Annotated in this window: 104 protein-coding genes, 7 tRNA genes, 5 pseudogenes and 1 riboswitch (2 of these 117 only partly in view); of the genes and pseudogenes, 23 read left to right on the plus strand and 93 right to left on the minus strand. The window is 71.0% G+C overall.

Annotation, left to right across the window (positions count from 1 at the left end; translation table 11 throughout):
* The 6 genes in view from hisG to ACQCO7_RS07515 are tightly spaced (at most 44 nt apart) and all read right to left on the minus strand, a layout consistent with a single transcriptional unit that may run on beyond the window.
* Positions 1-795: the 5' portion of an ATP phosphoribosyltransferase gene (gene hisG / locus ACQCO7_RS07490; protein ID WP_464071079.1), read on the minus strand. It extends 63 nt beyond the left edge of the window; 795 of the gene's 858 nt are visible here — the first part of the coding sequence; the start codon lies at positions 793-795; the stop codon falls past the left edge of the window.
* A 44-nt stretch (positions 796-839) separates the two neighbouring features.
* The gene (locus ACQCO7_RS07495) at positions 840-1,112 is read right to left on the minus strand and encodes a phosphoribosyl-ATP diphosphatase (RefSeq protein ID WP_010357964.1); all 273 of its coding nucleotides are present in this window, start codon (positions 1,110-1,112) and stop codon (positions 840-842) included.
* 33 nt (positions 1,113-1,145) lie between these two features.
* Entirely contained in the window at positions 1,146-1,631 is a 486-nt protein-coding gene (ribH, locus tag ACQCO7_RS07500; RefSeq protein WP_010357963.1) for a 6,7-dimethyl-8-ribityllumazine synthase, read from the minus strand.
* Positions 1,628-3,013 carry a bifunctional 3,4-dihydroxy-2-butanone-4-phosphate synthase/GTP cyclohydrolase II gene (locus ACQCO7_RS07505; protein WP_464071080.1) on the minus strand — a complete coding sequence of 462 codons (1,386 nt, stop codon included), beginning with the start codon at positions 3,011-3,013 and terminating at the stop codon, positions 1,628-1,630. Before ACQCO7_RS07505 ends, ribH begins: the two co-directional genes overlap by 4 nt.
* The gene (locus tag ACQCO7_RS07510) at positions 3,010-3,633 is read right to left on the minus strand and encodes a nicotinamide mononucleotide transporter family protein (RefSeq protein ID WP_464071081.1); all 624 of its coding nucleotides are present in this window, start codon (positions 3,631-3,633) and stop codon (positions 3,010-3,012) included. Before ACQCO7_RS07510 ends, ACQCO7_RS07505 begins: the two co-directional genes overlap by 4 nt.
* Positions 3,630-4,238 carry a riboflavin synthase gene (locus ACQCO7_RS07515; protein WP_464071082.1) on the minus strand — a complete coding sequence of 203 codons (609 nt, stop codon included), beginning with the start codon at positions 4,236-4,238 and terminating at the stop codon, positions 3,630-3,632. Before ACQCO7_RS07515 ends, ACQCO7_RS07510 begins: the two co-directional genes overlap by 4 nt.
* A 159-nt stretch (positions 4,239-4,397) precedes the next feature.
* A riboswitch (FMN riboswitch) is annotated at positions 4,398-4,528 on the minus strand.
* 123 nt (positions 4,529-4,651) lie between these two features.
* On the opposite strand from ACQCO7_RS07515, the gene ACQCO7_RS07520 reads away from it, so the two are divergent.
* A complete protein-coding gene (locus tag ACQCO7_RS07520) occupies positions 4,652-5,386 on the plus strand; it encodes an SDR family oxidoreductase (RefSeq protein ID WP_464071083.1) in 735 nt (244 codons plus the stop codon).
* 11 nt (positions 5,387-5,397) lie between these two features.
* Here the strand turns inward: ACQCO7_RS07520 and ACQCO7_RS07525 are convergent.
* Together ACQCO7_RS07525 and ACQCO7_RS07530 are read right to left on the minus strand one after the other, a co-directional pair.
* Positions 5,398-5,670: pseudogene (locus ACQCO7_RS07525) on the minus strand (ROK family protein); the annotation flags it as partial.
* Positions 5,671-6,282: 612 nt separating this feature from the next.
* A pseudogene (locus ACQCO7_RS07530) lies at positions 6,283-7,182 on the minus strand (ROK family transcriptional regulator); the annotation flags it as partial.
* A gap of 114 nt (positions 7,183-7,296) precedes the next feature.
* Between ACQCO7_RS07530 and ACQCO7_RS07535 the strand changes: the two are divergent.
* Positions 7,297-8,484 carry an MFS transporter gene (locus ACQCO7_RS07535; protein ID WP_464071084.1) on the plus strand — a complete coding sequence of 396 codons (1,188 nt, stop codon included), beginning with the start codon at positions 7,297-7,299 and terminating at the stop codon, positions 8,482-8,484.
* An 80-nt stretch (positions 8,485-8,564) separates the two neighbouring features.
* Complete coding sequence (locus ACQCO7_RS07540; protein WP_464071085.1) at positions 8,565-9,254, plus strand: DUF5995 family protein; 690 nt, start codon at positions 8,565-8,567, stop codon at positions 9,252-9,254.
* Positions 9,255-9,256: 2 nt separating this feature from the next.
* Here the strand turns inward: ACQCO7_RS07540 and ACQCO7_RS07545 are convergent, their stop codons facing one another.
* The 11 genes from ACQCO7_RS07545 to fmt all read right to left on the minus strand — a co-directional run bounded on the left by ACQCO7_RS07545 (position 9,257) and on the right by fmt (position 19,512).
* Positions 9,257-10,954 carry a flavin monoamine oxidase family protein gene (locus ACQCO7_RS07545; RefSeq protein WP_464071086.1) on the minus strand — a complete coding sequence of 566 codons (1,698 nt, stop codon included), beginning with the start codon at positions 10,952-10,954 and terminating at the stop codon, positions 9,257-9,259.
* A 14-nt stretch (positions 10,955-10,968) separates the two neighbouring features.
* Positions 10,969-11,754 (minus strand): carbon-nitrogen hydrolase family protein, encoded by a 786-nt coding sequence (locus ACQCO7_RS07550; protein WP_464071087.1) that lies wholly within the window; start codon positions 11,752-11,754, stop codon positions 10,969-10,971.
* 151 nt (positions 11,755-11,905) lie between these two features.
* The gene (locus ACQCO7_RS07555) at positions 11,906-12,346 is read right to left on the minus strand and encodes an Lrp/AsnC family transcriptional regulator (protein ID WP_010357949.1); all 441 of its coding nucleotides are present in this window, start codon (positions 12,344-12,346) and stop codon (positions 11,906-11,908) included.
* 21 nt (positions 12,347-12,367) lie between these two features.
* Entirely contained in the window at positions 12,368-12,868 is a 501-nt protein-coding gene (locus ACQCO7_RS07560; protein ID WP_464071088.1) for a GNAT family N-acetyltransferase, read from the minus strand.
* A gap of 55 nt (positions 12,869-12,923) precedes the next feature.
* Complete coding sequence (locus tag ACQCO7_RS07565) at positions 12,924-14,366, minus strand: GuaB1 family IMP dehydrogenase-related protein (protein WP_464071089.1); 1,443 nt, start codon at positions 14,364-14,366, stop codon at positions 12,924-12,926.
* Between the two features lie 78 nt (positions 14,367-14,444).
* The gene (locus tag ACQCO7_RS07570) at positions 14,445-14,714 is read right to left on the minus strand and encodes a barstar family protein (RefSeq protein WP_464071090.1); all 270 of its coding nucleotides are present in this window, start codon (positions 14,712-14,714) and stop codon (positions 14,445-14,447) included.
* The gene (locus ACQCO7_RS07575; protein ID WP_464071091.1) at positions 14,711-15,115 is read right to left on the minus strand and encodes a guanyl-specific ribonuclease; all 405 of its coding nucleotides are present in this window, start codon (positions 15,113-15,115) and stop codon (positions 14,711-14,713) included. Before ACQCO7_RS07575 ends, ACQCO7_RS07570 begins: the two co-directional genes overlap by 4 nt.
* A gap of 40 nt (positions 15,116-15,155) precedes the next feature.
* The gene (locus ACQCO7_RS07580; RefSeq protein ID WP_010357941.1) at positions 15,156-16,166 is read right to left on the minus strand and encodes a sugar-binding transcriptional regulator; all 1,011 of its coding nucleotides are present in this window, start codon (positions 16,164-16,166) and stop codon (positions 15,156-15,158) included.
* Between the two features lie 109 nt (positions 16,167-16,275).
* Positions 16,276-16,956, minus strand: coding sequence for a ribulose-phosphate 3-epimerase (rpe, locus tag ACQCO7_RS07585; RefSeq protein ID WP_464071092.1), 681 nt, complete (start codon positions 16,954-16,956; stop codon positions 16,276-16,278).
* Positions 16,957-17,082: 126 nt separating this feature from the next.
* The gene (locus ACQCO7_RS07590; RefSeq protein ID WP_464077169.1) at positions 17,083-18,429 is read right to left on the minus strand and encodes an RsmB/NOP family class I SAM-dependent RNA methyltransferase; all 1,347 of its coding nucleotides are present in this window, start codon (positions 18,427-18,429) and stop codon (positions 17,083-17,085) included.
* Between the two features lie 150 nt (positions 18,430-18,579).
* Positions 18,580-19,512 carry a methionyl-tRNA formyltransferase gene (gene fmt / locus ACQCO7_RS07595; protein ID WP_464071093.1) on the minus strand — a complete coding sequence of 311 codons (933 nt, stop codon included), beginning with the start codon at positions 19,510-19,512 and terminating at the stop codon, positions 18,580-18,582.
* Between the two features lie 239 nt (positions 19,513-19,751).
* On the opposite strand from fmt, the gene ACQCO7_RS07600 reads away from it, so the two are divergent.
* Positions 19,752-20,291, plus strand: coding sequence for a hypothetical protein (locus ACQCO7_RS07600; protein ID WP_464071094.1), 540 nt, complete (start codon positions 19,752-19,754; stop codon positions 20,289-20,291).
* Positions 20,292-20,377: 86 nt separating this feature from the next.
* Here the strand turns inward: ACQCO7_RS07600 and ACQCO7_RS07605 are convergent, their stop codons facing one another.
* Positions 20,378-22,459, minus strand: a complete 2,082-nt coding sequence (locus ACQCO7_RS07605; protein ID WP_464077170.1) for a primosomal protein N' — start codon at positions 22,457-22,459, stop codon at positions 20,378-20,380.
* A gap of 175 nt (positions 22,460-22,634) precedes the next feature.
* On the opposite strand from ACQCO7_RS07605, the gene ACQCO7_RS07610 reads away from it, so the two are divergent.
* Positions 22,635-23,297, plus strand: coding sequence for a hypothetical protein (locus tag ACQCO7_RS07610; RefSeq protein WP_464071095.1), 663 nt, complete (start codon positions 22,635-22,637; stop codon positions 23,295-23,297).
* A 60-nt stretch (positions 23,298-23,357) separates the two neighbouring features.
* Here ACQCO7_RS07610 and metK read toward each other — a convergent pair whose 3' ends face one another.
* The 13 genes from metK to pyrR form a co-directional block, all read right to left on the minus strand.
* Entirely contained in the window at positions 23,358-24,566 is a 1,209-nt protein-coding gene (gene metK / locus ACQCO7_RS07615) for a methionine adenosyltransferase (RefSeq protein WP_464071096.1), read from the minus strand.
* 241 nt (positions 24,567-24,807) lie between these two features.
* Positions 24,808-26,010, minus strand: coding sequence for a bifunctional phosphopantothenoylcysteine decarboxylase/phosphopantothenate--cysteine ligase CoaBC (gene coaBC, locus ACQCO7_RS07620; RefSeq protein WP_464071097.1), 1,203 nt, complete (start codon positions 26,008-26,010; stop codon positions 24,808-24,810).
* Positions 26,011-26,128: 118 nt separating this feature from the next.
* Entirely contained in the window at positions 26,129-26,398 is a 270-nt protein-coding gene (gene rpoZ / locus ACQCO7_RS07625) for a DNA-directed RNA polymerase subunit omega (protein ID WP_010357929.1), read from the minus strand.
* An 82-nt stretch (positions 26,399-26,480) separates the two neighbouring features.
* Positions 26,481-27,074: a guanylate kinase gene (gene gmk / locus ACQCO7_RS07630; protein ID WP_029184392.1), complete on the minus strand. Its 594-nt coding sequence runs from the start codon at positions 27,072-27,074 to the stop codon at positions 26,481-26,483.
* 59 nt (positions 27,075-27,133) lie between these two features.
* On the minus strand, positions 27,134-27,457 hold the full coding sequence (locus ACQCO7_RS07635; protein ID WP_003977346.1) for an integration host factor: 324 nt from the start codon (positions 27,455-27,457) through the stop codon (positions 27,134-27,136).
* A gap of 247 nt (positions 27,458-27,704) precedes the next feature.
* Positions 27,705-28,541 carry an orotidine-5'-phosphate decarboxylase gene (pyrF, locus tag ACQCO7_RS07640; protein WP_464071098.1) on the minus strand — a complete coding sequence of 279 codons (837 nt, stop codon included), beginning with the start codon at positions 28,539-28,541 and terminating at the stop codon, positions 27,705-27,707.
* On the minus strand, positions 28,538-29,638 hold the full coding sequence (locus ACQCO7_RS07645; protein WP_464077171.1) for a quinone-dependent dihydroorotate dehydrogenase: 1,101 nt from the start codon (positions 29,636-29,638) through the stop codon (positions 28,538-28,540). Before ACQCO7_RS07645 ends, pyrF begins: the two co-directional genes overlap by 4 nt.
* 69 nt (positions 29,639-29,707) lie before the next feature.
* Positions 29,708-33,016, minus strand: coding sequence for a carbamoyl-phosphate synthase large subunit (gene carB, locus ACQCO7_RS07650; protein WP_464071099.1), 3,309 nt, complete (start codon positions 33,014-33,016; stop codon positions 29,708-29,710).
* The gene (gene carA / locus ACQCO7_RS07655; RefSeq protein WP_464071100.1) at positions 33,009-34,151 is read right to left on the minus strand and encodes a glutamine-hydrolyzing carbamoyl-phosphate synthase small subunit; all 1,143 of its coding nucleotides are present in this window, start codon (positions 34,149-34,151) and stop codon (positions 33,009-33,011) included. The genes carB and carA overlap by 8 nt, the downstream gene beginning before the upstream one ends.
* On the minus strand, positions 34,148-34,717 hold the full coding sequence (locus ACQCO7_RS07660) for a PH-like domain-containing protein (protein WP_464071101.1): 570 nt from the start codon (positions 34,715-34,717) through the stop codon (positions 34,148-34,150). The genes carA and ACQCO7_RS07660 overlap by 4 nt, the downstream gene beginning before the upstream one ends.
* Positions 34,714-36,000, minus strand: coding sequence for a dihydroorotase (locus ACQCO7_RS07665; protein WP_464071102.1), 1,287 nt, complete (start codon positions 35,998-36,000; stop codon positions 34,714-34,716). The genes ACQCO7_RS07660 and ACQCO7_RS07665 overlap by 4 nt, the downstream gene beginning before the upstream one ends.
* A 5-nt stretch (positions 36,001-36,005) precedes the next feature.
* The gene (locus tag ACQCO7_RS07670; protein WP_464071103.1) at positions 36,006-36,992 is read right to left on the minus strand and encodes an aspartate carbamoyltransferase catalytic subunit; all 987 of its coding nucleotides are present in this window, start codon (positions 36,990-36,992) and stop codon (positions 36,006-36,008) included.
* 85 nt (positions 36,993-37,077) lie between these two features.
* The gene (pyrR, locus tag ACQCO7_RS07675; protein ID WP_010357918.1) at positions 37,078-37,635 is read right to left on the minus strand and encodes a bifunctional pyr operon transcriptional regulator/uracil phosphoribosyltransferase PyrR; all 558 of its coding nucleotides are present in this window, start codon (positions 37,633-37,635) and stop codon (positions 37,078-37,080) included.
* A gap of 252 nt (positions 37,636-37,887) precedes the next feature.
* On the opposite strand from pyrR, the gene bldD reads away from it, so the two are divergent.
* Complete coding sequence (bldD, locus tag ACQCO7_RS07680; RefSeq protein WP_010357917.1) at positions 37,888-38,388, plus strand: transcriptional regulator BldD; 501 nt, start codon at positions 37,888-37,890, stop codon at positions 38,386-38,388.
* Positions 38,389-38,608: 220 nt separating this feature from the next.
* On the opposite strand, the gene nusB is transcribed toward bldD, so the two are convergent.
* From nusB to ACQCO7_RS07765, 17 genes are all read right to left on the minus strand, one after another.
* Positions 38,609-39,034 carry a transcription antitermination factor NusB gene (gene nusB / locus ACQCO7_RS07685; protein WP_464071104.1) on the minus strand — a complete coding sequence of 142 codons (426 nt, stop codon included), beginning with the start codon at positions 39,032-39,034 and terminating at the stop codon, positions 38,609-38,611.
* A gap of 2 nt (positions 39,035-39,036) precedes the next feature.
* The gene (efp, locus tag ACQCO7_RS07690) at positions 39,037-39,603 is read right to left on the minus strand and encodes an elongation factor P (protein ID WP_409118854.1); all 567 of its coding nucleotides are present in this window, start codon (positions 39,601-39,603) and stop codon (positions 39,037-39,039) included.
* A gap of 46 nt (positions 39,604-39,649) precedes the next feature.
* Positions 39,650-40,741, minus strand: coding sequence for an aminopeptidase P family protein (locus ACQCO7_RS07695; RefSeq protein WP_464071105.1), 1,092 nt, complete (start codon positions 40,739-40,741; stop codon positions 39,650-39,652).
* A gap of 108 nt (positions 40,742-40,849) precedes the next feature.
* Positions 40,850-41,785, minus strand: coding sequence for an AAA family ATPase (locus ACQCO7_RS07700; RefSeq protein WP_464071106.1), 936 nt, complete (start codon positions 41,783-41,785; stop codon positions 40,850-40,852).
* Between the two features lie 179 nt (positions 41,786-41,964).
* Positions 41,965-43,041: a 3-dehydroquinate synthase gene (gene aroB, locus ACQCO7_RS07705; protein WP_464071107.1), complete on the minus strand. Its 1,077-nt coding sequence runs from the start codon at positions 43,039-43,041 to the stop codon at positions 41,965-41,967.
* Complete coding sequence (locus tag ACQCO7_RS07710; protein WP_464071108.1) at positions 43,038-43,553, minus strand: shikimate kinase; 516 nt, start codon at positions 43,551-43,553, stop codon at positions 43,038-43,040. Before ACQCO7_RS07710 ends, aroB begins: the two co-directional genes overlap by 4 nt.
* Positions 43,550-44,734: a chorismate synthase gene (gene aroC, locus ACQCO7_RS07715; RefSeq protein WP_464071109.1), complete on the minus strand. Its 1,185-nt coding sequence runs from the start codon at positions 44,732-44,734 to the stop codon at positions 43,550-43,552. The genes ACQCO7_RS07710 and aroC overlap by 4 nt, the downstream gene beginning before the upstream one ends.
* Positions 44,735-44,931: 197 nt before the next feature.
* The gene (locus ACQCO7_RS07720; RefSeq protein ID WP_464071110.1) at positions 44,932-45,252 is read right to left on the minus strand and encodes a hypothetical protein; all 321 of its coding nucleotides are present in this window, start codon (positions 45,250-45,252) and stop codon (positions 44,932-44,934) included.
* Between the two features lie 54 nt (positions 45,253-45,306).
* A complete protein-coding gene (locus ACQCO7_RS07725; protein ID WP_464071111.1) occupies positions 45,307-46,146 on the minus strand; it encodes a shikimate dehydrogenase in 840 nt (279 codons plus the stop codon).
* A 15-nt stretch (positions 46,147-46,161) separates the two neighbouring features.
* Complete coding sequence (gene mltG, locus ACQCO7_RS07730) at positions 46,162-47,901, minus strand: endolytic transglycosylase MltG (RefSeq protein WP_464071112.1); 1,740 nt, start codon at positions 47,899-47,901, stop codon at positions 46,162-46,164.
* Positions 47,902-48,033: 132 nt separating this feature from the next.
* Positions 48,034-48,486 carry a Holliday junction resolvase RuvX gene (gene ruvX / locus ACQCO7_RS07735; RefSeq protein ID WP_319167052.1) on the minus strand — a complete coding sequence of 151 codons (453 nt, stop codon included), beginning with the start codon at positions 48,484-48,486 and terminating at the stop codon, positions 48,034-48,036.
* A complete protein-coding gene (gene alaS / locus ACQCO7_RS07740) occupies positions 48,486-51,155 on the minus strand; it encodes an alanine--tRNA ligase (protein ID WP_464071113.1) in 2,670 nt (889 codons plus the stop codon). Before alaS ends, ruvX begins: the two co-directional genes overlap by 1 nt.
* On the minus strand, positions 51,155-51,487 hold the full coding sequence (locus tag ACQCO7_RS07745; RefSeq protein WP_464071114.1) for a hypothetical protein: 333 nt from the start codon (positions 51,485-51,487) through the stop codon (positions 51,155-51,157). The genes alaS and ACQCO7_RS07745 overlap by 1 nt, the downstream gene beginning before the upstream one ends.
* A gap of 8 nt (positions 51,488-51,495) precedes the next feature.
* Positions 51,496-51,912: a DUF948 domain-containing protein gene (locus tag ACQCO7_RS07750; RefSeq protein WP_464071115.1), complete on the minus strand. Its 417-nt coding sequence runs from the start codon at positions 51,910-51,912 to the stop codon at positions 51,496-51,498.
* A gap of 178 nt (positions 51,913-52,090) precedes the next feature.
* Entirely contained in the window at positions 52,091-52,705 is a 615-nt protein-coding gene (gene rpsD / locus ACQCO7_RS07755; RefSeq protein WP_010357900.1) for a 30S ribosomal protein S4, read from the minus strand.
* Between the two features lie 283 nt (positions 52,706-52,988).
* The gene (locus ACQCO7_RS07760; RefSeq protein ID WP_464071116.1) at positions 52,989-54,344 is read right to left on the minus strand and encodes a replication-associated recombination protein A; all 1,356 of its coding nucleotides are present in this window, start codon (positions 54,342-54,344) and stop codon (positions 52,989-52,991) included.
* Between the two features lie 57 nt (positions 54,345-54,401).
* Complete coding sequence (locus ACQCO7_RS07765; RefSeq protein ID WP_464071117.1) at positions 54,402-55,061, minus strand: vitamin K epoxide reductase family protein; 660 nt, start codon at positions 55,059-55,061, stop codon at positions 54,402-54,404.
* Between the two features lie 145 nt (positions 55,062-55,206).
* Here ACQCO7_RS07765 and ACQCO7_RS07770 point away from each other — a divergent pair.
* Positions 55,207-55,779 (plus strand): annotated as a pseudogene (locus tag ACQCO7_RS07770) (ABC transporter ATP-binding protein); the annotation flags it as partial.
* 19 nt (positions 55,780-55,798) lie between these two features.
* Positions 55,799-56,335 (plus strand): annotated as a pseudogene (locus ACQCO7_RS07775) (response regulator); the annotation flags it as partial.
* Positions 56,336-56,339: 4 nt separating this feature from the next.
* Here the strand turns inward: ACQCO7_RS07775 and hisS are convergent.
* Positions 56,340-57,602, minus strand: coding sequence for a histidine--tRNA ligase (gene hisS, locus ACQCO7_RS07780; protein WP_464071118.1), 1,263 nt, complete (start codon positions 57,600-57,602; stop codon positions 56,340-56,342).
* A 3-nt stretch (positions 57,603-57,605) separates the two neighbouring features.
* The gene (locus ACQCO7_RS07785) at positions 57,606-58,313 is read right to left on the minus strand and encodes an MBL fold metallo-hydrolase (protein ID WP_464071119.1); all 708 of its coding nucleotides are present in this window, start codon (positions 58,311-58,313) and stop codon (positions 57,606-57,608) included.
* Positions 58,314-58,486: 173 nt separating this feature from the next.
* On the opposite strand from ACQCO7_RS07785, the gene ACQCO7_RS07790 reads away from it, so the two are divergent.
* A complete protein-coding gene (locus ACQCO7_RS07790; protein WP_464071120.1) occupies positions 58,487-59,314 on the plus strand; it encodes a peptidylprolyl isomerase in 828 nt (275 codons plus the stop codon).
* 146 nt (positions 59,315-59,460) lie between these two features.
* Positions 59,461-60,690: a DUF349 domain-containing protein gene (locus ACQCO7_RS07795; protein WP_464071121.1), complete on the plus strand. Its 1,230-nt coding sequence runs from the start codon at positions 59,461-59,463 to the stop codon at positions 60,688-60,690.
* A gap of 57 nt (positions 60,691-60,747) precedes the next feature.
* On the opposite strand, the gene ACQCO7_RS07800 is transcribed toward ACQCO7_RS07795, so the two are convergent.
* From ACQCO7_RS07800 to pgsA, 15 genes are all read right to left on the minus strand, one after another.
* Positions 60,748-63,333 carry a RelA/SpoT family protein gene (locus tag ACQCO7_RS07800; protein ID WP_464071122.1) on the minus strand — a complete coding sequence of 862 codons (2,586 nt, stop codon included), beginning with the start codon at positions 63,331-63,333 and terminating at the stop codon, positions 60,748-60,750.
* Between the two features lie 247 nt (positions 63,334-63,580).
* Positions 63,581-64,129 carry an adenine phosphoribosyltransferase gene (locus tag ACQCO7_RS07805; protein ID WP_464071123.1) on the minus strand — a complete coding sequence of 183 codons (549 nt, stop codon included), beginning with the start codon at positions 64,127-64,129 and terminating at the stop codon, positions 63,581-63,583.
* Positions 64,126-65,229 (minus strand): protein translocase subunit SecF, encoded by a 1,104-nt coding sequence (gene secF / locus ACQCO7_RS07810; protein WP_464071124.1) that lies wholly within the window; start codon positions 65,227-65,229, stop codon positions 64,126-64,128. The genes ACQCO7_RS07805 and secF overlap by 4 nt, the downstream gene beginning before the upstream one ends.
* Position 65,230: 1 nt before the next feature.
* The gene (secD, locus tag ACQCO7_RS07815) at positions 65,231-66,997 is read right to left on the minus strand and encodes a protein translocase subunit SecD (RefSeq protein ID WP_464071125.1); all 1,767 of its coding nucleotides are present in this window, start codon (positions 66,995-66,997) and stop codon (positions 65,231-65,233) included.
* Positions 66,998-67,134: 137 nt separating this feature from the next.
* A complete protein-coding gene (gene yajC / locus ACQCO7_RS07820; protein WP_464071126.1) occupies positions 67,135-67,656 on the minus strand; it encodes a preprotein translocase subunit YajC in 522 nt (173 codons plus the stop codon).
* A gap of 212 nt (positions 67,657-67,868) precedes the next feature.
* Positions 67,869-68,927 carry a Holliday junction branch migration DNA helicase RuvB gene (ruvB, locus tag ACQCO7_RS07825; protein WP_464071127.1) on the minus strand — a complete coding sequence of 353 codons (1,059 nt, stop codon included), beginning with the start codon at positions 68,925-68,927 and terminating at the stop codon, positions 67,869-67,871.
* Positions 68,928-69,009: 82 nt separating this feature from the next.
* Entirely contained in the window at positions 69,010-69,615 is a 606-nt protein-coding gene (gene ruvA, locus ACQCO7_RS07830; protein ID WP_464071128.1) for a Holliday junction branch migration protein RuvA, read from the minus strand.
* On the minus strand, positions 69,612-70,142 hold the full coding sequence (ruvC, locus tag ACQCO7_RS07835) for a crossover junction endodeoxyribonuclease RuvC (protein ID WP_464071129.1): 531 nt from the start codon (positions 70,140-70,142) through the stop codon (positions 69,612-69,614). The genes ruvA and ruvC overlap by 4 nt, the downstream gene beginning before the upstream one ends.
* A 201-nt stretch (positions 70,143-70,343) precedes the next feature.
* Positions 70,344-71,096, minus strand: coding sequence for a YebC/PmpR family DNA-binding transcriptional regulator (locus ACQCO7_RS07840; protein ID WP_464071130.1), 753 nt, complete (start codon positions 71,094-71,096; stop codon positions 70,344-70,346).
* A gap of 47 nt (positions 71,097-71,143) precedes the next feature.
* Entirely contained in the window at positions 71,144-71,749 is a 606-nt protein-coding gene (pdxT, locus tag ACQCO7_RS07845; RefSeq protein ID WP_464071131.1) for a pyridoxal 5'-phosphate synthase glutaminase subunit PdxT, read from the minus strand.
* 5 nt (positions 71,750-71,754) lie between these two features.
* Complete coding sequence (gene pdxS / locus ACQCO7_RS07850) at positions 71,755-72,660, minus strand: pyridoxal 5'-phosphate synthase lyase subunit PdxS (protein WP_010351291.1); 906 nt, start codon at positions 72,658-72,660, stop codon at positions 71,755-71,757.
* A 139-nt stretch (positions 72,661-72,799) separates the two neighbouring features.
* Complete coding sequence (locus tag ACQCO7_RS07855) at positions 72,800-73,345, minus strand: LemA family protein (RefSeq protein ID WP_464071132.1); 546 nt, start codon at positions 73,343-73,345, stop codon at positions 72,800-72,802.
* A 93-nt stretch (positions 73,346-73,438) separates the two neighbouring features.
* Positions 73,439-74,623, minus strand: coding sequence for a glycosyltransferase family 4 protein (locus ACQCO7_RS07860; RefSeq protein WP_464071133.1), 1,185 nt, complete (start codon positions 74,621-74,623; stop codon positions 73,439-73,441).
* Positions 74,620-75,528, minus strand: a complete 909-nt coding sequence (locus tag ACQCO7_RS07865) for a phosphatidylinositol mannoside acyltransferase (protein ID WP_464071134.1) — start codon at positions 75,526-75,528, stop codon at positions 74,620-74,622. Before ACQCO7_RS07865 ends, ACQCO7_RS07860 begins: the two co-directional genes overlap by 4 nt.
* The gene (gene pgsA, locus ACQCO7_RS07870) at positions 75,525-76,193 is read right to left on the minus strand and encodes a phosphatidylinositol phosphate synthase (protein ID WP_464071135.1); all 669 of its coding nucleotides are present in this window, start codon (positions 76,191-76,193) and stop codon (positions 75,525-75,527) included. Before pgsA ends, ACQCO7_RS07865 begins: the two co-directional genes overlap by 4 nt.
* A gap of 259 nt (positions 76,194-76,452) precedes the next feature.
* Here pgsA and ACQCO7_RS07875 point away from each other — a divergent pair, with 259 nt between their 5' ends.
* Positions 76,453-78,648, plus strand: a complete 2,196-nt coding sequence (locus ACQCO7_RS07875) for an elongation factor G-like protein EF-G2 (protein ID WP_464071136.1) — start codon at positions 76,453-76,455, stop codon at positions 78,646-78,648.
* Between the two features lie 166 nt (positions 78,649-78,814).
* The gene (locus ACQCO7_RS07880) at positions 78,815-80,476 is read left to right on the plus strand and encodes a hypothetical protein (protein ID WP_464071137.1); all 1,662 of its coding nucleotides are present in this window, start codon (positions 78,815-78,817) and stop codon (positions 80,474-80,476) included.
* A gap of 19 nt (positions 80,477-80,495) precedes the next feature.
* Here the strand turns inward: ACQCO7_RS07880 and ACQCO7_RS07885 are convergent, their stop codons facing one another.
* The 4 genes from ACQCO7_RS07885 to ACQCO7_RS07900 all read right to left on the minus strand — a co-directional run bounded on the left by ACQCO7_RS07885 (position 80,496) and on the right by ACQCO7_RS07900 (position 85,061).
* On the minus strand, positions 80,496-81,047 hold the full coding sequence (locus tag ACQCO7_RS07885) for an HIT family protein (RefSeq protein ID WP_464071138.1): 552 nt from the start codon (positions 81,045-81,047) through the stop codon (positions 80,496-80,498).
* Between the two features lie 152 nt (positions 81,048-81,199).
* On the minus strand, positions 81,200-83,176 hold the full coding sequence (thrS, locus tag ACQCO7_RS07890) for a threonine--tRNA ligase (protein WP_464071139.1): 1,977 nt from the start codon (positions 83,174-83,176) through the stop codon (positions 81,200-81,202).
* 104 nt (positions 83,177-83,280) lie between these two features.
* Complete coding sequence (locus tag ACQCO7_RS07895) at positions 83,281-84,498, minus strand: hypothetical protein (protein WP_464071140.1); 1,218 nt, start codon at positions 84,496-84,498, stop codon at positions 83,281-83,283.
* The gene (locus ACQCO7_RS07900; protein ID WP_010351303.1) at positions 84,495-85,061 is read right to left on the minus strand and encodes a DUF4365 domain-containing protein; all 567 of its coding nucleotides are present in this window, start codon (positions 85,059-85,061) and stop codon (positions 84,495-84,497) included. Before ACQCO7_RS07900 ends, ACQCO7_RS07895 begins: the two co-directional genes overlap by 4 nt.
* A gap of 169 nt (positions 85,062-85,230) precedes the next feature.
* On the opposite strand from ACQCO7_RS07900, the gene ACQCO7_RS07905 reads away from it, so the two are divergent.
* Positions 85,231-85,959, plus strand: a complete 729-nt coding sequence (locus ACQCO7_RS07905; protein WP_464071141.1) for an exonuclease domain-containing protein — start codon at positions 85,231-85,233, stop codon at positions 85,957-85,959.
* 47 nt (positions 85,960-86,006) lie between these two features.
* Here ACQCO7_RS07905 and ACQCO7_RS07910 read toward each other — a convergent pair.
* The 10 genes from ACQCO7_RS07910 to ACQCO7_RS07955 form a co-directional block, all read right to left on the minus strand.
* Positions 86,007-86,078: transfer RNA gene (locus ACQCO7_RS07910), tRNA-Val, on the minus strand.
* Between the two features lie 39 nt (positions 86,079-86,117).
* Entirely contained in the window at positions 86,118-86,564 is a 447-nt protein-coding gene (locus ACQCO7_RS07915; protein WP_464071142.1) for an SRPBCC family protein, read from the minus strand.
* A gap of 15 nt (positions 86,565-86,579) precedes the next feature.
* Entirely contained in the window at positions 86,580-89,312 is a 2,733-nt protein-coding gene (locus ACQCO7_RS07920) for an exo-rhamnogalacturonan lyase family protein (protein ID WP_464071143.1), read from the minus strand.
* Positions 89,313-89,437: 125 nt separating this feature from the next.
* Entirely contained in the window at positions 89,438-90,031 is a 594-nt protein-coding gene (locus ACQCO7_RS07925) for a hypothetical protein (RefSeq protein WP_464071144.1), read from the minus strand.
* Between the two features lie 5 nt (positions 90,032-90,036).
* The gene (locus tag ACQCO7_RS07930; RefSeq protein ID WP_464071145.1) at positions 90,037-90,912 is read right to left on the minus strand and encodes a carbohydrate ABC transporter permease; all 876 of its coding nucleotides are present in this window, start codon (positions 90,910-90,912) and stop codon (positions 90,037-90,039) included.
* Positions 90,909-91,910 (minus strand): carbohydrate ABC transporter permease, encoded by a 1,002-nt coding sequence (locus tag ACQCO7_RS07935; protein ID WP_464071146.1) that lies wholly within the window; start codon positions 91,908-91,910, stop codon positions 90,909-90,911. The genes ACQCO7_RS07930 and ACQCO7_RS07935 overlap by 4 nt, the downstream gene beginning before the upstream one ends.
* Entirely contained in the window at positions 91,910-93,199 is a 1,290-nt protein-coding gene (locus ACQCO7_RS07940) for an ABC transporter substrate-binding protein (protein WP_464071147.1), read from the minus strand. Before ACQCO7_RS07940 ends, ACQCO7_RS07935 begins: the two co-directional genes overlap by 1 nt.
* A 326-nt stretch (positions 93,200-93,525) precedes the next feature.
* Complete coding sequence (locus ACQCO7_RS07945) at positions 93,526-94,263, minus strand: glycosyltransferase family 2 protein (protein ID WP_464071148.1); 738 nt, start codon at positions 94,261-94,263, stop codon at positions 93,526-93,528.
* A gap of 63 nt (positions 94,264-94,326) precedes the next feature.
* A tRNA-Val gene (locus tag ACQCO7_RS07950) sits at positions 94,327-94,398 on the minus strand.
* A 122-nt stretch (positions 94,399-94,520) separates the two neighbouring features.
* Positions 94,521-94,955, minus strand: coding sequence for a TIGR02611 family protein (locus ACQCO7_RS07955; RefSeq protein ID WP_464071149.1), 435 nt, complete (start codon positions 94,953-94,955; stop codon positions 94,521-94,523).
* A gap of 189 nt (positions 94,956-95,144) precedes the next feature.
* On the opposite strand from ACQCO7_RS07955, the gene ACQCO7_RS07960 reads away from it, so the two are divergent.
* Both ACQCO7_RS07960 and ACQCO7_RS07965 read left to right on the plus strand, forming a co-directional pair.
* Positions 95,145-95,558 (plus strand): SsgA family sporulation/cell division regulator, encoded by a 414-nt coding sequence (locus ACQCO7_RS07960; protein WP_010351314.1) that lies wholly within the window; start codon positions 95,145-95,147, stop codon positions 95,556-95,558.
* Between the two features lie 224 nt (positions 95,559-95,782).
* The gene (locus ACQCO7_RS07965) at positions 95,783-96,343 is read left to right on the plus strand and encodes a CGNR zinc finger domain-containing protein (protein WP_464071150.1); all 561 of its coding nucleotides are present in this window, start codon (positions 95,783-95,785) and stop codon (positions 96,341-96,343) included.
* A 50-nt stretch (positions 96,344-96,393) separates the two neighbouring features.
* Here the strand turns inward: ACQCO7_RS07965 and ACQCO7_RS07970 are convergent, their stop codons facing one another.
* Together ACQCO7_RS07970 and ACQCO7_RS07975 are read right to left on the minus strand one after the other, a co-directional pair.
* Positions 96,394-96,546: a hypothetical protein gene (locus ACQCO7_RS07970; RefSeq protein ID WP_010351316.1), complete on the minus strand. Its 153-nt coding sequence runs from the start codon at positions 96,544-96,546 to the stop codon at positions 96,394-96,396.
* A gap of 151 nt (positions 96,547-96,697) precedes the next feature.
* The gene (locus tag ACQCO7_RS07975) at positions 96,698-97,150 is read right to left on the minus strand and encodes a hypothetical protein (protein ID WP_464071151.1); all 453 of its coding nucleotides are present in this window, start codon (positions 97,148-97,150) and stop codon (positions 96,698-96,700) included.
* A 199-nt stretch (positions 97,151-97,349) separates the two neighbouring features.
* On the opposite strand from ACQCO7_RS07975, the gene ACQCO7_RS07980 reads away from it, so the two are divergent.
* Positions 97,350-97,874, plus strand: a complete 525-nt coding sequence (locus ACQCO7_RS07980; RefSeq protein WP_464071152.1) for a DsbA family protein — start codon at positions 97,350-97,352, stop codon at positions 97,872-97,874.
* A gap of 7 nt (positions 97,875-97,881) precedes the next feature.
* Here the strand turns inward: ACQCO7_RS07980 and ACQCO7_RS07985 are convergent, their stop codons facing one another.
* From ACQCO7_RS07985 to ACQCO7_RS07995, 3 genes are read right to left on the minus strand one after another with little or no spacing between them, the layout of a single operon-like run.
* Positions 97,882-98,718 (minus strand): GNAT family N-acetyltransferase, encoded by an 837-nt coding sequence (locus ACQCO7_RS07985; RefSeq protein WP_464071153.1) that lies wholly within the window; start codon positions 98,716-98,718, stop codon positions 97,882-97,884.
* 52 nt (positions 98,719-98,770) lie between these two features.
* Entirely contained in the window at positions 98,771-99,592 is an 822-nt protein-coding gene (locus tag ACQCO7_RS07990) for an aminotransferase class IV (RefSeq protein ID WP_464071154.1), read from the minus strand.
* A 21-nt stretch (positions 99,593-99,613) separates the two neighbouring features.
* Positions 99,614-100,633: a chorismate-binding protein gene (locus ACQCO7_RS07995; RefSeq protein WP_464071155.1), complete on the minus strand. Its 1,020-nt coding sequence runs from the start codon at positions 100,631-100,633 to the stop codon at positions 99,614-99,616.
* A gap of 155 nt (positions 100,634-100,788) precedes the next feature.
* Here ACQCO7_RS07995 and ACQCO7_RS08000 point away from each other — a divergent pair.
* The 5 genes from ACQCO7_RS08000 (at position 100,789) to ACQCO7_RS08020 (ending at position 101,246) form a co-directional block, all read left to right on the plus strand.
* Positions 100,789-100,861 (plus strand) — tRNA-Gly (locus ACQCO7_RS08000).
* Positions 100,862-100,902: 41 nt separating this feature from the next.
* Positions 100,903-100,976 (plus strand) — tRNA-Cys (locus ACQCO7_RS08005).
* 1 nt (position 100,977) lies between these two features.
* Positions 100,978-101,049: transfer RNA gene (locus ACQCO7_RS08010), tRNA-Val, on the plus strand.
* Positions 101,050-101,070: 21 nt separating this feature from the next.
* A tRNA-Val gene (locus ACQCO7_RS08015) sits at positions 101,071-101,142 on the plus strand.
* A 32-nt stretch (positions 101,143-101,174) separates the two neighbouring features.
* A tRNA-Val gene (locus ACQCO7_RS08020) sits at positions 101,175-101,246 on the plus strand.
* A gap of 49 nt (positions 101,247-101,295) precedes the next feature.
* Here the strand turns inward: ACQCO7_RS08020 and ACQCO7_RS08025 are convergent.
* The 4 genes from ACQCO7_RS08025 to ACQCO7_RS08040 form a co-directional block, all read right to left on the minus strand.
* Positions 101,296-101,586, minus strand: coding sequence for a TFIIB-type zinc ribbon-containing protein (locus tag ACQCO7_RS08025; RefSeq protein ID WP_050374428.1), 291 nt, complete (start codon positions 101,584-101,586; stop codon positions 101,296-101,298).
* A 16-nt stretch (positions 101,587-101,602) separates the two neighbouring features.
* Entirely contained in the window at positions 101,603-102,550 is a 948-nt protein-coding gene (locus tag ACQCO7_RS08030) for an aminoglycoside phosphotransferase/kinase family protein (protein ID WP_464071156.1), read from the minus strand.
* Positions 102,551-102,708: 158 nt separating this feature from the next.
* Positions 102,709-102,885: a hypothetical protein gene (locus ACQCO7_RS08035; RefSeq protein ID WP_464071157.1), complete on the minus strand. Its 177-nt coding sequence runs from the start codon at positions 102,883-102,885 to the stop codon at positions 102,709-102,711.
* A gap of 197 nt (positions 102,886-103,082) precedes the next feature.
* A complete protein-coding gene (locus ACQCO7_RS08040) occupies positions 103,083-103,358 on the minus strand; it encodes a hypothetical protein (protein WP_464071158.1) in 276 nt (91 codons plus the stop codon).
* Positions 103,359-103,553: 195 nt separating this feature from the next.
* Between ACQCO7_RS08040 and ACQCO7_RS08045 the strand changes: the two genes are divergently transcribed.
* Positions 103,554-104,864, plus strand: coding sequence for a serine/threonine-protein kinase (locus ACQCO7_RS08045; protein WP_464071159.1), 1,311 nt, complete (start codon positions 103,554-103,556; stop codon positions 104,862-104,864).
* Between the two features lie 22 nt (positions 104,865-104,886).
* On the opposite strand, the gene ACQCO7_RS08050 is transcribed toward ACQCO7_RS08045, so the two are convergent.
* From ACQCO7_RS08050 to cobT, 3 genes and pseudogenes are all read right to left on the minus strand, one after another.
* Positions 104,887-105,705 (minus strand): TrmH family RNA methyltransferase, encoded by an 819-nt coding sequence (locus tag ACQCO7_RS08050; protein WP_464071160.1) that lies wholly within the window; start codon positions 105,703-105,705, stop codon positions 104,887-104,889.
* Positions 105,706-105,770: 65 nt separating this feature from the next.
* The gene (gene cobA, locus ACQCO7_RS08055; protein ID WP_464071161.1) at positions 105,771-107,003 is read right to left on the minus strand and encodes a uroporphyrinogen-III C-methyltransferase; all 1,233 of its coding nucleotides are present in this window, start codon (positions 107,001-107,003) and stop codon (positions 105,771-105,773) included.
* A 379-nt stretch (positions 107,004-107,382) separates the two neighbouring features.
* Positions 107,383-109,122: pseudogene (cobT, locus tag ACQCO7_RS08060) on the minus strand (nicotinate-nucleotide--dimethylbenzimidazole phosphoribosyltransferase); the annotation flags it as partial.
* Positions 109,123-111,078: 1,956 nt separating this feature from the next.
* Between cobT and ACQCO7_RS08065 the strand changes: the two are divergent.
* Positions 111,079-112,809, plus strand: the 5' portion of a protein-coding gene (locus tag ACQCO7_RS08065; RefSeq protein WP_464071162.1) for a hypothetical protein. Its footprint extends 288 nt past the window's final position; only the first 1,731 of its 2,019 coding nucleotides appear in the window; it begins with the start codon at positions 111,079-111,081; its stop codon lies off the right edge, out of view.

A 112,809-nucleotide genomic window follows, 5' to 3' on the forward strand; every position in this document is an offset into this window, starting at 1 on the left:
GTCCATGATGCGCTGCGCCTCCTTGGTGGGGACCATCGCGCGGACGGCGACCCAGCCCTCGTTGTGCAGCGGGGAGACGGTCGGGGACTCCAGACCGGGCGTGAGCGCGACGGCCTTCTCCAGCTGCTCGACGCGGCAGTCGTAGTCCATCATCACGTACGTCCGGGCGACCAGGACGCCCTGGAGGCGGCGCAGGAACTGCTGAACCTTCAGCTCGGCAGCGTCCTCGGTGTCGGCGCCGCTGCGGCGGATCACGACCGCCTCGGACTTCATGATCGGCTCGCCGAAGACCTCAAGTCCGGCGTTGCGCAGGGACGTTCCGGTCTCCACGACGTCGGCGATGACCTCGGCGACGCCCAGCTCGATCGCGGTCTCCACGGCGCCGTCGAGGTGGACGACGGAGGCGTCGATGCCGTTGTCGGCGAAGTACTTGGCGACGATCCCCTCGTACGAGGTGGCGACCGTCTTGCCGTTCAGGTCCGCCACGGTCGTCGCCGTACCGGGCTTGGCGGCGAAGCGGAACGTGGAGCGGGCGAAGCCGAGCGGGAGGATGACCTCCGCGTTCGCGCCGGAGTCGACGAGGAGGTCCTCGCCGGTGAGGCCGATGTCGAGGCGGCCGGAGGAGACGTAGATCGCGATGTCGCGGGGGCGGAGGTAGAACAGCTCCACCTCGTTGACCGGGTCGACGACCCGCAGCTCCTTCGACTCGCGGCGCTGCTGGTAGCCGGCCTCATGCAGCATGTCCGCCGCAGGGCCGGAGAGGGAACCCTTGTTGGGGACGGCGATGCGCAGCATGAGGTCGGCTTCCTTTGCTCGGGTGGGTGGTGGGGTGACTCGGTTTACAGGTGGCTGTAGACGTCGTCCAGCGAGATTCCGCGGGCGACCATCATCACCTGGACGTGGTAGAGGAGTTGCGAGATCTCCTCGGCCGCCGCGTCCTTGCTCTCGTACTCGGCGGCCATCCAGACCTCGGCGGCCTCCTCGACGACCTTCTTGCCGATGGCGTGAACGCCCTTCTCGACGAGTTCGGCGGTACGGGAGGTGGCGGGGTCGCCGGTGGCGGCCTTCTGCTGGAGCTCGGTGAACAGCTCCTCGAACGTCTTCTTGGACATGGTGAGGTCACTCTAGCCCGAGGCTCTTTCGGCTCAGTGCCACGGTTCGGATACTGAACGCAGCACGGCCGCCGTCGCGAGCGCCGCCGTCACCGCCTCGTGCCCCTTGTCCTCGTTCGAGCCCGCGATCCCGGCGCGGTCCAGGGCCTGGTCCTCGGTGTCGCAGGTGAGGAGACCGAAGCCGACCGGGACGCCCGTCTCCACGGAGACCTGGGCGAGACCCTGGGTGACGCCCTGGCAGACGTACTCGAAGTGGGGGGTACCGCCGCGGATGACGACGCCGAGCGCCACGATCGCGTCGTAGCCGCGGCCCGCGAGGACCTTCGCGGCGACCGGCAGCTCCCAGCTTCCCGGGACCCGGATCAGGGTCGGCTCGTCGATGCCCAGGTCGTGCAGGGCGCGCAGGGCGCCGTCCACCAGGCCGTCCATCACCTTCTCGTGCCACTGCGCCGCGACGACGGCGACCCTCAGGTCACCCGCGTTGCGTACGGACAGTTCCGGTGCGCCCTTGCCGCTCACTTCTCTCCTCCGGTCGCTTTCTGGTCGCCGCCGGCCGCTTCCAGCCAGGGCAGGTCGTGTCCCATCCGGTCCCGCTTCGCGCGCAGGTACCGGATGTTGTGCTCGCCGGCCCGCACGGGGGCCGGTTCCCGGCCGCTCACGGTCAGGCCGTACCGGGCGAGCGCGGCGGTCTTCTCGGGGTTGTTGGTCATCAGGCGTACGGTGCGGACGCCGAGGTCGGCGAGGATGCGCGCGCCGGCGCCGTAGTCCCGGGCGTCCGCGGGCAGTCCGAGTTCCAGGTTGGCGTCCAGGGTGTCGTGGCCCTGTTCCTGGAGCTCGTACGCCCGCAGTTTGGGGAGCAGCCCGATCCCGCGTCCCTCGTGTCCGCGCAGGTACACGACGACTCCCCGGCCCTCTTCCTGGACGCGTGCCAGCGCCGCGTCCAGCTGAGGGCCGCAGTCGCAGCGCCGCGAACCGAAGACGTCACCGGTGAGGCACTCCGAGTGGAGGCGGACCAGTACGTCGTCCCCGTCGCCGATCTCGCCGTGCACGAGGGCGATGTGCTCGATGCCGTCGGCGGCTCGGTAGCCGTACGCGGTGAAGGTGCCGTGGGGGGTGGGGAGGGGGGTCTCGGCCTCGCGCTGGACTTCAGGCATCGTTTCCTGGGCGGGGGTGTTCAGCTCGCTGAAGCCGACGCTCGTGAGGCCGGTGGTCTCGGCGAGTTCTCTGGCCCTGCGGTACTCGACCAGCTCCTCGATGGAGATGATCGTCAGGCCGTGCTTACGGGCGAACGGGATCAGCTCGGGCAGCCGCAGCATCCGGCCGTCCTCCCCGGCGATCTCGACGATCGCCCCGGCCGGCCGCAGCCCCGCGAGGCGCGCGAGGTCGACGGCGGCTTCGGTGTGCCCGTTGCGGACGAGTACGCCGCCGGGGCGGGCGCGCAGCGGAAAGACGTGGCCGGGACGGACGAAGTCGTCGGCCTGGACCGCGCCGCTCTCCTGAGAGTCACCTGTGCCCTGCGCCAGCAGCCGGAGGGTGGTGGCGCGGTCGGAGGCGGAGATGCCGGTGGTCACGCCGTGTGCGGCGGAGGCGTCCACAGAGACCGTGAACGCGGTCTTCATCTGCTCGGTGTTGTCCTCGACCATCTGCGGGAGCTTGAGCCGGTCCAGGTCCGGGCCCTCCATCGGCGCGCAGATCAGGCCCCGGCACTCGCTCATCATGAACGCGACGATCTCGGGGGTGATCTTCTCGGCGGCGACGACCAGGTCGCCCTCGTTCTCGCGGTTCTCGTCGTCCACGACCACGATGGGGCGCCCTGCGGCGATGTCCGCGACGGCCTGGGCGACCGGGTCGAGGGTGAGGTCGTCGGTGTCGGTGTCGTGGAGGACGGTTGCCGTGCTCATGCGGGGACTCCTTCCAGAGCGGTCCGGCGTGAGCGCAGCCACCAGTCGCGCATGCCCCACAGGACGAGGGCGCCGTAGATGACGTAGACGAAGCCGGAGAAGGCGTAGCCGTTGGCGAAGTTGAGGGGGACGCCGACGGCGTCGACGAGGAGCCAGGCGAACCAGAACTCGACCATGCCCTTGGCCTGCGCGTACATGGCGACGAGCGTGCCGACGAAGATGTACGCGTCGGGCCAGGGGTCCCAGGAGAGGCTCGGGTTGGCCTTGAAGATCAGGGCGACGGCGACCGTGCCCGCCGCGCCGGCCGCGATCATCGCGCCGCGTTCGTTCCAGGAGGCGAAGCGGGGGACGATGCGTCCCTGAGCGCGGTTGCGGCTCCACTGCCACCAGCCGTACGCGGCGACCGCCATGACGACGACCTGCTTGCCGGCGCTGCCCGCGAGGTGCCCGTAGAAGGCGCTGAACAGGATGAGGCCGGAGGCGAACTGGACCGGCCAGGTCAGCAGGTGGCGGCGCCAGCCCAGCGCGAGGGCGACGAGGCCGAGGATGTTGCCGATCATGTCCGACCAGATGATGTGCTGGTCGAACAGGACGAACGCCTCGGAGTTGAGCCCGTTCACTTCGCCGCTCCGGGAACCCGGTCGCCCATCAGGCGCTCGACGTACTTCGCGACGACGTCCACTTCGAGGTTGACCGGCTCGCCGGGCTGCTTGCGCCCGAGCGTGGTCAGGTCGAGGGTCGTCGGGATCAGGCTGACGGTGAAGTGGTCCGGGGCGGCTTCGACGACCGTGAGGCTGATGCCGTCGACGGTGATCGAGCCCTTCTCGACGACGTACCGGGAGAGTTCGGCGGGCAGCGAGACCTTGACGATCTCCCAGTTCTCGGACGGCGTGCGGGCCAGGACCTGGCCGGTGCCGTCGACGTGCCCCTGCACGATGTGCCCGCCGAGGCGCGCGCCGAGGGCCATCGGCCGTTCCAGGTTGACGCGGGAGCCGACGGTGAGGGCGCCGAGGCTGGAGCGGTCGAGGGTCTCGGCCATCACGTCGGCGGTGAACTCGTCGCCCTCGTGCTCGACGACGGTGAGACAGACCCCGTTCACGGCGATGGAGTCGCCGTGCTTCGCGCCGTCGGTGACGACAGGGCCGCGCAGCCTGAACCGGGACGCGTCGCCGAGGATCTCGACGGCGGTGACCTCACCCAGCTCTTCAACGATTCCGGTGAACACTTCCCGGGTCCTCCTGCCACGATCGGGCACGGACTCCGGGGCCTGTCGAGAGACGACAGAGAACACGGGCGCAAGCACACAGGGCCGCGCCGGACACACGTACGCACTCGTCCTCGGACGAGCGCACGTACGGCGGCGCACCAGAGGTGCGTGAACCCGCCGCGCACTGCCTCCCATCCGGACTTTAACCGTCGGTCCAGGAATTCCACCTGGTCAACCGATCACTGGAAGCGATCGGGTCGCGGACTGTAACCGCCGGTTCGGACTTTCACCGACCCCGGAGTGCGCTGCTTTAGGTACACGGTCAGTGTGCCACGGCGGAGGGTCGTCCATACGGGTGAAGCGTGTGGGGTGGCTCACAGGAAGCATTCCGGCACTCTGGGTATGGAACGCCCTGTCGAAGGAGTTGAGCTATGCCCACGATTCTGGTGACCGGCGGGACCGGAACCCTGGGGCGGCCCGTCGTCGAGCGGCTGCGGGCGGGGGGCCACGAGGTGCGGGTGCTGAGCCGGCGCGGGCCCGGGTACGCCGTCGATCTGTCCGTCGGCGGTTCCGGACTGCGTACGGCGCCGGCGGGCGTCGACACGGTCGTGCACTGCGCGAGGTCGCCGCGCGGGGGTGACGAGAAGGCCGCGCGGAATCTGATCGGGGCCGTGCGCGAGGCGGGGGTGGGGCATCTGGTGTTCATCTCGATCGTGGGGGTGGACCGGGTGCCGCTCGGCTACTACCGGTCCAAGCTCGCCGTCGAACGCCTGGTGGCGGAGTCGGGGGTGGGGTGGACGGTCCTGCGGGCGACCCAGTTCCACGACCTCGTCGCGCAGGTGCTGGGCACGCTCGCCAGGTCCCCCGTGCTGCCGGTTCCCGCCGGGGTGAGCGATCAGCCCGTCGAGGTGACCGAAGTCGCCGAGCGGCTCGCCGGGTTGGCGCTGGGCGAGCCTCAGGGGCGGGTTGCGGACATGGGCGGTCCCGAGGTGCGGACGTTCGACTCGCTCGCCCGGTCGTATCTCAAGGCGCGGGGCAGGAGGCGCCGGCTGGTCCGGGTCCCGCTGTGGGGCGCGGCGTACCGGGCGTTCCGCGCGGGCGGGCATCTGACGCCGGGGAACGCGGTGGGGAAGCGGACGTTCGAGGAGTACCTGACGGGCGAGTAGCGCCCCGCCCCCTACGACGCCCCGAACAACTCGTCCTGCGCGGCTTCCCGAGCGGTCAACAAGGCACCGCGCAACACGGCCCCGCCCCCCAACGCGCTGGCCCTGACCTCGGTGACCAACGGCGCCATCCGCCTGATCCGAGCCTCGACCTTACGGGCGAGAACACCCCCTCCGGCTTGCCCGACCTCACCACCGAGAACGACACACCCGGGGTCGAGGACGGCTACGACGGAGGCGACACCGAGGGCGATGCGGTCGGCTAGGGCGTCGAGGAAGAGGGCGGCGGGGGTGGGTTCGGGAACGGGGATGCCGGCCGGGCTGGTGGCCTCATCGCCGGGGGCGTCGGCGAGGGGCGGGACAGTGGGGGCGGGCGCCGACAGCGCGGGCTGACCGAGGGGGCTGGTCGTCCCGGGGGCGTCACTGAAAGGCGGGATGGCGGCTCCAGGCGTCGCTGACATGGACAGCCCGAGGGGGCCAGGCGCATCGACGAGAGGCGGCACGGCAGGAACCTCACCGCCGAGGGCACCGGCGAGAGACGCGACGGCAGCTTCGGACGCCGACAGCGCGGCCAGCCCGCGAGAGCCGGGTTTGGCAGGCGCGTCAGCGAGAGATGGGACGGCAACCTCATCGCCGGCAGCATCAGGCGCTGCCGGCGCGGCCAGCCCGAAGGAGCCGGGCGCGCCAGTGCGAGGCGGGTCGCCAGCTTCAGGCGCCGCCGACGCGGGCGGCCCGAGAGGCCCGGGCCCGGCAGACGCGCCAGCGCGAGGCGGCACGGCAGGAACCTCACCGCCAGGAGCACCGGCGAGAGGCGAGGCGTCGGCATCAGGTGCCGGCATCGCCGTATCCCCGTGCTCCGCGTCACCCGCGCCCCCAGCCGAGCCGTTCCCGGCGGCCGTTCCCGCCCCGCCCACGGAGGCCACCGCGTCGGCCGCCCCCCGAACCACCCCCGCAGCCCCCTCCCCCGCCACCCCGAACGCCCCCGCCAGCCGCTCGACGGCCCATCCCCCGGCCACGGAATGGAATCCGCCCTCGCAGTCCGTGGCCGACGGCAGGCCCACCCCCGGTACCGGCAGGAAGCCGATCTCGCCGGTGCCCCCCGAAGCCCCCCGCCGCAGCGCCCCGTCCAGCACGACGGCCGCCCCCACCCCCTGCCCCAGCCACAGCAGCACGAACGTGTCCCGGTCCCGGGCCGCTCCCTCCCCCCGTTCCGCCAGAGCCGCGAGGTTCGTCTCGTTCTCGACGAGTACGTGAGCTGCGGGGAAACGTTCCTGGAGTACCGCCGTCAGGCGCCGGTGCCAGCCGGGGAGCCCGTTGGAGTCGCGGAGATCCCCGGTGGACGGCTCGATCAGCCCCGGCGCCCCGATGCACACCGTGTGGAGCGTGTCGGCCCCCGCCTCCTTCGCGGCCCGCTCGACCAGCGTCACCGCCTGATCGAGGGCGAGGTCCGTCGCGAGATCCCCGGCGATCGGGACGGCGGCCTCCGCGAGCACCCGCCCCACGAGGTCGGAGACGACGACGGCGACCCCGTCGGTGCGCACATCGAGCGCGGCCAGAGACGCCCGGCTCGCGACGATCCCGTACAGCTTCGCGTTGGGCCCCCGCCGATGCGCCCCGGACTCACCGACGACCTCGATCAGCCCCGCGGCCGTGAGGCGTTCCGCGAGGTCCGCGACCGTCGGCCGGGAGAGCCCCGTGAGCTGCTTCAACTGCCCTGCCGTCAGCGGGCCTTCGCGCTGGAGCAGGCGCAGGGCGAGCCGGTCGTTGATGGCTCGGGCCGTGCTCGGTGATGCGGGCATGGCGGGATCCTCCCATGGCCGGGACCGTCCCGAACCGCAAGCGCCCTCTATTTATCAGGAAGGGTCCCTGATAGTTTGCGGCGCGACACGAGGCGGCTCGATCGAGGGGTGGGCATGGGGACGGACGTACGCCGGGGCCGGTACGCCATCTCGGCGGTGTTCGCCGTGCACGGCGGGGTGACGGGGTCGTTCGCGACCCGCGTCCCGTGGATCCAGGACCACGCGGGCCTCGGCGCGGGCCAACTCGGCTTCGCGCTGGCGTTCACCGCGTTCGGCGCGGCCTGCGCGATGCCGTTGGCGGGCTGGATCACGCACCACCTGGGCACGCGTACGGCGCTGCGGACACTGCTCGCGCTGTGGACGCTCTCCCTGGTCCTGCCGTCCCTCGCGCCGAACCTGCTGACCCTGTGCCTCGCGATGTTCGCGTACGGCGCGACCGCGGGGATGGCGGACGTCGCGATGAACGCGATGGGCGTCGAGATCGAGCACCGGCTCGGCAAGTCGATCATGTCGGGCCTGCACGGCATGTGGAGCGTGGGGACGCTGATCGGCTCGGGCGCGGGCACGCTCGCCGCGCACCTCGGCGCGGACGCCCGCATCCACCACGCGCTGGCCGCGCTGATCCTGACGGCGCTGGGCCTGACCGCCTGCCACTGGGTCCTGGACCTGCGGCCGACGCAGGGCGAGGAGGCACCGCCCCGCTTCACGCTGCCGCCGCGCTCGGCGCTGCTGATCGGCGCGGTCGGCTTCTGCGCGGTGTTCGCGGAGGGCGCCAGCATGGACTGGTCGGCGGTGTACCTGGAGGACCGGCTGACGGCGTCGGCGGGGCTCGCGGCGGCCTGCACGACCGGTTTCATGCTGACGATGGCGATCGCGAGGCTGGCCGGGGACGCGGTGGTCGACCGGTTCGGGGTGGTGCGGACCGTGCGCGCCGGTGGGGCTCTCGCCGTGGCGGGCGGCGCGCTGGTCGTCGTGGCCGGTCATCCGGCCGTGGCGATGGCGGGGTTCGGCCTGATGGGGTTCGGCATCGCCGTCGTCATACCGCTGTGCTTCGCGGCGGCGGGACGCTCGGGACCGAACCCCAGTCAGGCGATCGCGGGCGTGGCGACGATCACGTACACGTCCGGGCTGGTCGCGCCGAGCCTGATCGGCGGGGTGGCGCACGCGACCAGCCTGACGGTGTCGTTCGGGGTCGTCACGGCCCTGTCGTGCGGGCTGCTGCTCTTCGCGGGCGTCCTGCGGGGCGCCGAACGCGTGCAGGCCGGCTCCGAGGCCGCAGCGGTGCCGGACCCGCGTCCCTGACGCCGCTCCGGTGTCCCTCGTTCTGGGGAAGCCCGGCCGTCCGTCCCCCGAACCTCCGGCGGGCCTGCCACCCTTCCCCCATGCCGGAGTTGCAGCGCCACACGTCGTCCGCCGTAGACGCGGTGATCGCCCGGATGCGGGCCCTGGACGCGGAGTTGCCCGCGCGGGACGGGGTCGCCGTGTTCAACCGGGTCTATCTGGCCGTCACCGAGGAGGTGGACCGGCGCATCGACACGGGCCGCTTCGCGGAACCCCGCGCGGCGGTCACCCTGGACGTGCGGTTCGCGCTGCGGTACCTGGACGCCGTCGACGCGGAGCTGAACGACCGCCGTACGCCCGCCTGCTGGCGCCCGCTGTTCCAGATGCGGCGGCATCCGGGGGTACGGCCGCTCCAGTTCGCGCTGGCCGGGATCAACGCGCACATCGGGCACGACCTGGCGCTGGCCGTCGTGGACGCGTGCCACGAACTCGGGTGCGAACCGGCCGCGCTGGAGGACGAGTTCGACCAGGTCGGGGACATCCTCGTCGCGCTGGAGGAGCGGATCAGGGAGGAGCTGATGCCGGGTCCGGATCTGCTCCAGCTCGCCGATCCGCTCACGCACCTGCTGGGCTCGTGGAGCCTGGAGCGGGCGCGGTCGGCGACCTGGTCGGCGGCTCGGGCGCTGTGGGCGCTGCGGCGGTTCCCCGAACTCACCGGGGAGTTCGGGGAACGGCTGGACACGGGGGTGGGGTTCGCGGGGCGGATGCTGCTGACGCCGCTGCCCGATTAGGTTCAGTCCTCCGGGAGTTCGACCGGCGCGATCTCGTCGTACACGTCCCCCGGGCCCGGGTTGCTCGGGTCGGTCTCCCCGCCGAAGTGGTGCATCACGCCCCACACCGCGTTCAGCGCGGTCTGTACGGCGCCCTCCGCCCACCCGGCGGTCCAGGAGATGTCGTCCCCGGCGAGGAACAGGCCACGCCGGTCGGCGGGGAGCCGGTCCTGCATGAAGTGGGTGAACAGGCGCCGCTGGTAGCGGTAGTGGCCGGGGAGGTTGGCCTTGAACGCGCCCATGAAATAGGGCTCGTTCTCCCAGGAGACGGTCACCGGGCTGCCGATGACGTGGCGCCGGATGTCGACGCCCGGATAGATCTCGCCGAGCGACTTCAGCATGACCTCCATCCGCTCGTTCGCGGACAGCGGCAGCCACTTGAGGCTGTCGTCGCACCAGGTGTAGGAGAGGCAGATCACCGCCGGTCTGTCCGGGCCGTCGTCCAGCAGGTACGTCCCGCGCGTCATCCGGTCGGTGAGGGTCATCGACATGACGTCCCGCCCGGTCGCCGGGTCCTTGTCGAGCCAGAACGGCCGGTCGACGGGGACGAACAGCTTGGAGCTCTCCATGTAGTGGGTGCGCTCGATGGCCGTCCAGTGGTCGGCCGGGAAGAGGTCGTCGTCGCACACGACCTTGGACAGCAGCATCCAGGACTGCGCGGTGAACACGGCCGCGCGGTACGTGCGGATCGCGCCGTCCGCGTCGGTGACGGTGATCCGGTTCCCGGCGGTGCGGTGCAGGCGGGTGACGGCGGGACGCGGTTCGCCACCGGCGTGCAGCGCCTTGAGGGACGTGCCGTACGGCCAGTGCACGAGCTTCTCGGGCTCCGACTCCCACAGCCGCAGCGGGAGTTGCTGCGAGCCGCCGACGATCCCCCGGTGATGGTCGTCCGCCTCCGTGTAGACGACCCGCAGGATCTCCAGGATCGAGTTCGGGAAGTCGGTGTCCCAGCCGCCCGTGCCGAACCCGACCTGGCCGAAGATCTCGCGGTGCCTGAACGACCTGAACGCCTCGGAGGCGCACAGGAATCCGTAGAACGTCTGGTTGTCGAGCCGCTCGACGAGCCGCCCCCAGATCTCGCGGATCCTCGGTACGTCCCGCTCCCGCAGCGCCCGGTTCATGTCCGCGAACTCGGCGCCTTCCTCAAGGCACTTGGCCCACGCCTCGGCGACGTCCCGGTAGACCTGCGGGAGATCCTCGATCGTCTCCGCGTAGTGGGACTCCCCCTTGAGGTCGACGACCGTCGAAGGGGTCACCTCCGCAAGGGGGTTGGGGAAGGGACGGGTCTGGAGTCCGGCCAGGTCGATGTAGTGCTGGAGGGCCGTGGAGGACGGCGGGAAGCGCATCGCGCCCATCTCGGCGGTCAGCGAGGGGTCACAGCCCTCGAAGCCGACGGTCCGCAGCCGCCCGCCGATCCGGTCGGCCTCGTACACGACCGGCTTCAGGCCCATCCGCATCAGCTCGTACGCGGCGACGATCCCCGACAACCCGCCCCCGATGACGGCGACTTCGGCGCCGTGCTCGGTCGCCGGGATCTGCCCGAGGCCCGCCGGGTGGGCGAGGAAGTCGTCGTAGGCGTACGGGAAGTCCGGCCCGAACATCGTGATCGGCGGCTGCTGCGCGTCGGTGTGCTCTACGGCATTGGGCACCATGGACGTCATGGGGGTACGGACTCCTAGCGGGCCAGGGACCGGTACAGGTCCGGGCGGCGGTCGGCGAGATAAGGGTTGGCCTCGCGGGACGCGGCGAGGAACGCGGGATCGGCGTCCGCGAGGAGCAGTTCCTCGCCGAGGCCCGCCCGGGCGCGGGCGACTCCGTCGGGGCCGGCCAGCACGGACAGGCCGACGAAGTCGAACTCCCCTTCCGCACCGACCCTGTTGACGTACGCGATGTAGAGCTGGCTCTCGAACGCCCGGACCGGGATCATCGCCTCCGCGACGAACTGGAAGGGGTGCATCTGGGCCGTCGGCACGATCAGCAGGTCGGTGCCGGCGAGGGCGTGCGCGCGCACGTTCTCCGGGAACTCCACGTCGTAGCAGATCATCAGGCCGACGGTCAGCCCGCCCAACTCCGCCTGCGCGACCGGCTGTTCACCAGGCGTGAAGTGGTCGCGCTCGAAGGGGCCGAAGAGGTGGGTCTTGCGGTAGTTCGCGAGCCGGTCGCCGGTCGCGGAGATCACCTGCGCGGAGTTGAAGACGGCGTCGCCGGCTCGCTCGGAGTACCCGTACGCGATGGCCAGTCCGTGCCGCGCGGCCAGCTCCGCGACCGCGTCCGCCGACTCCCCGTCGGCCGGCTCCGCGAGCCTCTCGACGTCGACCGCGTACCCCGTCAGGAACATCTCCGGCGCCACCAGCAGCTCCGCCCCCGCCTCGCCCGCCCGTCCGGCCGCCTCACCGAGCACCTTGAGGTTCCCCTCGACCGAGCCGGGACGTCCGGAGCTCTGGAGCAGGGCGATGCGCATACGTGTCCTCACCTGGGCGGAAGGGGGGTGTCGGGGGCCAGATAGACGGTACGGTCGGCCGGGCCGAGCGGACAACAGGCACCCATTGCGGGCAGGTGAGCGATTCGTTGCGCGAAGCGGGGAGACCCCGGCGATTCGTTGCGTACGGCTCTTATGCGGGCGCGCGCCTCAGCAGCGGTGACAGCACCAGCACCGACTTGGTCCGCTCCACGAACGGCTCCCCCGCGATCCGCTCCAGCACCCGTTCGAAGTGCCGCATGTCGGAGGCGAAGACCTGGGCGATGGCGTCGGCGTCGCCGGTGACGGTGGAGGCGGCCACGACCTCCTGGTACCGCTCAAGACCGCGCCGGATGGTCTCGGGCGACGTGTTCCTGCGGCAGTGGATCTCGACGAACCCCTCGGTCTCCCACCCGAGCGCGACCGGATCGACCCGCACCGTGAACCCGGCGATGGCCCCGCTCTCCCGCAGCCGGTCCACCCTGCGCTTCACGGCGGGCGCGGACAGCCCGACGATCTGCCCGATGTCGGCGTAGGACCGCCGGGCGTCCTCGGCGAGGGCGTGCACGATACGTTCGTCCAGGTCGTTCAACACATACGGCAGTAGACCACGCCCTCAGCGGCTCAGCTCCCGGGTGAGGAACCGGCACGGATCGGCGTGCTCCCGCCGGACGCCGTTCACGTCGCGGTAGGACCAGCGGTCGACGTACCGCACGCCGGGCCGGTACCCGAGCCGCTCGTACAGCGCCGCCGCGCGCGGGTTCCTGTCGTCCACCCCGAGCCCCATGACCTCGACGCCCCGCGCGAGCGCCCGCTCCTCGGCGGCGCGCACCAGCGCCGTCCCGATGCCCTGCGAGCGCAGGTGCTCGGGCCACACGAACAGGCCGTTGATCTCGGGGCAGCCGGGGTGCGCGGCCTGGACCTCGGGGGCCTCGCAGCCGGTCCAGAGGATCTCCGCGCGACCGACGGGCCGGCCGTCGAGCCACGGGATCAGATACGTACTGCCGCCTGCCTCCTGGCGGGCGAAGCGCATGGGGTGGCTGCCGTCGAAGCTGTCCGACGGCATGACACGCTCCAGCACGACGAGGTCCTCGCGACGGCAGGCCATGATCTCCATGGGGACGACGCTAGAGCGCCCCGCCCCCGGCCCGCCTCCCCTTTTGCCGAAGTGCCTAGCTCCAGCTCGCGTGCAGCGGCTTCCCCTCCGCGTACCCCGCCGCGCTCTGGATCCCGACGACCGCCTTCTCCTCGAACTCCGCGAGGGAACCGGCGCCCGCGTACGTGCAGGACGACCGCACCCCGGCGATGACGGAGTCGATCAGGTCCTCCACCCCCGGCCGGGCCGGGTCGAGGAACATGCGGGACGTCGAGATGCCCTCCTCGAACAGCGCCTTGCGGGCGCGGTCGTACGAGGACTCCTCGGACGTGCGGTTGCGGACCGCGCGGGCCGACGCCATGCCGAAGGACTCCTTGTAGAGGCGCCCGTTCGCGTCCTGCTGGAGGTCGCCCGGCGACTCGTACGTACCGGCGAACCAGGAGCCGATCATCACGTTGGACGCCCCGGCCGCGAGGGCCATCGCGACGTCGCGCGGGTGGCGGACACCGCCGTCGGCCCAGACGTGCTTGCCGTGCTTGCGGGCCTCGGCCGCGCACTCCAGGACGGCGGAGAACTGCGGCCGGCCGACGCCGGTCATCATGCGGGTCGTGCACATCGCGCCAGGACCGACCCCGACCTTGATGATGTCGGCGCCGGCCTCGATCAGGTCCCGTACGCCCTCGGCGGAGACGATGTTGCCGGCGGCGATCGGCACCCGGGGGTCCAGCGCGCGGACCGTACGGATCGCGCTGATCATCGACTCCTGGTGGCCGTGGGCCGTGTCGATGACGAGCGTGTCGACGCCCGCGTCGAGGAGCTGCTTGGCCTTGCCGGCGACGTCCCCGTTGATCCCGACGGCGGCGGCGATGCGCAGCCTGCCGTTCGCGTCGACGGCCGGCGTGTAGAGGGTGGCCCGCAGCGCGCCCTTGCGCGTGAGGATCCCGGCGAGCCTGCCGTCGCCGTCGACGGCCGGCGCGTACCGCCGGTTCGCCGAGTCCAGCGTCGTGAACGCCTCGCGCGGGTCGATGTCCGCGTCGAGGAGCAGCAGGTCACGGGACATGACCTCGCTGAGCTGCGTGAACCGGTCGACGCCGGTGAGGTCCTGGTCGGTGACGACCCCGACGGGCCGCCGCTCCTCGTCGACGACGACACCGGCGTTGTGCGCGCGCTTGGGCAGCAGCGCGAGCGCGTCGGCGACGGTCTGCTGGGGCGACAGCACGATCGGCGTGTCGAGGACGAGGTGGCGGCTCTTGACCCAGGAGACGACGTCCGTGACGACGTCGATCGGGATGTCCTGCGGGATGACGACGAGCCCACCGCGCCGGGCCATCGTCTCGGCCATCCGGCGTCCCGCGATCGCGGTCATGTTGGCGACGACCAGCGGGATCGTCGTACCCGTCCCGTCCGGCGAGCGCAGGTCCACCGCCTGGCGGGAGCCGACCGCGCTGCGGCTCGGGACCATGAAGACGTCGTCGTAGGTGAGGTCGTACGCGGGCTTGATGTCATTGAGAAAACGCACGTACTTGATTCTCCCACGTGGGTCCCGGAACAGCCCCGGGACGATCGTCCAGCCTGTACGGGAACGTCCTGGAGCTTCCTACAGGGCGAGCAGGACGGGGAGAGCCGTCCCCTCGAAGATCTCCAGCGCGATCTCCCACTCCCCGGGCTGGGCCTTGGCGTACGGCCGCCATTTCTGTACGACGATCCGCTCGGTCCCTTCCGGCCAGAAGCCGGGATCTCGCAGGACGTCGGCCAGCGCGTCCCAGTTGCGGCCGAACCAGTCGGGCAGCCGCAGCCCCTGCGCGAACCGGTCCATCAGCCCGGCCCTGTCCGTGACCCCGTCGAGGTCGATCGCGATGTCGGTCATCTCAGTACCGTCCGGAACGAGTCGTAGTGATCATCGGTGTAGTAGATCTCGCCGCCCTGTCCCGTGACAATGCGCCGGGCGCCCCGGTCGCGCGAGCCCGGGGTCTTCACGGTGTACTCGTGGTAGTAGCCGCGCTTCTGTTTCGGCAGCCGCCCCTCGAAGTTCCCGAAGACGACGCCGTCGCGGGAGTAGGGGTAGGGGCCGCCCTTGTCGATGAGGGCGAGGGTCCGGCGGGCCTCGGCGGGGAGATCGGCCGCCTTGACGGTGGCGAGGCCGTCGGAAGGCCGGCCACTGGGGGCGGCCCGCGCGTCGTTCGTACGATGATCCGACGAGCATCCGGCGACACCCCCGATCGAGACCAGCACACACAGAAGCACCCGGGAGACGAACCGCAGCAGCATGCCGTAGATGCTGCCACGGCCGCCCCCGGGGAGCCGTCCGTCAGGGGCCGTCCGGGTCGGACCGGTTCAGCGCCGACTTGGGCGTGGGTCCGGCGGTCATCAGGTAATCCGCCGCCGAGGTGTCCGTGACGAGGCTGGTGACCAGCCCCGACCTGAGCACCGCGTCGATCGCCGCCGCCTTGCGCTGCCCGCCCGCGATCGCGACGACCTCGGGGATACGGCGCAGCTGGTCCGCCTTGACGGTGATGCACCGCTCGCCGAGGTCCCGGCCGACCCGGCGCCCCTCGGAGTCGAAGAGGTGCGCGGACATCTCGGCCGCGACGCCGAGGGAGGAGTAGTGGGCCCGTTCCTCGTCCGTCAGCATGTCGTGGACCGTGGAGACGCCCGGCTCCCAGGAGCCGATGGAGACGCAGGCGACCGTGACCTTGTCGAAGTACTCGAAGGCCCGCGCGATCCCGGTCTGGCTGCGCAGCGCGGCGGCGGTGGCCGCGTCCGGCAGCAGCATGGGCGCGTAGATGGGGTGGGCGTCGCCGCCGGACACCTGAGCTGCCCGGCGGACCGCCTCGACCGAGCCGCGCTCGGCCGTGCCCGCGTCGTACACGCCCGTCAGCTGCACCACCGTGCACGGCGGGAGCCGGTCGAGGGCCGCGGCCATGTTGATGGTGGAGCGGCCCCAGGCGAGGCCCAGGACGTCCCCCTCGTCGAGGAGTTCGCCGAGCAGGTCGGCGGCCACCTCGCCCAGGTTCTCGGGGTCGGGGGAGTCCTCGGCGTCGGCCGGGGACTCGACGACGACCGCGTGCCTCAGGCCGTAGCGGGCGCGCAGCGCGTCGGAGCGCTCGGCGTCCAGCTCGGCCGGTACCCGGATCTCGATGCGTACGAGATCCCGTTCGAGAGCGGTCTCCAGGACCCGGGCCACCTTGAAGCGGCTGACGCCGAACTCCTCGGCGATCTGGATCTTGGACTTGCCCTCCAGGTAGAAGCGGCGGGCCATGGCCGCCGCCTGCACCAGCTCCGCGGGTCCCATCCGCATGGCCGAACGGCCCGCCGACATACCCGACACGGCGATCTCCTCACTGCTGTTTCACACTCTGGATTCGCCGTTCATCCTCGCAGATCCGGCGGTCTTGATCAGCCCTGAAGGGCTCTGTCGCGGGGTTCGTTCACTTGCCCGTGGCCCGGTGGTCGCATGCCGCCTCGGCCTGGGCGCGCAGTCCGCGTACGGCGGCGGCGGGATCGTCGGCGCCGTACACGGCCGAACCGGCGACGAACACGTCCGCGCCCGCCTCCGCGCAGCGCTCGATCGTGCTCGCGGAGACGCCGCCGTCGACCTGGAGCCACATCTGGAGGCCGTGCTTGTCGATGAGCTGCCGGGTGCGGCGGATCTTCGGCAGCATGATGTCGAGGAACGCCTGGCCGCCGAAGCCCGGCTCGACCGTCATGATCAGCAGCATGTCGAGTTCGGGGAGGAGGTCCTCGTACGGCTCGACGGGGGTCGCGGGCTTGAGGGCCATCGACGCGCGACCGCCCTGCGCGCGGATCTCGCGGGCCAGGCGGACGGGGGCGGCGGCGGCCTCGACATGGAAGGTGACCGAGGAGGCGCCGGCCTCGATGTACTGCGGGGCCCAGCGGTCCGGGTCCTCGATCATCAGGTGGCAGTCCAGCGGGGTGTCCGTCGCCTTCGCCAGGGACTCCACGATCGGGACGCCGAGGGTGAGGTTGGGGACGAAGTGGTTGTCCATGACGTCGACGTGGAGCCAGTCGGCTCCTTCGACGGCCTTGGCTTCGTCGGCCAGGCGGGCGAAGTCGGCGGAGAGGATGCTGGGGTTGATCTGCACGGCCATGGGGCTAGCCTCCCATGGCCGGGCGGGGTGGCGAGCACCGGTGGGGGAGGCGGGGCGAAGTTTCGTGCGATGATCTTATTTAATCGCCCTTTACCTTCGGGTGTGCGTCCACCGGGGCTCGTGCGATCATCCGACCCGGCGGATCAGTGCCAGGTACATCGCGTCCGTGCCGTGCACATGCGGCCACAGCTGTACGTCGGGACCCTCGCCCAGCCCCGGCACACCCGGCAGCAGGGGGCGCGCGTCGATCAGGTCGGCGGCCGGGAACTGCTTGAGCACGTCGGCGACGACCGCCCGCGTCTCCGCGAGGTGCGGTGAGCAGGTCGCGTACCCGACGACACCGCCGGCCCGCACCGACTCAAGCGCGGTCTTCAGCAGGCCCCGCTGCAAGGGCGCGAACCCTTCGAGGTCCTCGGGACGGCGCCGCCAGCGGGCCTCCGGGCGGCGGCGCAGGGCGCCGAGGCCGGTGCAGGGGACGTCGACGAGCACGCGGTCGAAGACCCCCGGCCGCCACGGGGGCTGGGTCCCGTCCGCCGCGATCACCTGGTACGGCCCCGGGTTGCCGGCCAGCGCCTTCGCGACCAGGCCCGCGCGGTGCGGCTGCTTCTCGGACGCCAGCAGGGTCGCGCCGCGCTCGGCGGCGAGGGCGGCGAGCAGTGCGGCTTTGCCGCCGGGGCCCGCGCAGCCGTCCAGCCAACGCCGGTCCGGCCCGTCGACCGGCGCGTTCGCGAGGGCCAGCGCGACCAGCTGACTCCCCTCGTCCTGCACGCCGGCGCGCCCCTCACGGACGGCGTCGACGGCGCCCGGCTCCCCGCCTTCCGTCAGCCTCGCGGCGTACGGCGACCAACGGCCGGGTACAGCCGCGTCCTCCTCCAGCAGCTCCCGCACGACCGACCTGCCCGGCCTCGCCACCAGGGTCACCTCGGGGCGCTCGTTGTCCGCCGCCAGCAGCTCCTCGATGCCGGCCCGGCCGCCGCCCAGCGAGTCCCACAGGGCCGAGACGATCCAGCGGGGGTGCGAGTGGACGACGGCGAGGTGCTCCTCCGGGTCGTCGTCGTAGGGCGGGGCGACCTTCCCGGTCCAGCCGTCCAGATCGTCCTGCGCGATCTTCCGGAGCACGGCGTTGACGAACTTGGCGCGCCCGTCGCCGAGCACGACACGGGCGAGTTCGACGGAGGCGGACACGGCGGCGTGGGTGGGGATCCGGGTCCCGAGCAGCTGATGCGCGCCGAGGCTCAGCACGTCCAGCACGGGCGGGTCGACCTCTCGCAGCGGCCGGTCGATACAGGCGGCGATGACGGCGTCGTACGTCCCTTGCCGCCGCAGCGTCCCGTACACCAGCTCGGTGGCGAGAGCGGCGTCCCGGCTGTCGAAATCCCCTCGCTCCCGGGCCTTCCGCAGCAACGGCGGCAACACCAGGTTCGCGTAGGCGTCCCGCTCGTCCACCGCCCGCAGCGCCTCGAACGCCAGCATCCGGACGGGGTCCTTCTTGGGCCGCCGATACGGCTTGCCGGTCTTACGGGGGTGCGCAGAGGTGTCGCTCACGAAAAGGTGCTCCGGGTCATCAAGAAAGGACAGACTTCAAGCCTACGCCGCACGGCACCGTCCGCTTCGCCCGCGTGGCTACCGCCCCAGCGTCTCCCCGTCCGCCCCCCGAACGCCCCGCGCCCAGTCCGCCGCCCGCATCGGCTTCTTCCCCTGGGCCTGGACCCACAGCAGCTCCACGGCGTACGAGCCGGTCCCGACGTACACGTTGTTCTTGCCCACGGCCAGCTGCCCCGGCGCCAGACCGCCCCGGTCGGGCAGCGGGGTCACCTGGATCAGCTTGAGGCGCTCGCCGCGGAAGGTGGTCCAGGCGCCGGGCGCGGGGGTGCAGCCCCGTACGACGCGGTCGACGCGCAGCGCCGGTGCCTGCCAGTCGACCCGGGCGTCCTCGACGGTGATCTTCGGGGCCAGGGTGATGCCCTCGGCGCTCTGCGGCACCGCCTCCAGCGTGCCGTCCTCGATCCCGTCCATGGTCGCCGCGAGCAGCCCGGCGCCGGCGAACGCGAGCCGGGTCAGGAGGTCGCCGCTCGTGTCGGTGGGCCGTACCGTCTCCGTGACGGTCCCGTACACGGGCCCGGAGTCGAGGCCCTCCTCGATGAGGAACGTGGACGCCCCGGTGATCTCGTCGCCGGCCATGATCGAGTGCTGTACGGGCGCGGCTCCCCGCCAGGCCGGCAGCAGGGAGAAGTGCAGGTTGACCCACCCCCGTGCGGGCACGTCCAGCGCGGCCTTGGGCAGCAGGGCGCCGTACGCGACGACGGGACAGCAGTCGGGCCCGATCTCGCGGAGCCGCTCCAGGAACCCGGGCTCCCGGGGCCGGCCCGGCTTCAGCACCTCGATCCCGGCCTCCATCGCCCGCTCGGCCACCGGCGACGCGACGAGCCGCCGCCCCCGCCCCGCCGGCGCGTCCGGCCGCGTCACCACGGCGACGACCTCATGCCGCCCGGACCCGATCAGAGCGTCCAGAGCGGGAACGGCGACCTCAGGGGTACCAGCGAAGACAAGCCTCATGGAAGGACGGAACCTCTCGGACGGAGCGAAGACGACCAGCACAGCAGTCTAATGAGCCGCCGGGGAAAGCCGCAGACGGCGAGTACGCCCCTCCCCAGGGCCCCCGACGGACCGGAAGCGAGCCGGGGGGCGTACGCATATGCCCATACGCCCCCACCCCGTGACCCGCGGAGCGAATCCGCGTTGGTCAAGAAAGAGTTGACCCCCTATCTCTTAACGCCGGTTCGAGAGGCTTGTTCATGGCCGACCACGCAACCCACGACGCCCAGGCCCGGGCCAGCCTGCACTTGCTGGTGCGGGACATCGAGCGGGTCCGCCGCCAGGTGGACGCACTCCGCACGCTCACCGCCCAGCTGGGCAATGTCTACCGCCCCCGCCGCTCCGGCCCCTCCACGGGCTTCGTGGTCTACGGCCGCGCCCCCGCCCCCACCGTCCGCCTCGCCCAGGAACTCCGCGACAGCGTGGAGACGCTGGTGACGGCGGCGGTCGAGTTCGACCGCTCCCTCGGCTTCTCCTGGGACGCGGTGGGCTCGGCGCTGGGCGTGACGAAGCAGGCGGTGCACCGCCGCTACGGCGCTCGCCGCGCCCCCGCCTCGGTCCCCGAACCGGCTCTCCCCCCGGACCCCGCCCGCGTCCTGAACGTGGGCGGCGGCATCACCACGGTCCCCACCGTCCCGGCGGCCCGCTCCATGCCCACCCAGCCGACGGCAGGCAGCCCCGCCCTCCGGGAGGACGCCCGCCCCGCCCCCGCCCCCTTCCCCGGCCCCCGCAACGGCTGACCCCCACCCACGCATCCCCGACATCCCTGCCCTCTCGCCCGACCACGAGAGGGCAGCGGCATTCCCCCCGGCGAACCCCGCCTCCGTCACCCGATGTCCGCCGGGTCGACGCGAATCCAGACCCGCCCCTCCTCGCCCCCACCGCCCCGGGCCATCCGCGCGGCCTGCGCCGCCTTCAACGCCGCGGCCAACGCCCCGCCCTTCCCCGGCGGCACCCGCACCAACGCCCGCTCCCACCGCTCCCCCGGCGGCGGCCCCCCGACTCTCCGGGGCCGCCCGGCAGGAGTGACCGGCACGGGGACAGGCCCCAGCACCTCGGCCTCGGCGGGCAGGTCGGCAACGGCCAGGAACCCGGTGACGGCCTCCGCGGTCCCCGCCACCGAGGCCATCCGGGAGACCGGCGGGAACCCCAGCTCCGCCCGCTCGGCCAGTTCACGCACCGCGTGCCCCACGGGATCCCACCGGACCAGCGCCTGCACCGGCCGCAGGGTCGGCTCGGCGACCACGACGACGGTGCCCCCCTCCCCCTGGGGCCGCACCAGGGCCGCCGCGGCGATCCACCTCCGCAACGCCTCCTCCCCGGCCCGCAGATCGGGCCGCCCGAGCATGGCCCACCCGTCGAGCAGCAGGGCAGCCGCGTACCCCCCGTCGGCGACGGGCTCGGCGCCGGGCGTACTCACGACGAGCGCGGGCGCCCCCGGCACGGTGTCCAGCACCTGCTCCCGCCCGGACGTCCGCACCGGCACAGCGGGAAACGCCCGCCCCAGCTCCTCGGCGGTCCGCCGGGCCCCCACGACCTGCGCCCGCAGCCGGACGCCCCCACAGGCGGGGCAGCTCCAGGAGACGTCCGTCCGCCCGCACCACCCGCACGAGAGCCCGCCCTCGTCGGTCCCCTCCAAGGGCCCGGCGCAGTGCCGGCACCGAGCGGGCTCGCGGCACTGCGCGCAGGCCATCCGGGGCACGTACCCCCGCCGGGGCACCTGCACGAGCACGGGCCCGGACTTCAGCCCCTCCCGCACGGCCTGCCAGGCAAGGGTCGGCAGGCGGGCGGCCCGCGCCGCCTCGTCCCGCGCGAGATCCTGGTCCCCCACGGTCCGCACCAGCGGCGCGGCCGACCGCACCTGCTCCCGCCGGGCGACGATCGGCCGGGCCCACCCGCTCTCGACGAGCTGGGCGGCCTCGACGGTGCAGCTCCAGCTCCCCAGCAGGAACGCGCACTTCTCCTGGGCGGCCCGCAGCAGCAGCACGTCCCGCACATGCGGCTGCGGGGCATGCGGTTCGCTGTGGCTCCCGTCCCCGTCGTCCCACACGACGACGAGCCCCAGCTCCCGCACCGGCGCGAACATCGCGGCCCGGGTCCCCACGACGGCCCGCACACTCCCCCGCAGGACGGCGAGCCACTCCCGGTACCGCTTCTCGGGCCCGGCGTCGGCGGTCAGCACGGCATGCCGCCCCTCCCCCAGCACCCGCGTCAACGCGGCATCGACCCGCCCCACGGCCCGCCCGTCGGGTACGACGACGAGGGCCCCCCGCCCCGAAGCGAGCGTGGCCCCCACGGCCCGGGCCACTTCCTCGCTCCACGTACTCCCCGGCAGGGCGTTCCACACGGCCCGGGGCGCCCCGCCCCGCCCGAGCGCCTCGACGAACGCGCCGCCGGCCTCGTACCGCTCCCAGGACCCGGCCGACGGCATCGCGGGCGGCCCCAGCGGCGCGGGCGAAGCCTTCTGCTCGGCCCGGGCACTGCGCGGCGGCACGGCGAGCTGCAACACGTCGGCGAGACTCCCGGCGTACCGGTCGGCGACCCCCCGGGCGAGCGCGAGCAGCTGAGGCCCCAGCACGACTTCGGGCGAGACGACCTGCGCCAGCGCGGCCAGGGGTCCGGAGTACTCGGACCGGGCGACCCGCTCCACCAGGAACCCGTCGATCAGCGCGCCCCCCTCCCGCCGCCCGCCCCGCACCTTCCCCCGCCCGGCCCCGAACCGCACCCGCACCCGCACCCCGGGCTGAGCCACCTCATCCAGCTCGGCAGGCACGGCGTAATCGAACAGCCGGTCCAGATGCAGCACCCCTTTGTCCACCAGCACCCGGGCCACCGGCAGCTCCCCCGCCAACGCGGCCCCCCGCCAGGTCCCCGGCTTGGCCCGCGCCTTCTTCACCCCTGCCCGCATAAAAGCCAACTGCTCAGCCCCCACCTCGCCCCCACTCCCCGACCCGCTCCCACTGCTCACACCCTCATAGATACCAAACGCCACTGACAACGCCCCTCCGCCCTGCGCGGGCCGCGGGCAGCGGGCCGTGAAGTCGGCGGTTCCGTTTCCCGGGAAGAGGCGCTTGGATGTTCGGATGACCGCACACGACGTCGCCCAGGGTCTGCCCGACATCACCGCGCTGCGTGACCACTGCCGCTCACTGGCCGTGCTGGAGGCGGTGCTGAGCCCGGAGTGGGGGAATCGCTACCACTCCTTCGACACGGACTGGTCGGAGAGCGAGGAGGCCGCGTCGATGCGCAACGGCTCGGGGGACGAGTACTCCATCGTCTTCTCCCCGGCCGGCGCCTATCTGCGCGGCTTCGCCCACGAGTCGCCCATGAGCCCGTACGGGAACGACGGCCCCTGGCCGGGGGTTCTCGACGAGGTCCCCGAGGATTTCGCCCCGTACGTCGACGAGCCCGCGTTCAGCGACGACGGCATGCCCGTCGTCACCGTCTGTCTGTGGCGGCGGACCGGGGACGAGGGCTGGTCGGCGGGCGCCATCGACTACCCGGAGTCGCTCCACGGGGACCCGGACGGCGCCGGGTCCCTGTTCGCGCTGCTCACGGACCGCAGCGCGGAGGCGTTCCAGGAGTGGGCTCAGGACTACTACGAGACCGAGGTGGACCTGGAGGCGATACGCCACGTCCTCGCCTCACGCCCGCTGACCGAGGAGGTCGTCACCCGGCTGAACCCGGAGGTGACCCTCGCCGCCCTGGCCAAGGAGCTGGCCGGGGCGGGTTACCCGAAGGCGTGACACGCACCGAGGCCCGGCGCCCCACCGGGACACCGGGCCTCGCGCGAAACAACCGGGAACTTACAGCCCCGCGGCCTTCTTCAGCGCCTCCACCCGGTCCGTCCGCTCCCACGTGAAGTCGGGCAGCTCGCGGCCGAAGTGCCCGTACGCGGCGGTCTGCGCGTAGATCGGCCGCAGCAGGTCGAGGTCGCGGATGATCGCGGCGGGACGGAGGTCGAAGACCTCGTCGATGGCCTTCTCAATCTTGTCCGTGTCGATCGTGTGCGTGCCGAAGGTCTCGACGAAGAGACCGACGGGCTCGGCCTTGCCGATCGCGTACGCGACCTGGACCTCGCACCGGGACGCGAGCCCCGCGGCGACGACGTTCTTGGCGACCCAGCGCATCGCGTACGCGGCCGAGCGGTCGACCTTGGACGGGTCCTTGCCCGAGAACGCGCCGCCGCCGTGGCGGGCGAAGCCGCCGTACGTGTCGATGATGATCTTGCGGCCGGTGAGGCCGGCGTCGCCCATCGGGCCGCCGATCTCGAAACGGCCGGTCGGGTTCACCAGCAGGCGGTAGTTCTCGGTGTCGAGCTTGATGCCGTCGTCCAGCAGGGCCTTCAGCTCGGCCTCGACCACGAACTCGCGGATGTCGGGCGCGAGCAGGGACTCCAGGTCGATGTCGGAGGCGTGCTGCGAGGAGACGACGACCGTGTCGAGGCGGACGGCCTTGTCGCCGTCGTACTCGATGGTGACCTGGGTCTTGCCGTCGGGGCGCAGGTAGGGGATGGTCCCGTTCTTGCGGACGTCCGAGAGACGCTTGGAGAGGCGGTGCGCGAGGAAGATCGGCAACGGCATGAGGGTCGGCGTCTCGTCGGACGCGTAACCGAACATCAGGCCCTGGTCACCGGCGCCCTGCTTGTCGAGCTCGTCCTCGTCGCCTTCGACACGGGACTCGTAGGCGGTGTCGACACCCTGCGCGATGTCCGGGGACTGTGCGCCGATGGACACGGAGACACCGCAGGAAGCGCCGTCGAAGCCCTTCTTCGACGAGTCGTAGCCGATCTCCAGGATCTTCTCCCGCACCAGCTGCGGGATCGGCGCGTACGCCTGGGTGGTGACCTCACCGGCGACGTGCACGAGGCCGGTGGTGATCAGCGTCTCGACGGCGACGCGGGACGTGGGGTCCTCGCGCAGCAGCGCGTCGAGAATCGTGTCGCTGATCTGGTCAGCGATCTTGTCGGGGTGACCTTCGGTCACGGACTCCGAGGTGAACAGGCGACGGGACACAACGCTCCCTGTGGTTGCAGCGGCTGCTGGCTGATCATTGGTGGACCCGCCGGGAGCTGCGCCCGGAGTGGTCCGGGAACAGCTTATCGGTCGTGCCTCGCCACCGGCCCACCTGTCTCGCCTCTCGGGAGCGCCGTGAGCTGCGGCACGGGCATTCTGACCGATGTCCAGCGACCTTGGCCAGAGCCGCCGCTCCCGATTCGAGCGAGTCTCCAGTGGTTCCGGGGTGCGCATCCAAGCGTTATTCGAGGCGCCGCGTCACCAGGTCCCACACGATTTCGGCCAGTTCCTCCTTGGGCCCGTGGGGTACGGCGGTCTCACTGCCGTCGGCGCCGAGGACGACCGCCTCGTTCTCCTCCGAGCCGAAGGTGCGGCTCTCCCCCACCTCGTTCACGACCAGCAGATCGCAGCCCTTGCGGGCGAGTTTCGCGCGCCCGTTGGCGAGGACGTCGTCGGTCTCGGCGGCGAACCCGACGATCACCTGTCCGGGGCGGGAACGGCTCTGGGAGATCTCCGCGAGGATGTCCGGATTCCGTACGAGAACGACGGGCTCCGGTTCCTGGCCGTCCTTCTTCTTGATCTTCCCGGCCGCGTAGGTCCCGGGCCGGAAGTCCGCGACGGCCGCCGCCATCACGACCGCGTCGGCGTCCGTTGCGTGTTTCAGCACCGCCTCCCGCATCTGGACGGCCGTCCCGACGGGTACGACGTCGACGCCGGCCGGGTCCGGGAGGCTCGCGTTCGCCGCGATCAGCGTGACGCGGGCGCCACGCGCCGCCGCCGTACGCGCGAGGGCGTAGCCCTGTTTGCCGGAGGAGCGGTTGCCGAGGAAGCGCACGGGGTCGAGGGGTTCGCGGGTGCCGCCGGCGGTGATGAGGACGTGCCGTCCGGCGAGGTCGGGCTCGCGCACCCCGCGCGTCAGGACCCTTCGGCAGACCTCGAAGATCTCGGCCGGGTCGGGGAGGCGGCCCTTGCCGGTGTCGACGCCGGTGAGGCGGCCCACGGCGGGCTCGATGACGACGGCTCCCCGGCGGCGCAGCGTCGCCACGTTCTCCCGCGTCGCCGGGTGCTCCCACATCTCCGTGTGCATCGCGGGGGCGAAGACCACGGGACAGCGGGCGGTCAGGAGCGTGTTGGTGAGGAGGTCGTCCGCGAGGCCGTGGGCGGCCTTGGCGAGCAGGTCGGCGGTGGCGGGGGCGACGACGACGAGGTCGGCGCCCTGGCCGATGCGGACGTGCGGCACCTCGCGGACGTCGTCCCAGACCTCGGTGGAGACCGGGTGGCCGGAGAGCGCGGACCAGGTCGCGGCGCCGACGAAGTGCAGCGCGGAGGCGGTGGGGACGACACGGACGTCATGGCCCGACTCGGTCAGTCTGCGCAGCAGCTCGCACGCCTTGTACGCGGCGATGCCACCGCTGACCCCCAGGACGACCTTGGGCTTGTCCACGTCACTACCCCTCTCGGAAATCCGTACGACCCCATGACACACCACAGGCCCGGCAAGGTGCTTGCCGGGCCTGTGGATAAGTCAGTCGCGAGCTGACAGTCGTACTTATGAGCCGTACTTACGCCGGGTCCGGAACGGCCTCGGACGTCAGCAGACCCGCGTTGATCTCGCGCAGCGCGATCGACAGCGGCTTCTCGTGGACGTGCGTGTCGACGAGGGGACCGACGTACTCCAGGAGGCCCTCACCGAGCTGCGAGTAGTACGCGTTGATCTGGCGGGCGCGCTTGGCCGCGTAGATCACGAGGCTGTACTTCGAGTCCGTGGCTTCGAGGAGCTCGTCGATCGGAGGGTTGATGATGCCCTCGGGCGCGGAGATGGAAGAGGACACGCTCTACCTTCCGTGGATGGGAGAAATCTCAGACTGTGTTGTCTCGGACTGTGTTGTCCAAAGACATTGGTGACCGTAACGGTCACACCACATCCATCAAGGCTAGCAGCTCACGCGCCACATCCTCGACAGAGGTGTTGACCAGCGTCTCGTCGAACTCGGGCTCGGCCGCGAGCTCGACCTTGGCGGCGTCGAGGCGGCGCTCGATCACGTCGGGCGCCTCGGTGCCCCGCCCGGTGAGCCTGCGCACCAGCTCCTCCCAGGAGGGCGGCGCGAGGAACACGAGCTGGGCGTCGGCCATGGACTCGCGGACCTGCCGGGCACCCTGGAGGTCGATCTCCAGGAGCACCGGCTCGCCGTTCTCCAGCCGCTCCAGCACGGCCGTACGGGGCGTGCCGTAGCGGTTGCCGGCGAACTCGGCCCACTCCAGCAGCTCGCCGTTGGCGATCAGCTTGTCCATCTCGTCGTCGCCGACGAAGAAGTAGTGGACGCCGTGCTTCTCACCCGGACGGGGCTTACGGGTCGTCGCCGACACCGACAGCCACACCTCCGGGTGGGCCTTGCGCATATGGGCGACGACCGTGCTCTTGCCGACCCCTGAGGGGCCGGAGAGCACGGTCAGCCGCGGACGTACGTCCGGGGGCTCGGGGGTCGTCCCCCGGAATGTTGCAGCCATGCAGCGATTATTCCAGCAATCCCGGAGTACCCGGGACGCCCTGCCCGGCGGCGCCGGGTTCAGGAACCGGTGCTGCCGAACTCACGCTCCAGGGACGCGATCTGGTTGGAGCCGAGGCCGCGCACACGGCGGCTCTCGGAGATGCCGAGTCGCTCCATGATCTGCTTGGCGCGGACCTTGCCCACGCCGGGCAGCGACTCCAGCAGTGCGGAGACCTTCATCTTGCCGATGACGTCGTTCTCCTGGCCCTGCTTGATGACCTCGTGCAGGGAGGCGCCGGAGTGCTTGAGTCGATTCTTGACCTCGGCCCGCTCCCGGCGAGCCGCGGCGGCCTTTTCGAGCGCGGCTGCGCGCTGTTCGGGGGTAAGGGGCGGAAGAGCCACGCCTACGTCACCTCGGATGTCGAACTGTCGGATACGGACCGGTGAGGAACCTAGTCGCCCCACACCTGACGAGCGACGAGCAACACGCTTGCCCGTTCACTCTCCGTCGGAGACTAGCGGCCAACTCCGCCTGAGTCAGCGAGAACAGCGGAAAAGTCCTGGTCAGCCTCTACGGGACCGGACATATGCCGCGAACCTCCCCGGATTTGAGGCTGTATCCATCCTCAAGTCGGCGAGAACCGGCCGGTCAGGCCGACCCCACCGCCTCCCGGACCTCCCCGGAAAACCGCTCGACGGCCTCCCGCAGTGCCTTCACGTCGGGTCCGGACCGCAGAACGCCCCGGCTCACGTTCGGTACCACGCGAGACAGCGCGGCCCCGAACACGCGGGGCAGATCGGCGGGCGTCGCCCCCTGCGCCCCCACGCCGGGCGCGAGCAGCGCCCCGCCCATGTCGAGGTCGTACGAGGACAGGTCGCCCAGCGTCGCCCCGACGACCGCCCCGAAGGAGCCGAGCGGCTCCTCGCCGGCGTTCTCGGCGGCGAGGTGGGACAGGATCGTCGCCGCCACGCTGCGTCCGTCGGCGCGGACCGCGTGCTGGACCTCGCCGCCCTCGGGGTTGGAGGTCAGCGCGAGGACGAACAGCCCGCACCCGTTCTCCCGCGCGAGCGCGACGGCGGGCGCGAGGGAGCCGTACCCGAGATACGGCGAGACGGTCAGCGCGTCGGAGAACAGCGGCGAGCCGGGCGAGAGGAACGCCTCGGCGTAGGCGGCCATCGTGGAGCCGATGTCCCCGCGCTTGGCGTCCATGAGGACCAGCGCGCCCGCCGCACGGGCCTCGGTGACGGACTTCTCCAGGACGGCGACCCCGCGCGACCCGAACCGCTCGAAGAACGCGCTCTGCGGCTTGAGCACGGCGACCCGGTCCGCGACGGCCTCGACGACGGTCCGGCTGAACCGTTCGAGCCCGGCGACGTCGTCGTCGAGACCCCACTCGGCGAGCAGCGAGGCGTGCGGGTCGATGCCCACGCACAGCGGTCCCCGCTCGTCCATCGCCCGGCGCAGGCGCGTACCGAAGGTGCTCATGCCGTCTTCCTCACGTCGGCGCCGACCGCGTCGGCGAGGGTGGCGTACGGGCTCGTGCGCAGGCGCGCGGTGAGCCCCTTGTGGATCGCGCGGGTCCAGAAGGGCCCCTGGTAGATGAACGCGCTGTAGCCCTGGACGAGCGTCGCGCCCGCGAGGATCCGCTCCCAGACGTCCTCGGCGCTCTCGACGCCCCCGACCCCCACGAGGGTGATCCGGTCGCCCACACGCGCGTACAAGCGCCTCAGGACCTCCAGGGAGCGCGCCTTGAGGGGCGCGCCGGAGAGCCCGCCGGTCTCCTCGGTCAGCGACGTCCCGGAAAGCAGCCCTTCGCGCGCGATGGTGGTGTTGGTCGCGATGATCCCGTCCAGACCCAGTTCGGCGGCGAGGTCGGCGACGGCGTCGACGTCGTCGTCCGCGAGGTCCGGCGCGATCTTCACGAGCAGCGGCACCCGGCGACCGGGTACGACACGGTCGGCGGCCTCGCGCACGGCGCCGAGAAGCGGTCGCAAGTGATCAACGGCTTGCAGATTCCGCAGCCCGGGCGTGTTCGGCGAGGACACGTTGACGACGAGGTAGTCGGCGTACGGGGCGAGCCGCTCGGCGGACTTCACGTAGTCCCCGATCGCCTCCGCCTCCGGTACGGCCTTGGTCTTGCCGATGTTGACGCCGACGACGGTCCTGAACACGGCCTCCCGGGACGCGAGGCGCGCGGCGACGCGCAGGGAGCCGTCGTTGTTGAACCCCATGCGGTTGATCAGCGCGCGGTCGGGCACCAGCCGGAACAGCCGCTTCTTGGGGTTGCCGTCCTGCGCCTCCCCCGTCACGGTCCCGATCTCGACGTGGTCGAACCCCATCATCGCCATCCCGTCGACCGCGACGGCGTTCTTGTCGAACCCGGCGGCGAGCCCGAACGGCCCGTGCATCCGCAGCCCGAACGCCTCGGTGCGCAGCTCCTTGGAGCGGGGCGCGAGCGCGGCGGCGAGGAACGTCCGCAGCACGGGCACGCGCGCGGCGAGGCGGATCCACCGGAAGGCCAGGTGGTGGGCCTTCTCGGCGTCCATGCGCTGGAAGAAGAGTCGGAAGAACAGGTTGTACATAACTCCCCAGAGGGTCCCCATACGGAGGGGGACACCGTTCCCGGTGTCCCCCCTGTGGCTGCCTGGCTGCTAGTCCCGTGCCGCTGTCAGCTGCTCGGCGTGTTCCTGGAGCGAGCGCACGCCCACGTCGCCGTGGTTGAGCGCGTCGATGCCCTGGACGGCCGCCGCGAGCGCCTGGACGGTCGTCAGGCAGGGCACGGAGCGGGCGACAGCCGCCGTACGGATCTCGTAGCCGTCGAGCCGGCCGCCGGTGCCGTACGGGGTGTTGACGATGAGGTCGACCTCGCCGTCGTGGATGAGCTGGACGATCGTCTTCTCGCCCGCCGGGCCCTCGCCCTCGCTGAGCTTGCGGACGATCGTCGCGTTGATGCCGTTGCGCTTGAGGACCTCGGCCGTGCCGGACGTCGCGAGGAGTTCGAAGCCGTGGGCGACGAGTTCGCGCGCCGGGAAGATCATCGAGCGCTTGTCGCGGTTGGCGACGGAGATGAACGCGCGGCCCTTGGTGGGCAGCGGCCCGTACGCGCCCGCCTGCGACTTGGCGTACGCCGTGCCGAAGACGGAGTCGATGCCCATGACCTCGCCGGTGGAGCGCATCTCCGGGCCGAGGACCGTGTCGACGCCCCGGCCGTGGATGTCGCGGAACCGCGACCACGGCATGACGGCCTCCTTGACGGAGATCGGCGCGTCCATGGGCAGCTCGCCGCCGTCCCCGCGCGCGGGGAGCAGCCCCTCGGCGCGCAGCTCGGCGACGGTCGCGCCCAGGGAGATCCGGGCGGCGGCCTTGGCGAGCGGCACGGCGGTCGCCTTGGAGGTGAAGGGGACCGTGCGCGACGCGCGCGGGTTGGCCTCCAGGACGTACAGGATGTCCCCGGCCATCGCGAACTGGATGTTGATCAGACCGCGGACGCCGACCCCGCGCGCGATGGCCTCCGTGGAGGCGCGCAGCCGCTTGATGTCGTGGCCGCCGAGGGTGATCGGGGGCAGCGCGCACGCCGAGTCGCCGGAGTGGATGCCGGCCTCCTCGATGTGCTCCATGACGCCGCCGAGGTACAGCTCCCGGCCGTCGTAGAGCGCGTCCACGTCGATCTCGATGGCGTCGTCGAGGAACCGGTCGACGAGGACCGGCCGCGAGGGGCTGATCTCGGTCGACTCGGCGATGTAGGACTCCAGCCGGGTCTCGTCGTACACGATCTCCATGCCGCGCCCGCCGAGGACGTACGAGGGCCGCACCAGGACCGGGTAGCCGATCTCGTCGGCGATGGCCTTGGCGCCCGTGAAGGTGGTCGCCGTGCCGTGCTTGGGGGCCGGCAGGCCCGCGTCGGCGAGGACCTGCCCGAAGGCGCCCCGGTCCTCGGCCGCGTGGATCGCCTCGGGGGGCGTGCCGACGATCGGTACGCCGTTGTCCTTGAGCGCCTGCGCGAGGCCCAGCGGCGTCTGCCCGCCGAGCTGGACGACGACCCCGGCGACCGGCCCGGCCTGCGTCTCCGCGTGGACGATCTCCAGGACGTCCTCCAGGGTGAGCGGCTCGAAGTAGAGCCGGTCGGAGGTGTCGTAGTCGGTGGAGACGGTCTCGGGGTTGCAGTTGACCATCACGGTCTCGTACCCGGCGTCGGACAGCGCGAAGGAGGCGTGCACGCAGGAGTAGTCGAACTCGATGCCCTGGCCGATGCGGTTGGGGCCCGAGCCGAGGATGATGACGGCCGGCTTCTCGCGCGGGGCGACCTCGGTCTCCTCGTCGTAGGAAGAGTAGAAGTACGGGGTCTTCGCGGCGAACTCGGCGGCGCAGGTGTCGACCGTCTTGTAGACCGGGCGCACGCCCAGCGCGTGCCGGACCTCGCGGACGACGTCCTCGCGCAGGCCCCGGATCTCCGCGATCTGCTGGTCGGAGAAGCCGTGCCGCTTGGCCTCCGCGAGCAGGCCGGCGTCGAGGCGCTCGGCGGCGGCCAGCTCGTCGGCGGTCTCCTTGATCAGGAAGAGCTGGTCGACGAACCAGGGGTCGATCTTCGTGTACGCGAAGACCTCCTCGGGCGTGGCGCCCGCGCGGATGGCCTCCATGACGGTGTTGATGCGGCCGTCGGTGGGGCGTACGGACGCCTCCAGCAGCTCGGTCTTGTCGCCCGTCTCGCCGACGAACGTGAACTGCGAGCCCTTCTTCTCCAGCGACCGCAGCGCCTTCTGGAACGCCTCGGTGAAGTTGCGCCCGATGGCCATCGCCTCGCCGACCGACTTCATGGTCGTCGTCAGCGTCGAGTCGGCCTGCGGGAACTTCTCGAACGCGAACCGGGGCGCCTTGACGACGACGTAGTCGAGCGTCGGCTCGAAGGACGCCGGGGTCTCCCGCGTGATGTCGTTCGGGATCTCGTCGAGCGTGTAGCCGACGGCGAGCTTCGCGGCGATCTTGGCGATCGGGAAGCCGGTCGCCTTGGAGGCGAGCGCCGAAGACCGGGACACGCGCGGGTTCATCTCGATGACGATGACGCGGCCGTCCTCGGGGTTGACCGCGAACTGGATGTTGCAGCCGCCCGTGTCGACGCCGACCTCGCGGATCACGGCGATGCCGATGTCCCGCAGGATCTGGTACTCGCGGTCGGTGAGCGTCATCGAGGGGGCGACGGTGATCGAGTCGCCGGTGTGCACGCCCATCGGGTCGAAGTTCTCGATGGAGCAGACGACCACGACGTTGTCGTGCTTGTCGCGCATCAGCTCCAGCTCGTACTCCTTCCAGCCGAGGATGGACTCCTCCAGGAGCACCTCGGTGGTCGGCGACAGCGTGAGCCCCTGCCCGGCGATGCGGCGCAGTTCCTCCTCGTCGTGCGCGAACCCGGAACCGGCGCCGCCCATCGTGAAGGAGGGGCGGACGACGACGGGGTAGCCGCCGAGCGTGCCGACGCCCGCGATCACCTCGTCCATGGTGTGGCAGATGACCGAGCGCGCGGACTCGCCGTGCCCGATCTTCGCGTTGACGGCCTCGACGACCTCCTTGAACAGCTCGCGGTCCTCGCCCTTGTTGATGGCCTCGACGTTCGCGCCGATCAGCTCCACGCCGTACTTCTCCAGGACGCCGTTCTCGGCGAGGGAGATGGCCGTGTTGAGGGCCGTCTGGCCGCCCAGGGTCGGCAGCAGCGCGTCCGGGCGCTCCTTGGCGATGATCTTCTCGACGAACTCGGGGGTGATCGGCTCGACGTAGGTCGCGTCGGCGATCTCCGGGTCGGTCATGATCGTCGCCGGGTTGGAGTTGACCAGAACGACCCTGAGGCCCTCGGCGCGCAGGACGCGGCATGCCTGGGTGCCGGAGTAGTCGAACTCGGCGGCCTGGCCGATGACGATCGGGCCGGAGCCGATGACCAGGACGGACTGGATATCGGTGCGCTTAGGCACGCTGGCCCTCCAACAAAGTCACGAAGCGGTCGAACAGGTAGGCGGCGTCGTGCGGGCCCGCCGCCGCTTCGGGGTGGTACTGGACGGAGAAGGCGGGCTGGTCGAGCAGCCGCAGGCCCTCCACCACGTCGTCATTGAGGCACACGTGGGAGACCTCGGCACGCCCGAACGGGGTCTCGCTGACCCTGTCGAGGGGCGCGTCGACGGCGAAGCCGTGGTTGTGCGCGGTGACCTCGACCTTGCCGGTCGTCCGGTCCTGCACGGGCTGGTTGATGCCGCGGTGGCCGTACTTCAGCTTGTAGGTGCCGAAGCCGAGGGCGCGGCCGAGGATCTGGTTGCCGAAGCAGATGCCGAACAGCGGCGTCCTGCGCGCGAGGACGGCCGTCATGAGGGCGACGGGGCCTTCGGCGGTGGCGGGGTCGCCGGGGCCGTTGGAGAAGAACACGCCGTCGGGGTTGACGGCGTACACGTCCTCCTCGGTCGCCGTGGCGGGCAGGACGTGCACCTCGATGCCGCGCTCGGCCATGCGGTGCGGGGTCATGCCCTTGATGCCGAGGTCGATCGCGGCGACGGTGAACCGCTTCTCGCCGACCGCGGGGACGACGTACGCCTCCTTGGTGGCGACCTCCTCGTACAGGCTCAGGCCCTTCATCGGGGGCTGCGCCTGGACGCGTGCGACGAGGTCGGACTCCGGTGCGATCGTCGTACCGGAGAAGATCCCGGCACGCATCGAGCCGCGTTCGCGCAGGTGGCGGGTGAGGGCGCGGGTGTCGACGCCGGAGATACCGACGACGCTCTGCGCCACCAGTTCAGCGTCCAGCGAACGCTTGGCGCGCCAGTTGGACGGCACGCGCGCGGGGTCGCGGACGACGTAGCCGGAGACCCAGATGCGGGACGACTCGTCGTCCTCGTCGTTCCAGCCCGTGTTGCCGATCTGCGGGGCGGTCGCGACCACGATCTGGCGGTCGTACGACGGGTCGGTGAGGGTCTCCTGGTAGCCGGTCATGCCGGTGGAGAACACCGCTTCGCCGAAGGTCTCCCCCACGGCCCCGTAGGCACGGCCCCGGAAGACCCGGCCGTCCTCCAGGACGAGTACGGCGGGAGTCTTGTCGGCTCCCCTGGTGGAGGTCGTCATCGTTCGGCGCCTTCCGTCTGGTTGTTCTTGATCATGGAGTTGATGGCCTCGACCCAGTCCGTGTGCTCGGCCGCGTGGTCCGAGCGGAAACCGGAGTCGATCAGCTTGTCGCCGTGCGCCCAGGTCACCACGAGGAGGCCGCCCTCGCTGAGGACCTTGCCCGCGATGCCCTTGCCGAGCAGCGCCTCGCGCAACGCGCCGGCCGGTACGAAGAAGTCGGTGGCACCGGGCCGTACGACGTCCAGGCCGGCGTCCGTCAGGGTCAGCTCGACCCGGCTGCGGGTGCCCAGGCCGTGGGCGACGATGCGGTCCAGCCACTGACCGGCGGTGGTGGAGCCGTGGTAGCGGCCGGTCATCGTCAGTTTCGCCTCGCCGGGCGAACCGGGCGCGGCGGGAAGCTCCGGGAGGTCGCTCTGGAGGGTGCCGCGCCACTTCCAGCCCTCGCGCATCAGCCAGTAGACGAGCGCGACGAACAGGCAGAGTCCGACGACCCAGCCGATCCGCGCGGCCCAGTCCGTCACCGGGGCCGACTCCTGGCCGGCCGCGATCAGTAGTGCAGATGTCACGTGAGCTTCCCGTCGACGAGCGTGGCCTTGCCCCGCAGCCACGTGTGCGTCACGCGGCCCGGCAGCTCACGCCCCTCGTACGGGGTGTTCCGGCTGCGCGAGGCGAAGCCCGCGGGGTCCACGGACCCACGGTATGCCGTGTCGACGAGCGTGAGGTTGGCGGGCTCACCTGCCGAGACAGGGCGGCCGTGGCCTGTCGCGCGGCCGATCTCGGCCGGCTTGGACGACATGCGCTCGGCGACCCCGGCCCAGTCCAGCAGGCCCGTCTCCACCATGGTCTCCTGCACCACCGACAACGCGGTCTCCAGGCCGACCATCCCCATCGCGGCGGCGGCCCACTCGCAGTCCTTGTCCTCGTGCGGGTGCGGGGCGTGGTCGGTGGCGACGATGTCGATCGTGCCGTCGGCGAGCGCCTCGCGCAGGGCGCGGACGTCCCGCTCGGTGCGCAGCGGCGGGTTGACCTTGTAGACCGGGTCGTACGACCGGACCAGCTCGTCGGTGAGGAGGAGGTGGTGCGGGGTGACCTCGGCGGTGACGTCGATGCCGCGGGACTTGGCCCAGCGGACGATCTCGACGGACCCGGCGGTCGAGAGGTGGCAGATGTGCACGCGCGAGCCGACGTGCTCGGCCAGCAGCACGTCCCGCGCGATGATCGACTCCTCGGCGACGGCGGGCCAGCCCCCGAGGCCCAGCTCGGCGGAGACGACGCCCTCGTTCATCTGGGCGCCCTCGGTCAGCCGGGGTTCCTGCGCGTGCTGCGCGACGACCCCGCCGAACGCCTTCACGTACTCCAGCGCGCGGCGCATGATCACCGCGTCGTCCACGCACTTGCCGTCGTCGGAGAAGACCGTCACCCCGGCCGCCGACTCGTGCATCGCGCCCAGCTCGGCGAGCTTCTTGCCCTCCAGGCCGACGGTGACGGCGCCGATGGGCTGCACGTCGCAGTAGCCGTGCTCCTGCCCGAGCCGGTAGACCTGCTCGACGACGCCGGCCGTGTCGGCGACGGGGAACGTGTTGGCCATGGCGAAGACGGCCGTGTAGCCGCCGGAGGCCGCCGCGCGCGTGCCGGTGAGGACGGTCTCGGAGTCCTCGCGGCCGGGCTCGCGCAGGTGGGTGTGGAGGTCGACGAGGCCGGGCAGCAGGACCTTTCCGGCCGCCTCGACGACGTCGGCGCCCTCGGCGGACAGACCCACGCCGACCTCGGCGATGGTGTCCCCGTCGATCAGCACGTCCTGCGGCTCGCCGCCGAGCACCTTCGCACCACGGATCAGGATCTTGCTCATGGGTCTTACTTCTCCTCGGGGGCGGTGGGGCGGGTGTGGCTGACGGCGGGTTCGTTGCCGCCCAGGAGCAGGTACAGGACGGCCATCCGGATCGACACGCCGTTGGCGACCTGTTCGACGACCGTGCAGCGCGGTGAGTCGGCGACCTCGGCGGTGATCTCCATGCCGCGGACCATCGGGCCGGGGTGCATGACGATCGCGTGCTCCGGCATCCGCGCCATCCGCTCGCCGTCGAGGCCGTAGCGGCGCGAGTACTCCCGCTCGGTCGGGAAGAAGGCCGCGTTCATCCGCTCCCGCTGGACGCGCAGCATCATCACCGCGTCCGACTTGGGCAGCACCGCGTCGAGGTCGTACGACACCTCGCAGGGCCAGTTCCCGACGCCGACCGGCACCAGGGTCGGCGGCGCGACGAGGGTGACGTGGGCGCCGAGCGTGTGCAGCAGGTCCACGTTGGAGCGGGCGACCCGGCTGTGCAGGACGTCCCCGACGAGGGTGATCCGCTTCCCGGCCAGGTCCTCGCCGAGCCCGGCGTCGCGGCCGATGAGCCGGCGGCGCATCGTGAACGCGTCCAGGAGGGCCTGGGTGGGGTGCTGGTGGGTGCCGTCACCGGCGTTGATGACGGCCGCGTCGATCCACCCGGAGGTGGCGAGGCGGTACGGGGCTCCCGAGGCGCCGTGCCGGATGACGACGGCGTCGACGCCCATCGCCTCCAGCGTCTGCGCGGTGTCCTTCAGGGACTCGCCCTTGGAGACCGAGGAGCCCTTGGCGGTGAAGTTGATGACATCGGCCGAGAGGCGTTTCTCGGCGGCCTCGAAGGAGATGCGCGTGCGCGTGGAGTCCTCGAAGAAGAGGTTCACGACCGTGCGCCCGCGCAGGGTGGGCAGTTTCTTGATGGGCCGGTCGGCGACCCGGGCCATCTCCTCCGCGGTGTCGAGGATCAGGACGGCGTCGTCGCGGGTGAGGTCGGCGGCCGAGATGAGATGACGCTGCATCTGTCAGGCTCCGTAAGCAGGTTTAATTCGGGAGATTCCGGGCAAGCGCGCGCACGCCGACAACCGGCGTGCCATCAAGCGCCTGCTACTGGTCCGGCTTCGCGCCGAGCAGCACGGTGTCGCGACCGTCCTCCTCGGCGAGCTGGACCTTGACCGTCTCCCGCAGCGACGTGGGGAGGTTCTTGCCGACGTAGTCGGCGCGGATGGGCAGTTCCCGGTGGCCCCGGTCGACGAGCACCGCGAGCTGCACCGCGCGCGGGCGCCCGATGTCGTTCAGGGCGTCGAGGGCGGCGCGGATCGTGCGGCCGGAGAAGAGCACGTCGTCGACGAGGACCACGAGGCGGCCGTCGATGCCGTCGCCGGGGATCTCGGTGCGGGCCAGCGCGCGCGGGGGGTGCATGCGCAGGTCGTCGCGGTACATCGTGATGTCCAGCGAGCCGACCGGGATCGGGCGTTCGGTGATCTCTTCGAGCTTCTCGGCGAGGCGCCGGGCGAGGAACACGCCGCGGGTCGGGATGCCGAGGAGCACCACGTCGTCGGCGCCCTTGGCGCGCTCGACGATCTCGTGGGCGATGCGGGTCAGTACCCGCGCGATGTCGGGGCCTTCGAGAACGGGCCGCGCATCGGACGATCGGATGTCCATACGGAAGGGACCTCCTTCTCCGCCTCACGGGACGGACCTTAAAGGATGTCGGGTTTGCGCCATCAACCGTAGCAGGCCGGGGCAGCGCCCCTGATCACCCCCCTGGAGTAATCGGCCATCGATACCACGGAAGGGTCGGTGTGGACCATTCGGCTTGACGCAGGAGAATCACGCTGCGTAACCTCACAATGAGTTACCAGCCGAGCGGCACGGCAACACAGCCGTCCGCGTCGACACAGCGCCGGGAGCTATATGTCCAGCGAATACGCCAAACAGCTCGGGGCCAAGCTCCGCGCGATCCGCACCCAGCAGGGCCTTTCCCTCCACGGTGTCGAGGAGAAGTCCCAGGGCCGTTGGAAGGCGGTCGTCGTCGGGTCGTACGAGCGCGGAGACCGCGCCGTCACCGTGCAGCGCCTCGCCGAACTGGCGGACTTCTACGGCGTCCCGGTGCAGGAACTGCTGCCGGGCACCACCCCGGGAGGCGCCGCCGAGCCCCCGCCGAAGCTGGTCCTGGACCTGGAGCGCCTCGCCCACGTCCCGGTCGAGAAGGCGGGCCCCCTCCAGCGCTACGCGGCGACGATCCAGTCCCAGCGCGGCGACTACAACGGCAAGGTCCTCTCGATCCGCCAGGACGACCTGCGCACCCTCGCGGTCATCTACGACCAGTCCCCCTCGGTCCTCACCGAGCAGCTGATCAGCTGGGGCGTCCTCGACGCGGACGCGCGCCGCGCGGTGACCCACGAGGAAGGCTGACCAAGCCCACAACGCTTGCCACGCCCGAGCAGAAACGTGCCGCCGGGTTGGCCAGAACCGAGTGATTCGGTTCCAGCCACCCGGCGGCACGTTTTTTGTGAACTCACGGCGCTACGGATCGCGGGGTTCCCGCGAGGGCTTTTTGCTTTTAGGGGCGCGGGGAACTGCGCGACCAGCCACAGACGGCCCGCAGTCGCCCCACCACAGATCCCCCCACGGACTACCGGCGCAGCGAAGCCTTCAGCTCCTTGAACCGCCCCAGAAGCCCGTTCACGAACGCCGGAGACTCCTCCGTGGAGAACTCCTTCGCGAGCTGAACCATCTCGTCCAGCACCACCGCGTCCGGCGTCGCATCCACCCAGATCAGCTCGTACGCACCGAGCCGCAGGATGTTCCGGTCGACCACCGGCATCCGGTCGAGCGTCCACCCGACCGAGTACTGGGAGATCAGGGAGTCGATCCGGGCGGCATGCTCCGCATACCCCTCGACCAACTGCATCGTGTACTCGCTGACCGGCGGCTGACGGTCGTCGGACCGGGACAGCCGCACCCAGTCCGCGAGCACCGTCAGGACATCGGCATCGCGCTGGTCACCCTCGAAGAGGATCTGGAAGGCACGCTTGCGAGCCGTGTTGCGAGCAGCCACGGTTAGCTGTTCACCCGGCCGAGGTAGTCGCCGGAACGGGTGTCGACCTTGATCTTCTCGCCGGTGGTGATGAAGAGCGGGACCTGCATCTCGTATCCCGTCTCCAGCTTGGCCGGCTTCGTGCCGCCGGTGGAGCGGTCGCCCTGGAGACCCGGCTCGGTCTCGGCGATGACCAGCTCGACGGCGGCGGGCAGCTCGACGAAGAGCACCTCGCCCTCGTGGCGCGCGACGGTCGCCTGGAAGCCCTCGATGAGGAAGTTCGCGGCGCTGCCGACGGCCTTGCGGTCGACCATCAGCTGGTCGTAGGTCTCCATGTCCATGAAGACGAAGTACTCGCCGTCCATGTACGAGAACTGCATGTCGCTCTTGTCGACAGTGGCCGTCTCGACCTTGACGCCGGCGTTGAAGGTCTTGTCGACCACCTTGCCGGACAGCACGTTCTTGAGCTTGGTGCGCACGAAGGCCGGGCCCTTGCCGGGCTTGACGTGCTGGAACTCGACGACGGACCACAGCTGGCCGCCGTCGAGCTTGAGCACCAGGCCGTTCTTGAGGTCGTTCGTGGAAGCCACGGTTGCGGAATCTCCTGGACTGACGTGGACGACCCCGGGGCAAGCGCTACAGCGCGAGCAGCTCCTTGGTCGTGATGGTGAGTAGCTCGGGTCCGCCGTCCGCCTCGGGGCGTACGACGAGCGTGTCATCGATCCGGACGCCGCCCCGGCCCGGGAGGTGAACCCCAGGTTCGACGGTGACCGGCACGCAAGCGTCCAGTTTACCCATGGCCGCGGGGGCGAGCTGCGGGTCCTCTTCGATTTCCAGTCCGACTCCGTGTCCCATGAGCTTCGGCAGCCCCTCGGACCACCCCGCGGCCTCCAGGACCTGACGCGCCGCGCGGTCCGCGTCCCGGTACTCGACGCCGGGCGCGAGGGCCTCCCGGCCGGCGCGCTGAGCGGCGAAGACGGCGTCGTACAGCTCGATCTGCCAGTCCGCCGGGGCCGTGCCGATGACGAAGGTACGGCCGATCTCGCAGCGGTAGCCGCGGTACGCCGCGCCCAGGCAGACGGAGAGGAAGTCGCCCTCCTCCACGCGCCGGTCGGTGGAGCTGTGGCCGCGCAGACCCGCGTGCGGGCCGGTCGCGACGGACGTGGGGAAGGCGGGGCCGTCGGCGCCGTGGTCGACGAGGCGGCGTTCCAGCTCCAGGGCGAGGTGGCGTTCCGTGCGGCCGACCAGGATGGACTCCAGGAGTTCGCCGAGGGCCTGGTCGGCGATCTCGGCGGCGACGCGCAGGCAGGTGATCTCCTCCTCGTCCTTGACGATCCGCAGCTGCTCGACCGTGCCCGCGAGGTCGGCGAGGAGGAGGTGGGGGGCGACGGAGTGGATCGCGCGGTGGCGGGCGACCGTGAGGTGGTGCTCCTCGACGGCGAGGGTGTCGATGCCCTGCGCGGTGAGGAAGTCGGCGGCGGCGACCGCCGGGTCGCCCCCCTCGGCCGGCAGGACGTGGATGCGCAGGGAGTCGTCGGGACGGTCGTCCGGGGGCTCGGTGCACAGGAGGACGTCCTCTCGCGCGCCGACGAGGAGCACGGCGTTCTCGGGGGCCGCGCCGGAGAGGTATCTCACGTTGGCCGGGCGGGTGACGAGCGCGGTGGCGCTGCCCGCCGCGGCGCACCGGTCTCTGAGGCGGGTTCGGCGGGTCGCGTACGCGTCTGACATGAGTCGAGCGTAGGAGTCTGTGGCGAAATATGCCGGTTTGAGGAGTGCCGTTCGGGGGACCAAGGGGGGCTCCAGAGCGACTGCCGGATAGGAGTTACCTGTGTCCGACTACCACTTCGGCGGACTTGCAATCGCCCTCGCCAGCACCTCGTCCAGAACACGTGCCGTCGACTCCACGTCGAGCTGCGAGTTGTCGATGATCGGCAGGCCCGATCCGTACCAGCCCGCCATCCGGCCGTGGATGCGCGCGACCTCCTCGTCCGTGAGGCGGCGGTTGCCGGAGCGCTCCGCGTTGCGCTCCAGGACGACCTCCAGGCCGGGCAGGAGGACGACCGGGAGCAGGCCGGGGCCCACGTGCCGTTTCCAGCCGCCGAGGCCCACCGCGGGGCGGTCCGGGAAGATCGCGTCGTCGAGGATGCAGGAGATGCCGTTGGCGAGGAAGTTGCGGGCGGCGAAGCCGCAGGTGCGGCGGGCTAGGCGGTACTGGGCCTCGGAGTGGTCGTTCCAGCCGCGCTGCGGGTCGGCGAAGCCGGAGCGGACCCACTCGCGGACGTCGTCGAGGCTGATGTGGGCCGTGGGGGTGCGGCGATGCTCGGCCCAGTACTTGGCGACGCTGGTCTTGCCGGCGCCGGCGGGGCCGATGAGCAGCACCGCGAGCATCGTGGCCGCCGGGGCGATGACGGGTTCGCCGGACGGCAGCGGGACATGGCCGGTGACGTCACCGGGGGCCTGCCGGGGCGGCGGGGAGTACTGCGGCACCGGGGGCTGGTGGATCGGCGGGCCCGGGGGCTGGTGGACCGGCGGGCCCGGCGGCTGGTGGACCGGAGCGTGGGGCGCCGGAGGATGGGCGACCGGCGGAGCCGGGGGTACCGGCGGGACCTGCGGCTGCGGGATCTGCGGCGGTGTGAAGCCCGGCGCCGGCTGCGCGTGCGGGTGGGGATGGGAGGGGTGCGGTCCCGAATGCTGTGCGGCCGGCGACCAGCCGACCGGACCGTGCCCCCACTGGTGGGGCGGCGGCAGCGGAGAACCCACTGCGTGCTGCATCCGGTGCCACTCCGTCTCGTTCTGTGCGGGCTCGGTTCGCCTCCGGGGCGCGAAGCTGATCGGGCGGGCCCGCTCCCCCACCGAACGGTACCGCCCCCGGCCGTCGTTTGGTGAACGACCGGGGGCGGTCCGAAGTGCCCGTCGTGGAAGCCGGATCGGGCGATGGTGATCCCGGGGTCCTACTGCCCCACTTCGCCGTACGCGGCGAGCAGCACCGCCGGGTCGGGGCCCTCCATGACGGTCGGCTTGCCGAGCCCGTCGAGGACGATGAACCGCAGCAGGTCGCCGCGCGACTTCTTGTCGACCTTCATCGTCTCCAGCAGCTTGGGCCACTGGTCGTAGCGGTAGTGCAGCGGCAGCCCGACCGACTCCAGGACCGTCCGGTGCCGGTCGGCGGTCGCGTCGTCCAGCCGCCCGGCGAGCCGCCCGAGTTCGGCCGCGAAGTGCATCCCCACGGATACGGCGGCGCCGTGCCGCCACTTGTAGCGCTCGTTCTTCTCGATGGCGTGCGCGAGGGTGTGGCCGTAGTTGAGGATCTCCCGCAGCCCCGCCTCCTTGAGGTCGGACGACACGACGTCCGCCTTCACGCGGATCGACCGCTCGATCAGCTCGGCGGTGTGCGGCCCGGCCGGCGTGCGCGCCGCCTCGGGATCGGCCTCGATCAGGTCGAGGATCACCGGGTCCGCGATGAACCCGGCCTTGATGATCTCCGCGAGCCCCGACACGTAGTCGTTGACCGGCAGCGACTCCAGCGCGGCGAGGTCGCACAGCACCCCGGCGGGCGGATGGAACGACCCGACCAGGTTCTTGCCCTCGGCCGTGTTGATGCCGGTCTTCCCGCCCACGGCCGCGTCGACCATGGCCAGCACGGTCGTCGGTACGGCGATCCAGCGCACCCCGCGCAGCCAGGTCGCCGCGACGAACCCGGCGAGGTCGGTCGTCGCCCCGCCGCCGACGCCCACGATGACGTCGGTCCGCGTGAACCCGGACTGTCCGAGCGCCTTCCAGCAGTACGCGGCTACCTCGACGGTCTTGGCCTCCTCGGCGTTCGGCACCTGGATGGCGACGGCCTCGTACCCCTGCTCGGCGAGGTCGGCGCGCAGCGCGTCCCCGGTCTCGGCTAGCGCCTCGGGGTGGACGACGGCGACCCGCTTGGCCTTCGTACCGATCAACCCGGCGAGTTCGCCGAGCAGTTGACGGCCCACCAGCACCTCGTACGGCGTCTCGCCGCCGACGTGGATCCGCGTCGTCGTCATACGTCCTTCAACTCCAGTGCGTCCAGGGCGGCTTGGGCGACCTCTTCCGGCGTCCGATCATCCGTCGCGACGACGGCCGTGGCGACCCCCTCGTACAGATGACGGCGAGCCTCCATCAACTCGCGCCACTGTTTGCGCGGGTTGACGGCGAGGAGGGGCCGGGCGGCGTTGAGGCCGGTGCGGCGGGCGGCCTCCTCGACGTCCATGGAGAGGTAGACGACCCGGCGCCCGGCGAGCAGGTCGCGCGTGTCGGCGTCGAGGATGGAGCCGCCACCGAGCGCGAGGACCCCCTCGTGCCCGGCGAGGGCGGCCCGCACGGCGGCCTTCTCGATCGCGCGGAAGGCGGGCTCGCCCTCCTCGACGAAGATGTCGGCGATGGCGCGGCCCTGCTCGGTGACGATGTCGTCGTCGGTGTCCCGGTAGGGCACGCCGAGGCGCTCGGCGAGGAGCTGCCCGACGGTGGACTTGCCGACGCCCATCGGGCCGACCAAGACGACCAGTGGTCCGCTCATCGGATCGTCAGGCTGTCGAGGTACGAGCGAACGTTGCGCCGCGTCTCGACGACGTTGTCCCCGCCGAACTTCTCCGCGACCGCGTCCGCGAGGACCAGCGCGACCATCGCCTCGGCGACGATCCCGGCCGCCGGCACCGCCGACACGTCGGAACGCTGGTGATGCGCCTGCGCGGCCTCACCGGTCGCCACGTCCACGGTCTTCAGGGCACGCGGCACGGTCGCGATCGGCTTCATCGCCGCGCGCACCCGCAGCACCTCGCCGGTCGTGAGACCGCCCTCGGTGCCGCCGGAGCGCCCGGATGTGCGCCGCAGACCCTCGTCGGTGCTGACGATCTCGTCGTGCGCCTGCGAACCCGGCACCCGCGCCAGCTCGAAGCCGTCGCCGACCTCGACACCCTTGATCGCCTGGATGCCCATCAGGGCGCCCGCGAGCCGCGCGTCCAGCCGCCGGTCCCAGTGCACGTGCGAGCCGAGGCCCACCGGCACCCCGTACGCCAGCACCTCGACGACCCCGCCCAGCGTGTCGCCGTCCTTGTGCGCCTGGTCGATCTCCGCGACCATCGCCTTCGACGCGTCCGCGTCCAGGCAGCGCACCGGGTCCGCGTCCAGCTTCTCGACGTCGCCCGGGACCGGGTAGACACCCAGCGGCGCCTTCGCGGACGCCAGCTCGACGACATGGCTGACGATCTCGATGCCGGCCGTCTCCTTCAGGTACGACCGGGCGACCGCGCCCAGCGCCACCCGCGCCGCCGTCTCACGCGCCGAGGCGCGCTCCAGGATCGGGCGGGCCTCGTCGAAGCCGTACTTCTGCATCCCGGCGAGGTCCGCGTGGCCCGGGCGGGGGCGGGTCAGCGGCGCGTTGCGGGCGGATTCCGCCAGCTCGGCCGGGTCCACCGGGTCGGCCGACATGACCTTCTCCCACTTCGGCCACTCGGTGTTGCCCACCATCACCGCGACCGGGGAACCCAGGGTGAGACCGTGGCGGACACCGCCGAGGAAGGTCACCTCGTCCCGCTCGAACTTCATCCGCGCGCCCCGGCCATAACCGAGCCGCCGCCGCGCGAGATGGTCCGCGACCATCTCCGTGGTGATCGGCACGCCGGCGGGAAGACCCTCCAGCGTGGCGACGAGTGCGGGACCGTGGGACTCCCCCGCGGTCAGCCAACGCAGCCTGCTCAACGATGCTCCTCGGTGCTCGCGCCTGGTACCGCTGCGCCGCCACGCGTCCACGCGGACGGCACGGGCGACCCCGGGTGCGCGTCCCGGCCCCGCCGCCCTCGATCCTCCCACGTCCCCCGCCCGAACCCGCTCTCCGGTCCACGAAGCGGACTCACCGGGAGGAACGAGACCCCTTGAATTCGCCCGGACGCGGGGCCTCAGCCCTGCTCGGACCGGCTCTGCGGCTGCTGGGGCGCGTACGTCCCGAGGAAGTCGGCGCCCCGAGGCCCTTCGGCCTGCGGCTGCCGCGGTGCGTAGGCGCCCAGGAAGTCCGCGCCCCGCGTCCCGTCCCCCTGCTGCTGGACCACAGCCCCCTGTCCCGCGCCGGCCCGCCGCAGCAGCCACTTGCGGCGCAGCTTCAGCACCCAGGACAGCACCACGAGCCCGATGAGCAGGCACAGACCCGGAATCTGCATCCAGTCGGGCAGGAACTGGAGGACGAACTGGAAGATCTCGCTCTTGCCGGACGCCAGGGTCATGGCGGTACTCCCCCCGATGCGCGCCCCGCCCCCTGCGCGGCGCCCCCGGGAACCTTAGCGGGAGGCGAGCGCGTGTTCGCCCGCTTTTCGCATCGCGTCCACGGGAGCGGGCCGGTGCCCGGTCATCTGCTCAACCTGGAGGACCGCCTGATGGACCAGGAGGTCCAGTCCGCTCACGACGGCCCCTCCGTACATCGACCAGCGCGCGGCGAGCTCGGTGGGCCAGGGGTCGTACAGGACGTCGAAGAGGGTCGCCGGGCGCTCGGGTACGGCGTGGGCGAGCGCGTCCGTCGCCCCGGCCGGGGTCGTCGCGATGACCAGCGGCGCCCGCAGCCCCTCGGCCGCGTCGCCCCAGTCCGCTGTACGGACCTCGACGTCCAGCCGCTCCCCCCACTGCCGCATCTCGGCGGCGCGCGCCTCGCTGCGGACGTAGACGACGACCTCGCCGGCGCAGATGCGGGAGAGCGCGGCGAGGGCGGAGGACGCGGTGGCTCCGGCGCCGAGGATCGCGGCGGACTCGACCTGTTCGATGCCGCGTTCGCGCAGGGCCGCGACCATGCCGGGGATGTCGGTGTTGTCGCCGACCTTGCGGCCGTCCTCGGTGAACACCAGCGTGTTGACGGCCTCGACGGAGGCCGCCGCCTCGCTGATCTCGTCCAGCAGCGGGATGACGGCCCGTTTCAGCGGCATCGTCAGCGACAGCCCCGCCCACTCCCCGCCGAGCCCGGCGACGAAGTCGGCGAGGGAGTCCTCGTCGACCTCGAAGCGGTCGTACGACCAGTCCGTCAGCTCCAGCGCGTCGTACGCGGCGCGGTGCAGCACCGGGGAGAGGGAGTGTGCGACCGGCGAACCGAGCACGGCGGCGCGGCGGGCTGCGGCGGCCCGTTCTGTCATGGGGACCTGTCCTTCTCAGGAGCCCTTGCGGGACTCGTTGAACTCGGCGACCAGTTCCTCGTGTTCGGCGAGGGTCTTGGTGAACCTGCTGGTCTTGCCGTCCAGCGAGATGAAGTAGTACCAGCCGTCGTCGGTCGGGTTGAGGGCGCCCCGCAGCGCCTCGTCACCCGGGTTGTCGATGGGGCCGGGCGGCAGCCCCTTGACGTAGTACGTGTTGTACGGGTTGTTGAACCGCTTGAGCTCGGCGATCGTCAGGTCGATCTTGCTCTGGTTCTTGATGTAGTTGTACGTGGAGTCGAACTCCAGCGAGCCGTACGTCTGGGGGTTGCCGGGCTTGAGGCGGTTGTAGACGACCTCGGCCATCTTGCGGAAGTCGTCGTGGCTGGTGCCCTCGGCCTGCGCGAGGCTCGCGACGGTGAGGAGCTGCCAGGGCCCGTCGAGCCCGAGCTTCTCGGCCTGCTTCTCCAGACCGAGCTGCTCGTACTTCTGGTTGGCGCGAGTCACCATCTCCTTGAGGAGGGTCTCGGGCTTGTCCGCCTTGGCCACCGAGTACCGCGACGGGTACAGGAACCCTTCCAGCGGGTCCTTCACGTTCGGGTGGTTCAGCGCCCAGTCCGGCAGGCCGAGGTCCTTGTACTTCGCCTTCGCGACGCCCGCGGTGGTGCCCTCGGAGAGGTCGAGGCGCTTGTCGATCTGCGCGTAGACCGCGACGTTGCGGGTGCCCTCGGCGATGATCAGGTTGCTTTGGCTCTTGGGGTCGAGCATCATCGCGACGGCCGCCTGGGCGGACATCTCCTTGTTCAGGACGTACGAACCCTCCTGGATGCTCCCGGACTTGGCGTTCTGCGTGAACGCGGACACGAACGCGTCGACGCTCTTGACGACGCCCGCGGCCTTCAGCACACGCCCTATGGCCGCGCCCCCGGCGCCCTTCGGGATGGTGACGGAGACCGTCTCGTCCGTGCCGTTGCCCGCGTAGTCCGGGGACGCGCCGTAGCGGTCCTGGTAGAACTGCATGCCGAAGTAGGCGACACCGGCGATACCCCCGCCGAAGACGAGCACGACGACAAGGCAGGCGGCGCCGTTGCGGCGCTTCTTCTTGCCGCTGTCCCCTTTACCGCCTTTACTCGCACGCCGCCCGCGTTCCTCGGGTGCGGTCTCGGCGACCGTGCCCTCGTCGTCGACCGGGTCGTCCGGCTCGGGCAGGATGCCGCCGAACGGCTCGGGGTCGAGGTCGGGTTCGGGCTCCGGGTCGGGCTCGCGGCGGCGGGCCGGGGGCTCCGGGGGCGGGTAGGCGTCGGGGGTGCCGTAGAAGTCGGGCTGTTCGGCGCCGTACGCGGCGGGCTGCTGGCCGTAGGGGTCGCCGGGATCCGCCGCGTAGGGGACGTGCGCGTGGGTGCCGGTGCCGTCCCAGCCGCCCTGATGATAGGACTGCGGCTGGTTCGGGTGGGGGTACTGCTGCTGGTCGTACTGGGGGTAGACCGGTTGACCGTACTGGTCGTACTGCTGCTGGTCGTACGGCTGTTGGCCGTACTGCGGCTGCGGGTTCTGGCCGTATCCGGGCTGCTGGCCGCCGTCGGTCCAGCCGTTGTACGACGTCTGCTGCTGCGGCTCCTGCGGGTACTGCTGCTGGTGGCCCCCGTAGGCAGGCTGGTGCCCCATGGGCGCCTGCTGCCCTTCCCATCCGCCGTCCCCGAACAACGGGTCCTCCGGATGCCACGGTGCGGGGCCCGGGCCCCGGCCATACTCAGTCATCGATCCCCTAGAGCCGCGAGGCGGCGGTTCGCGGCTGGGGGGTCCGGCTGCGGTTCCGCCTCTGCTGTGCGGAGGCTGTTCGAACACCTCCGCATCGCGCGGAACGTTACCGTATCGCGATCAGATGACCACTTAGACGCCCTCTCCGGGTGCTTTACCTGACACCCGTTCGGATTCCAGCGCCTGCTGAAGGATGATCACAGCGGCTGCCTGGTCGATGACGGAGCGTCCCTTCTTCGACTTCACGCCCGAGGCGCGCAGCCCCTGACTCGCCGTCACGGTCGTCATCCGCTCGTCCACGAGCCGAACCGGAATCGGGTCGACCGCCTTGGCCAGCGCCTCCGCGAAGCCCCGGACCTTGACCGCCGCCGGACCCTCGCCCCCCTTGAGGGAGCGCGGGAGCCCGACGACGATCTCGATCGGCTCGTACTCGTCGACCAGCTGCTTCAGCCGGCGCCGGGCGGCGGGTACGTCCTTGCCGGGGACCGTCTCGACCGGGGTCGCGAGGATCCCGTCGGGGTCGCACGAGGCGACCCCGATCCGGGCGTCCCCGACGTCGATCGCGAGCCGGCGTCCTCGGCGCATCAGCTGGCCGTCTCGGCGACCAGTCGCTCGACCGCGTCCACGGCCTCGCCGACGGCGGCCGGGTTCTGGCCGCCGCCCTGGGCGACGTCCGGCTTCCCGCCGCCACCGCCGCCGAGCGTCTTGGCGGCGGTGCGGACCAGGTCGCCCGCCTTGAGACCGCGCTCGCGGGCGGCCTCGTTGGTGGCGATCACGGTCAGCGGTTTGCCGTTGTTCACGGTGAAGATCGCTACGACGGCGGCGCGCCCGCCCTGGATACGGCCCCGCACGTCCAGGACCAGCCTGCGCAGGTCGTCCGGGGTCGTCCCGTCCGGGACCTGCCCGGTGACCAGGGCGATCCCGCGGACGTCCTTGGCGGAGTCGGCGAGTCCGGCGGCGGCCTGGAGGACCTTCTCCGCGCGGAACTTCTCGATCTCCTTCTCGGCGTCCTTCAGCTTGCCGAGCATGGCCGAGATCTTCTCCGGCAGCTCCTCCGGACGCCCCTTGACCAGCTCCTGGAGCTGGGCGACGACCGTGTGCTCACGGGCCAGGAAGTTGTAGGCGTCGACGCCGACGAGGGCCTCGATCCGCCGCACCCCCGAACCGATCGACGACTCACCGAGCAGCTTGACCAGGCCGAGCTGCGAGGTGTTGTGGACGTGCGTGCCGCCGCACAGCTCCTTGGAGAAGTCCCCGATGGTCACGACGCGCACCCGCTCGCCGTACTTCTCCCCGAACTCGGCGATGGCGCCCTGCTTCTTCGCCTCGTCGATCCCCATGACCTCGGCGCGCACGTCGAGATCGTGGGAGAGCACCTCGTTGATCTTCTGCTCGACGTCGGTCATCACGGCCGTCGGGACGGCGGACGGCGAGCCGAAGTCGAAGCGGAAGCGGCCCGGCTGGTTCTCGGAACCGGCCTGGGCGGCCGTCGGGCCGAGCGCGTCGCGCAGGGCCTGGTGGGTGAGGTGCGTGGCGGAGTGGGCACGGGCGATGGCCGTGCGGCGTCGGGAGTCGATCGAGGCGTGGGCCTTGGCACCGACGGTCACCTCGCCGACCTGGACGACGCCCTTGTGGACGTACACCCCCGGCACCGGCTTCTGGCAGTCGCGGACCTCGATGACGGCGCCGCCCTCGACCCGGATCTTCCCGGTGTCGCCGATCTGGCCGCCGCCCTCGGCGTAGAAGGGGGTGCGGTCGAGGACGATCTCGACCTCGTCGCCCTCGGTGGCGGCCGGGGAGGAGACGCCGTCGACGAGGATGCCGACGACCGTGGTCTCACCCTCGGTGAAGGTGTAGCCGATGAAGTCGGTCTCACCGGCCTTGTCGGCGATCTCCCGGTAGGCACCGGCACCGGCGTGGCCGGTCTTCTTGGCCTGGGCGTCGGCCTTGGCGCGCTCCCGCTGCTCCTTCATCAGGCGGCGGAAGCCGTCCTCGTCCACGGAGAGGCCCTGCTCGGCGGCCATCTCCAGGGTGAGGTCGATAGGGAAGCCCCACGTGTCGTGCAGGAGGAACGCCTTGTCGCCGGCGAGGACCGTGCCACCGGACGCCTTGGTCTCGGTGACGGCCGTGTCGAGGATGTTCGTGCCGCCCTTGAGGGCCTTGAGGAAGGCGTTCTCCTCGGCGACGGCGACCTTCTCGATCCGCTCGCGGTCGGTGATCAGCTCCGGGTACTGCTGGCCCATCATCCGGATGACCGTGTCGATGAGGTCCAGGACGACCGGGCCGGTGGCACCGAGGAGGCGCATGTTGCGGATGGCGCGGCGCATGATGCGGCGCAGGACGTAGCCCCGGCCCTCGTTGCCGGGGGTCACGCCGTCGCCGATCAGCATCACCGACGTACGCATGTGGTCGGTGACCACGCGCAGGGAGACGTCCGAGCCGTGGGCGTCGCCGTAGCGGACGCCGGTCAGCTCGGTGGCCTTCTCGATGACGGCCATCGAGGTGTCGATCTCGTACATGTTCTGCACGCCCTGCAAGATCATCGCGAGGCGCTCCAGGCCGAGGCCCGTGTCGATGTTCTTGCTGGGCAGCTCGCCGAGGATCGGGTAGTCCTTGCCCCGTCCCTCACCCCGCTCGTACTGCATGAAGACGAGGTTCCAGATCTCCACGTACCGCTCGTCGTTGACGGCGGGGCCGCCCTCGACGCCGAACTCGGGGCCACGGTCGTAGTTGATCTCGGAGCAGGGGCCGCAGGGGCCGGGGACGCCCATGTCCCAGTAGTTGTCCTTCTTGCCCAGGCGCTGGATGCGCTCCTTCGGCACGCCGACGACCTCGTGCCAGATGCGCTCGGCCTCGTCGTCCTCCAGGTACACGGTGATCCACAGGCGCTCGGGGTCGAGGCCGTAACCGCCCTTGTCCTGGGGGCTGGTGAGCAGCTCCCAGGCGTACTTGATGGCGCCTTCCTTGAAGTAGTCGCCGAAGGAGAAGTTGCCGCACATCTGGAAGAAGGTGCCGTGCCGGGTGGTCTTGCCGACCTCTTCGATGTCGGGGGTGCGCACGCACTTCTGCACGCTGGTGGCGCGCGTCCACGGCGGCTTGACCTCACCGAGGAAGTACGGCTTGAAGGGAACCATGCCGGCCGGGACGAGGAGCAGAGTCGGGTCGTCCGCGATGAGCGACGCCGAAGGCACGACGGTGTGCCCGCGCTCCTCGTAGAAGCTCAGCCAGCGGCGGCGAATCTCGGCCGACTCCATCAGTGGTCCTCATTCCGGTTGTACGTGTACGTCGTGTTGGGATACGTCGTGTTCTCGATGGCGGCGATGCGCCGGGGTGCGGGGAGTTCGGGTGCGCTCTCGATGCCGAGCGCGTCCTCGAGCTCGGCCTCCCGCTGGGCCATGCCGTCCCGGACGTCGAGCGCGAAGCCGACCGCGCGGTCCTTGATCCGCGTGCCGGTCTCCAGCGCCTTGTTCGCCGCGGTCGCGGCGAGGCTCTCCGGGGTGAGCTGCTTCAGTGTGCGGTTGACCTTGGTGGTGGCCCAGACACCGGCTGCGACGCCGGTCGTGAACCAGAACGTACGGCGGAACATCGCTGCTCTCAGTCCCTCTTCCCACGGACACGGCCCACGATCACGGTACGGCGGGGTGCCTTCGCCGGCACGGCGTCTTCTCTACGGCCGCCGAGTGCCCGGCGTACGCCGTACCCGAACGCGGCGACCTTCACGAGAGGCCCGCCGAACGTCGAGGCGACCGTCGTCGACAGCGCGGAGGCGTTGGAGGTGACCTCCTGGACGTCCGAGGCGATCGCGTCGACCCGGTCGATCTGCGTCTGCGCGGAGCGTACGGCCGTGGAGGCGTCCGCGAGCAGCGGTACGGCCTGGTCGGTCACGTCCGCCACGAGCTTGGTGGTCGCCTTGAGCGTCTGGGCCAGCCTCACCAGCGCGACGGCGAGGAAGGAGACCAGGATCGCCCAGAAGACGGCCACGATGATCCCGGCTACCTCGCCTCCGGACACCGCGCACCTGCTTCCCTTAGTGCCTACTCAATTGAATGGTCTATCGAGTGGCCTATCGAATGGTCTATGGGAGCCTATCGCGCCCGGCACAGCGCTCTGTACCGCATTACGGGCATGCGAAAGCCCGCCGCCCCCAAGGGGACAGCGGGCTCCGAGTAGTACTACGACCGGTGAAAGATCAGCGGGCGTAGTACTCGACGACCAGCTGCTCGTCGCAGATGACCGGGATTTCCTTGCGGTTCGGCTCGCGGTCCAGGCGGAACGCCAGGGCCTTGAGGTTGACCTGAAGGTAGCGCGGGGTCTCACCGTCGGGGGCGAAGCCACCCTCGCGGGCCACGGTGAAGAGGGTCTTCTCGCGGCTGCGCTCGCGGACCATCACGACGTCGTCGGGACGGACACGGAACGAGGGCTTGTCGGTCTTCTGACCGTTGACCTCGATGTGGCCGTGGACGACCATCTGGCGGGCCTGGTAGATCGTGCGGGCGATGCCCGAACGCAGGACCAGGGCGTCGAGACGGCGCTCCAGCTCGATGATCAGGGCCTCACCGGTCTTGCCCTGGACCTTGGAGGCGCGCTCGTAGGCGCGGACGAGCTGACGCTCGGAGAGGTCGTACTGCGCGCGCAGACGCTGCTTCTCCAGCAGACGGACCTTGTAGTCCGAGTTCTGCTTGCGGCCACGGCCGTGCTCGCCCGGCGGGTAGGGGCGGGCCTCGAAGTACTTGACGGCCTTCGGGGTCAGCGCGATGCCGAGGGCACGCGACTTCTTGACCTTGGGGCGGGACTGGTTCGCCACAATCTCTCATTTCTCAGTGTTCGGCTCGTCAGAGTTATGGGAGGTCGCATCCGCAGCCGGGGAAACCCGCCTCGTGCGCGCGAAGGCGACGGGATGGGCAGCCGCTCCCTGGTCTGGGCACAGCGTGCAGCACGCGAGTGGCCCACCTCCCGCGAACGGTGGTGGGCTGCCCGCGACACCATTCGAACGGTGCGCGACGCTCCTGGAACCCGCGAAGGGTTCCGGCTGACTGTCCCGTTCTGACTGCACAGGACACAGCACTTCGAGCAATTCTACAGGCTGCTCAGGGCCGCTTGCGACCGAGGTGCTTCCTGGTCCACTCGACCGCGTCCGCGTACCGGGCCTCGGCGCCGTGCCGGGTCGGTTCGTAGTACTCGCGGTCCTTGAGCTCCTCCGGGGCGTACTGCTGGGCGGCGATGCCTTCGGGCAGGTCGTGGGGGTAGACGTAGCCCTGCGCGTGCCCGAGTTTGGCGGCGCCCTTGTAGTGCCCGTCCCTGAGGTGCGTCGGGACGGGGCCCGCGTGGCCCTTGCGGACGTCCTCCAGGGCGGCGCCGATCGCCGTGGTCGCGGCGTTGGACTTGGGGGCCAGGGCGAGCGCGATGGTGGCGTGGCTCAGGGTCAGCGCGGCCTCGGGGAAGCCGATCATGGCGACGGCCTGGGCTGCGGCGACCGCTGTCGTCAGGGCCGTCGGGTCGGCGAGGCCGATGTCCTCGCTCGCCGAGATCATCAGGCGGCGGGCGATGAAGCGGGGATCCTCGCCGGCCTCGATCATGCGGGCGAGGTAGTGCAGGGCGGCGTCCACGTCGGAGCCGCGGATGGACTTGATGAGGGCGCTGGCGACGTCGTAGTGCTGGTCTCCGTCGCGGTCGTATTTGACCGCCGCGCGGTCGACGGTCTGCTCCAGCGTCGCGAGGGTGATCTCGGTCTCGGCCTGGTCGAGGGCGGCGCCGGCGGCGGCCTCCAGGGCGGTGAGGGCGCGGCGGGCGTCCCCTCCGGCGATGCGCAGGAGGTGGTCCTCGGTGTCCTCGGGGAGGGTGACGGCGGCTTTCAGGCCCCGGTCGTCGGTGACGGCCCTTCTGAGGAGGCCGCGCAGATCGTCGTCCGTGAGGGGTTCGAGGGTGAGGAGGAGGGAGCGGGACAGGAGGGGGGAGATGATCGAGAAGTACGGGTTCTCGGTGGTCGCCGCGATGAGGGTGACCCAGCGGTTCTCGACGGCGGGGAGGAGGGAGTCCTGCTGGGCCTTGCTGAAGCGGTGGATCTCGTCGAGGAAGAGGACGGTCTCCTTGCCGTACCCCCCGCTCGCGCGGCGCGCGCCGTCGATGACCGCGCGGACCTCCTTGACACCGGCGGTGATCGCCGACAGCTCCACGAACCGCTTGTCGGTGGCCTTGGAGACGACGTACGCGAGGGTCGTCTTGCCCGTGCCGGGCGGGCCCCAGAGGATCACCGAGGAGACTCCGGCCGGACCGCCCGCGCCCTCGCCGACCAGGCGGCGCAAGGGGGACCCCGGTTTCAGGAGGTGCTGCTGGCCCACCACCTCGTCGAGCGTGCGCGGGCGCATCCGGACCGCCAGGGGGCTCCCCGTCGGGTCCTTCTCCTGGCGGTCTTCGGCGGCTGCGGTGAACAGATCGGGCTCCACACGGAAACCCTAAAGGACGGCACTGACAACGCCCGCCGTGGATTTAGAAGGGCCGCCTCAGCTGGTCCAGAAGTCCCACCAGCGCGTCAGGATCAGCATCCCGATGATCCCGATGTGTACGGCCGGCAGCACCCACGTGAACTCGCCGAAGAAGCTCTTCAGCCAGGCCGGGCCCGGCAGGAAGCCGTTGCGCACGTTGAACGAGGTCACGTACCAGAACATGATGATCGTCGCGACCCAGGCCAGCGAGCACCACAGGCACAGCGCGTTGATCCGGTACAGCGACTGGAACTGGAGCCACGTACAGAACCCGACCCCGAACAGCGTGCCGAAGTTGAAGGTCAGCCAGTACCAGCGCGGGAACCGGGCGCGGCCCAGCAGGGTCATGCCGACGGCGATGACGATGCCGTAGCAGACCAGTCCGAGCATCGGGTTGGGGAACCCGAAGGCGGCGGCCTGCTTGGACTCCATGACGCTGCCGCAGGAGACGACCGGGTTGAGGCTGCACCCGGGGACGAACGTCTTCCCCTCGACCTTGGCTTCGAGCAGCTTGAACTTGTCGATGGTGATGACCCAGGCGGCGAGCAGCCCCGCCGCGCCCGTGATCACCAGCATCAGCGCGAACGCCCTGCTGCCGCCCACCGCGCGGGACGCGTCGGCGGGGGCGCGCTCCGGTTCGTGGTCCATGGAGACCTCTTTGACTGTCGTCTTGCTCATCACGCCGATCCGTCACATCGCGAGGGGACGTTCTTCTGGCAGCGCTCATTGTGCCGCACCGGCCTGTGCGTCCACCGTTCGATGGACATAAGCGTGTACGAGCGGAGGTCCCCCGGCCGGACGGCTTCGGACGATGCCGTGCGGCATGCCAGCACACGAGGAAGAACTCGCGGTGACCGTCCGGGGGCTGCGCAAGCGCTACGGCGGTACGACCGCGCTGGACGGCGTCGACCTGGGGATTCGTACAGGCGAGGTGTTCGGTCCGCTCGGCCCGAACGGTGCGGGGAAGAGCACGACGGTGGAGATCCTCCAGGGGAACCGGGAGCGGGACGCCGGTGAGGTGAGGGTCCTCGGATCGGATCCGGCGACGGGAACGCGTGCGTGGCGTTCACGTATCGGAATTGTCTGGCAGGGCGAATCCGCGCCCGCCGAGTTGACGGTTCGTGAGACGGTACGACATTTCGCGCGCTACTGCCCGCGTCCGCGCGATCCGGAGACGGTGATCGGCCTGGTGGGTCTCGCGGAGAAGGCGGACAGCCGTATCAAGGCGCTCTCGGGAGGCCAGCGGCGGCGGCTCGACGTCGCGTTCGGGGTGATCGGCGGTCCGGAGCTGCTGCTCCTGGACGAGCCGACGACCGGTTTCGGCCCGGCGGCCCGCCGGCAGTTCTGGTACCTGATCCGCACGCCCGCCGACGAGGGGACGACGATCCTGCTCACCGCCCTCCCCCGTCCTGGAGGAGGCCGAGACCCTCGCCGCCGCGCTGCTTCCCGACGTGATCCTGATGGACCTCAGGATGCCGGACGGGGACGGAGTCGCCTCGATCCAGCGGATCACCCGTGCGGGCCTCCCCTGCCGGGTCGTCGTCCTGACCACCTACGAGACCGACCGCGACATCCTGCGCGCGGTGGAGACGGGTGCCGCCGGCTACCTCCTCAAGGACATGCCCCGCGCGGAACTCGCCGACGCGATCCGGGGCCGCCCGGGGCTAGACGGTCCTGGCCCCCTCGGTGGCCACCCGCCTCATGGACCAGCTCCGCACCGCCCCCACCCGCCCGCACCTCTCCGAGCGCGAGAAGTCCGTCCTGCGCCTCGTCGCCGAGGGCTGCACCGACGCGGAGATCGGCCGACGGCCCGCGCGGCGGTAGCCGCACATCGACAGGGCATCGGTGAGTCGACGGTGAAGACCCACCTGCTGCGGGTCTTCACCGAACTCGGCGTGGACGACAGGACGGCGGCGGTCACCGGCGCCCTGCGCGCGGGCCTGCTGGACTAGGGCCTCAGGCCAGCCGGGACGTCAGCTCGGCCACGATCGCGTCCACCGCGACCGCCGTCTGCTCCCCGGACTCCATGTCCTTGAGCTGGACGACACCCTCCGCGAGGTCCCGCTCCCCCGCGACCAGCGTGTAGCGCGCGCCGGAGCGGTTGGCGTTCTTCATGGCGCCCTTGAGCCCCTTGTTGCCGTAGGCGAAGTCGGCGGCGACGCCGGCCTTGCGGAGTTCGGCGACCTTGGTGAACAGGACGCGGCGGGCCTCGTCGCCGAGGGGGACGGCGTAGACCGAGGTCGTGGCCGGGAGGTCGAGGACGATGCCCTCCGCCTCCAGGGCGAGGACCGTGCGGTCGACGCCGAGGGCCCAGCCGATGGACGGGAGCGCGGGGCCGCCGAGCATCTCGGAGAGACCGTCGTAACGTCCGCCGCCGCCGACCGCGGACTGCGCGCCGAGGCCGTCGTGGACGAACTCGAAGGTCGTGCGCATGTAGTAGTCGAGGCCGCGCACCAGCTTCGGGTCGTCCTCGAAGACGACGCCCTCGGCGCTCAGCAGGGCGCGGACCTCCTCGTGGTACGCCTTGCAGGCGTCGCAGAGGTAGTCCTGGAGGAGGGGGGCGTCCGCGAGCTGCTTCTGGACGTCGGGCCGCTTGTCGTCGAGGACGCGCAGCGGGTTGATCTCGGCGCGGCGCAGGGTCTCCTCGTCGAGGTCGAGGCCGCGCAGGAACGTCTGGAGGGCCTCGCGGTAGACGGGGCGGCACTCCTTGTCGCCCAGGGAGTTCAGCAGGATGCGGAAGTTCCGCAGGCCGAGCGAGCGGTACGCCTGGTCGGCGAGGACGATCAGCTCGGCGTCGAGGGCGGGGTCCTCCGCGCCGATCGCCTCGGCGCCGATCTGGGAGAAGTGGCGGTAACGGCCCTTCTGGGGGCGCTCGTAGCGGTAGTACGAGCCCGAGTACCAGAGCTTGACGGGCAGGTTGCCGGCCTTGTGGAGGTTGGCCTCCAGCGTGGCGCGCAGGGTGGACGCGGTGCCTTCGGGGCGCAGGGCGAGCTTGTCGCCGCCCTTGGTCTCGAAGGCGTACATCTCCTTGGTGACGATGTCGGTGGACTCACCGACGCCGCGCGCGAAGAGGTCGACGCTCTCGAAGCCCGGCGTCTCGATGTACTCGTAACCGGAGACACGCAGCGGCGCGGCGAGGGCCTCGCGGATCGCGAGGAAGGCGGCGGAGCTGGGCGGCAGCAGGTCGTAGGTGCCCTTGGGGGCCTGGAAGGTACTCACTCGTCACATTCCTCGTCGGGGGGCGCCGGGCGCTCCCTGGCCGTCGGCCACCTGCCTGAGGTAGGCGTTGGTGGCGCGTTCGCGGCCGATGGTGGTCTGGGGGCCGTGTCCGGACAGGACCACGGTGGAGTCGTCGAGCGGCAGGCACACGCGCGCCAGGGAGGCGAGCATGTCGTCCATGGAGCCGCCGGGCAGGTCGGTGCGGCCGATGGAGCCGGCGAAGAGCAGGTCCCCGGAGAAGAACACCGACGGGATGTCGGCGGCCTCGGGGAGCCGGAACGTCACCGACCCCTTCGTATGGCCCGGCGCGTGCGCGACGGTGAGTTCCAGACCTGCCAGCTCCAGCCGCGCCCCGTCGGTGAGTTCGCGGACGTCGTCCGGCTCCCCGATGGTCAGCCCGCCCGGCAGCGGCATCCCGACGGACCGGCCGAGGGCCTTCGCGGGGTCGCTCATCATGTAGCGGTCCTCGGGGTGGATCCAGGCGGGCACGTCGTGCGCGCCGCAGACCGGGACGACCGAGGCCACGTGGTCGAGATGGCCGTGGGTGAGGACGACGGCGACGGGCTTGAGCCGATGTCTGGCGAGCGTCTCCTCGACTCCGGGGGCCGCCTCGTGGCCCGGGTCGATGATCACGCACTCCTCACCGGCGGCCGGGGCGACGAGATAACAGTTCGTCCCCCAGGCTCCGGCGGGGAACCCGGCAATGAGCACGGTCGTCCTTCGGTTCGTCTCGGTGTTTGTGGCGATAAGGGGGGCTTGCGCAGGGCGCGGGCCCACGTCAGAGCCTACCGGCGCTGCCGATTCCTCAGCGAACCCATATACGGTACGGGGCACACGCAGCGCGAACCGGCGTACGAGACACGAAGCCCTCAAGGAGAAGACCGGTGGTCACCCAGGAACAGCGGAAGCGGCAGCTCGCGCGGGAGAAGTTCTTGCGGCAGCAGCAACGGCGCACCGCCGCCCGGCGCAAGGCTCTGATGCGCAACTCGGTGATCGCGTCGGTCCTCGGCGTGGTCGTGATCGGCAGTGTCGCGATCTACACGACCGGTGTCCTGAAGGACGACGGCAAGAAGAAGTCGGACGACGTCGCCGCCTCCCCGACGCCGCAGCCGAGCAAGGGCCCGGACCCGTGCGGGAAGCCGGCCGCGGGGTCGGTCAAGACGGAGACGTGGAAGACGGAGCCGAAGCTCGCGATCGACAAGTCGGCGAAGTACACGATGACGCTCGACACGACCTGCGGCGAGATCGGCATCGACCTCAAGGCGTCGGCGGCCCCGCAGACCGTCAACTCCTTCGACTTCCTGGCCGGAAAGGGGTACTTCGACCACACGAAGTGCCACCGGCTCACGACCGAGGGCATCTACGTCCTTCAGTGCGGCGACCCGACCGCGCAGGGTTCCGGCGGTCCCGGCTACACGATCCCGGACGAGAACCTGAAGGACGCCTCGCTGAAGAACAACATCTACCCGGCGGGCACGGTCGCGATGGCGAACACCGGCCAGCCGCACACCGGCGGCAGCCAGTTCTTCCTCGTCTACCAGGACAGCCAGCTCCCGCCGCAGTACACGCCGTTCGGTACGGTGACGGCCGACGGGATGAAGGTCCTGAAGAAGATCGCCGCCGCAGGAGCGCAGGCCGCCGACCCGACGACCGGCAATACGGCACCGAACGCGACGGTCGTGATCGACAAGGCGACGGTCGCGAAGTCCTGACGAATCCGAGGCGGCGGCCAGCGGAATTTCGGTCGTGCTGGATGCGGACAGGCGCACCGCCGGTCGCCTATGTTGGCCAAGACGAAACTGTGGACGATGCCCGGGGGCGCGCAAGCCTCGCGCAGGCATCATGTGGAGGAGGCGCTGTGAGCAGCGACCCGTGGGGCCGCGTCGACGAGACGGGGACCGTGTACGTGCGTACGGCCGACGGCGAGCAGGTCGTCGGTTCCTGGCAGGCCGGCTCTCCCGAGGAGGCGCTGGCCTACTTCGAGCGCAAGTACGAGGGCCTGGTGGTCGAGATCGGCCTCCTGGAGAAGCGCGTGCGCACCACCGACCTGTCGGCCAAGGACGCCCAGCTGGCGATCGACCACTTGCGCGAGCAGGTCGACGCGCATCACGCGGTCGGTGACCTGGCCTCCTTGCGGGAGCGGCTGGGCGCGCTGGTCTCCTCGGTCGAGTCGCGGCGCGAGGAGCGCAAGCAGCAGCGCGCCAAGCAGTCCGAGGAGGCCCGCAAGGCCAAGGAGGACCTGGTCACGGAGGCGGAGCAGCTCGCGCAGTCCGACCAGTGGCGGGCGGCCGGTGAGCGGCTGCGGGCGCTGGTGGACACCTGGAAGGGCCTGCCGCGCCTGGACCGCAAGTCGGACGACGAGCTGTGGCACCGCTTCTCGCACGCCCGCTCGGCGTTCTCCAAGCGGCGCAAGGCGCACTTCGCGCAGCTGGACGCGCAGCGCGAGGACGCCCGCCGGGTCAAGGAGCGGCTGGTCGCGGAGGCCGAGTCGCTGTCGTCGTCCCAGGACTGGGGTCCGACGGCGGCCCGCTACCGCGAGCTGATGGCGGACTGGAAGACCGCGGGCCGCGCCCAGCGCGAGCACGAGGACGACCTGTGGAACCGCTTCCGCGGCGCCCAGGACGTGTTCTTCGCGGCGCGCAGCGGGGTCTTCGCGGAGCGGGACGCCGAGCAGACGGAGAACCTGAAGCTGAAGGAGGAGCTGGCCGAGGAGGCCGAGAAGCTCCTGCCGGTCGGCGACCTGAAGACGGCGCGTGCGGCGTTCCGCGCGATCAACGAGCGCTGGGAGGCCATCGGCCACGTCCCGCGCGACGCCCGCCCGAAGGTCGAGGGCCGGATGCACACGGTCGAGCGCGCCCTCCAGGACGCCGAGGAGACCGAGTGGCGCCGCACCAACCCGGAGGCCCGTGCCCGCGCGGCCGGTCTGACGGGCCAGCTCCAGGCGGCCGTCGACAAGCTGCGGACGCAGATCGACACGGCTCGCGCGCAGGGCAACACGTCCCGCGCGGACAAGCTGGAGCGTGAGCTGGAGGGCCGTCAGGCGCTGCTGGACCAGGCGCTGAAGGGCTTGCAGGAGTTCGGCGGCTGAACCAGCCGTACAGGAGAAGGGGCCGGGCATTCAGCCCGGCCCCTTCTCGCGTCTGCCCTACGGGCGTCTGGCCGACGTCACCCGGTACACGTCGTACACGCCCTCCACGCCCCGCACCGCCTTCAGGACGTGCCCGAGGTGTTTCGGGTCGCCCATCTCGAAGGTGAAGCGGGACGTCGCCACCCGGTCGCGGGAGGTCTGGACGGCCGCGGAGAGGATGTTGACGTGCTGGTCGGACAGAACGCGCGTGACGTCCGACAGGAGCCGGGAGCGGTCGAGGGCCTCGACCTGGATCGCGACCAGGAAGACCGAGGACTGGGTCGGCGCCCACTCGACGTCGAGGATGCGCTCGGGTTCGCGGGAGAGCGACTCCACGTTGACGCAGTCGCTGCGGTGAACCGATACGCCACTGCCCCGGGTGACGAACCCGATGATCGGGTCGCCGGGCACGGGCGTGCAGCAGCGGGCCAGCTTGACCCACACGTCGTCGACGCCCTTGACGACCACACCGGGGTCGTTGTTGCTGCGCCGCTTACGGCCCCGGCCGTGGGACGGCGGGACCGCCTCGTCGATCTCCTCGGTGGCCGCCTCCTCGCCGCCGAGCGCCTGGACGAGCTTCTGGACGACACCCTGCGCGGCGACATGGCCCTCGCCGATCGCGGCGTACAGGGACGAGATGTCGGGGTAGCGCATCTCGTGCGCCAGGGTGACCAGGGAGTCGCCGGTGAGGATGCGCTGGATCGGCAGGTTCTGCTTGCGCATCGCGCGGGCGATGGAGTCCTTGCCCTGCTCGATCGCCTCGTCGCGGCGCTCCTTGGAGAACCAGGCGCGGATCTTGTTGCGGGCGCGCGGCGACTTGACGAAGCCGAGCCAGTCCCGGGAGGGCCCGGCGCCGGCCGCCTTCGAGGTGAAGACCTCGACCAGGTCGCCGTTGTCCAGGGTCGATTCGAGCGGGACGAGGCGGCCGTTGACTCTCGCCCCTATCGTGCGGTGGCCGACCTCCGTGTGGACGGCGTACGCGAAGTCCACCGGGGTGGCGCCCGCCGGGAGCGCGATGACGTCGCCCTTGGGGGTGAAGACGAAGACCTCGTTGCGGGACAGGTCGAAGCGCAGGGACTCCAGGAACTCGCTGGGGTCCTCGGTCTCCTTCTGCCAGTCGAGGAGCTGGCGCAGCCACGCCATGTCGTTGATGGCGTCCTTGTTGCCGGCGGCTGACTTGGGGGCGTCGGTGCGGACCTTGGAGGCGCCGGCCACGGCCTCCTGCTTGTACTTCCAGTGCGCGGCGATGCCGTACTCGGCGCGGCGGTGCATGTCGAACGTGCGGATCTGGAGTTCGACGGGCTTGCCGTTGGGGCCGATGACCGTCGTGTGCAGCGACTGGTACATGTTGAACTTGGGCATCGCGATGTAGTCCTTGAACCGGCCGGGGACCGGGTTCCATCGCGCGTGGACGGTGCCGAGGGCCGCGTAGCAGTCGCGGACGGTGTCCACGAGGACGCGGATGCCCACCAGGTCGTAGATCTCCGCGAAGTCGCGGCCTCGTACGATCATCTTCTGGTAGACGGAGTAGTAGTGCTTCGGGCGGCCGGTGACCGTCGCCTTGATGCGGGCGGCGCGCAGGTCGGACTGGACCTCGTCGGTCACTATGGCCAGGTACTCGTCACGCTTGGGGGCGCGCTCGGCGACCAGGCGGACGATCTCGTCGTACATCTTGGGGTAGAGGATCGCGAACGCGAGGTCCTCCAGCTCCCACTTGATGGTGTTCATGCCCAGGCGGTGGGCGAGCGGCGCGTAGATCTCCAGGGTCTCGCGCGCCTTCTTCTCCTGCTTCTCGCGCTTGAGGTAGCGCATGGTGCGCATGTTGTGCAGGCGGTCGGCGAGCTTGATGACCAGGACGCGGGGGTCCTTGGCCATGGCGACGACCATCTTGCGCACGGTCTCGGCCTGCGCTGCCTCGCCGAACTTGACCTTGTCGAGCTTGGTGACGCCGTCGACGAGGAGCGCGACGACGTCGCCGAAGTCGCGGCGCAGGTCGTCGAGGCCGTACTCGGTGTCCTCGACGGTGTCGTGCAGGAGGCCCGCCATCAGGGTGGCCGGATCCATGCCCAGTTCGGCGAGGATCGTCGTCACCGCGAGGGGGTGCGTGATGTACGGGTCGCCGCTCTTGCGCTTCTGGCCGCGGTGCCAGCGCTCGGCGACCTGGTAGGCCCGCTCGATCTGGCGCAGGGTCGCCGTCTCGGTCTTCGGGTCGTTGCTGCGGACTATCCGCAGGAGCGGTTCCAGCACCGGGTTGTACGGGTTCGCGCGCTGTACGCCGAGGCGGGCCAGGCGGGCGCGGACGCGGTTCGAGGAGCCGGTGCGGGCGGACTGGGTGGCCCCGGCGGGGCGGGCGGCGGAGGCGGCGGGCGCGGGGCTGGTCCCAGTGCCGGTCGCGGGGGCCGGGCCGGAGGCGGGGGCCGGGGCGGGCGCGGGCGCCGGGCGCTCGGGCGGGGCCGGCTTGGGGCGCGGCTGCTCGGGCTGGCGGTCGGCGGGCGCCGTACGGTCGTGCTCCACCGGCGCGGCGGTGCCGTTCTGGCCACGCGACGCGGGTCCCGAACCACTCTCGGGCTTGGCGGCGGTCAGGTGTTGGGCCTCGTCTGGCAAGAGGACTCCTCGTGCGCGATCCGGGTCCCCGGTCAGGCTCCGGAGCCCCCATCGTAGCGATCCCACGCCCCGGCATCGCCTCCAGCCGCCCGCGAGGGCCGTACACCGGAGGAACACGAGGGGTGGACAGGGGCTTGTCCGCAGAGGTACGCGGGAGGAACGGGAGCACGGAACGGTTTCGGCCACCCGCGTGCGGAAGGCGGGCGCCGGGAGGTTCCCGGGCCCGCCTTCCGTGTACGGACGGTGCTCAGACCGTGAGCAGCGACTCCACCGGAGCGCCGTTCAGGGCCGCCTCCAGGCGGGGGCGGCCGTTCAGGAACGTCAGTTCCATCAGGATCGCCACGCCGGAGACCTGGGCGCCGGCGCGGTGGATCAGCTGGATCGCCGCCTCCGCCGTGCCGCCGGTCGCGAGGACGTCGTCCACGACGAGGACGCGGTCCTCGGGCGTGAGGTCCTCGGCGTGGATCTCGATCTCCGCCGAGCCGTACTCCAGGTCGTACGACTGGGAGAGGGTCGCGCCGGGGAGCTTGCCGGCCTTGCGGACCGGGACGAAGCCGAGGCCCGCGCGGACGGAGACGGGGGCGCCGAGGATGAAGCCGCGCGCTTCGAGGCCGACGATCTTCGTGGCCCCGGTGCGCACCGCGATCTCGGCGAACGCGTCGGTGAGCGCCGTGAACGCGGCCGGGTCCGCGAGCAGCGGGGTGATGTCCTTGAACATCACCCCGGGCTCGGGGTAGTCCGCGACGTCACGGATACGGCTGAGCAGCAGTGTCGTGATGTCTGTGAGCTCGGTCACCGGCGCTTCCCCGAAGGACGGCCGCGGCCCCGGCCACGGGAGGCGGGCTGGGTGCGGGGGCCGACGACAGCCGCGGCGTCGTCGTCCTCGTACTCCTCGGTGTTCGCCTCCGGGTGCCGCTCCGCCTCGGCGGCGGTCTGCGTGCGCTTCGCGAGGACCCGCTTGCGCAGGGCCTTGATCTGCGGCTCGCGCTCCTTGAGGTCGGCGACCAGCGGGGTGGCGATGAAGATCGACGAGTACGCGCCGGCCGCGAGGCCGACGAACAGCGACAGGGAGATGTCGTTGAGCGTGCCCGCGCCGAGGAAGCCACCGCCGATGAACAGCAGCCCTGCGACCGGGAGCAGGGCCACGACGGTCGTGTTGACCGAGCGGACCAGCGTGCCGTTGATCGAGTGGTTCGCGATGTCGCTGTACGTCGACTTCGTCTGCTTGGTGATCTCCTTCGTCTGCTCCTTGAGCGAGTCGAAGACGACGACCGTGTCGTACAGCGAGTACCCGAGGATCGTCAGCAGACCGATGACCGTACCGGGCGTGACCTCGAAGCCGACGAGGGCGTAGATGCCGACGGTGATCGTGATGTCGTGGATCAGCGCGACGAGCGCCGCGATGGCCATCCGCCACTCGAAGGCGATCGCCAGGTAGATCACGACGAGGACCATGAAGATCGCGAGGCCCTGCCATGCCTTGTTGGCGATCTGGTCGCCCCAGCTCGGGCCGACCAGGTCGGCGGCGATCTTCTCGGTGTCGACCTTGAAGTCCGAGGCCAGCTTGTTCTTGATCTGGTCGGACTGCTGGGTGTCCATGCCGGCGATCTGGATGCGCAGCGAGCCGTTGCCGAGCTTCTGCACGACCGCGTCGTGGCCGGACGCCTCCTTGGCGTAGTCCTCCGCCTGCGAGACGGAGACGCTGGTCTTCGGGGTGGTGAAGACCGCGCCGCCCTGGAAGTCGATGCCCATGTTCAGGCCGCGCACCGCGAGGCCGACGATCGCCGTGATGGTGATCAGGATCGAGACGCCGTACCAGATCTTGCGGTGGCCGATGAAGTCGTAGGAGATCTCACCGCGGTGCAGCCGGGCGCCGATGTTCCCGAGTTTCGACATCTCACGCCTCCTTCGGGTCTACGGGGCCGGCGAGCGGGCCGGAGGGACGGCGGGTGCGGCGCAGCGGCGGGTGGGCGCCCAGGCCCTTCGGGTCGAGGCCGGACCACTTGTGGCCGCCGCCGAAGAACTTGGTCCGCGCGACGAGCGTCATCAGCGGCTTGGTGAAGAAGAACACCACGACGACGTCGAGGACGGTGGTCAGACCGAGGGTGAACGCGAAGCCCTGGACCTTGCCGACGGTGACGACGAACAGCACCGCGGCGGCGAGGAACGACACGAAGTCGGAGACCAGGATCGTGCGCCGGGCGCGCGGCCAGGCCCGCTCGACGGCGGGACGCAGCGAACGGCCCTCGCGGACCTCGTCCCGGATACGTTCGAAGTACACGATGAACGAGTCCGCCGTGATCCCGATCGCGACGATCGCGCCGCAGACGGCCGGCAGGTTCAGCGCGAACCCGATGGCCGGGCCGAGCAGCGACATCAGCAGGTACGTCAGCGCCGCGGAGCACAGCAGCGAGGCGAGCGCGATGAGCGACAGGCCCCGGTAGAAGGCGACCAGGTAGATCACGACGAGGATGAGGCCGATGGCGCCGGCCAGCAGCCCGGCGTGCAACTGCTCACCGCCGAGCGCGGCCGTCACGGTCGTCACGCTCTGCTCCTTGAAGGAGAGCGGGAGCGCGCCGTACGACAGCATGTTGGCGAGGCTCTGCGCCTCCTCCTGCGTGAAGGAGCCGGAGATCTGCGCCTGGCCGCCGGTGATCGCGGACTGGACGTAGGGGCTGGAGACGACCTCGCCGTCCAGGACGATGCCGAACTCGTTCTGCGGCTGCTGGTTCTGCGCGAGCTTGCCGGTGATGTCCGCGAACTTCTTGGCGCCCCCGCCGGTGAAGTTCATCGTGACCTGCCAGCCGGCGGCGGTCTGGGTGTCGAAGACCGCGGCGGCCTTCTTCACCTCGGTGCCGTCGACACCGGCCGGGCCGAGCAGGTACTTGTACCAGACCTTGCTGATCTCGCCGCAGGCCACGATCGTGTCGGTGGGCTTGGCGCCCTCGCCGGCCTTGGCGCGCTGCTCGGGCTTCGAGCAGTCCAGGGCGGCGTACGCGGCCTGGAGCTTGGCGGTGTCGCCCGCCGGCTGGGGGGCGGGCGTGGCCGCCGGGGCCGGGGACTCCTTCGCGGACGCGGACGGCGACGGGGTGCCGTCGGCGCGCAGGGAGTCGGTGACCGCGCGGCCCTGGGTCGTCGAGGACGCCGACGGGGACGGGCTCGCCTTCTCGCCGGTGGAGGCGCTGGACGAGGGGGACGCCGAGGGGTTCGGGCTGCCGCTGGGCGACGCCGAGGGGCTCGGGGACGGGTTCGCCGCGGCGCCGGTGGCCTCCTGGGCCAGGACCGGGCGGAAGTACAGCTTGGCGGTCGTACCGACCTGGGCTCGGGCTTCCTCGGAGTTGGTGCCCTTGGGGATGTTCACGATGATGTTGGAGTTGCCCTGGGTCTGCACCTCCGCCTCGGACACGCCCAGACCATTGACACGGCGGTTCATGATGTCGACCGCGGTGTCCATGTTCGCCTTGTTGATCGCCGAGCCCTGGTCGGCCTTGGCCTCCAGCGTGATGCTCGTGCCGCCGGCCAGGTCGATGCCCAGGCGCGGCTTGGTGTCCCCGGTGGCGAACATGCCGCCCGTGAGGCCCACGATGGCGATCAGGATCAGGGCCAGTGAGCGCCCCGGCTTGCTCTGGGCGCTCGCGCTCCTGCCCTTTTTAGGTGCTGCCACCTTCTCGTACTCCCTCTCGGGCCGCCCGCACGCCCTGGTCGGCGTGGCGCGGCTGCCATGACTGGTGTCGGGAATCCCCCGCGAGAAGCGCACACCCCGGGAGGCGCGGGAGCGGCCCGCGCGCCCCGGGGGCGTGACTACTTCTTCGCGTCGGACTCGCCGTCGGTCTTCTTCGGCTCCTCGGCGCTCTCGGACTCGTCCTTCTTGCCGAGGTCGACGAGCTTGTCGTCGGAGGCGGCGGCAGCGTCGGAAGGCTCGTCGGCGTCGGCGGTCCCGCTCGCGGCGGTTCCGGTCCCGGCAGTCTCGGCGGTCTCGGTCTCGGTGAGGGAGGAGGCGTCGTCCGGAACGATGTCGGAGTCGGACTTCAGGTCGGCCTCGATGCCGTGGACGATGCGGTTGTACTCCTCGTCCGACAGCACCGCGCCGACGGCGTTCTTCGCGAAGAGCAGTTCCACACCCGGGCCGGCGTCCAGCAGGATCGTCTCCTCGTTGACTTCCTTGACCGTCGCGTACATCCCCCCGATCGTGCGGACGCCACTGCCGGGCTGCATCTGGTTCCGCATGTCAGCCGCCTGCTGCTGCTTCTTCTTGGCCGACCGGGTCATCAGGAACATGGCCCCGATGAGCACGACGAACGGGAGGAGGGTCACGAGACTCACGGGTTCGGAACTTCCTTCACGTGACCGCGTCTGTTGAGCGGCCTGATGGATGGGGATCTGTGAATGCCGCCGACAAGGGCGGCATCGGCGGAGTCTAAGCGAGTCCGCGTACAGGGAACAACGTTCAGCATGGCACCTGGGTTCCTTACCCACCCAATACCTCCACCGGTGACCAGGCCGTGTCTCACCTGTGATGTGGCCAAGGGGCGGGGTCAGGTGCCGAACAGGTTCTGCTGGGTGCCGTTGTGGGGCTGGTGGGGCGGGGTCAGGCCCAGGTGGGACCAGGCCGCGGGGGTCGCGACCCGGCCTCGGGGGGTGCGGGCCAGCAGGCCCTCGCGGACCAGGAAGGGTTCGGCCACCTCCTCCACCGTCTCGCGCTCCTCGCCCACCGCCACCGCCAGGGTCGAGAGGCCCACCGGGCCGCCGCCGAAGAGTTTCAGGAGCGCTTCCAGGACCGCCCGGTCGAGGCGGTCGAGGCCGCGCTCGTCCACCTCGTACACCTTCAGGGCCGCGCCCGCGATGGTCCTCGTGATCGTGCCGTCCGCCTTGACCTGGGCGTAGTCGCGGACCCGGCGCAGGAGGCGGTTGGCGATGCGGGGGGTGCCCCGGGAGCGGCCGGCGATCTCCGCGGCGCCGGCCGGGTCGATCTCCACGTCCAGGAGGTCGGCCGAGCGGTGCACGACCCGCTGGAGTTCGGCCGGTTCGTAGAACTCCATGTGCGCGGTGAAGCCGAAACGGTCCCTCAGGGGCGGCGGGAGGAGGCCGGCCCGGGTGGTCGCGCCGACCAGCGTGAACGGCGGGAGTTCCAGGGGGATCGCCGTCGCGCCCGGGCCCTTGCCGACGATCACGTCGACCCGGAAGTCCTCCATCGCCATGTACAGCATCTCCTCCGCCGGCCTCGACATCCGGTGGATCTCGTCGAGGAACAGCACCTCGCCCTCCTGGAGCGAGGAGAGGATCGCGGCGAGGTCGCCCGCGTGCTGGATCGCCGGGCCGCTGGTGATGCGGATCGGTGCGCCCATCTCCGCCGCGATGATCATCGAGAGGGTGGTCTTGCCGAGGCCGGGTGCGCCGGAGAGGAGGACGTGGTCGGCGGTCGCGCCCCGGGCGCGGGCTGCCCTGAGGACGAGGTCCAGCTGTTCCCTGACCTTTTCCTGGCCGATGAACTCGCCGAGGTCCTTGGGGCGGAGGGCGGCTTCGACCGCTTGGTCCTCGCGGTCCGCCGACGCGTCGACGAGGCGGTCCTCGTCGGTCGTGTCGTCCCAGTTCATGTGGTGCGCCTCAGGGGTTGGGGGGTGGATGGGTGGTGGCGGGTGTGGGTCGTCCGTGATTGCTCGCGCCCCTGGAAGAACCTCACCTGGCCCTGTTCAGAGTTTGCAGCGCCGCCTTCAGCAGCTGTCCCACCTGCGGCGTGCCGTCCGCCGCCTCCGCCTGCGGGGTCACCGCCGCCACCGCTTCGTCGGCCTCTCTCGTCGCGTACCCCAACCCCAGGAGCGCCGCGTGGAGTTGGTCCCGCCAGCCCAGCGACACCGGCGCGCCGATCGCCGCGGTGCCGACCGGCTCGCCCAGTCTGTCCTTCAGTTCGATCAGCAGTTTCTGCGCGCCCTTCTTGCCGATGCCGGGGACGGAGATCAGCGCCTTCTCGTCCCCCGTCGCCACCGCCCTGCGCAGCGCGTCCGGCGTGTGCACCGCCAGCATCGCCTGCGCCAGCCTCGGCCCCACCCCGCTCGCCGTCTGGAGCAGCTCGAACACCTGGCGTTCGTCGTCGTCCGCGAACCCGTACAGCGTGAGGGAGTCCTCGCGTACGACGAGGGACGTCGAGAGTTTGGCGGGCTGGCCGATGCGCAGGCCCGCGAGCGTGTTCGGCGCGCACTGGACGGCCATGCCGACCCCGCCGACCTCTACCACGGCCGCGTCGGGGGCGAGTGCGGCGACCGTGCCGCTGACGAAGGCGATCATGTCGTCCGGCCTTTCGAGGCGTGCAGGGCGACGGCCTGCTGGAGTCGGTTCTGGGCGGGTGCGCGCCAGATGTGGCAGATGGCGAGGGCGAGGGCGTCGGCGGCGTCGGCGGGCTTCGGGGGCGCGTCGAGCCGCAGCAGGCGCGTCACCATCGCCCCGACCTGCGCCTTGTCCGCGCGCCCGCTGCCGGTGACGGCGGCCTTGACCTCGCTGGGCGTGTGCAGCGCGACGGGGATGCCGCGCCGGGCGGCACACAGCATCGCGACGGCGCTGGCCTGCGCCGTACCCATCACCGTACGGACGTTGTGCTGGCTGAACACCCGCTCGACGGCGACGAATTGGGGCCGGTGCTCGTCGAGCCACTGCTCGATGCCCTGCTCGACGGCGAGGAGGCGTCGGCTCAACTCGGCGTCGGCGGGGGTGCGGACGACACCGACGCCGACCATGGTCAACGGCCGCCCGGCGACGCCCTCGACGACCCCCACGCCGCACCGGGTCAGTCCGGGGTCGACCCCAAGTACCCGCACATCACCCTCCCCTTTTGCGGCTAAACCGCCGCCGCTCTCGCGGACCTGGTCGAGCACCGTCGTGGTTCCTCAATCGATGGTTGCGGTTCGTGGACGGTGATCCATGAATGACGTCAGGCTAGCCGCTGCCACTGACAACGACGGCGGGCCGGTGGGACGTGTCCCATCCGGCCCGTCGAAACGGCTCAGCCCGCGGCAGCGCTACGCGTCTACCTTTTCCATGACCTCGTCGCTCACGTCAAAATTCGCGAACACGTTCTGCACGTCGTCGCTGTCCTCAAGCGCGTCGATCAGCTTGAAGATCTTGCGGGCGCCCTCCTCGTCCAGTTCGACCTGCATGGTCGGGACGAAGTTGGAGTCGGCGGAGTCGTAGTCGATCCCGGCGCCCTGGAGAGCGGTGCGGACGGCGACCAGGTCGGTGGCCTCGCTGAGGACCTCGAAGGACTCGCCGAGGTCGTTGACCTCTTCGGCGCCCGCGTCGAGGACCGCGTCGAGGACGTCGTCCTCGGACAGCTCACCCTTGGGGACGATGATGACGCCCTTGCGGTTGAAGAGGTACGAGACGGAACCGGGGTCGGCCATGTTGCCGCCGTTGCGGGTCATCGCGACGCGCACGTCGGAGGCGGCGCGGTTGCGGTTGTCGGTGAGGCACTCGATGAGCACCGCGACGCCGTTCGGCCCGTACCCCTCGTACATGATCGTCTCGTAGTCGGCGCCACCGGCTTCGAGACCGGCGCCGCGCTTGACCGCGGAGTCGATGTTCTTGTTGGGGACCGAGCTCTTCTTGGCCTTCTGGATGGCGTCGAACAGCGTCGGGTTGCCGGACGGGTCGGCGCCGCCGGTACGGGCCGCGACCTCGATGTTCTTGATCATCTTCGCGAAGAGCTTGCCGCGCTTGGCGTCGATCACGGCCTTCTTGTGCTTCGTCGTAGCCCATTTAGAGTGGCCGGACATCTGCCTGTCTCCTTCGCGTAACCCATCTACCTACCAACGCAGAGATCCTACAAGGACTCCGCTGCCCGGTTCGCGCGGACCATGTCGACAAAGAGCGCGTGCACGCGGTGGTCGCCGGTCAGCTCCGGATGGAACGACGTGGCGAGCGCGTTGCCCTGGCGCACGGCGACGATATGACCGTCGTACTCGGCGAGCACCTCCACACGCGCGCCCACGGACTCGACCCATGGGGCGCGGATGAAGACGCCGTCCACGGGGGCGCCATCGACGCCCTGTACGGCGATCTGGGCCTCGAAGGACTCGTTCTGGCGGCCGAAGGCGTTGCGGCGGACGATCATGTCGATGCCGCCGACCGTCTCCTGGCCGGAGCGCGGGTCGAGGATCTTGTCGGCGAGCAGGATGAGACCCGCGCAGGTGCCGTAGACCGGCATTCCCGCGCGTACGCGCGCGCGGAGGGGTTCCAGCACGCCGAACAGGACGGCCAGCTTCGAGATGGTGGTCGACTCGCCGCCGGGCAGGACCAGGCCGTCGACCTCGGCGAGTTCCTCGGGGCGGCGGACCGGGCGGGCCAGGGCGTCGGCCGCGGCCAGGGCGACGAGGTGTTCCCGCACGTCGCCCTGGAGCGCGAGCACTCCGATCACGGGAGTGGTCATCGGTGCTACCAGCCGCGGTTGGCGTAGCGCTCGGTCTCGGGGAGGGTGTCGCAGTTGATGCCGACCATGGCCTCGCCGAGGTTGCGGGACGCGTCCGCGATGATCTTCGGGTCGTCGTAGAAGGTGGTCGCCTTGACGATCGCGGCGGCGCGCTTGGCCGGGTCGCCGGACTTGAAGATGCCGGAGCCGACGAAGACGCCCTCGGCGCCGAGCTGGCGCATCAGCGCGGCGTCGGCGGGGGTGGCCACGCCGCCGGCCGAGAACAGGACGACCGGGAGCTTGCCGAGTTCGGCGACCTCCTTGACCAGTTCGTACGGGGCGCGCAGGTCCTTCGCGGCGGCGTACAGCTCGTTGTTGTCGTAGCCGCGCAGGCGGGCGATCTCGTTCTTGATCTGGCGCAGGTGGCGGACGGCCTCGACGACGTTGCCGGTGCCGGCCTCGCCCTTCGAGCGGATCATCGCGGCGCCCTCGGCGATGCGGCGCAGGGCCTCGCCGAGGTTGGTGGCGCCGCAGACGAAGGGGGTCGTGAACGCGAACTTGTCGGAGTGGTTGACCTCGTCCGCCGGGGTCAGGACCTCGGACTCGTCGATGTAGTCGACGCCGAGGGACTGGAGGACCTGGGCCTCGACGAAGTGGCCGATCCGGGACTTCGCCATGACCGGGATGGACACGGCCTCGATGATGCCCTCGATCATGTCCGGGTCGGACATGCGGGCCACGCCGCCGTCCTTGCGGATGTCCGCCGGGACCCGCTCCAGCGCCATGACGGCCACGGCTCCCGCGTCCTCCGCGATCTTCGCCTGCTCCGGCGTCACGACGTCCATGATCACGCCGCCCTTGAGCTGCTCGGCCATCCCGCGCTTCACGCGCGCGGTGCCGGTCTCGGGGGCCTGGTTCTCGCTGCTGGACACGTACGACCTCGCTGAAGTGAAAGGGGTTTCCTGGAGGGGGTACTCCCGAGGAAACTCCCGCCGCCCAGTCCACATCAAGGGCCAATGACCAGGCGGTGGATCTTTTCGGGTCGGCCGGAGCTCTCCCGGACGACACCGCTCACCTCTCCGCCAGCGCCGCCGGTGGTTCGTCGTCCATCTCGAAGGCCATCGGGAACGCGGCGTGGCCCGCGAGGTGGAACCAGCGGACCTTGCGGTGTTCACGGAGGCGCCGGGCGCCGCCTACGGCGTCGTTGTGGAAGCGGCGGGCCATCGGGACGCGGCGTACGGCTTCGGTCAGTTCGTGCGTCGCCGCCTCGCCGCCGGGGGCTTCCTTGATCTCGTCCACCTGCTGGTGGTCCGCGAAGACGGCCCTCAGCGCCTGGCTCAGCTCGCTCTCCGCGACCTCCCGCTGCTCCTCCTCCGCCTGCCTCGCCGCGTGCGCGGCCTCGTACAGCACGATCGAGGCGGCCGGATCGAGCACCCCGGACGTCGCCAGCTCCTGCGCGACCGAGGCCCGCCGCAGCAACTGCGCGTCCAGCGCGGCCCGCGCCGCGTCGATACGGGCGTGCAGCCGGTCGAGCCGCCCCGCCGTCCAGCTCAGATAGAGGCCGATCGCGACGAGAACGACGAGGGTCCAGATCAGGGTTGCGGTCACGGGCGGCAAGGGTAGCGGGGTGCGGGGGCGGAGGGTTGTGGCGGTGGGTACGGCGATGGCATGAGTGGCCGTACGCACGCGACGTACGGAACGCGGCCCCCCTCAGTCCCGGGCCAGCCCCAGCCGAGCCCGGAGCCCGCCGCCCCCCGCCCGCTCGTCCGCCGCCACAGCCGCCGCCCCCGCTGTCACCGTCTCGTACACCGACAGGATGTCCGCGCCGACCACCGACCAGTCGAACCGGCGTACGTGCGCGCTCCCCCGCTCCCGGAGTTCGGCGCGTCTCGCCGGATCGTCCAGCAGCCGGATCGCCGCCTGAGCGAGCGCGTCCGCGTCCTCGTTGGCGAACAGTTCACCGGCGGCGCCCTGGTCCAGCACCTGGGCGAACGCGTCGAGGTCGGAGGCCAGCACCGGCGCCCCCGCCGACATCGCCTCGACCAGGATGATCCCGAAGCTCTCGCCGCCGGTGTTGGGAGCGACGTACAGGTCGATGCTGCGCAGCAGACGCGCCTTGTCCACGTCGGAGACCATGCCGAGGAACTCCACCCGGGACCGCAGCTCGGCGGGCAGCCCGGCGACGGCCTCCTCCTCGTCCCCGCGCCCGGCGATCAGCAGACGCGCGCCGGGACGCTCGGCGAAGATCCGCGGGAGCGCCTTGACGAGCACCGGCAGCCCCTTGCGGGGTTCGTCGATACGCCCGATGAACCCGAGGGTCTCGCCCCGCGCACCGGCCCCCTGCCACTGCTCCCGGGGCTCGGCGCGCGCGAAGAAGTCCACGTCGACCCCGTTGGGAATCACCACCGCGTCCCCCCCGAGATGCTCCACCAGCGTCCGCCGCGCGTACTCGCTCACCGCGATGCGCGCGCTGATCTTCTCCAGCGCGGCCTGGAGGATCGAGTACGCGGCGATCATCGCGCGCGAGCGCGGGTTGGACGTGTGGAACGTCGCGACCATCGGCCCCTGCGCGGCCCAGCACGTGAGCAACCCCAGCGACGGGGACGTCGGTTCGTGGATGTGGACGACGTCGAAGGCGCCGTCGTGGAGCCAGCGGCGTACGCGCGCGGCGCTGAGGAAACCGAAGTTGAGGCGGGCGACGGAGCCGTTGTACGGGACGGGGACCGCGCGGCCGGCGGAGACGACGTACGGCGGAAGGGGGGTGTCCTCGTCGGCGGGCGCGAGGACGGAGACTTCGTGACCCAGGCGGATGAAGTACTCCGAGAGGTCCCGGATGTGGAACTGGACGCCGCCCGGCACGTCCCAGGAGTACGGGCAGACGATCCCGATCCTCACGCGGGCCCCCTCGCGGGGTCGAGGTCCGCGAGCCACAGCCGTTGCAGCATGTGCCAGTCCTCCGGATGGTCGGCGATTCCCGAGGCGAAGGCATCTGCCAGCGCCTGTGCCATGACAGACGTCTTCTCGCCCCGGGTACCTGACGCGGGTACCTCGATCGGGGGATGCACCCGTCCGCGCATGACGGGCGAGTCGTCGTACCAGAGGGTCACCGGCAGCAGCAGCGCACCCGTCTGCTGGGCCAGCAGGGAGGGCCCGGCCGGGATACGGGTCCGCTCACCGAAGAAGTCGACCTCGACGCCGTTCGCGGACAGGTCGCGCTCGGCGACGAGGCACACGAGCCCCCCGTCGCGCAGGCGCCGCGCGAGGGTGGCGAAGGCGGTGCCGCCGCTGTGCGGCAGGACCTCCATGCCGAGCCCCTGCCGGTAGGCGACGAACCGGTCGTACAGGGACTCGGGCTTGAGGCGTTCGGCGACCGTCGTGAACGGGGTGTCGAGTCCCGTCGTCACCCACGCGCCCGCGAGGTCCCAGTTGGCCATGTGCGGCAGCGCGAGAACGACGCCCTTGCCGGAGGCGAGAGCGTCGGTGAGGTGATGGACGTCCTTGGGATCGAAACCGCCCTTGACACGCTCCTCGCTCCACGCGGGCAGGCGAAACGATTCCATCCAGTACCGCAGGTACGACCGCATACCCGCGCGGGACAGCTCCCTGAGCTGCTCGGGGCTCGCGTCGGGCCGTACGCGCGCGTAGTTGCTCTCCAGCCGCAGCACCCCCTTGCCGCGCCTGCGCCAGGCGACGTCGGCGATGACCTGTCCGAGGCGTACGGCGACAGGTTCGGGGAGCTTCTTGACGGCCCCCCAGCCGGCGCCGTACAGCACGTCCGTCAACCGGTCCCGGGCGTTCACCCGGCCGCCTCCTGCTGCGCGGCGGCGGCAGCGGCGGCGTCGGCCTCGGCGGACTCGCGGCGGACCGTGACGACCCGCTGGACCAGCGTGACGAGGCTGCCGACGGCGACGAGCCACAGCGCGACCGGCAGCAGGTACTGGATACCGGGCACACCGAACTTGTGGAGCCCGGCGAGCCCCGCGGCGACCAGGGACACCACGAGCCGCTCGGCGCGCTCCACGAGCCCGTTGACGGCCACCGGGAGCCCGATCGACTCGCCGCGCGCCTTCGTGTACGACACGACCTGCCCGCTCGTCAGGCAGAAGATCGAGACGGCGCACAGGACGTTGTCGTCGCCGCTGCCCGCGTACCAGAGCGCGAACCCGCCGAAGATGGCGCCGTCGGCGACCCGGTCGAGCGTGGAGTCCAGGAAGGCGCCCCAGCGGCTGGAACGGCCGAGCTGGCGGGCCATGTTCCCGTCGACCAGGTCGGAGAACACGAACAGCGTGATGACGATCGTGCCCCAGAAGAACTCGCCCCGGGGGAAGAAGACCAGCGCGCCCGCGATCACACCCGCCGTGCCGATCAGCGTGACCGTGTCGGGGCTGACGCCCCGCCTGATCAGAAACGTGGCGAACGGTGTGAGGACACGCGTGAAGAACGCACGCGCGTACTTGTTCAGCATGGCTTTCCCGACAGTCGTAAGGCGCCGCGCGGCCCTTGCTGGCCACCGGCTGGCCCATCGTAGCCACGCGCGCGCCTGTACGACGGTCGGGCACCCGCACCCGTCCTTTGGCGCGAAGGGTTCGCGTCCGCCGTATGGACGCCCCGTGACGGGAGTGGAAAGCTCGAAGGACCGCGGGCGTCACCGGAGCCGCCGCTGGTCGCGGATCCGTGCGTGCCCGCGTCCCAGGGACCTCACCCGATGCTCGGGAGGCAAGGACATGGGCGACAAGGCGAACGCACACCTCGGGGCCGCCGGCAGGGCTACGGCGGCCGGCCACCCCGCGTCCGTACGGAATGTGGTGCTGGTCGGCCACTGCGGAGCGGGCAAGACGACACTGGTGGAAGCTCTCGCGCTGACGGCGGGGGCGGTGAACAGGGCGGGCCGGGTCGAGGACGGCGGGACCGTCTCCGACTACGACGAGATCGAGCACCGCCAGCAGCGGTCCGTACAGCTCTCGCTGGTGCCCGTCGAATGGGACGGCATCAAGGTCAACCTCCTCGACACACCCGGGTACGCCGACTTCGTCGGCGAGCTGAGGGCCGGTCTGCGCGCGGCGGACGCGGCCCTCTTCGTCATCTCGGCGGCGGACGGCGTGGACGGCGCGACGCGCATGGTGTGGGACGAGTGCGCGGCCGTGGGGATGCCCCGCGCGATCGTCGTCACGCATCTGGAGGCGGCCCGCGCGGACTTCGAGGAGATGGTCAGCACGTGCGCGCGGACGTTCGGCGGGGACGACCCCGACGCCGTCCTCCCGCTCTACCTGCCGCTGCACGGACCCGCGGGACCCGACGGCCACGCACCCGTCACCGGCCTCACCGGCCTCCTCACGCGCACCCTGTTCGACTACGCGTCCGGCGAGCGCAAGGAGTCCGAGCCGGACGAGGCACAGCTCCCGGCCATCGAGGAGGCCCGCAACCGGCTCATCGAGGGGATCATCGCGGAGAGCGAGGACGAGACCCTCATGGACCGCTACCTGGACGGCGAACAGATCGACGTCCAGACCCTCGTCGACGACCTGGAGCGGGCCGTCGCGCGCGGGACGTTCTTCCCCGTCCTCGCCGGCGCGCCCGCGGCGGACGGCGCCCGCCAGGGCATCGGGACCGTCGAACTCCTCGAACTGATCACACGCGGGTTCCCCACCCCGCTGGAGCGCGAGGCACCGCACGTGACGACCATCGACGGCCGTACGCGCGCGCTGAAGCCCTGCGACCCCGGCGGACCCCTCGTCGCCGAGATCGTGAAGACCACCTCCGACCCCTACGTCGGCCGGGTCTCCCTCGTCCGCGTCTTCTCCGGCACCCTGCGCCCCGACGAGACGGTGCACGTGTCCGGGCACGGGCTCGCCGACCGGGGGCACGAGGACCATGACGTCGACGAGCGGGTGGGCGCCCTGTCGGCGCCGTTCGGGAAGCAGCAGCGGGTGCTGTCGCACTGCATCGCCGGGGACCTCGCGTGCGTCGCGAAGCTCGGGCGGGCCGAGACCGGGGACACGCTGTCCGCGAAGGACGACCCGCTGCTGATGGCCGCCTGGCGGATGCCCGACCCGCTGCTGCCGCTCGCCATCGAGGCGCACAGCAAGGCCGACGAGGACAAACTGTCCCAGGGCCTCGCCCGGCTCGTCGCCGAGGACCCGACGATGCGCCTCGAACACAACGCGCACACGCACCAGGTCGTCCTGTGGGCGCTCGGCGAGGCCCACGCGGACGTCGCGCTGGAGCGGCTGCGCAGCCGGTACGGGGTGCAGGTCGACGTCGTCCCGCACAAGGTGTCGCTGCGGGAGACGTTCGCCGCGCGCTCGGGCGGGCGCGGACGGCACGTCAAGCAGTCCGGGGGGCACGGGCAGTACGCCATCTGCGAGATCGAGGTCGAGCCGCTCCCCGGGGGTTCCGGGATCGAATTCGTCGACAAGGTGGTCGGCGGCGCGGTGCCCCGCCAGTTCATCCCGTCCGTCGAGAAGGGCGTCCGCGCCCAGGCCGCGCGCGGGGTCGCCGCCGGGTACCCGCTCGTCGACGTCCGCGTCACCCTCCTCGACGGCAAGGCCCACTCCGTGGACTCCTCCGACGCCGCGTTCCAGACGGCCGGCGCGCTCGCGCTGCGCGAAGCCGCCGCCGACGCGACGATCCACCTGCTGGAGCCGGTCGCCGAGGTCAGCGTCCTGGTCGGCGACGACTACGTGGGCGCCGTCATGAGCGACCTCTCCAGCCGCCGGGGCCGCGTCCTCGGCACGGAACAGACCAGCCCCGGCCGCACGCTGGTCCGCGCCGAGGTGCCCGAGATCGAGATCGGCCGGTACGCGGTCGACCTGCGCTCCCTGTCCCACGGCACGGCCCGCTTCGACCGCGTGTACGCACGGCACGAGGCGATGCCGGCGCATGTGGCGGAGAAGGTGCGGGAGCAGGAGGAGAACGCGTAAGGGGGGCGGGGGCGGGCCCAGCCGCTCGCCCCCGACTCCCCTTCCCCCGCTCCGGGTCCGGATGTCAGTGGGGGCGGATACCCTGATGACCTGATCAACAGGTGTGCGGAGCACGGAAGTCGGGAAAGCCGCAGGAGCGGGTCCGGGCGGCGATGGGGGCGGTTACATGACCGTTGACAGTGTGTACGGCGACATCTTCGGCCCACAGGTGCCGCTGATGGGCGACGGAGGACAGACGGCGACGTTCGCGCTGGCCTCGGCCGCCTACCGGGACAGCCCGGCGGAGGAGATAAAGAAGGCCGACAACGAGTGGCACCAGTCGTCGGTGAGCACCGGCCGCAAGTGGGCCAAGATCTTCCGGCCCAACCTCGGCGAGGCATTCTCCCAGGCCGTCATCGACCGCATGCTCGGCGTCGGCCGCAAACCCCTCATCCAGTCCTTCGGCGCGGAACCCGCGGTCATCGTCGAGCACTGCCTCGCCGCGAACAACATCCGCCGCGAACGGGACCGCAAACTCGGCGCCATCATGTTCCTGTGCGGCGTCGTCTTCCTGCCCGGCCTGCTGCTCTGGCTCGGCGTCTTCCAGCTCCGCGCCATGACGGGCAGGAGCAGCAACAAGCGCGCCTCGGGCCTCGCCACCGCCCTCCTCGTCGTCGTCGGCATCCTCGCCGCGATCCTCCTCGTCAAGCTGCCCTTCGGCGGCATCCTCGGCTGGTACGTACGCGGAGCGATCGTCGCCCCCGTCGCCGGCTGGTTCCTCGCCCGCCGCATCTGCGAGTCCACCGCCAAGGACCTGCGTGAACGCTGGGACAGCCTCCTGTCCGGTGCCGGCGTCGGCGCGAAGATCCCCGAGGCCGTCCCCACCAGCCCCGACCAGGCCGCCGCCGAACAGCTCCGCCAGTCGCTGGCCCGCCTCTCCGCCGAACAGCAGTCCAACGGCGTCTTCTACGCGGGCCCCAAGGGCATCCTCGGCATGGGCACCCGCTGGGGCTCCTGGCACCTCGCCGAGGAACTCGTCCCCCTCGACCCGGTCAAGGGCGTCCACGAGTTCCGCAGCTGGACCGTCGCCCGCGCGATCAGCGACCAGCTCAACCTGCTGCAACGCCAGAGCCTCAAGACCGGCGGCTTCCCCGCCCCCTCCGTACGGCACTGGGTCGTCTCCCACGTCGGCGAGGGCGCCAAGGCCGTCACCCGGCCCGAGGGCACCGACGTCGAGGCGTACCAGTTCAAGCCCAGGGCCATCGAGGACATCTGCAACAACCAGCAGTTCGGCGGCGGCAACCGGCACTACCTCGGCGTCCAGTGGACCACCTGGGACGGCCAGCTCATCATCACGATGATGATCACCGTCACCGTCCTGCACGAGACGCTGCGCATAGAGGTCACCGGCCACGCCCTCGGCCCCGTCAACGGCCTGTTCATGTCCAAGCCCGAGGCCCCCACCAAGGAGGTCGCCAAGACCGTCCGCTTCTGGGAGACCCGCAAGATAAAGCTCCCCCTCGTCACCACCGACGAGGTCGTCCGCCTCGGCGCCCGCGCGACGATCAGCTGGTACCCCCCGCTCCTCCAGTGGCTCGGCGGCTCCATCAGCCTCCCCGAACCCTTCGGCCTGCGCCACGCCTGGGCCGACCAGCCCTGGAAGAACCGCTTCATGGCCGACGACGCCCTGCGCACCGCGACCCCCGTCCTGCGCGTCGTCCACGCCGCGACGATCAAGGTCCTGCGCGAACACGACGTGGACGTCGAGAAGTTCGTCAACCGCGCCGGAATCCTCAGCGGCGGCGTACAGGACCCGAGCCCCGGAAAGTCGGACACCTACAACGCGTGAGCCCGCGCCGGCCGAGCCCTCACGACTCGGCCGGCCACGCCTCCGCCAGCATCTTCCGCGTGTCCGCCAGCAGCTGCGGCAGCACCCGCGTGTGCCCCACCACCGGCATGAAGTTCGTGTCCCCGCCCCACCTCGGCACGATGTGCTGATGCAGGTGCGCCGCGATCCCCGCGCCCGCCACCGCGCCCTGGTTCATCCCCAGGTTGAACCCGTGCGCCCCCGACGCCTTCCGCAGCGCCGTCATCGCCTGCTTCGTGAGCTTCGCGACCTCCGCCGTCTCCGGGTCCGTGAGGTCCGTGTAGTCGGCGACGTGACGATACGGCACGGCCATCGCGTGACCGCCCGTGTACGGGTACAGGTTGAGCACGACGTACGCCAGCTCCCCCCGCCTGACGATCAGCCCGTCCTCGTCGGACTTCGCCGGAATCGAGCAGAACGGACACCCGTCGTCGGCCCCCGGACCGGTCGGCTTGCTCTCACCCTGGATATAGGCCATCCGATGAGGCGTCCACAGGCGCTGGAACGCGTCCGGCACGCCCACTCCGATCTGCTGCTCCGGCTCACTCGTCATGGTGAGCAGCATATGGCGTACGCCTGGGGGCAGGGGAAAGGCCCCCGGAGCGAACTCCGAGGGCCGGAACCCCGCTGGCGCGGGGACGACAACTGCTGTCCCCGATTCCGGATCTCTTGCATCGGATCACCCCCGCAGTCGCGGGGAGGGAATCACACCTGTACGCGGCGCTCCACCACGTCAACGAGCTTAACCAACGCCTGGTCCCGCGGAATCCCGTTCTCCTGCGAACCGTCCCGGTACCGGAACGACACCGTGCCCGCGTTCATGTCCTCGTCACCGACGATGATCATGAACGGCGTTTTGCTCCTCTGCGCGTTACGGATTTTCTTCTGCATCCGGTCCGACGAGGAGTCCACCTCGACCCGCAGCCCCTTCTTCTTCGCCTCGGCCGCGAACTCCGTGAGGTAGTCGATGTGCGCGTCCCCGATCGGGATGCCCACCGCCTGCACCGGAGCCAGCCACGCCGGGAACGCCCCCGCGTAGTGCTCAAGCAGCACGGCGAAGAACCGCTCGATGGACCCGAACAGCGCACGGTGGATCATGACCGGACGCTGCTTCGTCCCGTCCGCCGACGTGTACTCCAGGTCGAACCGCTCCGGCAGGTTGAAGTCGAGCTGGATGGTCGACATCTGCCAGGTGCGGCCAATGGCATCTTTGGTCTGCACGGAGATCTTCGGCCCGTAGAACGCGGCACCGCCCGGGTCCGGCACCAGCGGCAGTCCCTGCTTCTCGGCCACCTGCCGCAGCGTCTCCGTCGCCTCTTCCCAGACCTCGTCCGACCCGACGAACTTCTCCGGGTCCTTGGTCGACAGCTCCAGGTAGAAGTCATCGAGCCCGTAGTCCCGCAGCAGCCCCAGCACGAACGTCAGCGTCCGGTCCAGCTCGTCGGACATCTGCTCACGCGTGCAGTAGATGTGAGCGTCGTCCTGAGTGAACCCGCGCGCGCGGGTCAGACCGTGCACGACACCCGACTTCTCGTACCGGTACACGGTTCCGAACTCAAAGAGACGCAGCGGCAGTTCACGGTACGACCGCCCCCGCGCGTCGAAGATCAGGTTGTGCATAGGGCAGTTCATCGGCTTGAGGTAGTAGTCCACGCCCTCGTCGAGCTGCATGGGCGGGTACATACCGTCGGCGTACCAGTCGAGGTGACCGGACTGCTCGAAAAGCTTGCCCTTGGTCGCATGGGGCGTGTAGACGAACTCGTACCCCTCCTCCTCGTGCCGCCGCCGCGAGTAGTCCTCCATCACCCGGCGGATGATCCCGCCCTTGGGGTGGAAGACCGCGAGCCCGGAGCCGATCTGCTCGGGGATGGAGAAGAGGTCCAGCTCGCTGCCGAGCTTGCGGTGGTCGCGCTTCTCGGCCTCCACGAGGAAGTCGAGGTGCGCCTTCAGCTCGTCCTTGGACGGCCAGGCGGTGCCGTAGATGCGCTGGAGCATGGGGTTTTTCTCGCTGCCCCGCCAGTACGCGGCGGCGTTCCGCATCAGCTTGAACGCCGGGATCATCCGGGTCGACGGCAGGTGCGGACCACGGCACAGGTCCTTCCAGCACAGCTCGCCGGTCTTCGCGTCGAGGTTGTCGTAGATCGTCAGCTCACCGGCGCCGACCTCGACGTCCGCGCCGTCGTCGGAGGAGGCGGACCCCTTGAGCCCGATCAGCTCCAGCTTGTACGGCTCGTTCGCCAGCTCCTCGCGGGCGGCCTCGTCGGTCACCACACGGCGGGCGAACTTCTGCCCCCTGCGCTGGATCTCCTGCATCTTCTTCTCGATGGCCTTGAGATCCTCGGGCGTGAACGGCTTCTCGACGTCGAAGTCGTAGTAGAAGCCGTCCTTGACCGGCGGTCCGATGCCGAGCTTGGCCTCGGGGAAGATCTCCTGCACGGCCTGCGCCATGACGTGGGCGGCGGAGTGCCGCAGGATGTTGAGCCCGTCCTCGGAGGAGATCTCGACCCCTTCGACGGTCTCGCCGTCGGACACCACGTACGCCAGGTCCTTCAGCTCACCGGCCACGCGCGCGGCGATGATCGAGCGCTCGCCGGCGAAGAGGTCGGCAGCCGTGGTCCCCGTCGTCACCACGCGCTCTTCCCGCTCGGAATCGCGTTGGATGGTCACACGGACGTCTGACACCGGTCTCTCCTGCCTGAAGGTGAAATGCGGCGCCATACGAGGAGCGCGCGCAAGAGGGGATCGTACCGACCCGGGAGCACCCACCGCGAAACAAGCCCCCCAGGTCAGTCGTCCAGCTCGCCCCCGCACGCCTCCTCGAAGAAGTCGAGGTTCTCCTGGAGCGACTTGAGCAGCCGGTCCCGCTCCTCGTCGTCGACTTCGACGGGTACGACGCCGTACCCCTCCGCCAGCCGCCGGAACCCGCCCCGGCTCTCCAGCCGTCCCCGTACCCGGACCGGCAGCCCCAGCAGATGCGCCTGCCCGGCGATCCGGTAGTCCTCCTCGTCGAGCCGCACCCGCACCTGGGCCACCTCGGCCCCCGCAAGGACCCGCAGCCGCACGCTCCCCTCCCCCCGGGGCCCGGACCGCCGCAGCCGCAGGACGGCCCCGGTCACCGTGACCGGCACGGACGGCTCCTCCCGCAGGTACCGCGCCCCGGCCTCGCGCAGCACGGGTACGTCCCCCGGCGAGAACTCGACGGCCTCCCCGGACCCGGCGCACCCCTCGGGCACCCCGGCGCCGGGCGCCCACTCGACGGCGATGCGCGCCCCCTCCGTACCCCGCACGAGCGAGATGAGTGCCTCGGTCAGCTCCCGGCTGACGCCTGCCTCGACGGCGGCGTCGAAGGCGTCCATGCCGCCGGTGGCCCGCTGGTAGTCGACGGCTTCGCGGGCGGCGTACAGCGCCTGGTGCAGGCGTACGGCGAGGGGCCGGGCGGCGCCGACGGGGACGAACGCGGTGAGCCGGCGTCCTCCTTCGGCGGTGCCGACGAGGACGTCGTCGAGGAGTGCGGAGGCGCTGTGGCGGTGGCGGGCGCCGTGGTAGCCGGCGGGGGCGCGGGTCGCGAGGGCGGCGGCGAGGAGGGTGCGGCGGGCGGCGGCGCGCAGTTCGTCGTCGGCGTTCCAGGAGGCGGCGTTCCAGGCCGCGGGTCCTTCGGGGATGTCCCGCCACCAGCGGATCTCGTCGCTGGGGACGGCGAGCCCGAGCAGGACCTCGCGCGCGGCGGGTGTTCCGGTGCGGGTGAGTGCGGTGAGTGCCTCGGTCAGCAGGTCGTCGCTGTCGGGGTAGGCGCGGGTCTCGGGGACGAGGAGGCTGGTCGTGGTGCCGGGTCCGGGCGGGGTCCAGCGTCCGTAGCGGCCGGGTGCTCCGCCGCGCCGCTGCCAGCCGTGCCGGCGCAGGAGGGCGGCGAGGACGGCGGGGTCGACGTCGGTGGCGTCGGGGACGCGGTACCAGCCGTCGGGTTCGGGGTGGGGCCGTAGTTCGTCGAGCGGCCGGTGGCTCATGGTCGTCCTCCCGTCCCGACCCGCGTCATGATCTCGCACAGCGCCCGGTCGTCGAAGATGCGTGAGGTCGGTATCCGTACGGTGGTGCGGGTGCGGCCGGTGATCGGCCGGCCGGCGAGGTTGACCCAGTAGCAGCAGTGCCGCAGGTCGAGGCGGTCGTGGCCGGCGCGCAGCCAGTCGTCCGGGGAGCGCGGGACGAGCATGACGACCAGGATCTTGTGCACGGACACCGGGGTGCGCGCGAGTTTGCGCAGGTGGTCGTTTTCGAGGGTGAAGGGGAAGGTGCGGCCCGGCGGGTGGGGCGGGAGCTGGTACGTCGCCTTGAGCTGGACCTTGATGGTGACCTCGTCGTCGACGGTGTGGCCGGGTGAGCCATGGCTGACGTGCCAGTCGATGCCGTTGTCCGGGAACGGCTGGGACAGCGAGCAGCCGGCCGCGGCGGCGACGGCGTGCAGATAGCCGACCTGCAAGGTCTCCATGCAGGCGGTGGTGGCGAGCGTGCCGCGATGGGGGCCCGTGCGTTCGGGCAGCAGCCCGCCCCGCTCGGGCTGCGCTATCGCCATGACCAAAAGCCTTCCCCGTTATTGCGAGTTCTTGGTGCGGTCCGGTGAACTCCCGGCTCCCGCACTCCTGTTGTGTCCTTCCGGCGTACGGCGCAAACAGCCCGGGTATCACCAAACAGGCAGAAGACGGCATGTCATCGGCCGTGCGTGAACGAGGGGTTGTGAGGATATGACGTGCTGGTACGAAGGCCCCCTCGCGGCCTTCGACACGGAGACGACAGGAGTGGACGTCGAGTCGGACCGGATCGTGTCGGCCGCGCTCGTCGTGCAGGACGCCACGGGGACCCGGCCCCGGGTGAACCGCTGGCTGGTCAACCCGGGTGTACCGGTGCCGAGTTCGGCGACGGCGGTGCACGGGCTGACGGATGAGCACCTCCAGCGCAACGGCCGCTGGCCGGCGCCGGTGATGCACGAGATAGCGGAGCTGCTGGCCGAACAGGCGGCCGTGGGGCGGCCGTTGGTGGTGATGAACGCGCCGTTCGACCTGACGCTCCTGGACCGCGAGCTGCGCCGGCACCGGGCGTCGTCCTTGGACGACCGGCTGGAGCGGTCCGCGTTGCGCGTCCTGGACCCCCGGGTCCTCGACAAGCATCTCGACCGCTACCGCAAGGGCCGCCGCACGCTGACGGACCTGTGCGAGCACTACGGCGTGACGCTCGCCGAGGCGCACGACGCGGCGGCCGACGCGCTGGCCGCGCTGGAGGTCGTCCGGGCGGTCGGGCGCCGCTTCTCGGCGCGCCTCGAACGCCTCTCCCCCGGCGAGCTGCACACCCTCCAGACGGGCTGGCACGCGGCCCAGGCGCGCGGCCTCCAGGCGTGGTTCGCGCGCAGCGGGCAGGAGGAGACGGTGGACCAGTCCTGGCCGGTCCGCCCGCCGGCGCTCCCGGCGGCGGCGTGAGGGCAAGCGAAAGGCCGGTCAGCTTAGGCTGACCGGCCTTCTCCCGGTGGGCGATACTGGGTTCGAACCAGTGACCTCTTCGGTGTGAACGAAGCGCTCTCCCACTGAGCTAATCGCCCGGGAACGCACTGAACAATACAGTCCCGCGTGCCTTTCCTTCAAACCGTTCGCAGATACGCGGCCAGCCCGCGCCGCCCGTCGCGCATCATCAGCCGGTGATTGGCCCGGAACAGTGGCCGCCCCGGTACGGCGAGCACCCGCAGCAACGGCTTGTGGACGTCGACGACTTGCTCGTACGTCGCAAGGGTCCCGCCCTCACGGGCCTCAAGCCTCCACCGCGCCCACCCTTCGAGATCCCCGCTCATGGAGATCTCCAGCACCCCGGCCGCCGGGTCCCGCCGGACCTCGCGCGCGACGAAGGTGAGCCCGTAGGGAAGGGTGGCACGGATGCGTACGACGCCGCTGGTGTCGTCGATGGGGGTGACCTCGCGGACCTGCGGCCACCACTGGGGGTACTCCTCGGCCCGCTCCAGTGCCGCGTAGACGGCGGCGATCGGAGCGGGCAGGTGCCACAGGCTGTGGAAGCGGTAGTGCGTCCAGTCCATGGGACCAGTGTGGGGCTACGGCATCTTGTTCCCCAGCAGCGCCAGGTTCTCGATCGCCGCGAGTCCGTACAGCGCGGTGTCGTTGGTGGACACCCAGGTGGCCTCGCTACCGGGGACCAGCGCGGTGGGTCCGGTCACCTTCTCCGTCCTCCACGGCGCGCTCTCCTTGTAGCCGTCGGAGTTGTAGAACTTGTCCCAGGCCCGCTTGGCGAGCTTCTCGTCCCCGGTCTTGACGGCGGCGTACGCGTCGAGCCGCGAGTGCCCCTGGAACAGCAGCAGCGTCCCGAAGTTGGACCCGTACCGTGCCGCCTGTTCGGCCTTGGTGGCGTTGAAGTACCGGCAGTAGTCGAAGTACGCCTCGTTGAACCGGGGCATGTCGACAAGGTGGATCAACTCCGCGCAGAGTTCGTTGAGTCCGAAGACGGCGGAGAGGTGCGAGACCCCGACGACCGGCGCGGGCGCGACCGCGAACTTCCCCGTGTCGAGGTCGTACAGCCCACTCCCCTGCACGAACCCGTTGGGCTGCGCGGCGATGGTCTCCATCGTGGACAGCACCCGCGCCTTCGCCTTCTCCCACTTGGGCCCGCGCCGCTCCCACTCGGTGAGCCACGCGGAGACGAGCCCGCTCCAGTCGGTGCCGAACCCGATGGACAGGGCGTGCCGGTCGGGCGTGTAGGGCTCGGTGCGGATCTTGCGGATGGGGTCGAGGACGAGGAACGTCTCGTCGGAGTCGACGTTCGCGTGCATGAGGTCACCGACGCGTTCGTCGGCGGTGAGGAAGTAGTAGTAGCGCCGGTACGTGGTGTTGGCGATCCGCTGCTGCTTCGCGCTGTCGGCGTAGTGCTGGACGCCGTGCCGGGTGCCGAGCCCGGCCCACTTGCCGAGGTGGTACACGTCGACCTCCCCGGTGTGCCGGGTCATGGCCTCGGCGAACCGGAAGATGTCGGAGCGGCCGGAGCGCAGGTACGCGTACCAGAGCCAGAGGTCGGGCGACAGTTCGGAGTTGTCCCACGCGTACCCGCCGATGTCGTACCGCCACTGGTGCCGCACGGTGTCGTACGTGTGCATGATGTCGCCGTAGTCCCAGAAGCCGTACCAACGGCGCTGCTCCACCTGGTCCTTGTAGTACGTGAAGAGGAAGTCGAGGTGGTCCTCGATCTTCGCCTTGGCCGGGGTGGAGCGGTCGGGCTCGGAGTAGAGGCCGGGTCCGAAGACACCGGCTTTGATCAACTGCTGGGGCGGCGCGGCCAGTTGCGGCAACACCCGGACGGCGTCGACCTGTTGGGCGAGCGTTTCCGGTGTCGGTGTGGACTCGTTGGCCCAGAAGAGGAGTTCGGAGGTACGCGCGATGCCGTAGGGCGTGCCGAACTCGGGTTCGTAGTCCTCGTACGTGATGTTGAGGCCCTCGAGCTGTTCGGGGAACGTGTCCTGGCCCATACCGTCGTGGTAGAAGCGCAGGTCCATCGGCTGGGCCTCGGGCGACCAGAGCCAGAGGGTGACCTCGGCCTCGTCGGTCTGGGCGTCGCGGATGTCGAGCTGGGAGGGGTGGCGTTCCCAGAAGTCCCGCAGCCCGAAGGAGAATCCGCCGCTCGCGCCGCCGACGTACCCGAATCCGGAGGCCCGCTTGCCGCCGCCCGCGCCGATCCAGCCGTGGCCCTTCTTGGTGCGCTTGCGCACGGTGAAGCCGTCGGAGGAGAGCTGGGAGAGGGTGTAGTCGCCCCACTCGGGGATGTACTGGAGCCGGGTGGTGACCCGCTGGTCCCAGGTCGACGGGTCGGGCAGCTTCTTCCCGGCGAACTGGGCTTCCTGGACGGCGATTCCGGGGTCGCGGCGCAGTCCGGTGATGCCCTTGACGGCCTCGCGGAGCAGGCCCGTGCCCTCGCCGCCGATGCGGATGTGGCGGTCGTACGCCTGGTCGCGCATCGGGACGGTGAAGCGGACGCCGAGGCCGCGGATGAAGTCGCCGCTCGCCTTGCCGGGTTCCTGGGTGCCGTCGTACGTGATGGTGTGGACCATGCGGAAGGAGTCGGCACCCGCGTAGAAGTAGAGGCGGATCGAGAAGGGGAGCCAACTCCGGTTGCCCTTGCGGTGCTTGCCGTCGATGCGGACGACCGCGCGGACGGGGCCGTCCTGTTCGACGGTCACCTCGGAGATGGCGCCCTCGAAGCGTTCGGTCTTGACGGTGCCCTGGTCCTCGTCCTCGATCTCGGGCTGGCGGATGAGGACGAGGCGGCCGTTCTTGGCGATCTCGGTGGAGCCGCGTCTGACGGACTTGATGAGGGTCGCGCCGGACTTGCCGATCTTCACGTCGACGACGCCGGTCGACACGTCGATCGTGCCGCCGCTCTTGTCGACGGTGACCTTCTTGCCGGGCGCGGTCGGCGTACCCGGGGCCAGCGTGAGCTTGCCGTCGCCCGAACTCACCGCGTGGGCGGTCCACTTGAGGGAGCCGTCGGGCCAGTAGGCGATGGGCCAGGACTGGACGGGGACGTCCTTGCCGGCGGCGTCGGTGACCGCGAACGCCTGGTCCTCCGGGAAGGCGCCCATCGGCCAGGGCACGCCGAGCGTGGAGCCGGGGGCGGCGCCGAGGCCGCCGTCCTCCAGCCAGTCCAGGGTCACCGGGTCGGCGGCGCCGCTCCGGGCGCCGGGCGCGGCGGAGGCGTTCGAGCCGAGCGCCCAGCTGAACTGCGCGGCGACTCCTGCGACGGCTGCCGCTTTGAAGAGGGATCTGCGAGGAAGGGGGGACATGGCCGTTCCTTTCCGTGCGGGGGAAGCTTCGGGCTGGTCAAGGGCATGACAGAGGAAGGCACGGGGGGACACCGGCCTTGGTCGGGGTACGGCGCCGGGGGCGCCGTACCGGTAAAAGCGACTGCTCAGCGGCGCCGGTACCGCTCCTCCACCGCCAGCGCCGCCGCGACGACGGCGCCGAGGACGGGAGCGCCCAGCGGCGCGATGAACCACGCGGACATGACGACCACCGCGAGCCCGGCGACGACGAGGAAGGAGCCGGCCGGGTCGAGGACCGTACGGCGCCCGGACCCGGCGAGCAGCTCGCGCCAGCGGTCGCCCGGCGTCCAGACGGCCGCGGCCCGCAGCAGCGCGACGGCGGCCCCGATCAGGGCGAACACCCCGATCGCGCCGATCAGCGGCCCGCCCGGCAGCCCCGCGCGCACGGCCCACACGTCGACCCAGACCGCGACGACGGCCGCCCACCCGGCGAGCCCGACGGCCCACCCGCCGCGCAGCGCCGTACGGAAGTCGGCGATGAACTCCCGCAGTCCGCCGTCCACATGGGCGGTGCGGCGGGCCAGGTGGCGGCTGCCGGCGGCGAGTGCGGCGGGGTAGGTGACGACGCCGAGGCAGGCGACGGCGATCCAGACGCCGGTGAGCAGGCACTCGGCGAAGACCGCGAACCTCTCCGCGAACACGGACTCCTTGCGGGGCTTCACCCGCGTCTCGGTGGCCATCGGCGTCAGCCCTTGAGTCCGGAGGTCGCCATACCGTCGATGAGGTAGCGCTGGAAGGCGAGGAAGAACGCGAGGACGGGCAGCAGCGCGACGAGGGACATGGCGATCATGCCGCCGTAGTCGGCCACGCCTTCCTGGTCGACGAACATCTTCAGGCCCAGGGAGACGGTGTACTTGTCGGGCTCGTTGAGGTAGATCAGCGGGCCCATGAAGTCGTTCCACGAGTTGATGAACGTGAAGATCGCGCTGGTGATGAGGGCCGGGCGGCACAGCGGGAGCACGATCGACCAGTAGATGCGCAGGTGCCCGCAGCCGTCGAGGCGGGCGGCCTCGTCGAGCTCCTTGGGCAGGTTGCGCATGAACTGGACCATGAGGAAGACGAAGAACGCCTCCGTGGCGAGGTACTTGCCCAGCAGCAGTGGGGTGTACGTGTTGATCATGTCCATGTTGCGGAAGAGCACGTACTGCGGGATGAGCAGGACGTGGTACGGCAGCAGGAGGGTGCCGATCATCAGCGTGAAGAGCAGGTTGCGGCCCGCGAACTTGATGCGGGCGAACGCGTAGGCGGTGAGCGAGCAGGAGATGACGATCCCGATCACCGAACCGACCGCGAGGGTCAGGGAGTTGACGAAGAAGGTGGAGATCGAGATGTCCGCGATGCCGTCACTGAGCCGCTGATAGTTGCCGATGATGGGGTCGCTGGGGAAGAGGTCGAGGCTGCCGACGATGTCCTCGCTCTTCTTGAACGAGCCGCCGATGACCCAGATCACGGGGTAGAGGATCACGGCGAGGATCGCGAGGGAGCCGAGGTGCCAGGCGAGGGAGCCGGTGCGCTTGCGGCCGGTGCCCGACGACTTGTGGACCGTGGTCGTGGTGCTCATCGGGCGCCCTCCTCGTAGTGCACCCACTTCTTCTGCGACCAGAAGAGGACGGCGGTGACCAGCGCGACGGCGATGAGCAGCAGCCACGCCATGGCGGAGGCGAGACCCATCCGGCTGTTCTCGAAGCCCTGGACGTACAGATAGCAGGTGTAGACCATCGATCCGTCGGCCGGTCCGCAGGCGTTGCCGCCCGCGCCGCCGCCGACGATGTACGCCGAGCTGAAGATCTGGAAGGAGTGGATGGTCTCCAGCAGGACGTTGAAGAAGAGGACGGGGGAGATCATCGGCAGGGTGATGTTCCAGAACCTGCGCCAGGTCCCGGCGCCGTCCATCTCGGCGGCCTCGTACAGCTCGCGCGGGACCTGCTTGAGGCCGGCGAGGAAGATGACCATCGGCGCGCCGAACTGCCAGACGGTGAGGGCGACGAGGCTGTAGATGATCAGCTCGGGGTCACCGGTCCAGCCGCCGGCATTGATGCCGAAGAACTGCTGGGTCTGGTCGACGACCGCGTCGTCCGAGAAGATCGCCTTCCAGACGATCGCGATGGAGACGCTGGCCCCGATCAGGGAGGGTGCGTAGAACGCGGCCCGGTAGAAGGCCTGGCCGCGCCGCTTCTGGGCGAGCAGCAGGGCGACGCCGAGCGCGGCGAGCAGCTTGAGTGGCGTACCGACGACGACGTACCAGAGGGTGACCTGGACCGAGTGGCGCCAGCGGGGGTCGCCGAACATCTCGGAGAAGTTGTCGAGGCCGATCCACTTCGGCGGGTCGAAGAGGTTGTAGTCGGTGAACGCGAAGTAGAGCGAGGCGACCATAGGGCCCGCGGTGAGCAGGAGGAACCCGGCGATCCACGGCGACATGAAGAGGTAGCCGGCCAGGTTCTCGCGGCGCAGGCGACGCTTGAGCTCGGGGGGTCTGGCCAACCGCTCCGGGCCGCTGGGCGGCCCGGAGTCCAAGGTCTGGCCCTCCAGTGCGGGGGCGTGTGTCACGGTGGTTCCCATCAGGCCTTGAGGGCCGTCTTCGACTCGGTGAAGAACTGCTTGACGGCGTCGTCCACCGACCGGGTCCCGAGCGCGAGTTCCTCGGCGATCCGCAGGAACGCGGACTCGCAGATGTCGGCGCCGCTGGGGTGCGGGGTGATGGGTTCCAGGACGCCGGAGGCGACGAGGGACTCCTCGTAGGCGGCGATCGACTTGTTGACCTCGTCGGTCGGCTTGAACGCGTCGTACTGCGCCTGGGTGGCGGGGATGCCCCGGTCGTAGCCCATGATCTTGGCGACCTCGGGGTCGTGGACCATGAAGCTGATGAACTGGGCGACTTCCTTGGGGTGCTTGGTGCGCTTGGAGGCGCTCAGCATGAGGGAGCCGAGGTACTGGCCGGTCTTCTTGCCGTCCGTGGTGGGGATGGGGGCGAGGCGGTACTCGCTCTTCCCCTCGGAGGTGTAGCGGACGGTGAAGTTGTCCCAGGTGAACTCACCGGCGGCGAGTTCGGCGGCGACGGCGGACTTCGGCTTGATCTGGGCGACCTTCTTGGCGTCGGCGAACTCGCCCTGTTCCAGGCCCTGTTCGGCCTTGGTCCACCAGTCCTTGAGGTCCGACTCGGTGAATCCGAGGCCGTCGGCGGTGAAGAACGCCTTGCCGTTCTGGCGCAGGTACAGGTCGTAGAGGTACATGACGCCGTACATGCCGGAGTCGCCCGCGCGGCCGGTCTTCTGGTGGATCTTCAGCATCGCGGCGTGGAAGTCGTTCCAGGTCCAGCCCTGCTTGGGGGTGACGCCGGAGCGGGTGTAGACGGGCTGGTCGATGACCAGGGCCATCGAGTTGGAGCCGACCGGGACGCCGAGGAGCTTGCCGTCGACCTCGCCGAACTTGTCGAGTCCGGCGCGGAAGCCGTCCATGGAGAGGTGGCCGGCCTTGACCTGTGAACTCAGGTCGAGCAGAACGTTCTTCGCGTCGTATTTCCGCAGGAATCCGATGGCGTTCTGGAAGACGTCCGGCGGATTTCCCCCGGAAGCCTGGGTATTGAACTTCTTCCAGAAGTCGCCGTACGGCTGGAAGTCCGTTTTCACCTTGATCTTCGGGTACTTCTTCTCGAAGAGCGCGATGGTCTGGTTGATTCTCTTCGCGCGGTCGTCGGCTCCCCACCACGCGTAACGGATCGTCACCGTCCCGTCGGAGGACGAACCGCTGTCCCCGCCGCATCCCGTCGTCGCCGCCAGCCCGAGTGTGGCTGCCGTCGCTCCGGCCGCCTTCAGGATCGTTCGCCTCTCGATATTCCTGCTGGTTCCCACAGTCGGGCCCTCCCCGCAGCGTCGTTGCCGCTTGCATGAATCGTTTCAAGAAAGCGCTTGCTGGCACAAGGTACGAGGGGGGTGAGAGAGCGTCAATGATTCGGACAGGATTTTCTTGCGGGACGGCTCGGGGACGGCCCTGCGCACCAAGTACCGCACACGGCCGTCACGTTGACATATCCGCAGGTGAGCGAGGCCGGTTCGAGCACCCGAACGCCGGATGCCCCGCCGAGCGGCGGCGGGCACGGGCCGAAATTCGCCGGGGTGGTTTGAACGGGCTCTTGGGGTGGTCTGGTACGGGTACGGCGGGTTGGTGCCGTCTGTCCCTAGTCGAACAGCGCGGCGAGCTGCTCGGCCCGCTCGTCGATCAGGCGCATGCGCAGGGCGCGTTCGACCGGTTCGGAGTGGGCGTCGCCCGCGGAGACCTGACCCGGCCACCTGCGGTACAGCAGGCCCGGTTCACCGGTGAAGTGGCCCGCCGCGATCGTGCCGGCCGCGATCAGCAGACCCGTGTCGTCCGAGCCGGGTACGGCCATCCAGCCGCCGAGGGCCACGGCGAGGGTGCGGCGGACGCAGAGGGTGGTGGGGTGGACGGGGAGGCGGTGGCCGTGGGTGCGCCAGTAGGCGGCGACCGCGCCCCGGGGGATCGGGCCGGGGTCGGGGTCGTTGTCGTTGGCGGCTGTCGTGCCGTCGGGGAGGAGGTCGAGGGCGCGGGAGGTGGCCCAGCCGGTCGCCGGGTCCTGGAGGGCCTCGATGTCCCTGGCCAGGGCGCCGGGGGTGAGGACGTCGTCCTGGTCGAGGTTCTTGACCAGGGTGCCCTCGGCGCGGGAGAGGCCGAGGTTGCGGGTGATGGCGACGCCGCCTCGGCGGCCCCGCGCCGTACGGATACGGGGGTCCTCCGGGAGCAGCGTCTCGGCGATGCCCGTCCCGCCGTCCTCCTGGACGATCCACTCCCAGGACCAGCCTGGCGGGAGGGTCTGCGCGGCGAGGGAGGCGTGGGCGGCCTTCAGGTGCTCGGGGCGGGGGTCGTAGATCGGCGTGATGATCGATATCAGGCTGGCCACGCGCGCTCCCCCTGGGCATGCACCAGGGGCCGTTCCGAATGCCGGAACGGCCCCTGGATCGGGTGGGCGATACTGGGTTCGAACCAGTGACCTCTTCGGTGTGAACGAAGCGCTCTCCCACTGAGCTAATCGCCCGGGTGCGGGGTGAACATTACCGCATGTCAGGGGGTGGGTCGGACCGGTGAGGGTCGGGCCACCGAAGGGGAGGCGGTCGGTGGCGGGGGGTGACCGGCGGGGAGGCGGTCAGGCGGCCGGACTCACTGGTTCTTGATGTTCCACGGCATCTCCAGGCCGTACTTCCAGAGGTAGATGCCGGCCAGGACGCCGATGATCACCAGCGCGATCGACGTCAGGATGATGTTCCGCCGGCGCACCTTCGGGTCGAGGGCCCGCTGGGCGGCCTCCGTGACCTTGCGTTTCGTCCAGCGCAGGACCAGCTGCGCCCAGACGAACTCGGTGGCCCAGATCGCCATGCCCGCGAAGATCACGACCCAGCCGGGCCCCGGCAGCGGCAGCATGACGATGCCGAGCCCCACGACCGCGAGGCCGACGACGAAGACGCCGACCTGCCAGCTCAGGTGCAGTGTCCTGCTCTTCTTGATGAACGCCGGCGCCTTGGATCCGAGACCCTCGGGTCCCGCACTGTCCGTGACCACGGTCGCCTCGCCGGGCTCGTCACTCCCCGTATTCATACCTGAACCTTACCGGAGAGAATCCGGTCACCGGAATGGTGGTACCGGGAGAAGAGGGTCTCGGCCGGAAGAGTTACGTAAAGACGCACAAAACCCTCAGAGGGGTTTACAACGGCACCGTAGGTGGCATGTCGATTTCGCCGACGTGCGAATCCCCGAGCGCACACTGAGCGAAAGGCCCTGGCGCTTATGAACACCACGGTCAGCTGCGAGCTGCACCTGCGCCTCGTTGTGTCGAGCGAGTCCTCCCTGCCTGTTCCCGCAGGCCTGCGGTACGACACGGCCGATCCCTACGCCGTGCACGCCACCTTCCACACCGGAGCCGAGGAGACCGTCGAGTGGGTGTTCGCCCGCGACCTCCTCGCGGAGGGCCTCCACCGGCCCACCGGCACCGGCGACGTCCGCGTGTGGCCGTCGCGCAGCCACGGTCAGGGGGTCGTCTGCATCGCCCTCAGCTCCCCTGAGGGCGAGGCCCTCCTGGAGGCACCCGCGCGGGCACTGGAATCCTTCCTGAAGCGCACCGACGCGGCCGTGCCACCTGGCACGGAGCATCGGCACTTCGACCTCGATCAGGAGCTGTCGCACATCCTGGCGGAGAACTAGCCAGGGAACATCTCCACCCGCCCGACGCCGTCCACTCGGGGAGACGGACCGGGCAGACACGAACGCGGGCCGTACCAGTCCGCGACCGACGCCGCCCACCGGTTCTCCGGTGGGCGGCGTCGGTGTTGGGCGCGGGTCCGTGGGCCCGGACCCCCTGAGCGGTGCGGCTACCATCGGCCAGCATCGGCGGGCGCGTGGCCCGTCCTCAGGGCAGGGAGCGAAATGTGCTGATCCCCCACGACACCCGGTGTGCGCTGGACGCGGTGGTGGGCCTGGTCAACACCGCGCCGGAGGACGAGACGGCGGTGGACGGGCTGCTGGACGTCCCCTCGCTGGAAGAGTTCGTACGATCCAACGAGATCAGCGGCGTCGAGGCGCTGTCCCAGGCCGACCTGGAGTCGGTCCGCGCGCTGCGGGAGCGGTTCGCCGAGATCTTCGCGGCGGCGGATGCCCGCAGCGCGGCGGAACTGATCAACAAGCTGGTCGCGGGGGCGGGCACGACTCCGCAGCTCACCGATCACGACGGGTACGACTGGCACGTCCACTACTTCGCCCCCGGCGCCTCCCTCGCCGACCACCTCGCCGCCGACTGCGGCATGGCCCTCGCGTTCTTCGTCGTCGCCGGCGAACAGGAACGTCTGCGCCGCTGCGAGGCCCCCGACTGCCGCCGGGCCTTCGTCGACCTCTCCCGCAACCGCTCGCGCCGCTACTGCGACAGCAGGACGTGCGGCAACCGCTTGCACGTGGCGGCCTACCGGGCCCGGCGGAAGGAGGCCACGGGGTGAGGGGGAGTGTGCGCGCGCCCCGGCGGATGGCGCCGGGGAGCGCGGGACGGTCACAGCAGCAGCAGGTCGTGCAGGGCTGCCATGAGGAGGAGGGACCCGATCACCGCGAGGAAGATCATGAGCGGTGGCTGGGATAGGGCGAAGAGGCATCCGCGCGGCTCGTCCTGAGGGGGCGCGGCCTCGCTCTGTGTCGTGTCCAGCATCTCGCGGGCGATGATGGCGCAGGTGGGGCCCCTGCCGCGATCAACACGCGCGGGTTGAGCGGGAGTTCGCCGAAACCGTCGAGGTCCGTTTCAGGGTGTGATCGTTTCCGCGCGGCCGGGGAACCACTTGTGTCGTTTCAGCCGAGGTGCCTCAAATGCCGTGCTTCTTGAGAATCGCCTCGATGTCGCTGAAGTCCTCGCCGGAGGAGGCGGGTTCCGTACGGCGGCCCGCTGCGGGCCGGGACTGGCGGGGCGCCGCCGCGCCGAGCGTCGGCGTCGAGGCACCCGGCGCCACGGCCTCGCGGTTCGCCGTGCGCGCCGCCGCCCTGCGCTCCTTGCGGGTACCGCCCCTGCGCCGTTCCACGGACCGGGTCAGCGCGAACAGCCCCCAGGCGCCGCCGAGTACGGCGAAACCCGCCCAGGCGGCCGGGCTGAACGCCGTGTCCGCCGCCCACTTGACGACCCCGGTCATCACGAGGCCCAGCGGCACCAGCGCGTAGGCCGCCATGCGGGCCGCCGCCAGGAAGCGTTTCCGGTACGCCGTCACCGCCGCGATGCCCAGGCCGGCCGCGGCGACAGCGGAACAGACGGTCTCGGCAATCATCCGGTCCTCCAGACTCGGTGTGCGCAACTCGCACGGGCCGGCGCACCCCGTTCCCCCGGGCCGCGCGTCCCGTCCTGTCTCCATCGTGCACCTCCCCCACCCGTTGCGGCCACGCCCCGGCAAGGACATCAGGGACATCTCCGGGTCGGCCCCGCCGGACAGGTTGGGATCCCCCGCCCCGAACTGGAAGACTCCCCCCATGAACGATTCCTCCCCCTCACCCGCCTCCCCCGTCGTCCTCGACGTCTGGTGCGAGTTGCAGTGTCCCGACTGCCGGTCCGCGCTCGGGGATCTGCGGCTGTTGCGGGAGCGGTACGGGGACCGGGTGGACGTGCGGCTGCGGCACTTCCCGCTGGAGAAGCACCGGCACGCGTTCGCCGCCGCGCAGGCAGCGGAGGAGGCGGTGGAGCAGGGGCAGGGGTGGGCGTACGTCGAGGCGGTGCTCGGGCGGGTCGAGGAGCTGGACCGGCGCGGTGAGGCGTTCCTCGTCGACATCGCGCGTGAACTCGGGCTGGACGCCGAGGAGTTCGAGACGGCGCTCATCGACGGCCGGCACATGCTGATCGTGGACGCGGACCACGCCGAGGGCAAGGCGATCGGCGTCACGGGCACCCCGACGTACGTCATCGACGGCGAGCGCCTCGACGGCGGCAAGAGCCAGGAAGGGCTCCGGGAGCGCATCGAGGAGATCGCCGACCGGCTGCTGGCGGCGCCCGGCGCGTGACCCCGGTTCAGAGCGCCTTGTACATGCCGTGCCCGACCGTTTCGTACCCCAGCGACTCGTACAGCCGCTCCGCCGGTGCGTTGTCCGCGAACACGTTGAGGCCGATGACCGTGCTGCCTCTCTCGATCGCCCGCATCTCCGCGAGGTGCATCAGCGTGCGGCCGTACCCCTTCCCCCGGAACTCCTCGGTGACCTCCACGTCGTAGATGTAGGAGTTGTCGCCGTCGGGGGCGAGCCACAGGGTGCCGAGGCGGCCGTCGGGGTGTTCGAGGACGTCGATGGTGGTGCCGGGGGGAGTGAGGTGTGCGCCCGAGAGTTCGCGGGCGGCGCGGGCGTCGGCCTCGGCGCGGGTGATGCCGCGTGCCACGCAGTCCCGCGCGAAGTTGCGGTAGCTGTTCTCGATGAAGGGGCGGAACTCGGCCTCGGCTATGGGGCGGACGGTGAGGCCGGGCGGGAGGGGCGGGGCGGTCGTGCCGAGGGGTTTCTCCATGCCGCGGTTGCGCAGGACGTAGCCGAGGGCGGTGGCGAGGCGGATGCCGGGGGTGGTCGCGGGGTCGGTGCCGCGCTCGACGGGGACGTACACCTCGATGGACCGGCAGCCCCACCCGCGCGCCACCTCCTCCGCGGCGAGCGCGGCGACCGTCGCGCGGCCCCGGCGGCGGTCGGCCTCGTCGATGCGGAGTTCCTCGATGCGGGCGATGGTCGGGCCGAAGCCGGGGTGGGTGCCGAGGTGGAGCGTGCCGACGGGACGGCTGTTCACGCACACCTGGTAGCGGCGTGAGAGCCGTCCGGCGGGGCCGGGCTCCCGCTGGAGCGGCTCGGTGGGTCGCAAGGTCGTGGTCATGCCGCGTTTCTACCCTGTGCGGGCCCTGCGAGCAGCCCGGTATCGGCACCGCTCACGGATCGAGGTCGTCCGCCGCCCGCTCCGCGAACACCCGCATCGCCTTCGCCGTGACCGGCCCCGGCGCCCCGGGCAGCTCGCGCGCGTCCACGCGGTGGACCGCCTGGACGTCCCGGAGGGTGGACGTCAGGAAGATCTCGTCGGCGCGGTCGAGGACGTCCAGCGGGAGGTCGGTCTCGTGGGCGCCGGTCCACTCGGCGACCAGCTCGCGGGTGATCCCGGCGAGGCAGCCGGAGGCGAGCGGCGGGGTGTGGATCTCGCCGTCGAGGACGACGAAGACGTTGGAGCCGGTGCCTTCGCAGAGCGCGCCGACCGTGTTGGCGAAGAGCGCCTCGGTGGCGCCCTGGTCGTGCGCGCGGGAGAGGGCGACGACGTTCTCGGCGTACGAGGTGGTCTTGAGGCCGGTGAGGGCGCCGCGTTCGTTGCGGGTCCAGGGGACCGTGACCGCGGCGGTCGTGTCGGAGCGGCGGGCCGTCTCACCGAGGGCGACGACGAGGGTCGTGCCGTGGGCGCCCCGGTCGGAGCCGAGGGGGCCCTGGCCGCCGGTGTAGGTGATGCGCAGGCGGCCGAGCGGCATGGGGTTCGCGGCGAGGACGGTCGCGCAGGCCGTACGGATCTCGTCGTGGTCGGGGTCGGGGAGGCCGAGGCCCCGGGCGGAGCGGGTGAGGCGGTCGAGGTGGCGGGTGAGCGCGAAGGGGCGGCCGTCGGTCGCCTTGACCGTCTCGAAGATGCCGTCGCCCACGGTCAGTCCGTGGTCGAGGACGGAGACGCGCGCGTCCTCGATGTCCTTCAGTCCGCCGTCGAGCCAGAGTTTCACCGGTGCCACCTCGCGGGTTCGTCAGCCGTCGTACTCCCCCGACGCTACCGCGAGCAGCCGGGACGCCTTCAGCTCGGTCTCCCGCCACTCGCCCTCGGGGTCGGACCCCCAGGTGATCCCGGCGCCCGTACCGAACTTCAGCAGGCCCCCGTCGATCCAGAACGTCCGGATGCCGACGGCGAGTTCACCGGTCCCCCGGTCGGCGTCGACCCAGCCGACGCCGCCGCAGTAGGGGCCGCGCGGCGCGGTCTCCAGGGCGTCGATGATCCTGAGGGCGCTGGACTTGGGGGCGCCGGTGACGGAGCCGGGCGGGAAGGCGGCGGCGAGGAGTCCGGGCCAGCCGGCGCCGGGGCGCAGCTCGCCGGCGACGGTCGAGACGAGGTGGACGAGGCCGGGGTGCTTCTCCAGCGCGCACAGGTCGGGGACGGTGACGCTGCCCGTCGTGCAGACCTTGCCGAGGTCGTTGCGGACGAGGTCCACGATCATGACGTTCTCGGCGTAGTCCTTCTCCAGGAGGTCGGCCTCGGTGCGGCCGGTGCCCTTGATGGGTCCGGAGAGGATCGTCCGGCCGTCGCGGCGCAGGAAGAGTTCCGGGGAGGCGGTGGCGATCTGTACGCCGTGCCCGGGGAGGCGGATCGTGCCCGCGTACGGCGCCGGGTTGCCGAGGGCGAGCAGCGCGGTGAGGGCGTCGACGTCGGCGTCCTCGGGGACCGGTGCGGACAGGACGCGGCAGAGGTTGGCCTGGTAGACGCGGCCGGCGGCTATGTGCTCGCGGACGCGCCGGACGCCCGCCGTGTACGCGGCGCGGTCGAGGGACGACGTCCAGTCACCCGTCGCCGGTCCGCGCCAGGCGCCCGGCACCGGCGCGGGGACCGGTGCGCGGCGTACGTCGGCGAAGCGGGCGCAGGTCAGGCGGCCCTCGAAGTCGGCGGCGACGGCCCAGAAACCGCTGGACTCCAGGGCGGCGGGGTCGCTCGTGACGTCCAGGAGACCGGTGGCGACGCGGGTGCCGAAGCGGGCGAGGGGAGGCAGGTGGGGCACGCGTCGAGTCTAGGTCGGGTGACCACAAGACGGCCTGAGCTGGGCGGTTCGGCCACGAAGGGCAGCACGCTGCGCAAACGCGTTTTTGTACTGGCCCGGGAATCGGCTAGAGTTCACCACGTCGCCGGGACGCGCAAGCGGGCCGGGAAAGACAAGCGGACGTAGCTCAGTTGGTAGAGCGCAACCTTGCCAAGGTTGAGGTCGCGAGTTCGAGCCTCGTCGTCCGCTCGAAGGAAAGCAAGGGGATCTTCCCGAACCCCTGCACTCCTGGTGGAGTGGCCGAGAGGCGAGGCAACGGCCTGCAAAGCCGTCTACACGGGTTCAAATCCCGTCTCCACCTCCAAGGACGATTAGCTCAGCGGGAGAGCGCTTCCCTGACACGGAAGAGGTCACTGGTTCAATCCCAGTATCGTCCACTGGAGCCGCAAGGCTTCCCCGCGCGATTAGCTCAGCGGGAGAGCGCTTCCCTGACACGGAAGAGGTCACTGGTTCAATCCCAGTATCGCGCACTGATCATGGTCTTCGGATCATGGTTTCTCCCGGACGATTAGCTCAGCGGGAGAGCGCTTCCCTGACACGGAAGAGGTCACTGGTTCAATCCCAGTATCGTCCACACCTGCCGAAGCCCCCGGTTCCCACCGGGGGCTTCGTGGCGCTGCGGGCTAGCTGGAGAACAGCATGTGGCCGAAGCTCTTGTGGCGCTGGTGCCCGCCGTGGTGACCCCCGTGGCCGCCGTGGTGCTGCGGGGCGCCCCAGGCCGGGCCCGGCGGGGGAACCGGCGGCGCCGCCGGGTACGCCTGCGGGCCGGGCTGGCCCCACTGGCCTTCGAGGCGGGTCAGGGCCTCCAGCTCGCCGTAGTCGAGGAAGATCCCCCGGCAGTTGCTGCACTGTTCGATCTGGACGCCGTTGCGGTTGTAGGTGTGCATCGCCGCGTGGCACTTCGGACACTGCATCATCGGCCCCGGTTCCTCACTGTTCGTTCCTGTTTCGCGTTACCCCAGGACAGACTCCGTCCGGGGCCGGCTGGTTGCACCCTACGGCGGCCATCCGCGCGCACGCGTCCACCAGCGCCTCCTCCACCTCGTCCAACCGCCGTTCCCGCGCGGCCGACTTGGCGATCGCGCGGGCGGCGGTCTGGACGGTCAGGGCGCGCGCGACGACGTCCAGGGCGGGCCAGGGGTCGTCGTACCCGTCGAGCGCGGGGCCGTCCGCGTCGCGGTAGGCCGTGAGGAAGCGGTTCCACTCCTCGGGCGGGAGGAGGCCGCAGGCGTACCAGGCGGCGGGGCGGGCGAGGTCCCAGGTCTGGACGCCGGTGCCGAGGTCGTCGACGTCGATGAGGCGCCAGTCTCCGGCCGGGGTACGGACCAGCTGGCCGAGGTGGAGGTCGCCGTGGCAGAGGCCGGCGGCGGGCATGGGGGCCTCGGCGCGGGCCCAGGCGGGGAGGCGGTGCCAGGCGCGGCGTACGGGGATGGTCGCCGGGTGGGTGACGGCGGTGAGGCGGGCGACCGCCTGGGCGGCTTTCGCCGGGCCGCGCATCGGGGGGAGGTCCGGGGGCGGGGTGCTGCGGTGGAGGCGGGCCAGGAGGGCGCCGGCTGCCTCCCAGGGGGCCTCTTCGGGGGCTTCGGGGTCGACGGGGGTGCCGTAGGGCCAGAACGTGACCAGGCGGTCGTGCAGGGGGGCCGGGGTGGGGGTGAGGGGCGGGAGGAAGACGTCGGGGAGGTGTGCGGCTGTGCGCAGGCGTGGGAGGAGGGTTTCCGGGGGTGTGCCGGGGGCGTGGGCCTTGGCGACCGTGTCGGCGTGGCGTACGACCGTGGCGTCCGGGCGGTCGGCGAGGGTGCCGGCGGGGCAGGCGCAGGGCAGGGGGCCGGAGTGTGCGCGGGCGCGGAGGGTGAACGTGAGGTCGGTGAGCAGGGTCACGGAGGTGGGGTCCTTCTGTCGCGTGCGGACAAAAGTAATGCCGGCGCAGCTCCCCAGCTGCGCCGGCATTGTTGCCGTCCGCCGCACCCCCGTCCCCACGGGGTTTCATGGGTGGGATGTCCCCGCCCGGACCGCTCTTCCGGGCCTGGGGTCGCCGCTCAGCGCCCCAGCATCACGCCCACGGACGACGCCTGTGTGGCCACTGTCTCCCAGCCGCCGAAGACGACGAAGAGCAGGACCGCGAGAGGGAGGACCATCAGGGTCGCCGCCAGAGGGTGACGACGGCCGGGCTCGGGCTGGTCGCGGTAGGTGTTCCGCGGTGCCGTGTAGGCCATGGCTCCTCCTTCCCGAACTCAGGTGGTCGTTGGCAGCGGCGGGTGTCTGACCTCGGGGGACGAGTGCTGCACCCGCCGCTTGACCTCTAACTTAGGCGGGTGGCGGCTCGCGGGCGTCATGCCCTCGTACCGATTGGCGGGCCTCCCGGAGGATGAGCCTCGACCTGCGGAGTACTCCCCTGGGTGGAGACGGGGTCCTACGACTCAGGGTCTTCCCGGAAGGGGTGTCCGGTCCGGGCGGATTTTTCCGATTCCGCTTCTCGGGGGACCGGCTGTTCGACGAGGGCCAGGACCCGGTTCGCCATGAAACGGGCGGTACGGATCACCGTCCCGGAGCGCGTGACTTCGCTCACTTCCACCACCCCCCTGCGGACCGCCGTCTCCACCCTGCGGCCCGCCCTGCCGGCCACCACCTCGTACGTCCGCGTCGTGTCCCCCGCGTCCACGACTATCTCCACCCGGTCACCCTTCACAGTGCCAATCCCCCTTCCGCGATGGCTGGTTGAGATCAGGTCACGGCCGAAAACCGTTGCCCCGCCGCCTTCCTGACCACCTCTCAAGTCTCCCACCCGGCACTGACAATCGATCGGGCCGAGAGGGCGCGGCTCCTGCACACCGGCGGTCGGGGAAACGTAAGCTGTGGCACGTCACACGGACCGGCAGCGGGGATGAACATGGCGATGATGCGCCTGAGGCGCGAGGACCCGCGCGTCGTCGGCTCGTTCAGGCTTCACAGACGGCTCGGCGCGGGCGGGATGGGCGTCGTCTATCTGGGCTCCGACAAGAAGGGGCAGCGCGTCGCGCTCAAGGTCATCCGGCCCGATCTGGCGGAGGATCAGGAGTTCCTCTCGCGGTTCGCGCGCGAGGTGTCCGCCGTGCGGAGGATCCGGGGCGGGTGTACGGCTCGGCTCGTCGCCGCCGATCTCGAGGCCGAGCGGCCGTGGTTCGCGACCCAGTACGTTCCCGGGCCTTCCCTGCACGACAAAGTCGGCGACGAAGGGCCCATAGGGGCCGCCGAGCTCGCTTCCATCGGGGCCGCGTTGTCCGAGGGGCTCGTCGCCGTTCACGAAGCCGGGGTCGTCCACCGGGATCTGAAGCCGTCCAACATCCTGCTGTCGCCCAAGGGGCCCCGGATCATCGACTTCGGGATCGCCTGGGCCACCGGTGCGTCCACGCTCACACATGTCGGGACCGCTGTGGGGTCGCCGGGGTTCCTCGCGCCCGAGCAGGTTCGGGGGGCCGCTGTCACTCCGGCCACCGACGTGTTCTCGCTGGGGGCGACCCTGGCGTACGCGTCCACCGCCGACTCGCCCTTCGGGCACGGGAGTTCGGAGGTGATGCTGTATCGGGTCGTGCATGAGGAGCCTCAGCTTCAGGGGGTGCCCGATGCGCTGGCTCCGCTCGTGCGGGCCTGCCTTGCCAAGGATCCCGAGGAACGGCCCAGCACGCTGGAGTTGTCCCTGCGGCTGAAGGAGATCGCCGCCCGGGAGGCTCAGGGAGCGGTTGTCGAGGGGCGGGTTGCCGGGCCTCGGTCCGCGTCGCGCTCCGCCGAGGGGGAGCGGGTTGCCGATACCGCGAGTTATACCGAGCGGAGTGTTCGGTCTTCGGGAGTCACTCCGCCGCCTCGGCCTTCTCGGGGGGCGTCGTCGTCATCGTCCCGGCCGTCCGGGACCGGTCGGCCTACGCCGTCGGGGAGGGGGGCTCGACCCAGCGGTAGTCGGCCTGTGCAGGGGCCTCGCGGCGGGACCGGGGCTGGTCGGCCGCCGGGGACTCGGCCTCGGCCCACCGGGACCGGGCGGCGGCCTGCCAATCCCCGGCTGTTGCGGCAGCGGTTGTTCGTGTTTGTCGTGGTGACGTTGTTGGTGGCGTTGGGGATTGGGCTTGTGCAGGCTTGTCAGGGGCCTGCTCGGGGGTTGGGTGGCGGGGGCGGGAGTGTTGTGTGGCAGGAGCAGGGGCGGGGGCCGTCGTCGGGGGACTGACGGGTTGTGGGCTAAAAAAACCTCAGCTCCCCGGACGTCCAGTGGCCACCGCGTAGAACGCCACCGCCGCTGCTGCTCCTACGTTCAGTGAGTCCACTCCGTGTGACATCGGGATGCGTACCCATTCGTCCGCTGCCATCAGGGCCTGCGTCGACAAGCCGTCTCCCTCCGCTCCCAGCATCAGGGCCACTCTGTCCATCTTGTGGGGGGCCGCCTCGTCCAGGGAGCGGGCCTTTTCGTCCGGGGTCAGGGCCAGGAGGTTGAAACCTGCTTCCCTTACCGAGTCCAGGCCCTTCGGCCAGGTGTCCAGGCGGGCGTACGGGACGGAGAAGACCGCGCCCATCGAGACTTTTACGCTCCGGCGGTACAGGGGGTCCGCGCAGTCCGGGGACAGGAGGACCGCGTCCATTCCCAGGGCCGCCGCCGAGCGGAAGATCGCGCCGATGTTGGTGTGGTCGTTCACCGATTCCATGACGACGACGCGGTGGGCCGTGCTGAGGAGTTCCTCCGCTGTCGGGAGGGGCTTGCGTTGCATCGACGCCAGGGCGCCTCTGTGGACGTGGTAGCCCGTCACCCGTTCCGCCAGGTCCGGGGTCACCGCGTAGACGGGGGCCGGGAGTTCGTCGATGACGTCTCTCATGACGTCGATCCACTTGGCGGACAGGAGCATCGAGCGCATCTCGTAGCCCGCCTCCTTCGCCCGGCGGATGACCTTCTCGCCCTCGGCGATGAAGAGGCCCTCGGCCGGTTCGCGTCTACGGCGGAGTTCTACGTCGGTCAGGCCCGTGTAGTCGCGCAGGCGGGGGTCGTCGGGGTCGTCGACGGTGATGAGATCGGCCACAGAAGTGATACTGCCTTGTCCTGGGTGCGGTGCCAACGGCTCGGGACGGGTTGTGTTACCCGGGGTTACGCCACGGTGTCGGGGCCTACGGTGACGACCTCGCCGATGACGATCACCGCCGGGGACTTCACGTCCTGCGTACGGACCGTCTCGCCGACGGTCGCGAGTGTCGCGTCGACCCTGCGCTGAGCCGTCGTCGTCCCCTCCTGGACCAGGGCCACCGGGGTGTCGGGGGACTTGCCGTGGGCGATCAGGGTCTCGGCGATCCGGTCGATCTTCGTGACGCCCATGAGGACGACCAGCGTGCCGGTCAGTTTCGCGAGGGACGGCCAGTCGACCTTCGAGCGTTCGTCGTCGGGGGCCACGTGGCCGCTGACCACCGTGAATTCCTGGGCCACGCCCCGGTGGGTGACCGGGATGCCGGCCGCGCCCGGGACGGAGATCGAGCTGGAGATGCCGGGGACGACCGTGCAGGGGATGCCGGCCGCTGCCAGGGCCTGAACCTCCTCCATGCCCCGGCCGTACACGTACGGGTCGCCACCCTTCAGGCGTACGACCGACTTGCCCGCCCTCGCGTGTTCGATCAGGGCGTTGTTGATGGCCTCCTGGGCCATGTAGCGGCCGTACGGGAGTTTGGCCGCGTCGATCACCTCCACGTGCGGGGGGAGTTCCGCGAGGAGGTCCCTGGGGCCGAGGTGGTCGGTGATCACCACGTCCGCCTCCGCGAGGAGGCGGCGGCCTCGGACGGTGATCAGGTCCGGGTCGCCCGGGCCGCCGCCCACCAGGGACACTCCGGGGGTGCGGGTGCGGTGGTGGGGGGCCACCAGGGTGCCGTCCCGCAGGCCCGCCAGGACCGCGTCCCTGATCCTTGCCGTGTGGCGGGGGTCCCTGTTCTTCGCGTCCGTCGTCAGGACCGCGATCGTGACGCCCTCGCTGGTGCCGGTGGCCGGGGTCCAGGCGGTGGCCCGGTCCGCGTCGTCCGAGCGGACGCACCAGACGCGGTTCGCTTCCGCTTCCGCCGAGGCGGCGGCGTTGGCTTCCTCGTCGTCCGTCGCGATCAGGGCGTACCAGGCTGTTGCCAGGTCGCCGGGCCGGTACGTCCGCTTCTCCCAGGTCAGTTCGCCCGCCGTTGCCATTGCCTCTACCGACGGGGTCGCGTGCGGGGAGATCAGGACGATGTCCGCGCCTGCCGCGAGCAGGGCCGGGAGGCGGCGTTGGGCTACCTGGCCGCCGCCGAGGACGACCACTCGGCGGGCGGCTAGGCGCAGGCCCACGGGGTAGGCGGGGTGTTCGGCCATGGTGCGGCTCCTGGGTGGGTGGGCTCTGACGTGCGGATTTTACGGGGTGGGGGGTTGGAGTGGGGTGGGGGTTCGGGGGGTGGGCTTCCGAGGGGGGGTGGGTGAGGGGGTGGGTGGTTTCGGTGGTGGGGCTGGTGCGGGGTGGTGGGTGGCTGGGGTGGGGGCGTCGGCGCTTGCCCGCGCTTGCGGGGTGCCGCTGCGCCCACCCGTGCCGCCCCTAGCGGCACGACTGCCCGCAGCTACGCGGGCGGGGTGGGCGGGTGCGGGTCCGTGGGGGTGGCGCGGCTGGGTGGGCTGGGTGGAGTGGGTGCGGGTCCGCTGGGGTGCGACAAGCAAGAGGGGCCTGCGTTTTCGTCAGGCCCCCTTGCTGCCGTGTTCTCTACTTCTCCGTTACGCCTGCCGAGTCGAAGGTTGCTACCTCGTGCATGGCCCTTGCCGTGCTCTGGACCAAGGGGAGGGCCAGGAGGGCGCCTGTGCCTTCGCCCAGTCTCAGGTCCAGGTCGACCAGGGGGCGTAGGCCCAGTTTGTTCAGGGCTGCTACGTGGCCCGGTTCTGCGCTTCTGTGGCCCGCGATGCAGGCTGCCAGGACCTCCGGGGCGATGGCCCGGGCCACCAGGGCTGCCGCTCCCGCGCTCACTCCGTCCAGGATCACCGGGGTGCGGAGGGAGGCGCCGCCCAGGAGGAGGCCCACCATCGCCGCGTGTTCGAAGCCGCCCAGGGCCGCCAGGACCGTGATCGGGTCTGCGGGGTCCGGCTGGTGGAAGTCCAGGGCCCGGCGGACCACCTCGGTTTTACGGGCGAGGGTTTCGTCGTTGATGCCTGTGCCCCGGCCCGTCACCTCGGCGGGGTCCGCGCCGGTGAAGACCGCGATCAGGGCCGCGGAGGCGGTCGTGTTGGCGATGCCCATCTCGCCGGTCAGGAGGGCCTTGTTGCCTGCCGCCACGAGGTCGCGGGCCGTTTCGATGCCGACCTCGATGGCCTGTTTGGCTTCCTCGCGGGTCATCGCGGGGCCCGTCGTCATGTCGGACGTACCGGCGCGGATCTTGCGCGGGAGGAGGCCCGGCGTCGCCGGGAGGTCCGTCGCCACGCCCACGTCGATCACGCAGACCTCGGCGCCGACCTGGTTCGCGAACGCGTTGCAGACCGCGCCGCCGCCGAGGAAGTTGGCGACCATCTGGGCCGTCACCTCCTGGGGCCAGGGGGTGACGCCCTGCGCGTGGACGCCGTGGTCGCCCGCGAAGATGGCGACCGCCGCGGGCTCCGGGATGGGCGGCGGGCACTGGCGGGACAGGCCGGAGAGCTGCGCGGAGATGATCTCCAGCATGCCGAGGGCGCCCGCCGGTTTCGTCATCCGCTTCTGGCGCTCCCACGCCTCGCCGAGCGCCTTCGCGTCCAGCGGGCGGATGCTCGCGACGGTCTCCGCGAGGAGGTCGTGCGGGTCCTCGCCGGGGAGGGCGCGGCGGCCGTACGTCTCCTCGTGGACGACCCACGAGAGGGGGCGGCGCTTGGCCCAGCCCGCCTGCATCAGCTCGGGCTCGGGCGGGAACTCGTCGACGTAGCCGACGCAGAGGTACGCGACGACCTCCAGGTGTTCCGGCAGGCCCAGGGCCCGGACCATCTCACGCTCGTCGAAGAAGCTGACCCAGCCGACGCCGAGGCCCTCCGCGCGGGCCGCGAGCCACAGGTTCTCGACCGCCAGCGCGGAGGAGTACGGGGCCATCTGCGGCTGCGTGTGCCTGCCGAGGGTGTGCCGGCCGCCGCGCGTGGGGTCGGCGGTGACCACGATGTTCACGGGGGTTTCGAGGATCGCCTCGATCTTCAGTTCCTTGAACTGCTTCGCGCGGCCCTTGGGGAGGGACTGGGCGTACACGTCCCGCTGGCGCGTCGCCAGGTCGTGCATCGTCCGGCGGGTCTCCTGCGACCTGATGACGACGAAGTCCCACGGCTGGGAGTGGCCGACCGACGGCGCGGTGTGCGCGGCCTCCAGGACCCTGAGCAGGACCTCGTGCGGGATGGGGTCGCTGCGGAAGCCGTTGCGGATGTCCCGGCGTTCCCTCATCACCTTCAGTACGGCTTCGCGTTCGGCGTCGTCGTACGCGGGGGCCGCCGGGCCGGTGTACTCCTCCGTCGTCGGCAGGTCCTCCGCGCTCTGGGCTGTGCCGGGGTCGTCCGTGTCCCGCTGGGGCGGGAGGGGGACGTGGGCTTCCGCCGGGGCGAACTCGCCGACGGAGGGCTGGTGGGGAGGGGTGAGGGCGGGGGTTTCGGCCGGGGTGAGCTGGGGGTCAGCGTGCACGTGTACGGGTTCTTGGGTCGGGGGTACGAGGGGTTCCGTGAGGGGGTTGTTGGGGTGGGCAACCGTTTCCGCAGGGGTGGACGGGGAGCCGTGGGTGGGGTGGGGGTCGTCCATCGGGGAGGCGGGGGTGGGGGGAGGGGTGGCCTCGGTCGGTTGGGGGGTTGGGGTGGTGTGCTGGGCCGCAGCGGTGCCTTGGAGGGGGGGCTGGGCCAGGGCGGTTACCTCGGTCGGGGGCGTCTGGGGGGACGCGTCGGACTGGGGAGACGCGTCGGTCCGGGGGGACGTTTCCGCCTGGGGCGGGGTTTCCACCGGGGGCGGGGTGTTGTTCTTTGCCCTCGCTCTGGCACGGGCGCGGGCTCGGGGGCCGGGCTGGGGTGCGGGGTGCTCGGGGGTGGGGGGCTGGGCCGACGGGTCGGGGTGAGCGGCGAGGTGTTCGGGGGTGGGAGTGCCGGGTTCTGCCGACGGGGCGGGGGATCCCGGCGTGCCGAGGTCGGCCGTGGCTTGCTCGGGTGCCTCGGGCTGGGCCGATGTGTCGGGCTGCGTGGAAACGCCGGGTTGGGCCGGGGCGGTGGGGTGCTCGGCGGCTTGGCCGGGAGTGGGGGCTTCGGAGTGCTCCAGCGGCTCGGGCTGGGCCGCGGTGCCGGGGGGGCCTGAAGTTTCCGGCTGGGCGGGTGTTTCGGGCTGGCCGGAGATGCCGGGGTGCGCCGCGATCTGATCGGGCGCGGGGGGCTCGGCCTGTTCCGACGTTTCGGGCTGGCCTGCGGTGCCCGGCTGGGCCGCAGTACCGAGCTGAGCTGCTGCGTCGGGCTGGGCTGCTACCCCGCGTTGAGCCGATGCCTTGGCCTGGGCTGCGGCCTCGGGCTGGGCCGGTGCTGTGGGCTGGGCTGCGGTGCCGGGCTGGGCTGCTGTGTCGGGCTGGCCCGCAGTGCCGAGCTGAGCTGCTGTGTCGGACTGACCGGGGGTGCCAGGCTGCGCCGCGACCTGGTCGATGGCGGGGTTTCCGGCCTGCTCCGGCGTCTCGGGCTGGTCTGAGGTGCCCGGCTGGGCGGGCGTCTCGGGCTGCTCCGGCGCTTCGGGGTGGCCTGAAGTCCCCAGAGGGGCGGGCGTCTCGGGCTGCCCCGACGCTTCGGGCTGGCCCGGAGTCCCCAGAGGGGCGGACGTCTCGGGCTGCCCCGACGCTTCGGGCTGGCCCGGAGTCCCCAGAGGGGCGGACGTCTCGGGCTGCCCCGACGCTTCGGGCTGGCCCGGAGTCCCCAGAGGGGCGGACGTCTCGGGCTGCGCCGCATCCTGCTCCGGCTGCTCCGAGGTCCCCGGCTGGGCCGACGTCTCCGACTCGCCCTGCTGGACCACGACTTGCTCGGGTGCGGTAGCCCCGGTCTGGTTCGACGTCTCGGGCTGGGCCGCAGTACCGGGCTGGGCTGCTGCGTCGGGCTGAGCCGATGTCTCGGGCTGGCCGGAGGTGTCAGGCTGCGCCGCAAACTGGGCCGCGCCCTCGGGGTGACCCGAAGTGCCGGGCTGAGCAGACGGCTCGGACCCGTCCGGCTGAACCGCGCCCTCGGGCTGACCCAAGGTTCCCGGCTGGACGGACGCCTCGGACCCGCCAGGCTGAACCGCGTCCTCGGACTGACCCGAAGTGCCCGGCTGAACAGATACCTCGGACCCGCCAGGCTGAGCCGCCCCTTCGGGCTGGCCCAAAGTTCCCGGCTGGACGGACGCCTCGGACCCGTCGAGCTGAACCGCGTCCTCGGAAGCGGAGACCTCGGGCTGAGCCGACATCTCGGGGTGGCTCAGCGTTCCCTGCTGACCCTCGCCCTGCTCGGAAGTGGAGACCCCTGGCTGACCCGGCGCCTCGGAGTCCACCGGCACTGCCTGCTGGGCCACACCCTGCTCGGAAGCGGAAACTCCCGCCTGCCCCGACACCTCGGAGTCCACCGGTGTTCCCTGCTGAACCTCACCTTGCTCGGAAGCGGAAACCCCGGGCTGACCCGGCGTCTCGGAGTCCACCGGCACTGCCTGCTCGGAACCGGAGACTCCGGCCTGCCCCAACGCCTCGGAGTGCACCAAATCCCCGGCCTGCGCGGCAACTTGCCCGGCATCAGCAACACCGGCCTCCGCCGAGGACTCGGAGTGCCCCGGCATGCCGGTCTGAACCACGCCCTCTCCGACGGCAGAACCCCCGGCCTGCTCCGAAGCGCCGGCCTGCCCAGCAGCAGAAACCCCGCCCTGCCCCGCCACCTCATCCTCACCCAACTGAGCTGCAACGCCCTCAGGGCCCGACATCTCAGACTGCCCCGAAGCCACAGAACCCACCAACACCTCGGCCTGCTCCGAAACCCCGGCGCCGCTCAGACCATCGGACTCACCCAGAACCCCGGACCGCACCGCACCTTCAAGCTGCTCTGCGCTCTCAGGCTGTCCTACGACCCCGGACTGATCCACACCTCCGGACTGGCCGGCACCCCCAAGCCGGCCCGCCTCCTCGGACGGCTCCACAGCCCCAGGCTGGTGCGCACCCTCGGGCCGGCCGACAACGCCGGTCTGGTCCAAACCCTCAACCTGGCCAGCGACTCCAGCCTCGACCCCGGACTGGTCCGCACCGTCAGGCTGGCCCACAACCTCAGCCGCGACCCCGCCCTGGTGCGCATCCTGAGACTGATCCGTGCTCTCAGCCACAACCCCGGCCTGACCCGCATCCCCAGTCACGATCCCGGCCTGGTCCACACCCTCAGCCGCGATCCCAGCCTGGTGTGCCCCCTCGGACTGATCCGCGCCCTCAGCCGCGACTCCGACCTGACCCGCAACCTCAGCCACGTCCCCGGCCAGACCCACGAACCCGCTCTGGTCCGGAACCCCGACCTGAGCCAGTGCCTCCCCCTGAGGCAACCCCTCAGGCTGCACCAGCCCTTGAGCCGCCCCCTCCACCTGAGCCTCAGCCCCCGTCTGAGACACCGGAGCCGTCAGCGTCCCGTCCTCGACCGCCGTCCCCCCCGCCTGCACCTGAAGCTGAGGCGCCGCCCCCCACGGCACCGCCCCCTGTGGAGCAGCCTCATGCCCCGGCTGAGCGTCGAGGTACTCAGAGCCACTCGCCACAGCCGCCGCCTGCCGCAACGACGCATCAGCCGGCCCCCGATCCGCGAGCGACCGCACCGGACTCGCCGACGCGTCCGGAATCGGCGGACCGAGATGCAACGGCCGCCGAGGCGTGATCGGCGGAATCGGCGTCGTAGGAGCGGTCCGCCGAGGACGACTCATCGCCGGCCTCCGCACAGCACCGAGATCGACAGAACCGGTGTCCCGCCCACTGACCTCATGGGGCCCGGGCTCATGAACACCGGCCCCGACTTCCTCTCCCCCAGGAACCCCGGCCACAGCTTCGCCGCCACCCCCGTGAACCCCCACACCCTCAGCCCCCGTCACGTGCTCGCCCCCCGCCTGAACACCCGCACCCAGCCCCTCACTTCCCTGACCCCCGGTCACCTGTCCCCCTTCGTCCAGAACACCGGCAACCGCCTC

The sequence above is a fragment of the Streptomyces saintjeani genome (genome assembly GCF_055409605.1).

Bases quoted from the DNA above. Each gene is read 5' to 3' on its own strand.
- ACQCO7_RS07495 (WP_010357964.1), bottom strand. From the start codon at position 1,112: ATGTCCAAGAAGACGTTCGAGGAGCTGTTCACCGAGCTCCAGCAGAAG.
- ACQCO7_RS07505 (WP_464071080.1), bottom strand. From the start codon at position 3,013: ATGAGCACGGCAACCGTCCTCCACGACACCGACACCGACGACCTCACC.
- ACQCO7_RS07520 (WP_464071083.1), top strand. From the start codon at position 4,652: ATGCCCACGATTCTGGTGACCGGCGGGACCGGAACCCTGGGGCGGCCC.
- ACQCO7_RS07535 (WP_464071084.1), top strand. From the start codon at position 7,297: ATGGGGACGGACGTACGCCGGGGCCGGTACGCCATCTCGGCGGTGTTC.
- ACQCO7_RS07540 (WP_464071085.1), top strand. From the start codon at position 8,565: ATGCCGGAGTTGCAGCGCCACACGTCGTCCGCCGTAGACGCGGTGATC.
- ACQCO7_RS07545 (WP_464071086.1), bottom strand. From the start codon at position 10,954: ATGACGTCCATGGTGCCCAATGCCGTAGAGCACACCGACGCGCAGCAG.
- ACQCO7_RS07550 (WP_464071087.1), bottom strand. From the start codon at position 11,754: ATGCGCATCGCCCTGCTCCAGAGCTCCGGACGTCCCGGCTCGGTCGAG.
- ACQCO7_RS07560 (WP_464071088.1), bottom strand. From the start codon at position 12,868: ATGGAGATCATGGCCTGCCGTCGCGAGGACCTCGTCGTGCTGGAGCGT.
- ACQCO7_RS07570 (WP_464071090.1), bottom strand. From the start codon at position 14,714: ATGACCGACATCGCGATCGACCTCGACGGGGTCACGGACAGGGCCGGG.
- ACQCO7_RS07575 (WP_464071091.1), bottom strand. From the start codon at position 15,115: ATGCTGCTGCGGTTCGTCTCCCGGGTGCTTCTGTGTGTGCTGGTCTCG.
- ACQCO7_RS07580 (WP_010357941.1), bottom strand. From the start codon at position 16,166: ATGTCGGCGGGCCGTTCGGCCATGCGGATGGGACCCGCGGAGCTGGTG.
- rpe (WP_464071092.1), bottom strand. From the start codon at position 16,956: ATGGCCGTGCAGATCAACCCCAGCATCCTCTCCGCCGACTTCGCCCGC.
- ACQCO7_RS07590 (WP_464077169.1), bottom strand. From the start codon at position 18,429: ATGCTGGCGTTCGAGGCGCTGCGGGCGGTGGACGAGCGGGACGCCTAC.
- fmt (WP_464071093.1), bottom strand. From the start codon at position 19,512: ATGAGGCTTGTCTTCGCTGGTACCCCTGAGGTCGCCGTTCCCGCTCTG.
- ACQCO7_RS07600 (WP_464071094.1), top strand. From the start codon at position 19,752: ATGGCCGACCACGCAACCCACGACGCCCAGGCCCGGGCCAGCCTGCAC.
- ACQCO7_RS07605 (WP_464077170.1), bottom strand. From the start codon at position 22,459: ATGCGGGCAGGGGTGAAGAAGGCGCGGGCCAAGCCGGGGACCTGGCGG.
- ACQCO7_RS07610 (WP_464071095.1), top strand. From the start codon at position 22,635: ATGACCGCACACGACGTCGCCCAGGGTCTGCCCGACATCACCGCGCTG.
- gmk (WP_029184392.1), bottom strand. From the start codon at position 27,074: ATGGCTGCAACATTCCGGGGGACGACCCCCGAGCCCCCGGACGTACGT.
- pyrF (WP_464071098.1), bottom strand. From the start codon at position 28,541: ATGAGCACCTTCGGTACGCGCCTGCGCCGGGCGATGGACGAGCGGGGA.
- ACQCO7_RS07645 (WP_464077171.1), bottom strand. From the start codon at position 29,638: ATGTACAACCTGTTCTTCCGACTCTTCTTCCAGCGCATGGACGCCGAG.
- carA (WP_464071100.1), bottom strand. From the start codon at position 34,151: ATGACGACCTCCACCAGGGGAGCCGACAAGACTCCCGCCGTACTCGTC.
- ACQCO7_RS07665 (WP_464071102.1), bottom strand. From the start codon at position 36,000: ATGAGCAAGATCCTGATCCGTGGTGCGAAGGTGCTCGGCGGCGAGCCG.
- ACQCO7_RS07670 (WP_464071103.1), bottom strand. From the start codon at position 36,992: ATGCAGCGTCATCTCATCTCGGCCGCCGACCTCACCCGCGACGACGCC.
- pyrR (WP_010357918.1), bottom strand. From the start codon at position 37,635: ATGGACATCCGATCGTCCGATGCGCGGCCCGTTCTCGAAGGCCCCGAC.
- bldD (WP_010357917.1), top strand. From the start codon at position 37,888: ATGTCCAGCGAATACGCCAAACAGCTCGGGGCCAAGCTCCGCGCGATC.
- ACQCO7_RS07695 (WP_464071105.1), bottom strand. From the start codon at position 40,741: ATGTCAGACGCGTACGCGACCCGCCGAACCCGCCTCAGAGACCGGTGC.
- ACQCO7_RS07700 (WP_464071106.1), bottom strand. From the start codon at position 41,785: ATGCAGCACGCAGTGGGTTCTCCGCTGCCGCCGCCCCACCAGTGGGGG.
- aroB (WP_464071107.1), bottom strand. From the start codon at position 43,041: ATGACGACGACGCGGATCCACGTCGGCGGCGAGACGCCGTACGAGGTG.
- ACQCO7_RS07710 (WP_464071108.1), bottom strand. From the start codon at position 43,553: ATGAGCGGACCACTGGTCGTCTTGGTCGGCCCGATGGGCGTCGGCAAG.
- ACQCO7_RS07720 (WP_464071110.1), bottom strand. From the start codon at position 45,252: ATGACCCTGGCGTCCGGCAAGAGCGAGATCTTCCAGTTCGTCCTCCAG.
- ACQCO7_RS07725 (WP_464071111.1), bottom strand. From the start codon at position 46,146: ATGACAGAACGGGCCGCCGCAGCCCGCCGCGCCGCCGTGCTCGGTTCG.
- mltG (WP_464071112.1), bottom strand. From the start codon at position 47,901: ATGACTGAGTATGGCCGGGGCCCGGGCCCCGCACCGTGGCATCCGGAG.
- ruvX (WP_319167052.1), bottom strand. From the start codon at position 48,486: ATGCGCCGAGGACGCCGGCTCGCGATCGACGTCGGGGACGCCCGGATC.
- alaS (WP_464071113.1), bottom strand. From the start codon at position 51,155: ATGGAGTCGGCCGAGATTCGCCGCCGCTGGCTGAGCTTCTACGAGGAG.
- ACQCO7_RS07745 (WP_464071114.1), bottom strand. From the start codon at position 51,487: ATGTTCCGCCGTACGTTCTGGTTCACGACCGGCGTCGCAGCCGGTGTC.
- ACQCO7_RS07765 (WP_464071117.1), bottom strand. From the start codon at position 55,061: ATGAGCAAGACGACAGTCAAAGAGGTCTCCATGGACCACGAACCGGAG.
- secF (WP_464071124.1), bottom strand. From the start codon at position 65,229: ATGTCGAAACTCGGGAACATCGGCGCCCGGCTGCACCGCGGTGAGATC.
- ruvB (WP_464071127.1), bottom strand. From the start codon at position 68,927: ATGAACTGGGACGACACGACCGACGAGGACCGCCTCGTCGACGCGTCG.
- ruvA (WP_464071128.1), bottom strand. From the start codon at position 69,615: ATGATCGCCTTCGTCAGCGGCACGGTCGCCGCACTCGCCCCCGACGCG.
- ACQCO7_RS07840 (WP_464071130.1), bottom strand. From the start codon at position 71,096: ATGTCCGGCCACTCTAAATGGGCTACGACGAAGCACAAGAAGGCCGTG.
- pdxT (WP_464071131.1), bottom strand. From the start codon at position 71,749: ATGACCACTCCCGTGATCGGAGTGCTCGCGCTCCAGGGCGACGTGCGG.
- pgsA (WP_464071135.1), bottom strand. From the start codon at position 76,193: ATGCTGAACAAGTACGCGCGTGCGTTCTTCACGCGTGTCCTCACACCG.
- ACQCO7_RS07875 (WP_464071136.1), top strand. From the start codon at position 76,453: ATGGGCGACAAGGCGAACGCACACCTCGGGGCCGCCGGCAGGGCTACG.
- ACQCO7_RS07880 (WP_464071137.1), top strand. From the start codon at position 78,815: ATGACCGTTGACAGTGTGTACGGCGACATCTTCGGCCCACAGGTGCCG.
- ACQCO7_RS07885 (WP_464071138.1), bottom strand. From the start codon at position 81,047: ATGACGAGTGAGCCGGAGCAGCAGATCGGAGTGGGCGTGCCGGACGCG.
- ACQCO7_RS07895 (WP_464071140.1), bottom strand. From the start codon at position 84,498: ATGAGCCACCGGCCGCTCGACGAACTACGGCCCCACCCCGAACCCGAC.
- ACQCO7_RS07900 (WP_010351303.1), bottom strand. From the start codon at position 85,061: ATGGCGATAGCGCAGCCCGAGCGGGGCGGGCTGCTGCCCGAACGCACG.
- ACQCO7_RS07905 (WP_464071141.1), top strand. From the start codon at position 85,231: ATGACGTGCTGGTACGAAGGCCCCCTCGCGGCCTTCGACACGGAGACG.
- ACQCO7_RS07915 (WP_464071142.1), bottom strand. From the start codon at position 86,564: ATGGACTGGACGCACTACCGCTTCCACAGCCTGTGGCACCTGCCCGCT.
- ACQCO7_RS07920 (WP_464071143.1), bottom strand. From the start codon at position 89,312: ATGTCCCCCCTTCCTCGCAGATCCCTCTTCAAAGCGGCAGCCGTCGCA.
- ACQCO7_RS07925 (WP_464071144.1), bottom strand. From the start codon at position 90,031: ATGGCCACCGAGACGCGGGTGAAGCCCCGCAAGGAGTCCGTGTTCGCG.
- ACQCO7_RS07930 (WP_464071145.1), bottom strand. From the start codon at position 90,912: ATGAGCACCACGACCACGGTCCACAAGTCGTCGGGCACCGGCCGCAAG.
- ACQCO7_RS07935 (WP_464071146.1), bottom strand. From the start codon at position 91,910: ATGGGAACCACCGTGACACACGCCCCCGCACTGGAGGGCCAGACCTTG.
- ACQCO7_RS07955 (WP_464071149.1), bottom strand. From the start codon at position 94,955: ATGAATACGGGGAGTGACGAGCCCGGCGAGGCGACCGTGGTCACGGAC.
- ACQCO7_RS07960 (WP_010351314.1), top strand. From the start codon at position 95,145: ATGAACACCACGGTCAGCTGCGAGCTGCACCTGCGCCTCGTTGTGTCG.
- ACQCO7_RS07970 (WP_010351316.1), bottom strand. From the start codon at position 96,546: ATGCTGGACACGACACAGAGCGAGGCCGCGCCCCCTCAGGACGAGCCG.
- ACQCO7_RS07975 (WP_464071151.1), bottom strand. From the start codon at position 97,150: ATGATTGCCGAGACCGTCTGTTCCGCTGTCGCCGCGGCCGGCCTGGGC.
- ACQCO7_RS07980 (WP_464071152.1), top strand. From the start codon at position 97,350: ATGAACGATTCCTCCCCCTCACCCGCCTCCCCCGTCGTCCTCGACGTC.
- ACQCO7_RS07985 (WP_464071153.1), bottom strand. From the start codon at position 98,718: ATGACCACGACCTTGCGACCCACCGAGCCGCTCCAGCGGGAGCCCGGC.
- ACQCO7_RS08025 (WP_050374428.1), bottom strand. From the start codon at position 101,586: ATGCAGTGTCCGAAGTGCCACGCGGCGATGCACACCTACAACCGCAAC.
- ACQCO7_RS08035 (WP_464071157.1), bottom strand. From the start codon at position 102,885: ATGGCCTACACGGCACCGCGGAACACCTACCGCGACCAGCCCGAGCCC.
- ACQCO7_RS08045 (WP_464071159.1), top strand. From the start codon at position 103,554: ATGAACATGGCGATGATGCGCCTGAGGCGCGAGGACCCGCGCGTCGTC.
- cobA (WP_464071161.1), bottom strand. From the start codon at position 107,003: ATGGCCGAACACCCCGCCTACCCCGTGGGCCTGCGCCTAGCCGCCCGC.